The organism is Halorubrum luteum (genome assembly GCF_054652935.1).
Genome location: NZ_BAAIGT010000002.1, coordinates 1 through 110,560, shown reverse-complemented (window position 1 = coordinate 110,560; position 110,560 = coordinate 1). Strand labels below are relative to the sequence as shown.

Annotated in this window: 113 protein-coding genes and 2 pseudogenes (1 of these 115 cut by a window edge); 40 read left to right on the top strand and 75 right to left on the bottom strand. The window is 66.2% G+C overall.

Features of this window, described 5'->3' with window-relative positions; genetic code table 11:
* From ACYQ0R_RS00625 to ACYQ0R_RS00605, 5 genes are all read left to right on the top strand, one after another.
* Window positions 1-39, top strand: the final stretch of a protein-coding gene (locus ACYQ0R_RS00625) for a transcription initiation factor IIB (RefSeq protein ID WP_459820391.1). Its footprint begins 933 nt before the window's first position; only the last 39 of its 972 coding nucleotides appear in the window; its start codon lies off the left edge, out of view; its stop codon occupies window positions 37-39.
* A 50-nt stretch (window positions 40-89) separates the two neighbouring features.
* Window positions 90-464 (top strand): DUF7994 family protein, encoded by a 375-nt coding sequence (locus ACYQ0R_RS00620; RefSeq protein ID WP_459820390.1) that lies wholly within the window; start codon window positions 90-92, stop codon window positions 462-464.
* Window positions 465-571: 107 nt separating this feature from the next.
* Window positions 572-1,276, top strand: coding sequence for a type I 3-dehydroquinate dehydratase (locus tag ACYQ0R_RS00615; RefSeq protein ID WP_459820389.1), 705 nt, complete (start codon window positions 572-574; stop codon window positions 1,274-1,276).
* Between the two features lie 82 nt (window positions 1,277-1,358).
* The gene (locus tag ACYQ0R_RS00610) at window positions 1,359-2,492 is read left to right on the top strand and encodes an SPFH domain-containing protein (RefSeq protein ID WP_459820388.1); all 1,134 of its coding nucleotides are present in this window, start codon (window positions 1,359-1,361) and stop codon (window positions 2,490-2,492) included.
* Between the two features lie 64 nt (window positions 2,493-2,556).
* Complete coding sequence (locus tag ACYQ0R_RS00605) at window positions 2,557-3,204, top strand: winged helix-turn-helix transcriptional regulator (RefSeq protein WP_459820387.1); 648 nt, start codon at window positions 2,557-2,559, stop codon at window positions 3,202-3,204.
* A 55-nt stretch (window positions 3,205-3,259) separates the two neighbouring features.
* Here the strand turns inward: ACYQ0R_RS00605 and ACYQ0R_RS00600 are convergent, their stop codons facing one another.
* On the bottom strand, window positions 3,260-3,514 hold the full coding sequence (locus ACYQ0R_RS00600; protein ID WP_459820386.1) for a DUF7123 family protein: 255 nt from the start codon (window positions 3,512-3,514) through the stop codon (window positions 3,260-3,262).
* Window positions 3,515-3,768: 254 nt separating this feature from the next.
* Between ACYQ0R_RS00600 and ACYQ0R_RS00595 the strand changes: the two genes are divergently transcribed.
* The gene (locus ACYQ0R_RS00595) at window positions 3,769-5,646 is read left to right on the top strand and encodes a flippase-like domain-containing protein (RefSeq protein WP_459820385.1); all 1,878 of its coding nucleotides are present in this window, start codon (window positions 3,769-3,771) and stop codon (window positions 5,644-5,646) included.
* 1,384 nt (window positions 5,647-7,030) lie between these two features.
* Here the strand turns inward: ACYQ0R_RS00595 and ACYQ0R_RS00590 are convergent.
* The 3 genes from ACYQ0R_RS00590 to ACYQ0R_RS00580 are packed head-to-tail and all read right to left on the bottom strand — an operon-like array spanning window position 7,031 to window position 11,335.
* Complete coding sequence (locus tag ACYQ0R_RS00590) at window positions 7,031-8,005, bottom strand: electron transfer flavoprotein subunit alpha/FixB family protein (protein WP_459820384.1); 975 nt, start codon at window positions 8,003-8,005, stop codon at window positions 7,031-7,033.
* The gene (locus tag ACYQ0R_RS00585) at window positions 8,002-8,766 is read right to left on the bottom strand and encodes an electron transfer flavoprotein subunit beta/FixA family protein (protein WP_459820383.1); all 765 of its coding nucleotides are present in this window, start codon (window positions 8,764-8,766) and stop codon (window positions 8,002-8,004) included. The genes ACYQ0R_RS00590 and ACYQ0R_RS00585 overlap by 4 nt, the downstream gene beginning before the upstream one ends.
* Before the next feature lie 34 nt (window positions 8,767-8,800).
* Window positions 8,801-11,335: a GcvT family protein gene (locus tag ACYQ0R_RS00580; RefSeq protein WP_459820382.1), complete on the bottom strand. Its 2,535-nt coding sequence runs from the start codon at window positions 11,333-11,335 to the stop codon at window positions 8,801-8,803.
* Window positions 11,336-12,003: 668 nt separating this feature from the next.
* Between ACYQ0R_RS00580 and ACYQ0R_RS00575 the strand changes: the two genes are divergently transcribed.
* On the top strand, window positions 12,004-13,722 hold the full coding sequence (locus ACYQ0R_RS00575; protein ID WP_459820381.1) for a formate--tetrahydrofolate ligase: 1,719 nt from the start codon (window positions 12,004-12,006) through the stop codon (window positions 13,720-13,722).
* Between the two features lie 64 nt (window positions 13,723-13,786).
* Here the strand turns inward: ACYQ0R_RS00575 and ACYQ0R_RS00570 are convergent, their stop codons facing one another.
* The 3 genes from ACYQ0R_RS00570 to ACYQ0R_RS00560 form a co-directional block, all read right to left on the bottom strand.
* On the bottom strand, window positions 13,787-14,164 hold the full coding sequence (locus tag ACYQ0R_RS00570) for a Rid family detoxifying hydrolase (RefSeq protein WP_459820380.1): 378 nt from the start codon (window positions 14,162-14,164) through the stop codon (window positions 13,787-13,789).
* Between the two features lie 104 nt (window positions 14,165-14,268).
* Window positions 14,269-16,170 (bottom strand): BCCT family transporter, encoded by a 1,902-nt coding sequence (locus tag ACYQ0R_RS00565; protein ID WP_459820379.1) that lies wholly within the window; start codon window positions 16,168-16,170, stop codon window positions 14,269-14,271.
* 27 nt (window positions 16,171-16,197) lie between these two features.
* Window positions 16,198-17,424 carry an NAD-binding protein gene (locus ACYQ0R_RS00560; protein WP_459820378.1) on the bottom strand — a complete coding sequence of 409 codons (1,227 nt, stop codon included), beginning with the start codon at window positions 17,422-17,424 and terminating at the stop codon, window positions 16,198-16,200.
* 171 nt (window positions 17,425-17,595) lie between these two features.
* On the opposite strand from ACYQ0R_RS00560, the gene ACYQ0R_RS00555 reads away from it, so the two are divergent.
* The 4 genes from ACYQ0R_RS00555 (at window position 17,596) to ACYQ0R_RS00540 (ending at window position 19,074) form a co-directional block, all read left to right on the top strand.
* Window positions 17,596-18,021, top strand: a complete 426-nt coding sequence (locus ACYQ0R_RS00555) for a universal stress protein (protein WP_459820377.1) — start codon at window positions 17,596-17,598, stop codon at window positions 18,019-18,021.
* Window positions 18,022-18,052: 31 nt separating this feature from the next.
* Window positions 18,053-18,223 carry a hypothetical protein gene (locus ACYQ0R_RS00550; protein ID WP_459820376.1) on the top strand — a complete coding sequence of 57 codons (171 nt, stop codon included), beginning with the start codon at window positions 18,053-18,055 and terminating at the stop codon, window positions 18,221-18,223.
* 59 nt (window positions 18,224-18,282) lie between these two features.
* Window positions 18,283-18,438: a hypothetical protein gene (locus ACYQ0R_RS00545; protein ID WP_459820375.1), complete on the top strand. Its 156-nt coding sequence runs from the start codon at window positions 18,283-18,285 to the stop codon at window positions 18,436-18,438.
* A 210-nt stretch (window positions 18,439-18,648) separates the two neighbouring features.
* Entirely contained in the window at window positions 18,649-19,074 is a 426-nt protein-coding gene (locus ACYQ0R_RS00540) for a universal stress protein (RefSeq protein ID WP_459820374.1), read from the top strand.
* A gap of 145 nt (window positions 19,075-19,219) precedes the next feature.
* On the opposite strand, the gene ACYQ0R_RS00535 is transcribed toward ACYQ0R_RS00540, so the two are convergent.
* The 5 genes from ACYQ0R_RS00535 to ACYQ0R_RS00515 form a co-directional block, all read right to left on the bottom strand.
* Complete coding sequence (locus ACYQ0R_RS00535) at window positions 19,220-21,016, bottom strand: BCCT family transporter (protein WP_459820373.1); 1,797 nt, start codon at window positions 21,014-21,016, stop codon at window positions 19,220-19,222.
* A gap of 378 nt (window positions 21,017-21,394) precedes the next feature.
* On the bottom strand, window positions 21,395-21,694 hold the full coding sequence (locus ACYQ0R_RS00530) for a hypothetical protein (RefSeq protein WP_459820372.1): 300 nt from the start codon (window positions 21,692-21,694) through the stop codon (window positions 21,395-21,397).
* Between the two features lie 60 nt (window positions 21,695-21,754).
* On the bottom strand, window positions 21,755-21,883 hold the full coding sequence (locus tag ACYQ0R_RS00525; protein WP_459820371.1) for a hypothetical protein: 129 nt from the start codon (window positions 21,881-21,883) through the stop codon (window positions 21,755-21,757).
* A gap of 140 nt (window positions 21,884-22,023) precedes the next feature.
* Window positions 22,024-23,268, bottom strand: a complete 1,245-nt coding sequence (gene ilvA / locus ACYQ0R_RS00520) for a threonine ammonia-lyase (protein ID WP_459820370.1) — start codon at window positions 23,266-23,268, stop codon at window positions 22,024-22,026.
* A 19-nt stretch (window positions 23,269-23,287) separates the two neighbouring features.
* Window positions 23,288-24,181 (bottom strand): bifunctional methylenetetrahydrofolate dehydrogenase/methenyltetrahydrofolate cyclohydrolase, encoded by an 894-nt coding sequence (locus ACYQ0R_RS00515; RefSeq protein ID WP_459820369.1) that lies wholly within the window; start codon window positions 24,179-24,181, stop codon window positions 23,288-23,290.
* Between the two features lie 585 nt (window positions 24,182-24,766).
* Between ACYQ0R_RS00515 and ACYQ0R_RS00510 the strand changes: the two genes are divergently transcribed.
* Window positions 24,767-26,143 (top strand): aminomethyltransferase family protein, encoded by a 1,377-nt coding sequence (locus ACYQ0R_RS00510; RefSeq protein ID WP_459820368.1) that lies wholly within the window; start codon window positions 24,767-24,769, stop codon window positions 26,141-26,143.
* A 160-nt stretch (window positions 26,144-26,303) separates the two neighbouring features.
* Window positions 26,304-27,170 carry a methylenetetrahydrofolate reductase gene (locus tag ACYQ0R_RS00505; protein WP_459820367.1) on the top strand — a complete coding sequence of 289 codons (867 nt, stop codon included), beginning with the start codon at window positions 26,304-26,306 and terminating at the stop codon, window positions 27,168-27,170.
* A gap of 113 nt (window positions 27,171-27,283) precedes the next feature.
* Here ACYQ0R_RS00505 and epsC read toward each other — a convergent pair whose 3' ends face one another.
* The 3 genes from epsC to ACYQ0R_RS00490 form a co-directional block, all read right to left on the bottom strand.
* A complete protein-coding gene (epsC, locus tag ACYQ0R_RS00500) occupies window positions 27,284-28,147 on the bottom strand; it encodes a serine O-acetyltransferase EpsC (RefSeq protein ID WP_459820366.1) in 864 nt (287 codons plus the stop codon).
* A gap of 165 nt (window positions 28,148-28,312) precedes the next feature.
* Window positions 28,313-28,987 (bottom strand): helix-turn-helix domain-containing protein, encoded by a 675-nt coding sequence (locus ACYQ0R_RS00495; RefSeq protein ID WP_459820365.1) that lies wholly within the window; start codon window positions 28,985-28,987, stop codon window positions 28,313-28,315.
* A complete protein-coding gene (locus ACYQ0R_RS00490; protein ID WP_459820364.1) occupies window positions 28,984-29,673 on the bottom strand; it encodes a helix-turn-helix domain-containing protein in 690 nt (229 codons plus the stop codon). Before ACYQ0R_RS00490 ends, ACYQ0R_RS00495 begins: the two co-directional genes overlap by 4 nt.
* A 194-nt stretch (window positions 29,674-29,867) precedes the next feature.
* On the opposite strand from ACYQ0R_RS00490, the gene ACYQ0R_RS00485 reads away from it, so the two are divergent.
* Window positions 29,868-30,524: a potassium channel family protein gene (locus tag ACYQ0R_RS00485; protein WP_459820363.1), complete on the top strand. Its 657-nt coding sequence runs from the start codon at window positions 29,868-29,870 to the stop codon at window positions 30,522-30,524.
* 68 nt (window positions 30,525-30,592) lie between these two features.
* On the opposite strand, the gene ACYQ0R_RS00480 is transcribed toward ACYQ0R_RS00485, so the two are convergent.
* From ACYQ0R_RS00480 to ACYQ0R_RS00465, 4 genes are all read right to left on the bottom strand, one after another.
* Window positions 30,593-31,708 (bottom strand): DUF8073 domain-containing protein, encoded by a 1,116-nt coding sequence (locus ACYQ0R_RS00480; RefSeq protein ID WP_459820362.1) that lies wholly within the window; start codon window positions 31,706-31,708, stop codon window positions 30,593-30,595.
* 112 nt (window positions 31,709-31,820) lie between these two features.
* Window positions 31,821-32,234, bottom strand: coding sequence for a Zn-ribbon domain-containing OB-fold protein (locus ACYQ0R_RS00475; RefSeq protein ID WP_459820361.1), 414 nt, complete (start codon window positions 32,232-32,234; stop codon window positions 31,821-31,823).
* A complete protein-coding gene (locus ACYQ0R_RS00470; RefSeq protein ID WP_459820360.1) occupies window positions 32,231-33,397 on the bottom strand; it encodes a thiolase domain-containing protein in 1,167 nt (388 codons plus the stop codon). The genes ACYQ0R_RS00475 and ACYQ0R_RS00470 overlap by 4 nt, the downstream gene beginning before the upstream one ends.
* Before the next feature lie 300 nt (window positions 33,398-33,697).
* Window positions 33,698-34,450, bottom strand: a complete 753-nt coding sequence (locus ACYQ0R_RS00465; RefSeq protein WP_459820358.1) for a proteasome assembly chaperone family protein — start codon at window positions 34,448-34,450, stop codon at window positions 33,698-33,700.
* 114 nt (window positions 34,451-34,564) lie between these two features.
* Between ACYQ0R_RS00465 and ACYQ0R_RS00460 the strand changes: the two genes are divergently transcribed.
* Entirely contained in the window at window positions 34,565-35,191 is a 627-nt protein-coding gene (locus ACYQ0R_RS00460; RefSeq protein ID WP_459820357.1) for an L-threonylcarbamoyladenylate synthase, read from the top strand.
* Window positions 35,192-35,267: 76 nt separating this feature from the next.
* Here the strand turns inward: ACYQ0R_RS00460 and ACYQ0R_RS00455 are convergent, their stop codons facing one another.
* A complete protein-coding gene (locus ACYQ0R_RS00455; RefSeq protein ID WP_459820356.1) occupies window positions 35,268-35,534 on the bottom strand; it encodes an HAH_0734 family protein in 267 nt (88 codons plus the stop codon).
* A 278-nt stretch (window positions 35,535-35,812) separates the two neighbouring features.
* On the opposite strand from ACYQ0R_RS00455, the pseudogene ACYQ0R_RS00450 reads away from it, so the two are divergent.
* Both ACYQ0R_RS00450 and ACYQ0R_RS00445 read left to right on the top strand, forming a co-directional pair.
* Window positions 35,813-36,913: pseudogene (locus ACYQ0R_RS00450) on the top strand (DUF3179 domain-containing protein); the annotation flags it as partial.
* Between the two features lie 28 nt (window positions 36,914-36,941).
* Window positions 36,942-37,538 (top strand): hypothetical protein, encoded by a 597-nt coding sequence (locus tag ACYQ0R_RS00445; RefSeq protein ID WP_459820355.1) that lies wholly within the window; start codon window positions 36,942-36,944, stop codon window positions 37,536-37,538.
* Between the two features lie 13 nt (window positions 37,539-37,551).
* Here the strand turns inward: ACYQ0R_RS00445 and ACYQ0R_RS00440 are convergent, their stop codons facing one another.
* Window positions 37,552-38,520 (bottom strand): DUF7544 domain-containing protein, encoded by a 969-nt coding sequence (locus tag ACYQ0R_RS00440; protein WP_459820354.1) that lies wholly within the window; start codon window positions 38,518-38,520, stop codon window positions 37,552-37,554.
* Window positions 38,521-38,609: 89 nt separating this feature from the next.
* Complete coding sequence (locus tag ACYQ0R_RS00435) at window positions 38,610-39,374, bottom strand: SWIM zinc finger family protein (protein ID WP_459820353.1); 765 nt, start codon at window positions 39,372-39,374, stop codon at window positions 38,610-38,612.
* 225 nt (window positions 39,375-39,599) lie between these two features.
* On the opposite strand from ACYQ0R_RS00435, the gene ACYQ0R_RS00430 reads away from it, so the two are divergent.
* Window positions 39,600-39,818 carry a DUF7472 family protein gene (locus tag ACYQ0R_RS00430; protein WP_459820352.1) on the top strand — a complete coding sequence of 73 codons (219 nt, stop codon included), beginning with the start codon at window positions 39,600-39,602 and terminating at the stop codon, window positions 39,816-39,818.
* An 84-nt stretch (window positions 39,819-39,902) separates the two neighbouring features.
* Here the strand turns inward: ACYQ0R_RS00430 and ACYQ0R_RS00425 are convergent, their stop codons facing one another.
* From ACYQ0R_RS00425 to ACYQ0R_RS00390, 8 genes are all read right to left on the bottom strand, one after another.
* The gene (locus ACYQ0R_RS00425; protein WP_459820351.1) at window positions 39,903-41,075 is read right to left on the bottom strand and encodes a DNA primase; all 1,173 of its coding nucleotides are present in this window, start codon (window positions 41,073-41,075) and stop codon (window positions 39,903-39,905) included.
* A 103-nt stretch (window positions 41,076-41,178) separates the two neighbouring features.
* Complete coding sequence (locus ACYQ0R_RS00420; protein ID WP_459820350.1) at window positions 41,179-42,045, bottom strand: ABC transporter permease; 867 nt, start codon at window positions 42,043-42,045, stop codon at window positions 41,179-41,181.
* Window positions 42,042-43,049, bottom strand: coding sequence for an ABC transporter ATP-binding protein (locus tag ACYQ0R_RS00415; protein ID WP_459820349.1), 1,008 nt, complete (start codon window positions 43,047-43,049; stop codon window positions 42,042-42,044). The genes ACYQ0R_RS00420 and ACYQ0R_RS00415 overlap by 4 nt, the downstream gene beginning before the upstream one ends.
* A gap of 98 nt (window positions 43,050-43,147) precedes the next feature.
* Window positions 43,148-43,801: an HVO_2922 family protein gene (locus ACYQ0R_RS00410; RefSeq protein ID WP_459820348.1), complete on the bottom strand. Its 654-nt coding sequence runs from the start codon at window positions 43,799-43,801 to the stop codon at window positions 43,148-43,150.
* 33 nt (window positions 43,802-43,834) lie between these two features.
* A complete protein-coding gene (locus tag ACYQ0R_RS00405) occupies window positions 43,835-44,485 on the bottom strand; it encodes a protein sorting system archaetidylserine decarboxylase (protein ID WP_459820346.1) in 651 nt (216 codons plus the stop codon).
* A gap of 3 nt (window positions 44,486-44,488) precedes the next feature.
* On the bottom strand, window positions 44,489-45,538 hold the full coding sequence (locus ACYQ0R_RS00400) for an AAA family ATPase (RefSeq protein WP_459820345.1): 1,050 nt from the start codon (window positions 45,536-45,538) through the stop codon (window positions 44,489-44,491).
* A gap of 77 nt (window positions 45,539-45,615) precedes the next feature.
* On the bottom strand, window positions 45,616-47,289 hold the full coding sequence (locus ACYQ0R_RS00395) for a GTPBP1 family GTP-binding protein (protein ID WP_459820344.1): 1,674 nt from the start codon (window positions 47,287-47,289) through the stop codon (window positions 45,616-45,618).
* Between the two features lie 95 nt (window positions 47,290-47,384).
* Entirely contained in the window at window positions 47,385-50,360 is a 2,976-nt protein-coding gene (locus ACYQ0R_RS00390; protein WP_459820343.1) for a DEAD/DEAH box helicase, read from the bottom strand.
* Between the two features lie 91 nt (window positions 50,361-50,451).
* On the opposite strand from ACYQ0R_RS00390, the gene ACYQ0R_RS00385 reads away from it, so the two are divergent.
* Entirely contained in the window at window positions 50,452-50,622 is a 171-nt protein-coding gene (locus ACYQ0R_RS00385) for an HVO_0758 family zinc finger protein (RefSeq protein ID WP_459820342.1), read from the top strand.
* Between the two features lie 120 nt (window positions 50,623-50,742).
* On the opposite strand, the gene ACYQ0R_RS00380 is transcribed toward ACYQ0R_RS00385, so the two are convergent.
* Window positions 50,743-51,882: an aldo/keto reductase gene (locus ACYQ0R_RS00380; protein WP_459820341.1), complete on the bottom strand. Its 1,140-nt coding sequence runs from the start codon at window positions 51,880-51,882 to the stop codon at window positions 50,743-50,745.
* Between the two features lie 298 nt (window positions 51,883-52,180).
* On the opposite strand from ACYQ0R_RS00380, the gene ACYQ0R_RS00375 reads away from it, so the two are divergent.
* A complete protein-coding gene (locus ACYQ0R_RS00375) occupies window positions 52,181-53,404 on the top strand; it encodes an ABC transporter substrate-binding protein (RefSeq protein ID WP_459820339.1) in 1,224 nt (407 codons plus the stop codon).
* A gap of 64 nt (window positions 53,405-53,468) precedes the next feature.
* Here the strand turns inward: ACYQ0R_RS00375 and ACYQ0R_RS00370 are convergent, their stop codons facing one another.
* The 11 genes from ACYQ0R_RS00370 to arsD all read right to left on the bottom strand — a co-directional run bounded on the left by ACYQ0R_RS00370 (window position 53,469) and on the right by arsD (window position 62,894).
* On the bottom strand, window positions 53,469-54,173 hold the full coding sequence (locus tag ACYQ0R_RS00370) for an ABC transporter ATP-binding protein (protein ID WP_459820338.1): 705 nt from the start codon (window positions 54,171-54,173) through the stop codon (window positions 53,469-53,471).
* Window positions 54,173-55,018, bottom strand: a complete 846-nt coding sequence (locus ACYQ0R_RS00365; RefSeq protein ID WP_459820337.1) for an ABC transporter ATP-binding protein — start codon at window positions 55,016-55,018, stop codon at window positions 54,173-54,175. Before ACYQ0R_RS00365 ends, ACYQ0R_RS00370 begins: the two co-directional genes overlap by 1 nt.
* Window positions 55,011-56,567: a branched-chain amino acid ABC transporter permease gene (locus ACYQ0R_RS00360; RefSeq protein ID WP_459820336.1), complete on the bottom strand. Its 1,557-nt coding sequence runs from the start codon at window positions 56,565-56,567 to the stop codon at window positions 55,011-55,013. The genes ACYQ0R_RS00365 and ACYQ0R_RS00360 overlap by 8 nt, the downstream gene beginning before the upstream one ends.
* Window positions 56,564-57,667 (bottom strand): branched-chain amino acid ABC transporter permease, encoded by a 1,104-nt coding sequence (locus ACYQ0R_RS00355; RefSeq protein WP_459820335.1) that lies wholly within the window; start codon window positions 57,665-57,667, stop codon window positions 56,564-56,566. Before ACYQ0R_RS00355 ends, ACYQ0R_RS00360 begins: the two co-directional genes overlap by 4 nt.
* Window positions 57,668-57,788: 121 nt before the next feature.
* Window positions 57,789-58,241, bottom strand: coding sequence for a transcription elongation factor Spt5 (locus ACYQ0R_RS00350; RefSeq protein ID WP_459820334.1), 453 nt, complete (start codon window positions 58,239-58,241; stop codon window positions 57,789-57,791).
* Window positions 58,241-58,417 (bottom strand): protein translocase SEC61 complex subunit gamma, encoded by a 177-nt coding sequence (locus tag ACYQ0R_RS00345; RefSeq protein WP_007998465.1) that lies wholly within the window; start codon window positions 58,415-58,417, stop codon window positions 58,241-58,243. Before ACYQ0R_RS00345 ends, ACYQ0R_RS00350 begins: the two co-directional genes overlap by 1 nt.
* A 64-nt stretch (window positions 58,418-58,481) precedes the next feature.
* Window positions 58,482-59,807, bottom strand: coding sequence for a M20 family metallopeptidase (locus ACYQ0R_RS00340; RefSeq protein ID WP_459820333.1), 1,326 nt, complete (start codon window positions 59,805-59,807; stop codon window positions 58,482-58,484).
* 106 nt (window positions 59,808-59,913) lie between these two features.
* On the bottom strand, window positions 59,914-60,072 hold the full coding sequence (gene hcsS / locus ACYQ0R_RS00335; RefSeq protein WP_459825621.1) for a halo-CC-star protein HcsS: 159 nt from the start codon (window positions 60,070-60,072) through the stop codon (window positions 59,914-59,916).
* Between the two features lie 143 nt (window positions 60,073-60,215).
* Complete coding sequence (gene hcsL / locus ACYQ0R_RS00330; protein WP_459820332.1) at window positions 60,216-60,596, bottom strand: halo-CC-star protein HcsL; 381 nt, start codon at window positions 60,594-60,596, stop codon at window positions 60,216-60,218.
* Entirely contained in the window at window positions 60,593-62,563 is a 1,971-nt protein-coding gene (gene arsA, locus ACYQ0R_RS00325; protein ID WP_459820331.1) for an arsenical pump-driving ATPase, read from the bottom strand. Before arsA ends, hcsL begins: the two co-directional genes overlap by 4 nt.
* Before the next feature lies 1 nt (window position 62,564).
* The gene (gene arsD, locus ACYQ0R_RS00320) at window positions 62,565-62,894 is read right to left on the bottom strand and encodes an arsenite efflux transporter metallochaperone ArsD (RefSeq protein ID WP_459820330.1); all 330 of its coding nucleotides are present in this window, start codon (window positions 62,892-62,894) and stop codon (window positions 62,565-62,567) included.
* Between the two features lie 285 nt (window positions 62,895-63,179).
* Here arsD and ACYQ0R_RS00315 point away from each other — a divergent pair, with 285 nt between their 5' ends.
* Complete coding sequence (locus ACYQ0R_RS00315) at window positions 63,180-63,590, top strand: ArsR/SmtB family transcription factor (RefSeq protein WP_459820329.1); 411 nt, start codon at window positions 63,180-63,182, stop codon at window positions 63,588-63,590.
* 133 nt (window positions 63,591-63,723) lie between these two features.
* Here ACYQ0R_RS00315 and ACYQ0R_RS00310 read toward each other — a convergent pair whose 3' ends face one another.
* The 3 genes from ACYQ0R_RS00310 to ACYQ0R_RS00300 form a co-directional block, all read right to left on the bottom strand.
* On the bottom strand, window positions 63,724-63,996 hold the full coding sequence (locus ACYQ0R_RS00310; protein WP_459820328.1) for a hypothetical protein: 273 nt from the start codon (window positions 63,994-63,996) through the stop codon (window positions 63,724-63,726).
* Between the two features lie 146 nt (window positions 63,997-64,142).
* The gene (ftsZ, locus tag ACYQ0R_RS00305; protein WP_459820327.1) at window positions 64,143-65,300 is read right to left on the bottom strand and encodes a cell division protein FtsZ; all 1,158 of its coding nucleotides are present in this window, start codon (window positions 65,298-65,300) and stop codon (window positions 64,143-64,145) included.
* A gap of 161 nt (window positions 65,301-65,461) precedes the next feature.
* Complete coding sequence (locus tag ACYQ0R_RS00300; RefSeq protein ID WP_459820326.1) at window positions 65,462-67,270, bottom strand: S9 family peptidase; 1,809 nt, start codon at window positions 67,268-67,270, stop codon at window positions 65,462-65,464.
* 82 nt (window positions 67,271-67,352) lie between these two features.
* On the opposite strand from ACYQ0R_RS00300, the gene ACYQ0R_RS00295 reads away from it, so the two are divergent.
* Window positions 67,353-68,402, top strand: coding sequence for a glycosyltransferase (locus tag ACYQ0R_RS00295; protein ID WP_459820325.1), 1,050 nt, complete (start codon window positions 67,353-67,355; stop codon window positions 68,400-68,402).
* A 75-nt stretch (window positions 68,403-68,477) separates the two neighbouring features.
* Here ACYQ0R_RS00295 and ACYQ0R_RS00290 read toward each other — a convergent pair whose 3' ends face one another.
* The 6 genes and pseudogenes from ACYQ0R_RS00290 to ACYQ0R_RS00265 all read right to left on the bottom strand — a co-directional run bounded on the left by ACYQ0R_RS00290 (window position 68,478) and on the right by ACYQ0R_RS00265 (window position 74,127).
* Entirely contained in the window at window positions 68,478-69,119 is a 642-nt protein-coding gene (locus ACYQ0R_RS00290; RefSeq protein WP_459820324.1) for a halocyanin domain-containing protein, read from the bottom strand.
* A 271-nt stretch (window positions 69,120-69,390) separates the two neighbouring features.
* Window positions 69,391-70,336: pseudogene (locus ACYQ0R_RS00285) on the bottom strand (PLP-dependent aminotransferase family protein).
* A gap of 47 nt (window positions 70,337-70,383) precedes the next feature.
* Window positions 70,384-72,675: a phosphoenolpyruvate synthase gene (ppsA, locus tag ACYQ0R_RS00280; RefSeq protein ID WP_459820323.1), complete on the bottom strand. Its 2,292-nt coding sequence runs from the start codon at window positions 72,673-72,675 to the stop codon at window positions 70,384-70,386.
* Window positions 72,676-72,985: 310 nt separating this feature from the next.
* Window positions 72,986-73,312: a phosphoribosyl-ATP diphosphatase gene (gene hisE / locus ACYQ0R_RS00275; protein WP_459820322.1), complete on the bottom strand. Its 327-nt coding sequence runs from the start codon at window positions 73,310-73,312 to the stop codon at window positions 72,986-72,988.
* Window positions 73,309-73,902, bottom strand: coding sequence for a pyridoxal 5'-phosphate synthase glutaminase subunit PdxT (gene pdxT, locus ACYQ0R_RS00270; RefSeq protein ID WP_459820321.1), 594 nt, complete (start codon window positions 73,900-73,902; stop codon window positions 73,309-73,311). The genes hisE and pdxT overlap by 4 nt, the downstream gene beginning before the upstream one ends.
* A gap of 60 nt (window positions 73,903-73,962) precedes the next feature.
* The gene (locus tag ACYQ0R_RS00265) at window positions 73,963-74,127 is read right to left on the bottom strand and encodes a preprotein translocase subunit Sec61beta (protein WP_459820320.1); all 165 of its coding nucleotides are present in this window, start codon (window positions 74,125-74,127) and stop codon (window positions 73,963-73,965) included.
* Window positions 74,128-74,225: 98 nt separating this feature from the next.
* Between ACYQ0R_RS00265 and trxA the strand changes: the two genes are divergently transcribed.
* The 4 genes from trxA (at window position 74,226) to ACYQ0R_RS00245 (ending at window position 76,668) form a co-directional block, all read left to right on the top strand.
* Window positions 74,226-74,495, top strand: a complete 270-nt coding sequence (trxA, locus tag ACYQ0R_RS00260; protein ID WP_488193298.1) for a thioredoxin — start codon at window positions 74,226-74,228, stop codon at window positions 74,493-74,495.
* Between the two features lie 54 nt (window positions 74,496-74,549).
* On the top strand, window positions 74,550-74,699 hold the full coding sequence (locus ACYQ0R_RS00255; RefSeq protein WP_459820318.1) for a 50S ribosomal protein L40e: 150 nt from the start codon (window positions 74,550-74,552) through the stop codon (window positions 74,697-74,699).
* 87 nt (window positions 74,700-74,786) lie between these two features.
* Window positions 74,787-75,470, top strand: coding sequence for a PHP domain-containing protein (locus tag ACYQ0R_RS00250; protein ID WP_459820317.1), 684 nt, complete (start codon window positions 74,787-74,789; stop codon window positions 75,468-75,470).
* A 13-nt stretch (window positions 75,471-75,483) separates the two neighbouring features.
* A complete protein-coding gene (locus tag ACYQ0R_RS00245; RefSeq protein ID WP_459820316.1) occupies window positions 75,484-76,668 on the top strand; it encodes an asparagine synthase C-terminal domain-containing protein in 1,185 nt (394 codons plus the stop codon).
* A 260-nt stretch (window positions 76,669-76,928) separates the two neighbouring features.
* Here ACYQ0R_RS00245 and ACYQ0R_RS00240 read toward each other — a convergent pair whose 3' ends face one another.
* Window positions 76,929-77,654, bottom strand: coding sequence for a uracil-DNA glycosylase family protein (locus ACYQ0R_RS00240; RefSeq protein ID WP_459820315.1), 726 nt, complete (start codon window positions 77,652-77,654; stop codon window positions 76,929-76,931).
* Between the two features lie 133 nt (window positions 77,655-77,787).
* Here ACYQ0R_RS00240 and ACYQ0R_RS00235 point away from each other — a divergent pair, with 133 nt between their 5' ends.
* Together ACYQ0R_RS00235 and ACYQ0R_RS00230 are read left to right on the top strand one after the other, a co-directional pair.
* Entirely contained in the window at window positions 77,788-78,432 is a 645-nt protein-coding gene (locus ACYQ0R_RS00235; RefSeq protein WP_459820314.1) for a DUF7095 family protein, read from the top strand.
* Window positions 78,433-78,531: 99 nt separating this feature from the next.
* Window positions 78,532-79,338, top strand: a complete 807-nt coding sequence (locus ACYQ0R_RS00230) for a class I SAM-dependent methyltransferase (protein WP_459820313.1) — start codon at window positions 78,532-78,534, stop codon at window positions 79,336-79,338.
* Here the strand turns inward: ACYQ0R_RS00230 and ACYQ0R_RS00225 are convergent.
* The 6 genes from ACYQ0R_RS00225 to ACYQ0R_RS00200 form a co-directional block, all read right to left on the bottom strand.
* Window positions 79,335-79,634 carry a DUF8152 family protein gene (locus tag ACYQ0R_RS00225; RefSeq protein ID WP_459820312.1) on the bottom strand — a complete coding sequence of 100 codons (300 nt, stop codon included), beginning with the start codon at window positions 79,632-79,634 and terminating at the stop codon, window positions 79,335-79,337. The genes ACYQ0R_RS00230 and ACYQ0R_RS00225 overlap by 4 nt on opposite strands.
* Before the next feature lie 2 nt (window positions 79,635-79,636).
* On the bottom strand, window positions 79,637-80,389 hold the full coding sequence (locus tag ACYQ0R_RS00220) for a cob(I)yrinic acid a,c-diamide adenosyltransferase (RefSeq protein WP_459820311.1): 753 nt from the start codon (window positions 80,387-80,389) through the stop codon (window positions 79,637-79,639).
* Window positions 80,390-80,491: 102 nt separating this feature from the next.
* Window positions 80,492-80,764 (bottom strand): DUF7385 family protein, encoded by a 273-nt coding sequence (locus tag ACYQ0R_RS00215; protein WP_459820310.1) that lies wholly within the window; start codon window positions 80,762-80,764, stop codon window positions 80,492-80,494.
* A gap of 178 nt (window positions 80,765-80,942) precedes the next feature.
* A complete protein-coding gene (locus tag ACYQ0R_RS00210; protein WP_459820309.1) occupies window positions 80,943-81,830 on the bottom strand; it encodes an endonuclease V in 888 nt (295 codons plus the stop codon).
* 3 nt (window positions 81,831-81,833) lie between these two features.
* A complete protein-coding gene (locus ACYQ0R_RS00205) occupies window positions 81,834-82,796 on the bottom strand; it encodes a rhomboid family intramembrane serine protease (protein WP_459820308.1) in 963 nt (320 codons plus the stop codon).
* 183 nt (window positions 82,797-82,979) lie between these two features.
* Window positions 82,980-83,411, bottom strand: coding sequence for an SRPBCC family protein (locus tag ACYQ0R_RS00200; protein WP_459820307.1), 432 nt, complete (start codon window positions 83,409-83,411; stop codon window positions 82,980-82,982).
* Between the two features lie 200 nt (window positions 83,412-83,611).
* Between ACYQ0R_RS00200 and ACYQ0R_RS00195 the strand changes: the two genes are divergently transcribed.
* The gene (locus tag ACYQ0R_RS00195; protein WP_459820306.1) at window positions 83,612-84,118 is read left to right on the top strand and encodes an SRPBCC family protein; all 507 of its coding nucleotides are present in this window, start codon (window positions 83,612-83,614) and stop codon (window positions 84,116-84,118) included.
* Between the two features lie 134 nt (window positions 84,119-84,252).
* Window positions 84,253-84,486 (top strand): hypothetical protein, encoded by a 234-nt coding sequence (locus tag ACYQ0R_RS00190; protein WP_459820305.1) that lies wholly within the window; start codon window positions 84,253-84,255, stop codon window positions 84,484-84,486.
* A 39-nt stretch (window positions 84,487-84,525) separates the two neighbouring features.
* Here ACYQ0R_RS00190 and ACYQ0R_RS00185 read toward each other — a convergent pair whose 3' ends face one another.
* Entirely contained in the window at window positions 84,526-85,524 is a 999-nt protein-coding gene (locus ACYQ0R_RS00185) for an AI-2E family transporter (protein WP_459820304.1), read from the bottom strand.
* Between the two features lie 142 nt (window positions 85,525-85,666).
* Between ACYQ0R_RS00185 and ACYQ0R_RS00180 the strand changes: the two genes are divergently transcribed.
* Window positions 85,667-85,879 carry a DUF8149 family protein gene (locus ACYQ0R_RS00180; protein ID WP_459820303.1) on the top strand — a complete coding sequence of 71 codons (213 nt, stop codon included), beginning with the start codon at window positions 85,667-85,669 and terminating at the stop codon, window positions 85,877-85,879.
* 19 nt (window positions 85,880-85,898) lie between these two features.
* Here the strand turns inward: ACYQ0R_RS00180 and ACYQ0R_RS00175 are convergent, their stop codons facing one another.
* The 4 genes from ACYQ0R_RS00175 to ACYQ0R_RS00160 form a co-directional block, all read right to left on the bottom strand.
* On the bottom strand, window positions 85,899-86,129 hold the full coding sequence (locus ACYQ0R_RS00175; protein ID WP_459820302.1) for a hypothetical protein: 231 nt from the start codon (window positions 86,127-86,129) through the stop codon (window positions 85,899-85,901).
* A 177-nt stretch (window positions 86,130-86,306) separates the two neighbouring features.
* The gene (locus ACYQ0R_RS00170; protein ID WP_459820301.1) at window positions 86,307-86,456 is read right to left on the bottom strand and encodes a DUF7550 family protein; all 150 of its coding nucleotides are present in this window, start codon (window positions 86,454-86,456) and stop codon (window positions 86,307-86,309) included.
* 90 nt (window positions 86,457-86,546) lie between these two features.
* A complete protein-coding gene (gene pyrE, locus ACYQ0R_RS00165) occupies window positions 86,547-87,113 on the bottom strand; it encodes an orotate phosphoribosyltransferase (protein ID WP_459820300.1) in 567 nt (188 codons plus the stop codon).
* A gap of 66 nt (window positions 87,114-87,179) precedes the next feature.
* Window positions 87,180-88,511 (bottom strand): MFS transporter, encoded by a 1,332-nt coding sequence (locus ACYQ0R_RS00160; RefSeq protein ID WP_459820299.1) that lies wholly within the window; start codon window positions 88,509-88,511, stop codon window positions 87,180-87,182.
* Between the two features lie 190 nt (window positions 88,512-88,701).
* Here ACYQ0R_RS00160 and ACYQ0R_RS00155 point away from each other — a divergent pair, with 190 nt between their 5' ends.
* Window positions 88,702-88,833 (top strand): DUF7503 family protein, encoded by a 132-nt coding sequence (locus ACYQ0R_RS00155; RefSeq protein ID WP_459820298.1) that lies wholly within the window; start codon window positions 88,702-88,704, stop codon window positions 88,831-88,833.
* Here the strand turns inward: ACYQ0R_RS00155 and ACYQ0R_RS00150 are convergent.
* The gene (locus tag ACYQ0R_RS00150; RefSeq protein ID WP_459820297.1) at window positions 88,830-90,977 is read right to left on the bottom strand and encodes a caspase family protein; all 2,148 of its coding nucleotides are present in this window, start codon (window positions 90,975-90,977) and stop codon (window positions 88,830-88,832) included. The genes ACYQ0R_RS00155 and ACYQ0R_RS00150 overlap by 4 nt on opposite strands.
* 223 nt (window positions 90,978-91,200) lie before the next feature.
* Here ACYQ0R_RS00150 and ACYQ0R_RS00145 point away from each other — a divergent pair, with 223 nt between their 5' ends.
* From ACYQ0R_RS00145 to ACYQ0R_RS00130, 4 genes are all read left to right on the top strand, one after another.
* Window positions 91,201-92,157, top strand: coding sequence for a succinylglutamate desuccinylase/aspartoacylase family protein (locus ACYQ0R_RS00145; protein ID WP_459820296.1), 957 nt, complete (start codon window positions 91,201-91,203; stop codon window positions 92,155-92,157).
* The gene (locus ACYQ0R_RS00140) at window positions 92,157-93,359 is read left to right on the top strand and encodes a pyridoxal-phosphate dependent enzyme (protein WP_459820295.1); all 1,203 of its coding nucleotides are present in this window, start codon (window positions 92,157-92,159) and stop codon (window positions 93,357-93,359) included. The genes ACYQ0R_RS00145 and ACYQ0R_RS00140 overlap by 1 nt, the downstream gene beginning before the upstream one ends.
* Before the next feature lie 152 nt (window positions 93,360-93,511).
* On the top strand, window positions 93,512-94,621 hold the full coding sequence (locus ACYQ0R_RS00135; RefSeq protein WP_459820294.1) for a transposase: 1,110 nt from the start codon (window positions 93,512-93,514) through the stop codon (window positions 94,619-94,621).
* Between the two features lie 261 nt (window positions 94,622-94,882).
* Window positions 94,883-95,332 (top strand): universal stress protein, encoded by a 450-nt coding sequence (locus tag ACYQ0R_RS00130; RefSeq protein WP_459820293.1) that lies wholly within the window; start codon window positions 94,883-94,885, stop codon window positions 95,330-95,332.
* Between the two features lie 157 nt (window positions 95,333-95,489).
* On the opposite strand, the gene ACYQ0R_RS00125 is transcribed toward ACYQ0R_RS00130, so the two are convergent.
* The 4 genes from ACYQ0R_RS00125 to ilvA (ACYQ0R_RS00110) form a co-directional block, all read right to left on the bottom strand.
* Window positions 95,490-96,089 (bottom strand): NUDIX hydrolase, encoded by a 600-nt coding sequence (locus ACYQ0R_RS00125; RefSeq protein ID WP_459820292.1) that lies wholly within the window; start codon window positions 96,087-96,089, stop codon window positions 95,490-95,492.
* A 68-nt stretch (window positions 96,090-96,157) separates the two neighbouring features.
* On the bottom strand, window positions 96,158-96,751 hold the full coding sequence (locus ACYQ0R_RS00120; RefSeq protein WP_459820291.1) for a DUF7109 family protein: 594 nt from the start codon (window positions 96,749-96,751) through the stop codon (window positions 96,158-96,160).
* Window positions 96,744-97,940 carry a glycosyltransferase family protein gene (locus ACYQ0R_RS00115; protein WP_459820290.1) on the bottom strand — a complete coding sequence of 399 codons (1,197 nt, stop codon included), beginning with the start codon at window positions 97,938-97,940 and terminating at the stop codon, window positions 96,744-96,746. The genes ACYQ0R_RS00120 and ACYQ0R_RS00115 overlap by 8 nt, the downstream gene beginning before the upstream one ends.
* A 114-nt stretch (window positions 97,941-98,054) precedes the next feature.
* Window positions 98,055-99,266 carry a threonine ammonia-lyase gene (gene ilvA, locus ACYQ0R_RS00110; protein WP_459820289.1) on the bottom strand — a complete coding sequence of 404 codons (1,212 nt, stop codon included), beginning with the start codon at window positions 99,264-99,266 and terminating at the stop codon, window positions 98,055-98,057.
* Between the two features lie 8 nt (window positions 99,267-99,274).
* Here ilvA (ACYQ0R_RS00110) and ACYQ0R_RS00105 point away from each other — a divergent pair, with 8 nt between their 5' ends.
* Window positions 99,275-99,625, top strand: a complete 351-nt coding sequence (locus ACYQ0R_RS00105; RefSeq protein WP_459820288.1) for a hypothetical protein — start codon at window positions 99,275-99,277, stop codon at window positions 99,623-99,625.
* A 149-nt stretch (window positions 99,626-99,774) separates the two neighbouring features.
* Here ACYQ0R_RS00105 and ACYQ0R_RS00100 read toward each other — a convergent pair whose 3' ends face one another.
* Window positions 99,775-100,170, bottom strand: coding sequence for a gamma-glutamylcyclotransferase family protein (locus tag ACYQ0R_RS00100; RefSeq protein WP_459820287.1), 396 nt, complete (start codon window positions 100,168-100,170; stop codon window positions 99,775-99,777).
* A gap of 165 nt (window positions 100,171-100,335) precedes the next feature.
* Between ACYQ0R_RS00100 and ACYQ0R_RS00095 the strand changes: the two genes are divergently transcribed.
* Together ACYQ0R_RS00095 and ACYQ0R_RS00090 are read left to right on the top strand one after the other, a co-directional pair.
* A complete protein-coding gene (locus tag ACYQ0R_RS00095; protein ID WP_459820286.1) occupies window positions 100,336-101,769 on the top strand; it encodes an MATE family efflux transporter in 1,434 nt (477 codons plus the stop codon).
* Window positions 101,770-101,861: 92 nt separating this feature from the next.
* Window positions 101,862-103,409 carry a stage II sporulation protein M gene (locus ACYQ0R_RS00090; RefSeq protein ID WP_459820285.1) on the top strand — a complete coding sequence of 516 codons (1,548 nt, stop codon included), beginning with the start codon at window positions 101,862-101,864 and terminating at the stop codon, window positions 103,407-103,409.
* Between the two features lie 232 nt (window positions 103,410-103,641).
* On the opposite strand, the gene ACYQ0R_RS00085 is transcribed toward ACYQ0R_RS00090, so the two are convergent.
* On the bottom strand, window positions 103,642-104,013 hold the full coding sequence (locus tag ACYQ0R_RS00085; RefSeq protein ID WP_459820284.1) for an Hsp20/alpha crystallin family protein: 372 nt from the start codon (window positions 104,011-104,013) through the stop codon (window positions 103,642-103,644).
* Between the two features lie 553 nt (window positions 104,014-104,566).
* On the opposite strand from ACYQ0R_RS00085, the gene ACYQ0R_RS00080 reads away from it, so the two are divergent.
* Window positions 104,567-105,643 (top strand): sensor histidine kinase, encoded by a 1,077-nt coding sequence (locus ACYQ0R_RS00080; protein ID WP_459820283.1) that lies wholly within the window; start codon window positions 104,567-104,569, stop codon window positions 105,641-105,643.
* 60 nt (window positions 105,644-105,703) lie between these two features.
* Here ACYQ0R_RS00080 and ACYQ0R_RS00075 read toward each other — a convergent pair whose 3' ends face one another.
* The 5 genes from ACYQ0R_RS00075 to ACYQ0R_RS00055 all read right to left on the bottom strand — a co-directional run bounded on the left by ACYQ0R_RS00075 (window position 105,704) and on the right by ACYQ0R_RS00055 (window position 110,453).
* Window positions 105,704-106,054 (bottom strand): SDR family NAD(P)-dependent oxidoreductase, encoded by a 351-nt coding sequence (locus ACYQ0R_RS00075; protein WP_459820282.1) that lies wholly within the window; start codon window positions 106,052-106,054, stop codon window positions 105,704-105,706.
* Window positions 106,055-106,140: 86 nt separating this feature from the next.
* Entirely contained in the window at window positions 106,141-106,314 is a 174-nt protein-coding gene (locus ACYQ0R_RS00070; protein ID WP_459820281.1) for a hypothetical protein, read from the bottom strand.
* A 65-nt stretch (window positions 106,315-106,379) separates the two neighbouring features.
* On the bottom strand, window positions 106,380-107,708 hold the full coding sequence (locus tag ACYQ0R_RS00065; RefSeq protein WP_459820280.1) for an amidohydrolase: 1,329 nt from the start codon (window positions 107,706-107,708) through the stop codon (window positions 106,380-106,382).
* A 61-nt stretch (window positions 107,709-107,769) separates the two neighbouring features.
* On the bottom strand, window positions 107,770-109,836 hold the full coding sequence (locus ACYQ0R_RS00060; protein WP_459820279.1) for an AAA family ATPase: 2,067 nt from the start codon (window positions 109,834-109,836) through the stop codon (window positions 107,770-107,772).
* Window positions 109,837-110,042: 206 nt separating this feature from the next.
* The gene (locus ACYQ0R_RS00055) at window positions 110,043-110,453 is read right to left on the bottom strand and encodes a hypothetical protein (RefSeq protein WP_459820278.1); all 411 of its coding nucleotides are present in this window, start codon (window positions 110,451-110,453) and stop codon (window positions 110,043-110,045) included.
* Between the last annotated feature and the right edge of the window lie 107 nt (window positions 110,454-110,560).

Sequence of the window (110,560 nt, the reverse complement as noted above, 5' to 3'; positions counted from 1 at the left end):
CACGAGCTGCTCGAGGCCGAGGAAGGGCTCGTCGCGTAACCGAACTCCCTCGCTCGCTATCACTCGACCGACGCCAGTTCCGACCCCACATGGAATCCCGCGACCTGTTTTTAGGCCTGCTGCTCCTTGCCGGAGCCGGGTGGATCGCAACCGCAACCGACCCCGTCTCCGGCTCCCCCGCGTTCCTCGTTGCGATCGTCGGCTGCGGGCTCGCTGGCGTGATGTACCTCGTCAGCGACGTGGTCGTCGGGCGCGCCGTCGCCGGACGGGGGATCACACGGCTTCGCGTGCGAGCAGTCTCGCAGGCGCTGCTCGGCGTCTCTCTCGTCGCGATCGGCGGTGAGGGGCTGCTCGGCGGCGGCGGCACGTTCTCCGCGGTGATCGCCGGTGTGGGCGGTATCGTCGTCGCGTTCGCGACCGTTCTCTGGACGCGCGGCGGTCCGTCCGCGTCGACCGACGCCTGACTCGCCGCGTCGACCGACGCCTGACTCGCCGCGTCGACCGACGCCTGACTCGCCGCGTCGACTGCTGCGTCCCCTCCTTATAAGTCATCGCGTGGTCGACTCCGCGTATGTTCGAGGAGTTCGTTCTGGCGGCCGCCACGGCCGACCTCGACGACGAGTCGACGGCCCGCGGCGTCGCCGACGCCGTGGAGTTCCGCATGGATCTGGCGACCGATCCGCTCGAACAGCTCGACGACTACGCCGGCGAGCTGCCGCTCATCGTGACGAATCGAGCCGACTGGGAGGGTGGGGAGGCGGCCGATCTGGGCCGATTCGACGAGCTCTCGGACGCGGTCGCCGCCGACGACGTCGCGGCAGTCGACATCGAACTGGCTGCGCTGCGCGGGAACGCGCCGGACGGCGAGCAGTCACACGCGACCGCGCTCCGGGACACCGCCCGCGAGGCGGGCGTCGAGGTGATCGCCTCCGTCCACGAGTTCGAGTGGACCCCCGAGGTGGAGACGATGGTCGAACTGCTCGCGGACGCGGCCACGGAAGGTGACGTCGGGAAGCTGGCGACGACCGCGAACTCGCGGGTCGACGCGCTGGCGCTGCTGTCGGCGACTCACGAGGCGGACGAGGCCGGCCACCGCGTCGCGACGATGTGTATGGGAGAACCCGGGAGACACACGCGTGCGGCGGCTCCGGTGTACGGCTCGCGGATCGGCTACGCGCCGGTCGACCCCGAGAACGCAACCGCACCCGGACAGTACACGCTGAACACGCTTCGACGCCTCGTGGACGGGCTGCAGGACGGCAACACGGACCCGTGACGAGCAGCGAAGAGCGGCGGCGGATCCTCCGGACTGCTCCGTCGGCCGAAGGGTTATACGTCGGATGACCCAAACAGAGGGCATGGTAGCGCTTCCCCTCCAGTTCGAGTTCGGGCTGGTGACCATCGGTCTGCTCTTCGTGCTACTCGTGGTCATCACGCTCTGGCAGTCGTTCGAGATCGTCGACGCCTACGAGAAGAAGGCGCTCACCGTGTTCGGGGAGTACCGAAAGCTGCTCGAGCCCGGGATCAACGTCATTCCACCGTTCGTCTCGCGAACGTACCCGTTCGATATGCGGACACAGACGCTCGACGTGCCGCGACAGGAAGCGATCACCCGGGATAACTCGCCGGTAACCGCCGACGCGGTCGTGTACATCAAGGTGATGGACGCCAAGAAGGCGTTCCTCGAGGTGGACAACTACAAGAAAGCCGTCTCGAACCTCGCGCAGACGACGCTGCGGGCCGTGCTCGGCGACATGGAGCTCGACGACACGCTGAACAAACGCCAGGAGATCAACGCGAAGATCCGCCAGGAGCTCGACGAGCCGACCGACGAGTGGGGGATCCGCGTCGAGTCGGTCGAGGTACGCGAGGTGAACCCCTCGAAGGACGTCCAGCAGGCGATGGAACAGCAGACGTCCGCGGAGCGTCGCCGCCGCGCGATGATCCTCGAAGCACAGGGGGAACGCCGTTCCGCCGTCGAGCAGGCCGAAGGGGACAAGCAGTCGAACATCATCCGTGCACAGGGTGAAAAACAGAGCCAGATCCTCGAAGCGCAGGGGGACGCGATCTCCACCGTTCTCCGGGCGCGTTCCGCGGAGTCGATGGGCGAGCGCGCGATCATCGAACGCGGAATGGAGACGCTCGCGGAGATCGGCCAGGGCGAGTCGACCACGTTCGTCCTGCCACAGGAGCTCACCAGCCTCGTCGGCCGGTACGGCAAGTCGCTGTCCGGCTCCGACGTGCAGGACATGGAGGGGCTCGACGGACTGGAGTTCGACGACGAGACCCGCAAGATGCTCGGGCTCGACAACATCGACGAGATCCTCGGCCAGATCGACGAGGCGGCAGAGATGGACGTCGAGGAGCTCGAGAAGGAGGCAGAGGCGGTGAAAGCGGGCGACGCCGGTGCGAACATCAAATCCGCCGACGAAGTCATTCAGGAGATGGACGAGGAAGTCCCCGAGGAGTCGATCGAGCGCGAGACCGAGTGACTGCGTGCCGCTCCGGGACTCGAGTGGCGAAGCGCTTTTGACGGTTCGACGGCTCTTGTAGCTCGTGACGGAGGACGTCGACGAACGGAAGCGGGAGACGCTACGACGCTTCGCGGCGATCGGAGCGGCCGCACCGTTCGTCGGCACCGCAAGCGGCGACGATGGGGCACGCGGTCGGAGCGCGGCCGATGACGACAACGAGACGCGCGAGGCGATCCGCGGATACGTGTCGACGACGCCGGGAGCACATTTCTCGAAGCTCCGCGACGATCTCAGGCTCGGCACCGGCGAAACCCAACACCACCTCCGGACGCTGCAGGCGGCCGACGAGGTGGAGTCGGTGAAGGACGGCGACTTCCGCCGGTACTTTCCTACCGGTCGGTTCGACCAGCTGGAGAAGCGCATGCTTGGCTATCTCCGCCGTGACACGCCGCGAGGGATCCTCGTCGCGCTGCTTCGCGATCCGACGACGACGGGCGCGGCGCTGGCGGCCGACCTTGGCGTGTCGCGCTCGGCGGTCAGCGCGGCCGCCGCCGACCTCGCCGACGCCGGACTGCTCGACCGCTCCGACGGCTACGCGCTAACCGAGCCGGAGCGCACGCTGACGCTTCTCGTCCGCTATGCCGACTCCTTCGACGCCGACGTGGCGCGCCTGGCCGACGAGGCAGCGGGTCTCATCCGGTACGACCCCGACGCGCGAGACGGCAGCTGACCGTGTCCGCTGCGACGACAGCAGTGTAAGCAGACGGCCGCCCCGCGGCGATCCGCTATCCGGTTACCATCCACGTCGTTCCGGAGGAGTACCCCCACTTCTCGATGTCGACGTCCGTGGCCGCGGCGGCGACGGCACCCATGTTCGCGCCGACCTCCTTCGCCGAGAGGTCGAGCTCGTCGGCTATCAGGCGCGATTTGAAGTACGTTTGATCGTCGACGTGCTCACGAAGGTACGCGAGGATCCGGCGTTGTTTCTCCGTGAGTTCGGTCCGTCCGGCGAGAGTCGGGCTGACGCCTGCAGTGCTCATACCGGATAGTGAACAGCGTATCCCATAAGCCGGTTGGTAGACTGGATTAACCCCTCGCAGTGTACCGATCTGCTCCGAATTTGTCCCCGCGATCGCCGTCGATCGGAGCGGTCGAGCGGTCGAGCGGTCCGGATTGGTGTGTCCGGTCAACGCCATCCACTCACAGCACCACCGCAGCTGGCGTCGGTTTGCGGACGACCGTCGACTACGACGGTTCAGAAGGTACTTACCTCGCCCGCGGTCAGTAGGTTCCAATGAGCGGATCGTCCGATGGTCCCGCGGTCAGCGTCGTGCTCCCGGCGTACAACGAGGAGCGGACGATCGAGGGGACCGTCGAGACGACGCTGTCGACGCTCGCGTCGTTCCTCCCCGAAGAGTCCTTCGAGGTGATCGTCGCCGAGGACGGCTGTGACGACCGAACGCCGGAGATCGCGAGTCGGATGGCCGCCGAGGACGACCGGGTCAGACACCTCCACAGCGATGATCGGCTCGGACGAGGCGGTGCACTGGAGTTCGCGTTCGCCGACGCCGCCGGCGACACGCTCGTCTACTTCGATACGGATCTGGCGACCGACATGCGGCATCTCGAGGAGCTCGTCGAGTCGGTCCGAAGCGGCGAGTACGACATCGCCACCGGATCGCGGTGGTTCCCCGGTCACACCGCCGACCGGCCGGCAAAACGCGGCATCCCGTCGAAGGGGTACAACGCCCTCGTCCGGCTGTTCCTCCGGTCGGACCTGCGAGACCACCAGTGCGGGTTCAAGGCGCTCTCGCGGGAGTCGTTCGAGCGGCTTCGTGACGATATCGAGGACACCCACTGGTTCTGGGACACGGAACTGCTCGTCCGGGCCCAACGCGAGGAGTTAGCTGTCAAGGAGTTTCCGGTCGACTGGGAGCCGAAGGGTGACACCAAAGTCGACCTCGTCCGGGACGTGCTCGGGATGGGATCGAGTATCGTCCGGCTCTGGTGGCAGCTGTCGGTTCGGCCGCGGATCACGCGCCGAATCTCGGTCGTCGCCGGGCTACTGCTCGTCGTTGTGGCGTTCGGATTGATGACGAGCTATCTCGACCCGACGGAGGTGATCGCGGAGACGCGGAACGCGGACCGCCGACTCGTCGCCGCTGCAACGCTTTTGTACGTCGTCTCGTGGCCCGTCCGGGGGTATCGGTATCGTGACATCCTCGCCGAACTCGGCTTTCGCGAGCGTGTCGGCTTTCTCACGGGGGCGATCTTCGTCTCTCAGACCGGGAACCTCGTGTTCCCCGCCCGTGCCGGCGACGCGGTCCGTGCGTACATCGTAAAAATGCGACGGGGGATCCCGTATCCGTCCGGATTCGCGTCGCTAGCGGCCGAGCGCGTGTTCGACCTCCTGACGTTGGCCGGACTGGCCGGCGTGGTGCTCGTCGGGTACGCGGCGTCGGGCGAGCTCGCTACGGTCGTCGACGCGGCGTTCGGCACCGGTGCCGACGCCGACCGCGCCGGACGGACGGCGGTCGTCGTCGCGGCGGCGGTCGGAACCGCGGCGGTCGCAGTCGTGATGGGGATCGTGCTGTCGGCGCGGTCCGACGCCAACCGGATCCGCGACGCCGTCACGTGGGTGAGCACCGACGCCTACGGCGACCGAGTCGCAAGCGTGCTCGAACGGTTCGTCGGCGATCTCCAGCGCGTCGGGGGAAAGCCAGCCGCGTTCGCCCGGGTCGGGACGACGAGCGTACTGATCTGGGTTATCGACGTCCTCGTCGCAGCGGTCGTGTTGGCTGCGTTCGGCGTCGGGCTCGCACCCGTAACGCTGCTTGCAGTCTGCTTTTTCGCGGTCAGCGTCGGCAACCTCGCGAAGGTACTCCCGCTGTCGCCCGGCGGCGTCGGACTGTACGAAGGGGCGTTTACCGTGCTCGTCGTCGGGCTAACGCCGGTCGGCGCGGCGACGGCACTCGGCGCGGCGATCGTCGACCACGCGATCAAGAATCTCGTCACGCTGGTCGGCGGAACCGCGTCGATGATCGCGCTCAACGTCTCGCTGACGACCGCAGTCGAGGAGACCGAAGAGGTCCGCGACGCCGACGACACGGACGCCCTTGCGGAGCCGGAGGGCACGGAACCCCTCTCCGACACCGACCCCTCTCACGAGTGAACGCGATGCCGCGTTATCGCACGCACGGATAGATCCGTCTCTACGCCGAGCGTGTCCATTAATGAAATAACCCAATACAGATAATAATTTTTATGTTTATACAGCAGATAGACGATGAGAGCTTATATTCGCATCGATGATCAATACAGCAGTTTTAATCAATATCCTATTTAACTGGTTAGTAACTGTTATTATGTTAAAGCCTATGAATAATGAACAAGCCCGAGGGCGTCGTAGCACGTTTTACAATCTAACATGTGAATCGCTCAGCGCAGTCATCGCAGTGATCGATGTCGGGCGTACGTCGCTCACGAGGATGGATGGTTGGTTTATAAGTGAGTGTGTGGTAGGATTGTCGGCTGTTTATAAGTGAGTCGTGGGAGCGATAGCTCCGCGACGAACGATCTGAAAGCCCCAGCCGGGAGGCGGGCGCACGCTCGCTGCGCGCTTCGGTCGCTCACGTCGTTCGCTCCCTGCAGTGCTTGTGTCGCCTGCGCCCGCCTCCCGGCTGCCCCTTTCAACCCCACCCGACCGCACCGCAACCGCACCTCGCGCCTCCCCAGCCTCGTCGGCGGCTCGCGCGTTCCGCGCTCGCCGCCGCCTCCCTCGCACGCGCTCCTCGCGCCCTAAAAAGGACGCTCGGAGGCGCGCGCCGACCGCCCGCCGTTACCTGATACATGAATCATGCTCTGCGGTGTGGTTGCGGTGGCGCGCGCCGCGAGCGGGCCCGAGGCCCGCGAGTCGCGAGGGCGACCGAAGGGAGCCCTCGGATGCGAACGGCGAAGCCGTGAGCGAGCGCGCGAGGGAGACCGGAGGGGCCGCCGAGCGGTTCCGGCGGCCCCTCCGGTCGAGGCTGGGGTGGTCCGAGGCTGCGGTGCGGGGCGGGACTGGAAGGGGCAGCCGCGAGGGCGACGCACGGCGACGTAAGGACCGCAAGGAGCGAACGCAGTGAGCGACTGAGGACCGCAGCGAGCCGCGCGAGCCGTCGCGGCTGGGGCTTCCAAGTCGGTCTCTGCTCCACCGCTCACTTATATACCACTCCTCGCCGCGCTGAGTACGCCTTTATAAACAACGCACCGATTCTCGTATGCGCAATATACGCCCGACATCGATCACAAATCACAGGCACGTTTGGGTGTATCCGGACGATCGACCGCAAACCGATCGCGAGTCCGTTTTGGCGCAGTACCCTCTCCAAGCCGGAGCCACGAGACGGAGCACCTTCGCTTTCCCGCGACTCTCGCCGCTGTCACGAGATCGACCGGTTGAGGACAATAAATTACGCCTATATTTGTGTAAAGCCACTCCACAAATAATATACAAACAGACAGTTCTTGTTCCGTCTCGCTCGCGCGCGAAAGCGACACCGCCGGCGGTCCGGGCGCTACCCGTTCGCCCGGATCGCGTCGTTCAGTTCGGGGACGACCTCGTGGAGATCGCCGACTACGGCCCAGTCCGCCTTCTGGATGATCGCGGCTTCGGGGTCGGTGTTGATCGCGAGGATCGTCTCCGCACCCTTACAGCCGACCATATGCTGGACGGCACCGCTGATCCCGGCCGCGATGTAGATATCCGGACTGATCTTTGCTCCCGTCTGTCCGATCTGGTCGTCGTGTGGCCGCCACCCCTCGTTGATCGCGGCCCGTGAGGCACCGACCGTCCCGCCGAGCAGGTCGGCCAGCTCCTCCAGTTGGTCGTAGTCGTCGGGGCCGCCGACGCCACGGCCGCCGCCGACGACGACGCGAGCCTCGCCGAGCGGGATCCCTTCCTGGTCACCCGACTCGACGCGGTCGACGCGCACGCGAAGCTGTGCGTCGTCAAGCGATGGCGTGAACTCGGTGACGTCCGCCTCGCCTTCCGCGTCCGCTTTCTCGATCGGATACTCGTGTTCGGCTGCACTCACCAGTTTGGTGTCGGCGTCGAGCGTCGCGTGCTCGATCAGGCTACCACCCCACCGATTACGCCGGATATCGTAGCCGCCGTCGTCGGCAACGTCGACGCCGATGCAGTTGGCCGACATCGGCTGATCGAGCGTAACGCCGGCGTGGGACAACACCTCGTGACCCCGATCGGTCCCGGGAGCGACGACCGCGTCGGCGGCGACCGCCTCCACCAGCTGTGCGAGGCTGTCGCCCCACGCCTCCGGGGCGTAGCCGTCGAGGTCGTCGTGGACGACGTGGTGGACCTCGTCGACGCCGTACGGCGCAAGCTCCTCGGCAGTGCCTGCGCCCTCGTCGCCGAAGACGACCGCTCCGACGGTCGTGTCCTCCGCGGCGGCCAGCTCGCGGGCCATCGTAAGCGCTTCCAGCGACACCTCGTCCGGAAGGCCCGCGTCGTGCTCGACGAGCGTGAGGATCATAGTACCTCCACCTCCTCGTCAAGTACCCTGATCACGTCAGACACGGCGTCCGGCCCCTCACCGAGGATCTCCGCCTCGCTGTCGTCCGTGTCCGGCGCTTCGAGCCGAACCTTCTCGAAGGTGCCGGGCCCCGAACTGCCGCTCGGTTCGCGGCTCGGTATCTCCTGGTTTCGCGCCTGCATCTTCGCGCGCATCGACGCGTAGCGAGGTTCGTTGATCCCCTCCTTCACGGCGACCACCGCCGGGAGGTCGATCTCGTACACCTCCTCACCGCCGGACACTTCACGTTTCGCGATCGCCGTCCCGTCTTCGACATCGAGCGACTTGATCCCCGTCACGCAAGGGAGACCGAGGGCGCGAGCGACCCGCACGCCGACCTGATAGTTTCCGGTGTCGGCCGATTCGTTACCGAAAAGCAGGAGGTCGAACTCCTCGTCGTGCTCGCGGACCGCGTTTGCGATCGCGTCCGCGGTCGCGCGGGGCTCCCACTCCTCGCCGTCGGTTTCGAGCAGCGTCGCGTCGTCGGCCTGCATGGCCAGCCCGGTGCGGAGCTGTTCGGTCGCCTCCGCCGGACCGAGCGTGAGGACGTGCGAGGAGCCGCCGTGGGTTTCGACCTGCTGGATCGCCTCCTCTATCGCACACTCCTCGTGGGGGCTCATCGTGAACCCCAGATTGCTGGTGTCGATCTGCTGATTGTCGTCCGTCAAGACGATCTTCGCGCCGGTTTCCGGTACTCGCTTAACACAGGCTAATACGTTCATGATTATGGCTGGATATGTGTTCGCTCCGAAGCGGTTAGCTCCGGATGCGCTCGTTTTCGGGGTCGAACAGCGGGCGGCTCCCGACGACCTCCACGGTCACCGGATACTGCTCGCCCATGTACGCGACCTGTAGACTCTGTCCCTCCTCCGCGTACTCGGGCGGGAGGTACGCCATCAGGAGGTGTTTGCCGACGCTCGGGCCGGTGCCCGCGCTCGTGACGTACGACTCGCGACCTTCCTCGTCGACGATAACCTCGCCGTCCGGGTCGAGCACCGGCTCGTTTCCGAGCATGAAGCGGCGCTCGCCGTCGGAGGAGATGTGGTCGTCAACCGAAAGGGTACACAGCGTCGCGGCGTTCTCCTCCTCGATCGCCTCCGCGTACGCCTCCTTCCCGATGAAGTCGGCGTCCTTCACACCGTGGAAGGTGAGTCCGGCCTCCGCGGGATCGTACTCCAGTTCGAGCTCGTGACCGTGGAGCCGGTATCCCTTCTCCATCCGGCCGGTCGTTCCGTACACGCCCATGCCGACGGGGCGGATGTCGTGCTCCTCGCCGGCCTCGGCGATGACGTCCCAGAGCCGCTGGCCCTGGCCCATCGGGGCGTAGATCTCCCAGCCGAGCTCGCCGACGTACGACAGTCGCATCGCGAACGCGTCGACCTCGCCGACCGTGATCTCCTGAGCGGTGTACGGCGGGAACGCCTCGTGTGACATATCCTCCTCGGTCACGCTGTCGACGACCTTCCGGGCGTCGGGCCCCCAGACGCCGAGGGTACACAGCGACTCCGTCTTATCAACCAGCTTCACGTCGGCGTCCTCCGGAATGTGGTCACTGAACCACGCCTTGTTCGGTCCGGCGTCCACGCCGCCGGTGACGACCCGGTAGTGTTCGGGGCCGAGTCGGACGATCGTCAGGTCGGCGATGAATCCGCCGTTCTCCGCAAGAATCGGCGTGTACACCGTCTTGCCGACGTCGACGTCGGTACGGCCGACGGCCATCTTCTCGATGTAGTCCGGCACGTCCGAGCCGACGAAATCGAAGATGCCGAAGCCCATGTCTCCGATCATGGCGACGTTGTCGCGCATGTGGAGATGCTCCGCGAGGATTATCGGCGACCACCATCGGGAGTCCCACTCGTTGGGCCGCATCAGATCCGCGAGCTCGCTGTTGTACTCGGTGAGCAGGTCGCGGTTCGACTCGAACCACTGCGGGCGCTCCCAGCCGGCGACCTCGAAGAACTCCGCGTCAAGCTCGCGCTGCCGGTTGTAGAACGGACTGGTGCGAAGCGGTCGGGAGCTCTGCCACTGCTCCGACGGGTGAACGATACCGTAGATCTTCTGGAACCCCTCGTGGGCACGGTTCTTCACGAAATCCTCGGAGGTTCCGTACTGGTAGAAGCGGTTGACGTCGGAGGCGTGCAGATCGATCTCGGGGTGACCTTGCGTCATCCACTGGGCCACCATCTCGCCGATCGCGGGCGCTTCCTTGATCCAGACGGCCGCACACGACCAGAGACCATCGACGTCCTGCAGCGGGCCAAGCAGCGGTCCGCCGTCCGGCGTCTGCGAGAGCAGGCCGTCGATCTCGTGGCGGATCCCCGCCTCGGGGTCGTCGAGAAGCTCGGGGACGATCTCCAGTGCGTCCGACATCGACTGCTCGAACGCGTCGTCGGTCAGGGGCGGCTGGGTCGGCGACAGCGGCGCCTCGTCGATCGACGGCACGTCCTCGACGTCCCAGAGGATCGGCCGGTGCTGGTAGGAGCCGACCTCGAGATCGTTGCCGTGCTGGCGCTCGTACATCTGGGTGTCCATGTCGCGGACGACCGGGAAAGAGATCTCGCCGTCATAATCCTCGAAGAAGGAGATCGGTCCGACGCTCACCATCTGGTGTACCGCCGGGGTGAGCGGGATCTCCGTGCCGGCCATCTCCGCGATCTTTGGGCTCCACAGCCCGGCGGCGATCACGACTTCGCCGGCCTCGACCGTCCCACGGTCCGTTTCGACCGCCTGGATCTCTCCGTCCTCGACGTGCATGTCGAGTACCTCGGTGTTCGGCGAGACGGTGAGTCCGCCGTTCGTCGCGTCGTCCGCGCGGGCACGCATCACTTCGCCGGCACGGAGCGGGTCACAGGTTCCGGCCCCCTCGCTGTAGAAGCCCCCCTCGAGGATGTCGGTGTTGAGGTACGGCACCATCTCCTCGATCTCGTCGACGTCGAGGAGACGACCCTTTTCGCCCCACGCCTTCGCTGACTGGACGCGGCGTTTGAGCTCCTCCATCCGCTCTTCGGTGCGGGCCACCTCGATCCCGCCGCTGTTGGTGAACGTGTCCATGTCTTTGTACTGCTCGATGCTCCGGCGAGTGAGGTGGGTCATCTCCTTCGAGTGCTCGACGGGCATCAGGAAGTTGGAAGCGTGGCCCGTCGACCCGCCGGGGTCCGGAAGCGGCCCTTTGTCCATCAGCAGGATGTCGTCGCGACCCTGGTCGGCGAGGTGGTACGCGAGGCTGTTACCGACGACCCCCGCGCCGATGATGACGGTCTCCGCGCTGGACGGGAAGTCGTTTTCGCTCATCGGTGATTCACCCTCGGATTCGACGATCGTTCGACTTCGTGCCACTCGGCGTCGACTCTCCGGTTGCTCTCGTTCGATATCATCGTCGGTTGATGCTGACGGTCGCCCGGATATTAAAATACCGTATACCTAACAGACGGATTATGGGATCCGCGAGGGTATCGGACGCCCTCCGTGGCCTGAGACGACCGTCACCGCCGTGAGCGTCTCGATTCGCGGATCGTCGAATCTCTCGGGCGCCGGATCGCACGTCCTCAGTCGGAGCGGACGCTCGCTGCCCACAACATATCTCACGTCGTACGAGTTGTGTTCTTCCATCATCGTGGCGTCATCGCCGGTTGTCGTGGGGCACATACCCCTTTCACAGTTGGCTGCACACACGCTCGAATCAGCCGCATACGGAGGAATATAACGTGCATATGTGAAAGAGCGCGTGCCCATGCGGAAAGGTTGGACCGAAGGCAGGACATGGGAGAGCTGCGCGTAATGGTGGGAGTAACACGTGCAACGGGAGAGTTATCCACGGAGAAGTTACACGGACTCAGAGACGACTGGGCGCGCCGTGCGGACTGTGACGGTTGTTTGAGGAGCCATCGAGCAAACACGTCGTATCCACGACGCTATAGATGTATTAATACTTATACGCCGGTCGTGAGACGTTTCAGTGTATGACGGACTCAACCGAGGACGGCGAGTCGTTCCCAACGGACTACGAGATCGCACAGTCGACCGACGCCGACCACATCCTCGACGTGGTCGAGCCGTACGGACTCACGAACGACGACCTCGAGCTGTACGGCGATAAGAAGGCGAAGGTATCGTTCGACACGATCGAGCGACTGCGTGAGGAGAAAACGGCGGACGGCAAGGTCATCCTCGTCACGGGGATGACGCCGACGCCGCTCGGCGAGGGAAAGACGGTGACGACGGTCGGACTCGGGCAGGCGTTGAACCAGGTCGGCAAGGACGCGCTCATCGCCGTCCGCGAACCGTCGCTCGGACCGGTGTTTGGCGTCAAAGGCGGGGCCGCCGGCGGCGGCTACTCGCAGGTGCTCCCGATGGAGGACATCAACCTGCATTTCACCGGCGACCTCCACGCGCTCACGTCGGCACACAACCTCATCTCGACGATGCTCGACAACCACATCAAGCAGGGTAACGAGCTCGATATCTCCGTCAACATGGTCAACTGGCCGCGCGCGATCGACATGAACGACCGCGCGCTTCGGGAGACCGTCGTCGCGCTCGGCGGCGACGTGACGGGCGTCCCCCGCGAGGACGGCTTCATCCTAACGGCCGCCTCCGAGCTGATGGCCGTCCTCTGTCTGGCTGACGGGATCGAGGATCTAAAGGAACGCGTCGCCCGGATCATCGTCGCGTACGACGAGGAGGGTAATCCGGTCACCGTCGACGACATCGACGCCACGGGCGCGGTCGCGATCCTCCTGAAAGACGCCTTAAAGCCCAACGTGGTACAGACGATCGAGGGGACGCCCGCGTTCGTTCACGGGGGTCCGTTCGCCAACATCGCGCACGGGACGAACTCCCTCATCGCCGACGAAGTCGCGGCGAATCTCTCGGAGTATCTGGTCACCGAGGCCGGTTTCGGCTCCGATCTGGGTGCCGAGAAGTTCATGAACATCGTGAGCCGGTTCGGCGACGTCGAGCCCGACGCGGTTACCATCGTCGCCTCCGCCCGTGCCCTGAAGTATCACGGACAGGATATGTGGCCGCCGGACGTCGACGCGTTGGACGAGGAGGATCTCGACGCTCTGGAGGCCGGCTTTGAGAACCTCGACAAGCACGTCCGGAACCTCCAGCAGTTCGGCGTGCCGGTCGTCGTCGCGGTCAACCGCTTCCCGCAGGATACGGACGCGGAGGTCGACGCGGTCGTCGAACACTGCGAGGAGGAGCTCGGCGTCGCGGCCGCCGAATCGAACGTCTTCTCGGACGGTGGCGAGGGCGGCATCGAGCTCGCGGAGCATCTCGTCGACGCCGCGGAGGCGGACTCCGACTTCCAGCCGCTGTACGACGTCGACGCGCCGATCAAAGAGAAGATCGAGACGGTCGCGACGGAGATTTACGGAGCCGACGGCGTGAACTTCTCCAGCAGTGCCGAGGACGATATCGAGCAGATGACCGAGCTCGGCTTCGACGACGTCCCGATCTGTATGTCGAAAACGTTCCACTCGCTCAGCGACGACGCGAGCAAGAAGGGTGTCCCCAAGGACTGGACGCTCGACATCAACGAGATCTACCCGTCCGCCGGTGCCGGCTTCCTCGTGGTGCTCACCGCTGACGTGCTGACGCTGCCGGGTCTTCCGCCGGAGCCCGCCGCCGCCAACATGGAGCTCGACGCCGACGGCAGCATCTCCGGACTGTTCTAGACCGCTCCCGGCGCCGGTCCATCGAACGTCGGTTCCGTCGCCGTTGCTTCGTGCGTTCGACCCGCTATCGTGTCGCGATCGCTTCGACCTCGATCGCGGCCCCCTTCGGGACGTTTCCGACCTCGATCGCGCTGCGTGCGGGGGGTGACGCATCGAAAAACTCGGCGTACGCCTCGTTCATCTCGTCAAACTCCTCGATGTCGTCGAGGAACACGCTCACTTTCAGGACGTCCTCCAGCCCCAGTCCCTCCGAAGCAAGGATCGCCTCGACGTTCTCGAGACACTGGCGGGTCTGGACGGCGACCGACTCGTCGTCGAGCAGCTCCCCGTCGACGGTCAGGGGAAGCTGTCCGGCCGTAAACAGGAGATCGTCGGTCATGGCTGCTTGACTGTACGCGCCTACCGCTGCGGGTGCATCGTCGGTACTGACGAGTTCCTTCATCCAGCCGGAGCGACGAACCGGACGATCATATACCTACCGCCGTTCCGCCATCTCGACGCGTCGCTCGCAGTTCGTCTCAGCGTTCATATGTTTCGTGGAACGGATCAACGCTCATCCTCGTCATCTTCATCCGTCGCTTCGGACTCGTCGTTCTCGGCCGACGCACGGACCGCTGCCTGCGGGCTCAGATCAGTTGGAAGCGTTGCTTCCACTGCTGGGTACTCGACGTCGTGATCACGAAGCGTCCACGCGAGGCCGGCGACGGCGACGAGGGCGACGACCGCGAACGGCCCGCCCGCCAACACCGCCATCGCCTGCAGCGGCTCCGCGCTATCGGTCGCAAGCACGGAGACGGCGACCACGCCCTGAAACACGCCCCAGAACACGATTCCGCTCGTCGTCGGTGCGGCGTCGCGTTCGGTCGCAAGCACCGCCACCACCAGCGTGGAGGTGTCTGCGGAGGTGACGATGAACACGACGATCAACGCCAGAAACAGGAACATCAGCAGCCGACTCAACGGCAGCGTCTCGAAGACGGGGAAGCCGGCGACGGCCTCCGAGCCACCGTACGCGTCGACCGCGGCGAGGACGTCCACCACGCCCGTATGTTGGAGGTGCAGCGACGTCGACCCCAACAACAGGAACCACACGAGCGTCGCCGCCGACGTCGCGAGGAACCCGGTGGCGACGACCGTCCGGATCGTTCGCCCCCGAGAGAGTGCCGCGAGGAACAGTCCGGCGAACGGAGCCCACGAGAACCACCACGCCCAGTTCCAGACCGTCCACCCGGCCGTCCACTCCCCGCTCATCTGCGCGCTCATCACGAGGAAGTTCGCGGCGTAGCTTCCGAGGGCGCTCCGGCCGTACTCGACGACGGCCGCGCGCGGCGCGATGGCGAGAAAGATGAGCCCGAACAGCGCGAACAACACGATGTTCACGGCGGCGATCCGGCGGATACCGCGGTCGACGCCGCTCTGTGCGGAGGCGACGAACACCAGCGTCAACCCGGTGACGAAAAGCAACATGCCGACCGTCCCGAACGGCACGCCCCACTGGAACTCCGTGCCGGTGAGGAACTGCTGGCTCACGAAAGCGATCGACGTGGCGATCCCGCCGATCGTCGCGAAGACGGCCAGCGTATCCACGAGACGACACCACCGCGAGCCGAGATTCTCGACGCCGAAAAACGGCGTGAGGACGGACGACACCCGCAGCGGCGCGCCGCGCTGGTAGACGAAGTACGCGATCGGCACGCCCAAAACGACGTATGCGCTCCACGCGGAGATCCCCCAGTGAAACAGCGCGTACGTCAGCGCCGGCGTGATCGCCTCCGCGGACCGGGGCTCCACGTCGAAAAGCGGCGGCGGCGCATCGTAATGGAACAGCGCCTCCGCGGGGCCCCAGAACACGATGCCGGCGGCGATCCCGGCGGTGAAAAACATCGTGAAGTAGACGGGGTACGTGTACGCCGGCTCGGCGTCCGACCCGCCGAGCCGTATCGATCCCCACGGCCCGACGAGCAGCGCCAGACAGCACGCCACGGACAGCGCGACGACGGCGACGAACACCGGACCGCCGTAGGCGGTGACGACCGCCTCGACGGCGCCCACGACGGCGAAGGTGCGCGACGGAGCCAGCAGCTGTCCGGCGAAAAACAGCGCGAACAGGGCGACTGGAACGCCAAACATCATCCGGTCCTGGCGGGCGAGAAACCCTCGAAGGAGTCCGGATACTCCGGCCCGCCGGACCCGAAGCAGGTACTCCGGGTCGAACGCCTCGTCCGCCGCCTCTTCATTCTCCTCACGAGCCGGCAACACCGCGAGGTACGCGAGTCCGGAGCCGAAAAATAACAACGAGACGACGAGCCACGCCGGTCCCGACACCGTTTCTCCGACGATCTCCGGGAAGAAGTAGCCGGAGACGACGACGATGCCGGAGAGTACGCAGACCGGAGCGAGCAGCTTTCGGAGTCCTCGCTCGATAACTCCGGCACCGTCGAGACCCATACCGTCAGGTTGGTTCCTTCTTCCGTATTAATCTTCCCGCGATGATGCGTCCTCGAACAGCGAATCGGTGGATCCCTGCTCGAGAACCGAGCGCCCGAGGAGGCGACCGCCGATCTCCATCGGGCTGATGACGTCGTCGGCACCGACCGCCGAGAGCTTGTCGACGTGTTCCGCGTCGTTCGCCGCGGCGACGATCCGGATGTCGGAGTTCGCCTCCCGCGCGGCGAGCAACGCCAACACGTCGTCGGCGTCGCTGCGAGTCGCGACGACGACGCCGGTTGCGTCGTCGATACCGGCGTCACGCAACGTCTCCTCGTGTGTCGGATCGGCGGTGAGAACGTTCACGTCCCGGTCGGAGAGCGCGGCCGCCTCGTCGGCCTCCGGCGTGACCACCACCGCGTCGACCGTCCCTTCCAGTTCGTCGAGCAGTGCGTCCGTGATGTCGTCGTAGCCGAGGACCAGTACGTGGTCCTCGAGCAGGGTGAGTTCCGAGGGTGTCATGTTTCCGAACGCCGCGGCCATTCGCTTCTCGATCGCCGGCACGATCAGCGACCCGACCGCGACGGTGAACGCGCCGGTTCCGAGGAGGATGATCGACAGCGAGAACCACTTCGCTTCGGTCGTTAGCGGAGTAATATCTCCGTATCCGACGGTCGCGATGGTGACGATAACGTAGTAGACGGCATCGCTCCACGTCTCGAGCGCGCCGAACTGGTCACGCAGCGCGTACGAGCCGATTGCACCGTACGCGAGCACGCCGACGGCCGACGACAGGGAAGCGATCTGTAGCGGGGAGAGATCGAGGCGCTGGTCGAACGCGCCACGATTCACGAAAAGCAGCGGCAGCGCCACCAGTAGCATCACGAGCAACGGGACATCAGTCGTCCGGAACGTCGTCAGCGGGAACGCAACGAGAAGCGGAAGCAGCGTTATCGCCAGATGCCACGCCACACGCTTCCGACGGCGGAGACCGAGCACGACGCCGCCGAGGAGAAACGACGTACCGACGGCGAGAAACGGGACCGTGTCGGGCGCGATCGGGAGCACGGCCGCCAGCGGTCCGTCGGCAACGACATCCGGCCGGCTGAGATTCGACAGTCCCGTGAGAAACGTCAGTACGGCGATGAACCCGGTTAGCAGGACCGCGGTTTTCGCGCCCGAAAACGCGTCCAGTTCGACGAACCGAACCCTGTCGGTGTGATAGAACAGCCGTTCGAGCGCCGACTCCGACGGATCGGTGGTATCGGACGCCACGGGCGGCGACTACGTCGTCGGGGTATAAAATACGTCCCCTGCTATCACGTGTCGATGGCGAGCGCAGAGGGTACAGTCAACTCGTTTCACCGCCCTGCGTCACTATTCGTGTCACATGGTAACGTAAACATTATGTAATGGACCGGAGATGTGTCGACTGGGGACGAGGATATGTACGATAACGTTCTGATCGCGACGGACGGAAGCGACGAGTCGGACGGGTGTATCGAGTACGGGATCGACGTGGCGGAGTCGACCGGTGCCACGGTCCACGCGCTGTACGTGATCGAGACCAAGGCGACGTACATCCTCACGGTCGACTTTTCGGACAGCGATATGGACGAGTACAGGGAGTACGGCACCGAAGTGGTGACGGACGTCGCCGAGCGTGCGGCCGAGCGCGGCCTCGAGGCGGAGGGCGTCGTGAAAACCGGCCGGCCGGCCGAGGAGATCGTGGATTACGCCGACGACAACGACATCGACGCCATCGTGGTAGGCAAGCAGGGACACGGAGCGATCGACAAACATCTCGGTGGAACCGCCGAGAAGGTGATGTGGATGTCGGAACAGCCGGTGACCGTCGTCGAGGGTGAATGAACGACACGGCGACGCCACTCGCGGACGATCCATGAACTGGACCGCACGAACGGTCGTCAGACTGTTTCTACTCGTCGGCGGGGGTGCGTTCCTCGTGATGGGTGCTCTGAGTGGGGACGCACTCGAGTTGATCCTCGGCGCTCTGGGGGTCGTACTCGGGGCAGCGGGGCTGGTCGCCGAGTTTCGCGGCTCCGACGACTAACGACGCGGCTCCCGAGAGTCGACGATATGTATAATACGACCCGCCGACACCGATCCGACATGTCCACGCGCGTCGCGATGGCCGCCACGATTCTCGCGGTGATTCTCGCTTTCTGGAGTCTGCGACTGCTGTTGGCCGGGCGTCACTTCCTCGCCGGCACGCTCCTGACGTTCGTCGCGTTCGCGATCTACTTCCGGGAGATCAACCTCGAGTGAACGTGAAATCCGGGAGATCAGCCTCGAGTGGAAGATCAAAAACCAGATCGGAGAATACGAAGGGACCCACTCCTCACTGCGGGCTGGATCGGCGTTCGTGGGTGCGTCGAACGGTCCGTTCGGCGGCGTTGCGAGGCGAAAGGCGACCGAAATCGGCTCTTCGGCACCCAAGTTATAAATATCGTCTATCAGATACTCGGATGAAGGGTTATGATGGATTCCATACTGATCGCGACCGACGGTAGTGACCAAGTATCGAACGCGGTCGACCACGGGCTTGATCTCGCCGAAACGTTCGACGCGGAAGTACACGCCATCTACGTCGTCGAGACGGAGGCGTCGTACATCCTCACGGTCGGGGTGAGCGACGCGGAGATGGAGGAGTATCGCGCGTACGGCGAGGACGTCGTTTCCGACGTGGTCGAACGGGCCGAGGAGCGCGGACTCTCCGGCGTCGGCGTTGTCAAGGCGGGAAAAGTCGCACAGGAGGTGAGCGACTACGCCCACGAGACGGACGTCGATTGCGTCGTGGTCGCCGAGACCGGTCGCGGTGCACTCGAGAAGTATCTCGGCTCCAGCGCCGAGAAGATCGTTCGCATGTGCTCGAAGCCGGTGACGGTCGTGCGGTCGCCGTAGTCGCTCACGTTTTCGACTTTCGCTCGGATTGGGTGGTCGTCACTCCTCGTGTGACGGCAGTTCGAAAAATCGGGTAGGCCCGAACGGGCCGTTCGAGTGTGACGTCAACGACGTCGCCTACGGGTGGCGACGGCGACGAGACCGATCAGTCGTCGCCGACGTCGACGACGGTGTCGTCTTTGCTTCGCACCTGCGTCACGAGGTTGCTGCCGCTGCTCGTGACGACGACGTCGTCGTCCTCCCGCAGTTCATCCATTCGCTCGCTGAACTCGTCGGAGTTGAGGATCCGGTACTCCTTCTGTAACCCTTTCATGACCGCGTAGATCATGAACAGGAGGATGAACGTGAACGGCAGCCCGCTGGCGATCGCTGCCGCCTGCAGCGCTTCGATCGCGGTGTCGCCGCCGGCGACCAACAGTGCGATCGCGACGAGCCCCTCGGTGCTCGCCCAGAACACCCGACCCGCGGGCGGCGTCTCGTGTTTGCCGCCGGTGCTCAGGTGTTCCAACACGAGCGATCCGGAGTCCGAGGAGGTGACGAAGAACGTCGTCACGAGGACCACCGCGATCAGCGCCAGTATCGTCGTTCCTGGCATCAGATCGAACATCGCGAACATCGCGGTGTCCTCGCCGACCTCGAACACCTCTCCGCTGATCGCGCCTGCGGTGGCCTCCTGCAGCTCGAAGTGGACGGCGGTGCCGCCCATCGCGGCGAACCACGCGAACGAGAAGATCACGGGGATCAACAGCACGCCCCCGACGAACTCCCGAATGGTGCGGCCCTTCGAGATACGCGCGATGAACATCCCGACGAACGGCGACCAGGAGATCCACCACGCCCAGTAGAACACGGTCCAGTCGACGAGGAAGTCGCCCTCGCCGTCACCGCCGGGGCCGTACCAGCCGGAGCCCTCGAAGTAGGGAGCGTCAAAGGAGTTGCCGAAGAAGGACAGCTCGAAGAAGTTCCCGAGGTACGCGCCGATCCCCTGCGGCAGCACGCCGAGGATGAAAAGCGTCGGACCGAGGATGAACACCGACGCGAGCAGCAACATCATCAGCGTGAGATTCAGATTGCTGAGCCGCCGGATCCCCTTGTCCAGTCCGAGGTACACGGAGATGACCGCCAGCCCCGTGACGACGAGGATGATACCGACGGCTACCCAGATGGAGTCCGGCACTGCCGGGAACACGCCCACCGACTCACCGAGGAACGTGAGTCCCGCGTTGATCTGTAACGCCCCTAAGCCAAGGGAGGTCACCAGCCCGAAAAGCGTCGCGAACACGGTGAAGATGTCGATGACGTGGCCCGGCCAGCCGTAGATCCGCTCGCCGAGCACGGGATAGAAGACCGACCGGAACGTCAGCGGTAGTCCGCGGTTGTACGAGAAGAACGCTAACCCGAGCGCGACGAGCGCGTATATCGCCCACGGATGGAACCCCCAGTGGAACAGCGACACCGCGATCGCGACCTCGCCGGCGGCTTCGGTTCCGCCCTCCGCGCCGAGGTGCGGGTCGAAGAAGTGCCAGACCGGTTCGGCGACGCCGAAGAACATGAGTCCGATACCCATGCCGGCGCTGAACAGCATCGCGACCCACGAGACGTCACTGAACTCCTTTTCGCCGTCGACGCCCCCGAGTCGGATCATGCCGTACTTGCTGATCGCGAGATACACCATAAAGAGGATGAACAGGTTCACCCCCATGATGAACAGCCAGTCAAAGTAGTCGGATACGGCGACGCGCGTGTCCGCGAACACCTCCCCCGCCTGTTCGGGGAACACGAGCGAGAGGACGATAAACAACACGATCAGTCCTCCCGCCGTCAGAAACACCGGCGGGTTGATGTCGAACCCGAACCCTTGCCAGTTTTTGTCACCCGGTTCTCGATCCGTCTCCGCGTGGAACAGTTCTTCCTGAATGCCTCGTTTCCCTTCGTCAGTCATGATTTATCTCCGTGTTCGATCTGTGGTGTCTCCAGTCGGAACCGTACGTCAGCCGTGTGTCGAACCGTTTGTGTCATTGACTTGACTCTGATTCGATCGCTCGTACGGACCGTCTCCCAACCGACTCTCCGTCGTGACCCGTCGTGCGAACACATCACGAGTGGCACATGCTACCAACCTCATCAAACCGATTGATAGCAACGCCATATATAGCTTTGGTAATATATGCCTTCTTTTGTGCCATATCTCCTTCAAAAATAGCGTCGGTGTCGTCGTATTTCGGGGTGACTGGCGTCGTTCGCGCGGTCCCGGATCTATCGGACGAGTCGAATACTCAGTTCCGAACCGACTCCGTGTTCGCTCGATGCAATCTCCGTGTCAGAACCGAGCAAACAGCGAGCCGAACCGATACGGCGTCACGATGAACGAGACGAGGAGTAGCAGAATCGCGAGCAGGAACGAGAGGGCCGCTGCCCCCACGAGAAGCGGCTCAATGCCGATCGAGGCCGGGGCCATGACGACCGTCATCGACACGATGGAGACGAACAGAAACGACAGCGACACGCGGAGCCCCATCTGCCGAGGAGAAAAGCCACAGTTGGAGCACTGGTCCTCGTCGCCGTCGAGTCCCGCTCCACACCGCTTGCAGTGTGGAACGCCCCCGAGAAGTGATCGCATGAGACTGGTTCAGTCTGCGACGTACAAAAAGCTACGTCACGGCGTGGCCCGAAGGAACGTCTAGTTTCGGCCGAAGCGCCGGGCGAGACGCGACAGGAGGCCACCCTCCGTGGAGAGGTTCGGCATTGCGGGAGCGTAGTTCACGAATCGATCCGACCGGACCGCGTCAGCGCGCGCGTCGTGTTTCATGTATCATACCCTACGCTCCGGAGGATTTTAAGGATTTCGAGATTATCTTTCACTAATTGTAATTGTATTTTCCGATACTGCCATGGATTGACGTATCTTGGTGGGCGTCCCGGGGGAGAACTTTCGAATCGTCGTCGTAGTTAGCTGACGATATCGACGTCGTACCCCTGTTCGGCGATCCCGTCGACGATCGCCGCGGCCTGTTCGGCCCCGCTCGTCTCCACCTCGAACACCAGATACGCCTCGCCAACGTTCAGATCCATGATCCCCCGATCGTGACGGACCGTCTGGATGTTCCCGCCGTGGTCGGCGATGATCCCGGAGATGTGCTCCATCTTCCCCGGCCGGTCGTCGATGTGGATCCGCAGCCTGAGGATCTGCCTGCGGCGAGTCATCGCGTGAATCACAACTTCCATGAGCATCGTCATGTCGAGGTTGCCGCCGCAAAGCAGCGCGAGGACGTTCTCGTCCGTCACGTCGAGTTCGCCGCTCAAAAGCGCCGCAACGGAGGCAGCTCCAGCCCCTTCCACGACCTGCTTTGCACGCTCCATCAGAAGGAGGATCGCGTCGGCGATCTCCGCGTCAGTGACCGTGACGACCTCGTCTACGTGTTCCTCGATGACCGACAGGGTGAGCTCGGAGATGCCGCCGGTGGCGATCCCATCGGCGATCGTGTCGACGGAGTCGAGCGTCCGGGGCTCCCCCTTCGCGAGGCTGTCGTGGACCGTCGCCGCGCCCTCCGCCTGCACTCCGACGATCCGGGTTTCCGGGCTGTGTTCCGCGAAGGCGGTCGCGATCCCGCTTATCAGGCCGCCGCCGCCGATCGGGACGACAACCGTGTCCGCGTCCGGAACGTCCTCGACCATCTCCAGTCCGAGCGTCCCCTGTCCCGCGACGATCGCGGGATCGTCGAACGCGTGGACGAACTCGGCGTCAGACTCCGCGACAAGCTCTTTCGCGTGTGCGGTCGCCGCTTGGAAATCCTGCCCGACGAGCTCGACGGTCGCACCGTAGCCACGGGTGGCGTCGATCTTCGTCTGCGGGGCAGTTTTCGGCATCACGATCGTCGATTCGACGCCGAGTGTCGTCGCCGCGAGCGCGACCCCCTGCGCGTGGTTGCCCGCGCTCGCGGCGACCACCTGATCGAGCGTTCCCGCCTCCAGCTCGCGTTTGATCTTGTTGTACGCGCCGCGCGTTTTGAACGACCCCGTCCACTGGAGGTGTTCGAGCTTCAGCGTCACCGCCTCGGCGCCCGTTTTCGATTCGAGCGCGGTGCTTCGCTCCGTCGGCGTCGGTTTTACCACCGAGGGGTCGTCAAGACGCTCGCGTGCGGCCTCGACGTCCGCGAACGTGACGCTTGCATCGTTCGTATCGTCTCCGGTCATGGTCGGTCGATGCGGCGGCTCATGGGAGGTCGACGTCGACGTCCTCTTGAACACCGGCTGCTTTGACGGTGTTGTACAACAGCATCGCGATCGTCATCGGTCCGACGCCGCCGGGGACTGGCGTGATCGCGCTTGCTTTCTCGCGCGCGGAGTCGTACTCGACGTCACCGACGAGCTCGTACCCCTTCTCCGTGTCAGCGTCGACGCGGTTGACTCCGACGTCGATCACGGTCGCCCCCTCGGCGATCATCGACCCGTCGACGAGTTCCGGAACGCCGACGGCGGCGATCACGATGTCGGCGTCTCTGACTCGTTCGCCGAGGTTTGCGGTTCGCGAGTGACAGACCGTCGTCGTCGCGTTGCCGCCCGGAGCCTTCTGGATCAGTAGGTTCGCCATCGGCTTGCCGACGATGTCCGAGCGCCCGACGATCACGGCGTGTTTCCCCTCCGTATCCACGTCTGCGGCTTCGAGGAGCTTCTGGACGCCGTGTGGCGTACAGGGTTTGTATCGCGGATCACCCGCGACGAGCCGGCCGACGTTCTCAGGATGGAACCCGTCGACGTCCTTCAGCGGGTCGATACGTCGGAGCACCGCGTCGTCGTCGACGTGGTCGGGCACCGGCATCTGTACCAAGATCCCGTGTACGCCGGGGTCGTCGTTCAGCTCGTCGACGGTGTCGAAAAGCGTCGAGGCGGAGGCGTCCGGATCGAGTTCTCTGTGGATGCTCTCGATCCCGATCTCCTCGCATGCCCGCTGTTTCATCGAGACGTACGTCTCGCTTGCGGGGTCGTCGCTCATCAACACCGTCGCGAGTCCGGGAGTCACGCCTGCCGTCTCAAGGTCGTCGATGGCGTCCCCGAGTTCGGACTGAATGCGGTCCGCCACTGCGTTTCCGTCGATGACGTGGGTCATCGCGACCCACCACCTGTGCTGTCGTGCGCGGCGATAGCCGTGCGGATCGAAGCGAGTCGTATCATTGTCGATTACACCGCCACCCCGGATCGTGTCGACGCTCGCGTCCGTCACCGAAGGACTCCGGCCCGATCGGTCGACACCGGCGCCGACGGAGACGCCATCGGCTGGCGTCGAACCACACCTCACCACTCGACGAGTGTCGGATCGTTTCCTACCGCCCCGTCTGGATCCGAACTGCCTTTCGGCACCCGTCTGGATCCGAACTGCCTTTCGGCACCCGCCTGGGTCCGAGCTTCCCTTCGACGCGCTCCGGGTGACATGGAGCGTATGAGTGCACGTCGTTATCAAATCACTGGCTTCGGCGATGATGGGGTTCGTCACACCCTTCGTTCCACAACCTCTTTTTTTGCTGTCAGTTGTAGGTGGGTTCGCCGCCGCGGACGAACGTGGGTCGACTGACCGGTCTGTTCCCGTATTCCTTGCACAGAGAGGGTCTAGCTAGCTATTTCGAGGAAATCAGCGTTCCGGCAGAGCCCTAGGTGACTCCCACTTTTATCACCACCCCGGGCCACGTATGCGGTAATGTCTGGCAACGACTCGCCACAGGCCGTCGAGCAGGATCACCCGAACCACCCAAGCGTCGACCAGTCCGACCGCGTTCTCCCGCGAAATCTCCGTCAGTCCGGGGATCCCGGTATCGAGATGCTCGTATCCACGCGTGTGCGTAAGTCACCGTTCTTCCACAAGTCGTTCGACGAGAACGGCGCGTGGCGCGCAACGGTGTACAACCGGATCTACCACCCGCGTGGGATGCTAAAGCCCGAGGAGGGCGGCATGATGGCGGAGTATGACGCGCTCGTCAACCACGTGAGTCTGTGGGACGTCGCAGTCGAGCGACAGATCCGCGTCAAAGGACCGGACGCGGAGGCGCTGACGGACTACGTCATCACGCGTGACGCGACCGAGATCGAGCCGATGCACGGCAAGTACGTCATCCTCTGTAACGAGGACGGCGGCATTCTCAACGACCCCGTACTGCTGCGCCCCGAGGAGGACGAGTTCTGGTTCTCGATCTCCGACTCGACGCTCATGCAGTGGCTGCAGGGCGTCAACGTCGGCATGGACTTCGACGTCGAGATCGACGAGATCGACGTCGCTCCGATGCAGGTGCAGGGGCCGAAATCCATCGACGTGATGGAGGAGATCGTCGGCGAGGAGGTCCACGACATCCCGTACTACGGCCTCATGGAAGCCGAGATCAATGGCGCCTCGGTGCTCGTCAGCCAGACCGGCTTCTCCGGCGAGAAAGGCTTCGAGATCTACGTTCGCGAGGCCTCGAAAACTGCCGAGAGAGTGTGGGACCCCGTCCACGAGAGCGTGGTCGACCACGGCGGCATGCAGGTCGCCCCCGCACATCACCGCCGGATCGCGGCCGGGATCCTCTCGTGGGGCCAGGATATGGACCACGAGACCTCGCCGTTCCAGGTGAACCTCGCCTACCAGGTGCCCGACGACAAGGAGGGTGATTACATCGGCAAAGAGGAGCTCGAACGGCAGAAAGCGCTGATCGAGGACGGCGAGTACCCGTTCGTGCACAAGATGGTCGGACTCAAGATGGCCGGCGAGCCGGTCCGCGACTACGCGCCCGACTTCTGGCTCATCTCCGATCCCGACACCGGCGAGGAGTGCGGCTACGTCACCTCGCCGTGGTACAACCCCGAACTGGAGACGAACCTCGCGCTCGGCTTCGTGCCGGCCGAGAAGATCGACGGCGACCCGATGGACGTGTACGACGGCGACATCGAGACGGAGTTCCAGGTCCACCTCCCGGACGAGTACGCCGAGGAGGAGGGCGAGCCCGTGTACGCGAAGATCTCCGAGGTGCCGTTCAAACCGTCGGTCAATCCGAGCGCCCGCGAGCAGGCCAAGCTGAACGCCGCCAAGGAGAACTCGGAGTAACGCCGGCGAAAGGACCAAACCCGTTAGCGACGTAGCGTCTTTTAGACCCGCCACGCGCCCGGAGATGGGCGCGACGTGGTCTCTGCGGCGTTCTCCGACCCCGTGCGCGTCGGGACGACCGCGAGACGAGACGGCGGATGTCGACGCGGAGCTATCCACCATGTCACAACAGGCTCAAACGATCCCGACGAACGACGGCGTAGTCGAGCTGCTCTCGGAGCCGCGCTTCGAGCTGATGCCGTTCGACAGTATGGGCGAACAGCTGGGTCACCTTCCGGACGGTGCCGAGGTCGCGATCACGACCTCCCCGACACTGGGGATCGACGCGACCGTCGAGTGGACCGAAGAGGCGATCGAGCGCGGGTACGAGGTCGTCCCGCACATCGCGGCGCGGTACGTTCGCGACTCGGACCACCTCGCGGAGATCGCCGAGCGCCTCATCGACGCCGGCGTCACGGACGTGTTCATCCCCGGAGGAGACCGGGAAGAGCCGGCCGGTGAGTTCACGTCCGCGTACGATCTGCTCGTTGCGCTCGAGGAGCTCGAGTACGAGTTCGAGGAGGTCGGAATCACGGGGTACCCGGAGAGCCACGCCTTCCTCTCCGACGAGACGCTCGCGGAGTCGATGGAGCGGAAGGCTCCGTACGCCACGTACATCGTCACGCAGCTGTGTTATGACCCCGACACGATCCTCGAGTGGATAGACGAGATTCGCCAGCGAGGCGTCGAGCTGCCCGTCGAGGTCGGCATTCCTGGCGTGATGAAGTATCAACGCCTACTCAAGATCTCCCGCAAGGTCGGCGTCGGCGACTCGATCCGGTTCCTGCAGAAGACGAGCGGGATCGTCGGGTTCATCAAGGAGTTCGTCGGCTCCCGGGGGACGTACACGCCGGAGGATCTGATCGAGGGTCTCGCACCGTACGCGACCGATCCCGAGTACGACATCCGCGGACTCCACGTGTACGCGTTCAATCAGGCGTCCGATCTGGAGGGGTGGCGACGGACGACGCTGTCGAGTGCGCGGTAGTTGCACGATCGCGCGCAATAAGGAACTCAACTCGATCCCAACAGAGGTCGTCCCAGTCGACACTGCAGTAGGACACGACGTGGGTCGGACGGGCCGGAATGTCAGCCGTCTAATCAGTCGTTTCGTTTGCGTTCCTGCTCGGGATGTTTCGAGATGTACACGCTCGTGTGGTCCGGAATGTCCTCGGTGACCCACGAGTTCGCGCCGATGCTGACGTGGTTGCCGACGGTGATGTCACCGAGCACCTTCGCGCCCGCGCCGATCACGACGTTGTCCCCGATGTCGGGGTGGCGCTTGTACCCCTTTTTTAACGTCTGCTCCTCGTTTTCGGCCTCCTTGAAGTGTAACGCTCCGAGCGTGACGTCCTGATACAGGCGGACCCAGTCGCCGACCGTTGCGGTCTCGCCGATCACCACGCTGGTCCCGTGGTCGATGAAGAAGTACTCGCCGATCTCCGCTCCCGGATGGATGTCGATCCCGGTCAGCGTCTTCGCGTACTCGGTGAGCTCCCTCGCGTACTCCGGAGCGCCGGCGTCGTACAGCTCGTGGGCGACGCGGTGCATCAGTATCGCCTGAAACCCCGGATACGACCGGATCACTTCGACGTAGGAGTTGGCGGCCGGATCCCCTTTATACGCCGCCTCGACGTCCTTCTGCAACACCTCCCGGATCCGGGGTAGCTGATCGAGGGCGGTGTTGACGATCTCGGACGGGTTCCCGTCCGCGTACGGCTTCATCCCCCGGCAGTAGATCGCTCCGAGCTCCTCTATGACCTCCCGTATCGCGGACGCCTCCACGAGCAGCTCGTCGCCGCTCCAGCAGCGCGGAAAGAACAGCCGCCTGAGCAGTTTCGCCTCCGAGCGACGGTGGTTCAACTCGGGGAAGCGCATCGCCTCTCCCGAGGGGAACGGGTCGGCGTCGTTCCCGTACGACTCGAGAAGTCGTATGTGGGCGTCCCCGGCGTATTCGTGTTCCATGCACTCCGTTTCGTTCCGACGTACAAATTTGTCGTGTTTTATCGTGTCAGCGAAAAACAGTGATGTGCGCCGGAGCGATCGTCGACTCGCCTTCCGAGTTGGGGATCGCGACGGGCCTGATCTCGGCCAAAAAATCAAACTAGCAAACATATTTTTCTTTTGTTTTTATTCGTCGCCGACGTCGAGCGTCTCCTCGATGAGCCTCGCGGATCCACGTCGTAAGCGCCCGCTCATCGCCGTGTCCGAGATGTCGAGCATCGATGCTAGCTCCCCGACCGACACCTCTCTCGGCTCGTCGTAGTAGCCGTGTTGGTACGCGGTGACGAGCGCTTCGATCTGTGAGGCAGTCAGCTTGGAGTCGGTTGCAGCGTCGACCGCCCCACCCTGTTTGAGTTCGACGATGTCGAATCGGATCCCTTCCTCGGTTGCGTACTCGTCGAGCTCGTACAGCGCGTCGTGTCCCTCGAGCTGTAAGCGTAGCAACCAGCCGTTCAGATAGCTCCGCGTTTCGAGCGTCAGTCCACCCCGGTCGGAGATAGCGGGGGTTATCAGCTTCGCCGCGTCACTGTACTCGATCCGATATATGCGCTGATCACCCATTTCAATGACAGTAAAAAACGATTCGACCGTATGGTCGGTCGCCAGCATCGACTCGACGCGCTCGAACGCCGACGCCTCGACGCGCTCGAACGCCGACGCCTCGACGCGGAAGAAGTAGACGTTCCGTTCGGGGTCGGTTCCGGCGTCGCCGATAACCTCGATGTCGACGTTCGAGAGCGTCCTGATGGTCTCCGCAAGCGCGAGGTCCGGGTGTTCAACGTACACGCGTGTCGTTATCATGAACGTTCCCGTCCGGGTTCATCGACGATCAGTCCCGTGCCGATGAGCGCTCGCAGTCCGCGCTTGATGCGTCCGTTGACGGCAGACGGCGAGACCTCCAGCGTCTCGGCGAGTCGCTCGAGCGACGTCTCACGAGGCTCCTCGAAGTATCCTCGTTCGTAGGCGGTCACCAGTGTCGTCCGCTGTTCGTCGGTGAGCGGGTCGCGATCGACGTTGGTGATGTCCGACTGAAGTCGCTGTGAGAGATCGAGCACCTCGAACTCGAACCCCGCGTTCCGCGCGTGCTGCCAGACTGCCTGTATCCCGCCATCGTCCGGGAAAAACCACCGCTCTCGCCAGCCCCGATTCGGCGACTGCGGTCGTGCACTGCGGGCGTCCAACACGAACCCGCCGTTCGCGGTCACTTCCGTCGCGAGCAGCTCCGTCTCCGCCGTGAACTCGATCCGAAACAGCGCCCGGTCGTCGACCGCTCGAACCGGCTCGACGCTCCGAACGGTGTGATCGTCGGCCAGAGCCGACCGCGTGTCGTCCGGGTCGACGCCCTCGAACCGAAAGACGTCGGCGTCCCGATTCGGGGCCGTGCTCGTCTCGTTGACGACGTGGACCGTGAGCTCGGGCAGCGTCTCGAGAGTGTCGGCGAGCGCACCGTGCTCGTGAGCAAACCGGACTTCAGTGATGATCGCCATGGGGAAGCGCCGTCGTGGCGTGACGTAACACACCCCGTCTCTTAACTGCTGGCTTCGTCGACGACGCTATCCGACCGACTCCTAGCTCCGTTCGAGCTCCGAGACTCCTGTCGGGTCCGCTGCCAGTCCGGACCGGCGTCGGGCGGTTGTGGCAACCCACACGATTTTAACTGATGGATTCGGATCGTGTACGCATGTCGGAGCGAGAGCACATCGTGATCGCCGGCGGCGGGCGCGTCGGTCGACGGGTCGCTGAGGACTTCGAGGACCGCGGATACGACGTGACGGTGATCGAGCGCGACGGATCGGTCATCGACACGGAGACACCAGGCGGGAACATCGCCTATCTGGAGGGTGATGCGACCCGTCCCTCGTTGCTGACGGAAGCGATCACCGACCGAACGGAACGGCTCGGAGCGTTGACGGACAGCCAGTCGACCAATCTCGCGGTCTGTATGGCAGCCAAACAGCTGTATCCGGAGATCGAAACCGTCGCACGGATCGAAGTCGAGGACGGCGACGAGTACACGGAGTTCGTGGACCGGGTGTACTTCCCCGAGCGGGCGAGCATCAAGGCGGCAGTCAACGCTCTCACCGGGAGCGACGTCCGGACGCTGGAAGGCGTCACTGGCGATCTCGAGGTGTTGGACGTTCGCGTGAACTACGATGCGCCGGCGGCGGGGATGGTCGTCGAGGACGCGCTTCCGGAGGGGTCGGTCGTCGTCTCACAGGCCGACGGTGACGTCGCTGTCCAACATTCCACCAAGCTCGTCGCTGGTCGGCGCTACGTCGTCGCCGCAGACCGCGAAGTCGTCGACGAGGTGGTCCGCGCGTTCGGCGCTCACGACTAATTTCGAGCGCTCGACGACGAACGTCCCCGTACGACCGACGGTCGATCACGGAACGTCGTGGTCGAGGCTCACGACGCCGCCGCCGTAGTCGTCTCCGCCGCGCCACGAATCCGTTCGAGGATCGTCTCTCTTCCGATATCGCGTTCGTTCTGCGTCGCAATCCGGCCTACCACGAGGTCAAGGAGATCGAGCTTTTCGAGCAGTTCTCGCGTCTCCTCCCGGTCAAGCCCGATCGCCCGTTGCACCTCGTACACAGTGTTCGCTCGAGGGATCGTCTCGACCAGCGTGTCGACGGTGACGTTCTCGTGAACGCCGATTCCGTCGGTAACGACGACCGGAGACGATGTCTCCTCGGATCGGTCGGCGTCGGCGCTCAGCGCAGGATTGTTCTCGACATCGCCGGCGGTGAGTTCGGCAGAGCGGGTCCCGGCTTCCGACGTTGTCGTCTCCGCCGTCTCCCCTGACTCCGAGGTGTCGGCGCTCTCATACGAGTCGGGTTCGTGGATCCCGTAGTCGATCATGTATCGGCGGACGGTTTCGCCGGTGACGTCCATCTCGATCGCCTCACTCATCTCGGCGAACGTGTCACACGATTCGTACACCTCGGCGAGGAGCTCGGGATCGCGAAACGGCGGGACGTCTCGATCGGTAGCGTCGCTCTGGGTATCGGCATCCCCACTGTCGGCGGTGCTGTCGCCGTCGACGTGGCCAGCACCGTCACCGTCGACGTGGCCAGCACCGTCGCTATCACTGGCGCTCTCCCGAGTGCCGGTCGAACCACGGTCGTCTGTCGCGCTGCTTGCGCGAACGCCATGGCGACCGATCTCGGTCGCTCTCGGTCCGCTTTGGACGGACGCTCGGACCGTGGCGGTTATGGTCCCGTCCGGTTCGATCGCTGCGTCGATCGGCTCGACATCGATCTCGTCAGTTCCTGTCGGAACGAGCGGCTCCGCGGTTTCGAGAGCGAGTCGCAGTCGCCCGTCGGGTTCGATTTCGGCTTCCGTCGGAGAGAGCTCGAGTCGCTGGCGATCGGACGACGGTGCGATGGTGACCTCGACGTCGACGGTCGGTCCCCGGTCGGCGTCGATACGATCGACGAACTCGACGCCGTGTACGGTTCCGAGACTGCTCTCAAATCCCTCGAGAAAAGAACCCATCTTTTGAAGATCGCTCCCGACGCTCATGTCACCATCATACATGCCGAAACTGCATGAAGATCCGTGAGGAACTATGGAGGTGTTTATAAGCAATCCCGCCGAGAGCGCCGGATTGCGGTGTAGCCGGTGGGTACGCCGCTCAGACCGGCCGGAGCGTCACGATCCGCCCGTCGTCGGTCGCTCGACGCTCGACGCCGGGGGTAACCTCCAACCCGATAGGGATCCCGTCGTTGGGGTCGACCCCGCGAAGCACGCCGGTGAGTCGGACCGGACCGAAGTCCGCGATCGCAGTGACGTACGGGGCCTCGTCGGCGAATCGCGGCGGGGGCACGTGGACCGCCGTGAACGTCTCGACCGCGCCGACGTCTGGGAGCGGCTCCTCGGAGAGCTCCGTCGACCCACAGTCCGGACAGACCCGACGTGGAGGCAGCGAGCCGTGTCTCTCGGGACAGACGAGGTAGTACCCGTCCGTCTCGGCGAGCGCGTCGAGCCAGTCGTCGTAGCCGGCATCCCGGACGCGCTCGTCCGAGCGCTCGTCGGACGACTCCGTCATTGGACCACCTCCAGTACGTGCACGACCGCGCTGGCGACCGTTCCGCCCGCGTTGTGTGAAACGCCGACCGTCGCGTCGTCGACGGCGTCGCCGTTCGGATGGTCACCGCGAAGCAGCCGCGTCAGTTCGACGATCTGCGATGCGCCGGTCGCGCCGACCGGATGCCCCTTCGCCTTGAGTCCGCCCGAGAGGTTCACGGGAAGGGTGCCGTCGGCGGTCGTGACGCCGTCACGTGCGGCCGAGATCCCCTCGCCGGGCGGAAAGAAGCCGAGCGACTCGGTCGCAAGCACCTCGGCGATCGTGAAGCAGTCGTGGACCTCCGCGACATCGACGTCGTCCGGCTCGACGCCGGCCTCGTCGTAGGCGGTCGCGGCCGCGTCGTCCGCCGCCGGCGTCCGGGCAAGATGCTCGCGGTCCGCCAGCGCCATCCGGTCGGTCCCCTGTCCCGTTCCGGTGACCGCGACCGGAGCGTCGAGGTCGTGTTCGGCCGCGTACGACGCCGAGACGAGCACCAGCGCGCTCGCGCCGTCGGTTATCGGACAGGCGTCGTACAGGTGTAGCGGCGAGGCGACCGGCGGCGCGTCGAGCGCCTCCTCGACGGACACCCGACGCCGGTACTGGGCGTACTCGTTGTCGACGGCGTTCGCGTGGTTCTTCGACGCCACGTGCGCGAGATCAGTCCGGTGGCCGCCGTACGTGTCGAAGTACGCTCGCGCCATCAACGCGTACGCGCCGGGGAACGTCGTGCCGGCGTTCACCTCGAAGCGGTCGTCCGCCGCGGTCGCGAGCCCTTCCGTCACGCGGGTGGTGTCAAGATTCGTCATCCGTTCCATCCCACCGGCGACGACGACGTCCGCCTCGCCGCTTCGAACCGTCCGAACCGCCTCGCGAGTCGCGACGCCCGCCGAGGCACACGCCTCCTCGTAGCGGGTCGCCGGACAGCCCAGTCCGGCGGCCTCTGCCACGAGCGGCGCTTGATGGCCCTGCCGCTCCGCGCGTGACCCCATGAAGTTGCCGTAGTTGAGCTGGTCCACATCCTCCCGAGGAACGCCGGCGTCCTCGAACGCGCGAAGCGCGGCCTCCGCGAACAGGTCGCGACCCATGCGATCCGGCTGCCGTCCGAACGCCGTGAGGCCGACGCCGGCGACGCGTACTCCCGTCATACACGAACGATGATCGTCGAACCCCTATAGTCCTGCCGACGCCGGGGATATGCACGTTATCGCGGCAACAAGCTCCGCATACCGAAGAAAGTCTCATCCCATCGTCGCCGAGTGTGGAGTCAGAGATAGACGATCGTCGAAATTACAGTTCGACGGAGGCGGTGACGGTGCTCGTCGGGAGTTCGGCGACGTGGGGTGTTCGGCGACGTGGCGTGTTCGGCAACGTGGCGGGTCGGTGTCGGGTTCTCCATCAAGAGTAGGCGATGTTCGGAGTGACACAGCCGATGTGCCGAAGCCGACTCAGCCGATGTATCGAAGCTCGTCGTCGGCGGCAGCCGGACCTTCCTGCATCTCCTGGATCTTGCCGATCACTTCCTCCATCTCCTCGGCGCGCTCCTCGAGGCTGTCGTAGCCGACCTCGAACTCGAGAAGCGTTTCGAGGATCTCGAGAACTGCGCGAGCGCTTTTGGGATCGACGAGATAGCCGCTCGTCTCACCCATCAGACACGCCGACGCCATGCCGCGGCGATCTCCGAGACCAAGCACGAGTCCGGAGACGCCGACGATCCCCCCGGCGGGCTCGTCGGGACGGAACTCGACGCCAGCGTCGGTGAGCCCGTCTTTGATCTCGGGAGTCGACACCGCGCCGAGCACCGTGTACTCCTCGACGAGTTCGCCCGTCGGGACGCCGCCGAGTGCGAACGCCCGCTCGACGCCGAACTCCTCGGCGACGTCGAGAAACGTCGAGGTGAGCGCGTAGTGCCCGGCGTTCGTGCCGGCCTGATGGTCGCCAGTCAACACCAGCAGGTCCGAGCCCGGCGTTTCGACGGCGTGAAACTCCGCACAGGTGAGTTCGGTGGTTCCCTCGTCGTCGACGTTCACCTGCGGCGGGAACTCCGTCGAGTACACGCGTCGTACGAGTTCACCGTCGAACTCCTCCAACAGGTGTTCAGCGGCGAGCTTTCCGACGTGGCCGACCCCCGGCAGTCCCTCGATCAGTACCGGATCGTCGAGCGCCGGCGTCGCGACCTCGTCGATCTCGATGTCGTTCATACCGTATCCGTCAGTGCGGGGGTCACAAGAGCATGGCTATCTCGGCCGGACACGAGGAGGGCCGCGGCGGTCCGGACTCGTGAGCCTTTTTAGTTCACTCGTGAAGGGACCACCGTGACTCTCGACGAAAGCGATCGGATCCCCGACGACGTGCGTGCGTCGATCCGCAGCGCCGCGGACGCGGTTGCCGACGGCGAGATCGTCGTGTATCCCACGGAGACGGTGTACGGCCTCGGCGGAGACGCACTCGATCCGGCGGCCGTCGACCGCGTCTTCGATATCAAGCGCCGCGACCGCGAGAACCCGCTCTCGCTCGGCGTCGCGAGCGTCGACGCGGCGTTTCGCCTCACGCGCCCGACCGAGCTCGCAACGGCGTTCATGCGCGCGTTTCTCCCCGGGCCTGTGACGGTCGTCGTCGAGCGTACGTCCGCCGTTCCAGACGTGCTGACGGCCGGGCGCGACCGAGTGGGGATCCGGATACCGGACCATCCGGTCGCGCTCGCGCTGCTTCGCGAGACGGGGCCACTCACGGCGACGAGCGCGAACGTTTCCGGGTCGGAGAGCGTCACGCGCGTCGCCGACCTCGACGACAGCATCCGCGAGCGCGTCGCGACCATCGTCGACGACGGGGAAGCCGACGGCACGGAGAGTACGGTCGTCGACCCCGACGCGGGAACGATCCACCGATCCGGGGCGCTGGACGGCGCGGTCGAGGCGTGGCTCGCGGACCCGCCCGTGTGACGGTCACGAGCGAAGTCGGTGTCGCCAAAACAACGATCGAAACGTCGACGTCGACGAGCGTCTCGAGATCGACTGACTACACTGAGAGATCGCTTTTCGCTTTGATCACGTCGAGCGCCTCGGCGTCGATGGTGTCGACGTCGAGCCAGTGAGGAACGTACTCGCGTTTCTCGTACGCCTCGCGTTCGTCTTCCGTCCCAACCGTACACCAGAGCTGCGGCTCGTCGGGACCGTGCCACTCACCCTGCTTGTTGATCGAGAAACACACCAGCTCCTCCCCCTCGTACTCGATGATCGCGTCCTTTCGGATGCCGGGGTCGCCGTGGACGATGAGGTGTTGCATGCCCCGACGTTGGCGGCTTCGTCGCTTAATCGCTTCGATACGCACGACCGTTCCGTTCCTCTCGTTCCATCGTTCCCTCGCCTCCCCACTACCCGTCTCGGGGGGAGATCGCTCGACGGCTTCCTATCGACCCGCCTCCGAACGCGTCGTTTCGAGCGTGGTCTCAAACCCGTCGAGACTGGTCCGAGCCGACGGCGTCTGCGTCGGCTTTCGCCGCGTCTCGGTAGCGTGTACCGCTGGTGCACAGCCGCTGCAGGTTTACATTCTTCTACCCATATATGGGGCGTATGAGGCCGGCAACCAGGCGCGCATATCTTTCGGCGATCGGCACGGTCGGGATAGCCGGCTGTCTCGGGTCGGCTCCCGCGGAGGAACCGACGGCGGAGGCTGAAACTGACTCGTCCGCGTCCGACGGCGACGATGTGGCGACCACCGGCGGTCAGACCGGACCGCCGATGGCCGATCGAACGCTTCCGCTCCCGGACACGACGAGTTCCCTCGCCGACGGCATCGTTAGCGGCGGCGTGGCACAGGACGGTATCCCGTCGGTCGACGACCCGCAGTTCATCGATGCCACGGACGCCGAGACGTGGCTTGACGACGGCGAGCCAGTCTTTGGAGTCGACGTACACGGCGAGGTGAAGGCATATCCACAGCGTGTGCTCGTCTGGCACGAGATCGTTAACGACGTGATCGGCGGCGAGAACCTGGCGGTTACGTACTGTCCGCTCACGGGGACCGCACAGGGGTTCGAACGCGGACCGACCGAGTTTGGCGTGTCGGGACGCCTGCTGAACAGCAACCTCATCATGTACGACCGCGCGTCGGAAAGCTACTGGCCGCAGATGCTCGCCACCGCCGTTCGTGGCGAACGCGAAGGGGAAGTCCTCCGAGAGTTCCCGGTTACGTGGACGACCTGGGAACGATGGTCCGATACGCACCCAGAGACGACCGTGCTTTCCGATGAAACTGGCTACGCTCGCGATTACGCCGACGACCCGTACGGATCGTACGATCCTACCGCCGGGTTTTATGCGGACGATTCGCTCATCTTTTCCCCGTATGCATCCGTCGACGAATCGGTTCTCCACCCGAAGGAGGTCGTCCTCGGTGCCCGCTCGGCGGACGGAGCGATAGCGGTACACAAGGAGTCGCTCGCCAGCGCAGGCGTGTTGGAGGGAGCAGTTGACGGTGTTCCGTACGTCGCGGTGTGCGACCCGGAGCTCGACACCGGGTACGTGTATCGCGATCCGAACAACGTTGGTCTGACGTACCACGACGGGCGAGTCACCGTCGACGGGGAGTCGCATCGACCGAGCGGGCTGCCACTGGAGCGCGTGTTGCGATACGATGCGTTCTGGTTCGCCTGGGCGGGCTACTATCCGGAAACGGAGCTACTCCGATACGATGGCTACGCGACGGCTCATCTCCGCGAGTTCGATCACGCGAACCGTGGCGATCCTTCGCGTTACGGCCCGTCGACGGGATGCCGCGGCAGTGACGGCCGTCACGGGAGCGTCGTATCTGCTGGTGTTTCTGTACGCGATCGGCAATCTCACGTACCAGCCGGGGATCGGGCAGGCGCTCGTGCCCGTCGCAGACCCCGTTTCACGAGCGGTCGAGCCGGGTCCCGGACGCTTCGTCTACGAACCGATCGCGATCGTCGACCTCTGGACCGTTCGCGTCCTGTTTTCCCCGATCAACACGGCGATCGGGGTCGGTCTCGGCGTGCTCGTCGGGCTGAATCTAGGGCTTTCGTATCTGGCCGTCGTCCAGCCGAAAGCCTGCGGCCTCGGCACGAGCTCCGGAATCCTGGCGTCGATTCCCGCCGTTCTCGCCGGAACGGCGTGCTGTGCACCGGTCGTCCTTCTCGTGCTCGGCATCACCGCAGGCGGTACGCTCCTCGCGGTGATCAGTTGGCTGCTGCCCGTCGGCGTCGTCCTGTTGATCGCGAGTCTCGTGTATCTCGCCGGTCGGATCGACCCGAACTTGGCCGCCGCGTGAGGCGCCGATACCCTCACGTTCTGAGACCCGAGACGAGATCGAACGACTCCTCGATGTCGCCGAGCACGAGCAGCGCGTAGTACCGGAGATACGTCACGACCGGGACTTGCGCGAGTGCCCAGACGACGAGCATTACCAGCCCGAACAGGAGCGCGAGCGCGATGAGGACGGCGATCCCGACGGTCGAAGACAACGAGACGGTCAGATGCGTGACCCCGGCGACGATGATCACCGGGATGAGGACGGCGATCGCGACGAACCCGACCGCGATCGAGGCGATGATCCCGGCCGCGACCGTCAACAGGAACGCGATCACGACGTACGCCAGGTACTGTTTCCACGCCGCCTTGATCGACTCCCAGAGCCGCCGCCACGCCGCGAGCACGCCCGAGTCCGCCTGGATCATCAGCGGCACGACGAACACGGTCGTGAAACCGGACACCACTCCGTACACCACGCCGACGAGGAACAGCACGGGAACCCCGACAAGAAACGCTGTGAAGGGGATCGTGAGGTCGATCCCGGCCACGATCGGAACGACGAGCAGCGCCAGCCAGCCGGCGAACAGCGCGAACGCGGGGATCCCGATCGCGATCCGGAACCCGAACAGACGGAGCCCCTGTCGCCAGCGCCGACGCCAGTACCGGCGGATCGACACCTCCCCAGTACGGAGCGACTCGATCAACACGAACTCCATGATCGCGCCGATCAACGCGAACAGCGCGCCGAGGAGGATCCCGGCCGTGACGAGCACGACGACGAGCGTCACCACGTCGACCGGGACGGCGAACGGGAGGTCGCTTCCGGAGACGTCTCCCGACGGCGTCGACGAGTTGAACTGTGCCGAGGGAAAGCTCACGCCGCTCCCGACGAAGAACACGACGAGCGCGAGCTTCAGCCACCGCCGGAGCTCGACCGGTCGCAGGAACTCACCGGTGACGATGAACGCTTCCTCGATGTTGTCGACTGCGTGGAGGGCCATACGTCCGAAGTCGCAAATATCGGTGTTATGCTTTCGGGTGCTCCCGCGAAGTCGGGGTGACGCGTCCGGGGATGAACTCGGGCGACTGACTACCGGCGCGCCCGCTCGGCAGGGACGATCCTCGACGCCGGGAACCCGTATCGTTTCACGTCCGCGGTCCCCCGACCCCCCGGCAGCGCTCGAAGCGACTCGACGTACACCGCTTCCACGACGGGTTCGTGGTCCCCGTAGTCGGCGTTCGTGTCGTAGGCGGCGACGGTCCGTCCGTCGTCCGTCCGGTACTCGTCGGCTCGCTCGTCAGTGACGGCCGCGACGACGAGCCGCTTGCCCGTCTCTCGGTCGGTGACGACGGACCCGGGATCGAAGCCGTGCCGGGCACACAGCGCCGGTCCCGACGCCGAGACGGGGACGAACGTCTCGAGGCCGCAGACCGCACAGACGCTCACTCGCTCGTCGGGTGCGGGGACCCGCTCGGCGGTCACCTCCATGGCGACGCGCCGGAGGTGTTTACACCGCGAGCCGCGGATCGCGTGGTCCGGACAGGTGCACGTGCCGGCGTCGAGCGAAACGACGTACGTTCCGCCCTCGGTCTCGACGACGTACCGGCGGTCGCGCAGCGGACGAACCGTCATCGGCTCCGCTCGAGCACGCGTCGATCGATCAGCGCCCTCGCCGTCCGGAGACTCGCCGCCCGGAGGCTCGCCGTCCGGAGACTCGCCGCCCGGAGGCTCGCCGTCCGGAGGCTCGCCGCCATCCGACATCGAAGGCGGCGAATCGTCCGTGGCGTCAAGCGAAAGCGACGGGATCGTGGTGTCGGTCTCGGATGACGCGGGTGTGTGTTCTGGGTGCGTCATACTCTGGTACGGAGGAGCTCCTCCAACATCATAACTGACGCACGTGAGGAATTTAAACACACGGCCGGATCGAACGATATTCGTCGTCTCAGGCGTGATCCAAGCGGCGTTTCGTCCGAGAATCGCCCCATTGACGATCCGACCGCGCGCCGCACGGGGCGTAGCCATCGCCGGACTGGCGGGGGCTTCGAAGTCCTTTTTTAGCGGCGACGGAAAGCCGCAGACATGGAAATCGACGCGGAGCTCCGTCGGCAGATCGCCGTCTCCATGCTGGCGGCCGCCATCTTCGTGATCGGACTGGTCGGGATCGGGGTAACCTACGGCGAGCCGACCGGACTTCCGGAGGAGGGTGCGCTGGCGCTTCTCGGACTGCTCACCGGGTTCGTCCTGTTGATGGCGCTCGTCGGGGCGTACCTCATTCGCGCGAACGACGACTCCGAGTGAACTACCCCACGACCGGGATCGTGGACTCTCGCCCGTTGTCTCTGTAGTTCGGACCGAAAACCCGGGTCCTGCGGTGGCGGGACGTCAGTCTCCCTGCTCCGCGCTTGCGACCGCCGCCGCAACGTCCGTTCGGTCCCGCCAGTCGGTCACGTCGCCGGCCGCCTCGACCCGCTGTCTGTAGTAGGTGAGCGGATCGACCGCCTCGCGCATGTGGTCGTCCTCGTTGTGACAGATGCCGTAGTTCGACAGCGTCTCGCAGGTCGGCGGTGGGTACTGGCTTCCGCGATCATCGTGGAGATACTCCGTCTGATACCGGATCCCCTCGGCGTCGAGACTCGTGTCCGCACAGAACGCGACGATCTCGTCAGGAGTCATGCCGATCCCGACCAGAAACGCCATCAGCGCGAAGCTCTCGGGGGGCGACAGCTCCACGTCGCGTTCGGCCTTCTCGATCAGGTTCCGCATGCAGGGGGCGAACAGCTCCGGTGCGACGACGTCGACCGGGCCGCCGTACGTCCGTTCGGAGAGGAGTCGCTTGAGGTCCGCGACCTGTGACTCCAGCTCCGCCGCGATCCCCTCGTCGGCGTTCAGCTCGAACGGCAACCCCTTGCGGACCCGTTCCTCGACGGCCGCCTCCAGCGCGTCGAGCAGCTCCGCCCGCGCCAGTTTCACCTCGCCGTGTGCCAGCTCGCGGTTGACGAGCCGCCACGACGGCCCCCACGACGGCGACGTGAGCCGCAGGTACGGACCGACGGACATCCAGTACCTGTCGGGGTCACGGTCTCCGGGTCCGCTGCTGGCGACTGCGAGGCCGGGGTGGGAGCTGCCGTCAGCAGCCGCCGGTCGGATGGCTCCGTCGAGATCGAACTCGGCGAGCACGTCGTCGAGCTCGACCGCCGGCGTCGGCAGCGACCGGAGTCCGTCGTCGCGCTCGAAGTCCGCACGGAACCGCTCGGCCGCGGTGGCCGCCTCGGCGGCCGCGTACTTCTCGATCGCCGAGGTGGAGTCGAGCAGCGAGACGAGGATCCGCGCGATCGGGTACGACAACAGCTCCGCCCGCACGTCGTACGCCGACGAGCCGAACTCGCCAGTGTCGGACTCGACGGTTCCCTCCATCAGCGCGCGCTCGACGCGCTCGCGTGCCCGCTCGACCGCCGGCGCGTTCGTCGCGACCAGCTCCGGCAGCGAGACGGCCGCTTCAGCGACGGCGTCGCGGGCGGCCTCGAAGAACGGATACTTGGCGTGGAGCGCGTCCATGTCGGTCCCCAGTAGAGAGGGGGCGCGAATAAGCGGTGTGGTTGCTCGGAGACGGCCGTCGTACGAGCGCAGTTCCTCGATGAACTCGGCGTTGATCGGTCGTTCAATCGGTCAGTCCGTAGCCGCGTTTGAACATGGCGACGTCGACCGTGATCGCGACGGCGGTCATCCCCGAGAGGACGGCCAGCGAGAACTGCGGGTCGACCTCGGCGACGCCGAGGAACCCGTACCGGACACCGTTCACCATGTACACCATGGGGTTTAACAGTGAGACGTCGCGCAACAGCGGCGTGAGATCCTCAAGCGAGTAAAACACCGCCCCGAAGAACACGAGCGGACGGAGGATGAACTGGTTCATCACGGTGAGATGGTCGAAGTCGTGCGCGACGAGCCCGCCGACCACGCCGAGACTCGAGAACAGAAGCGTGATGACGACCAGGAACGCGATCAGATACAGCGGCTCTTCCACCGGCACCGGCTGATACAGTCCGGAGATGATCCCCCAGCCGAGCGCGGCGATCAGCACGCCGACGAGAAGCCCGCGGGTCGCCGCCGAGAGGACGTACGCCCACACCATGTTCGTGTACGACAGCGGCGAGGTGAGCACCTCGTGGATGTACTCGTTCCATCGGCCGTGGAAGATCGAGAAGGAGGCGTTCTCGAAGCTGTTCGACACCGCGCCGAGGACGATCAGACCCGGAAGTATAAAAAGGATGTACGGCACGTCGGCGATCGTCCCGACCCGCTCGCCGAGGATCACGCCGAACACGGAGAAGTACAGCACGTTCGTGATGAACGGAGGCGCGAACGTGTTCGTCGGTCGACGGAGGAACCGGAGGATCTCCCGTTTCGTCAGCGTGACGAACCCGGTGAGACCGACCGTCCTGGCGTCGACCGTACGCCCCCCGTCAGTCCGGCTACCGTCGTCGTTCGTTCGTCCGTCATCGCTCACCCGTCCATCGTCGCTCATGCGTCCCCCTCCGATCCGCCGTCGGCAACGATCGAGGGTGCGTCTCCGTCCGCCGCCGAGCCGCCGGTGTCCTCCTCGTGGCGGGTCATCTCCACGAACACCTCCTCGAGGGAGGTGCGCTGGATCTCCAGGTCGACGATCTCGAAGCCGGCCTCGTCGAGCGCGCGGACGAGATCGGGCGCGACGAGTCCGCCCTGTCGCGCCGTGACGGTGAGCCGGTCGTCCGCGAGCGACAGCTCCTCGATGCGGTCGTCCGCAGCGACCCCCGGCGGCAGACCGGCCGTCGATTCGGGCGGCTCGCGCAGCCGAACGACGACGTGGTCCGCGCCGCGGTCCATCAGCTCGTCCGGCGAGGCGACGGTGAGCACTCGCCCCTCGTCGAGTATCGCCACCTCGTCGCAGAGCCGCTCTGCCTCCTCGATGTAGTGAGTCGTCAGCAGGACGGTGGTTCCCTGGTCGTTGAGCTCGGTGACGAGGTCCCACAGATCCCGTCTGAGCTGCACGTCGACCCCGGCTGACGGCTCGTCGAGGATGAGCAGATCCGGGTCGGTGACGAGCGCTCGTGCGAGCATGAATCGGCGTTTCATCCCGCCGGAGAGCCAGTCGAACCGGGTGTTTCGCTTGTCGTGGATCCCGACCCGCTTGAGCGCCCGGTCCGCGCGCTCGGCGGCGACGTCGTGAGACACGCCGTGATACCCCGCCTTGTGCTCTAACACCTCGTGGATCGGGAAGAACCGGTCGACGTTGAACTCCTGTGGCGCGAGTCCGATCCGGTCGCGAGCCTGCCGATAGTCGTCCTCGACGTCGTGACCGAACACCCGGGCGGAGCCGCCGGACGCTCGAACCAGTCCGACGAGAACGTTGATGAACGTCGTTTTCCCCGCGCCGTTCGGTCCGAGCAGCCCGAAGAAGGAACCCTCCGGCACCGTGAGCGAGACGCCCTCGAGCGCGTCGACGTCCCCGTAGCTCTTCCGGAGGTTCTCGACCTCCAGTGCGTTCGTCATTGCAGGACCGACGCCGTGGCCGGGGTTAAACCGCACGAACCCGGCGGATCCTCGAAACCGTCAGACTCTCGGCCGACGGAGCCGGCGCTGTGGCGTTCCTACTTCTCCGTCTCTTCGACGGCCGCGCCGGGCGCGTTCGACTGCACGCTTCGCAGTCCCTGCTTCGCCTTCTGTTTCGAGGCGTACCCCTGTCCGCCGTCGGCGATGATGTTCCCGTTATCGTGCACGAGTCGCCAGCGCCACTTCCCCTCGGCGTCGTCGAACAGCTCGAACGTGGCGTTGCTCCCACCCGCCTCGGGCGCGTCTTCCTCCCTCGACTCGTCGACGACGTGCGCGCCGGGCGCGTTTCGCTTGACGCTCTCGAGCCCGTTCTCGGCGTTCTCCTTGGAGGCGTACCCCTCCCCGCCGTCGGCGATGATGTTCCCGTTATCGTGGACGAGCCGCCACCGCCACTGTTCGGCCGCGTCCTCGTACAGCTCGAACGTTGCCTTGCTCGCGGCCGCGTCGGTGTCGACGTCACCCTCCGTTTCGGGCCACTCCATCTCGACGCCGAGACGGACCGAGCCGTCGTCGCCGCGCTCGACCTCGACGGCAAGCTCGGGGTCGGCGGCCGGATCGACGGTGACCGTCCCGGCCTCGTCGGCCGGAACCGGCTCTCCCCGTCCGAGCGCGTCGGCGATCCGGCGGAAGTACGTGGCGATGGCTTGACGGCTCCTCGACCGTTTCTCCTCGTGGATCGTTTCGTCGGACATACACGTGAGCCGTCGTCCGGAGGGCGGTTAACTCTACTTCCGATCGTCGGGACGCGCCGCGATGATCGTCTCACCGGCGCGCACGTCGTCCCCCTCGCGGACGAGTAGGTCCTCGCGCCCGACATCGGGGGGGAACACGATGTCGGCACGCGAACCGAACGAGACGTACCCCACCCGGTCGCCGCGCTCGACCCGGTCGCCCGGCTCGACGGACGGGTGGATCCGGCGCGCGAACCAGCCGGCGATGACGAGCAGCTCGTACTCGCCGAAGTCGATCGCCACCTGCTCGTTGCGGTCGGACTCCTTGTCGAAGGCGGGGCGGTTCGCACCCGGCCGGTGTCGGACGTCCCGCACCGCCCCGGCGAGCGGCGCGCGGTTGACGTGGACGTCGGTGACGTTCATGAACACGCCGACCCGGAGGCGTGACCCTTCCTCGCGAACGACCGAAACCGTGCCGTCCGCGGGCGAGACGACGCCCGTTGCGGGTGGATCACGCTCCGGATCGCGGTGAAACCAGAGCGTGCCGAGCGCGACCAGAAGCAGCGCGACCCCGAGCGGCGGGAGGAACGGGAGCGTCACGGCAGCCGCGAGCGCGGGATACAGCGCCAGCCGCCAGCCGCCGTCGACGACCGGAAACGGAAGCACGCTCGCGAGCGGCGGTCGGCGGGAGCGGAGCGTCGCCATCGGCTACGCCTCCACGGGGTCGCGGAACGCCGGTCGCAGCTCGGTTCGTCCCGCCGCCCACGCCGCGAGCAGGTGAGTGAGATGGAGCCTGTCGTCGAGCCCCTCGGTGAGATCGAGGTCCGCCTCCCCGGCGAGCCGGTGGAGGCGAGCGAGGTCGTCACCGCCGTACTCCGAGCCCGAGCGTGCGACGCGAAGCGTCTCGCGGAGCAGGTCGCCGCCGTCGTACCCCCCTTCGTCGAGCAGGTCGTCGAGCGTCTTTCGCGCCGTCTTCAACTCGCCGCTGCGCGCCGCGGCGAGCGCTTCCCGGATCGCGTCGTCGTCGCCGACATCGCCGAGCGTCTCGTACGCGGTCGACATGGTGATCTCGCCCGATTCGACGGCCGTCGTCTGCGCGGAGAGGATCGCCCGTCGGAGGTCGCCGCCGGCCGCGCTGGCGACGAACTCCAGCCCATCCGCCTCGTAGGCGACGTCCTCGCGGGTACAGATCGTCTCGAGCACGTCGATCGTCTCGTCGGTCGTCGGAGAGCGGACCTGCACCGGGAAGCAACGCGAGCGGATCGGCGCGATCAGCTTCGATGGCTGTCGGGTCGTGATCACGAACTGCGTCGTCCGATGGTGTTTTTCCATCACGCGCCGGAGCGCCTGCTGGAAGTCCTCGCGGATCGCCTCGGCGTTGTCGAGCAGGATCGTCTTGTACGTGCCCGACATCGGCGCGTACGCCGCGGACTCTTTGAGCACGTGGTTGACCATGTCGCGTTTCGCCATCCGGCTCCGTCCCGCGAGAAACCCCTCGAAACGGGGATCCGTCCGGATCTCCTTTTTACTCCGGTCGAAGAAGTCGGCGACGTTGATCTCGATCAGGTCGTTGTCCGGGTCGGCGTGCGACGCCCGGGCGAGCGCCCGGGTCGCCGCGGTCTTGCCCACGCCGGGCGGCCCCTGCACGACGAGGTTCATCGGTTCGTCGACGGCCCGTCGGAGGCGGTCGCGGGCGTCGTCCTGTCGGATCTCTCCGAGTTCGGGAGCGTGCGTGTCCGTCCACAGCGGTCCGTCCATCGTCGATCCCTCGGGCCCGCTCGCTGAAGAATCGGTCGGTCCGGTCCCCGCCATCCGAACGGCTCCGGGCCGGTTCCTCACGAGTCGGATACACGCGACTCGGACGTGTCGGGCCCTTCCGGATCGACGTCGACGACGGTACCGACGCCTTTCGAGCTCCCTTCCCGGAAGACGAACCGCTGTCCCTCCTCGACGAGATACGGTCTGAACTTGAACCGAACGCGCGTGCGGCCGGTGTCGCCGGGGAGGAGCTGACCGCCCTCCGGCGAGAACACCGCCGCCTCCGAGAGCGTCTCCAGATGGACGACGGGCTCGTACCCGTCGCGGATCCGGGTGGGATGGTTGAGCACCATCGCCTCGGCCTCGAACTCCCGGACCGGGTTGACCTCCGCGTCCCGCGGGACGAGCGCCATGCCGCGTTCGATCGCCGCCTCGTCGACGCCTTTGAGCGCGATGCCGACGATCCGGCCCGCAGTCGCCTTGTCGACCCGATGGTAGTGCATCTCGATCGACCGCACCTCCACCTCGCTGAACGAGCCGTCGGGCATCGGACCGAGCAGCAGCTCGTCTCCCCGCTCGACGGTGCCGGAGTTCACCGTCCCGGAGGCGACCGCGCCGACGCCGGTCACCTTGTAGCTGCGGTCGACGTACATCCGGAACGTCTCGCGTTCGGGGGTCGCACGCTTGGGGAGCGAGGCGAACAGCCGGTCGAGCTCGTCGATCCCCTCCTTGGTGACCGCACTGGTTCGGAGGAGCGGCACGACGCCGTCACCGACCTCCGCGACCGCGACGTCGACGCCGTGGCGGTCGACCAGAAGTGGCGTCTGGCCCGCGTCGCGAAGCATCGACTCCACCTCGCGTTCGACCGCGGCGAGCCGCTCGTCGGTCACCGCGTCCGCCTTCGTGACCGCGACGATCGTCGGGAGCTCGGTCGCGAGGAGGATGCCGAGATGCTCGCGGGTCGTCTTCGTCGGCCCGTCGTCGGCGGCGACGACGAGGAGTCCGTAGTCGAGCTTCTGACCGACCAGCCCGCGGATCGTCGTACGGAGCCACGGCTCGTGACCGACCGTGTCGACGAACGACACGAGGCGATCGGCCGCCTCGACGACGCCAGCACGGTCGCTTTTGCGGTGTGGGTTATCCATCCGAATCGGGTCGACGCCGGCGGAGTCGTCGTCGACGAAGCCGTAGACGGCGTACGAGAGATCCGCCGAGAGCCCCCGCTCGACCTCGTGGGGCTGAACGTCGAGGAAGCCACGGGTGCCGCCCTGTCCGTCGTCGGCACGGCCGGTGACGAGCGTGCCGACGAGCGTCGATTTCCCGTGGTCGACGTGACCCGCGGTGCCGACGACGAGGTGATCGTCGTCCGCCTCGAACATGCCACCTTCACGGAGCGTTGCGAGCCCGACGAGCCCTTCACGGTCGCCGTTGCCGGCGGAGCCGGCGCTCCACGTCTCGACGTCCGCGATGTGGGCGTCCGCCTCCTCGGCGAGCAGCGAGAGGACGTCCATCGTCTCGGCGAAGGCGTCCGGTGCGACGCCCGCCAGCCCGCCGTCGTCGGTGACGCCGAGCACGTACGTCGCCTCCCCGTCACCGGAGAGGATCCGGTGTCGGAGCTGGGCGACGAGCGACTCCATCCGGCCCTCCGAGAGGTGCATTTCACGGGTGAGCCGTTCCTTGAACTCGATCGCGCCGCCGTCGCGCTCGCCACGCTCGATGGCCCGCCGCAACGCGGACCGGTCAGCGCTCATGAACGGTCGTAGGCGATAGCGATGTATAACCGTTTTCGTGCGGATGGTACACGTACACACACGTTCCGGACAGAGAGGCGGTCAGATCTCCGAGATCACTCCCAAAACGACTGTGTGCGGGCGTACTCGCGCTCTTGTGCGAGCACGTCGCGGTAGAACTCCGTCTCGTCCTCTCGGAGCTTGTTGATGATCCGGGCGGCGTTGTGCGGACCGACGCCGCGGGCGGCCATCGCGATCACCGCCTGTTTGCCGTGGCTCTGCACGAGGCTGGCCGCGCGATGGGCACGCTCGGTCAGTCGCTCCTGCTCGTCGTCCTTCTCCGCGGCGCGGACGGCCGCGACGGTCTCCTCGTCCCACGGGTTCAGCGAGGCGATCCGTGTCGAGCCGCAGTCGGGACACTCCGGCTGCTCGCGGACGCGACGCACCTTCGTCGTTCGTTTCCAGTCGCGACAGTGCAGACACAGGAGGATCACGCGATCGTCAAGGATCCGCTGTTTCACCGTCTCTATCACGCTCGCATCGGCGTTCTCCGGAACGAGAAACTCCGTTCCCGACGAGCGCCCGGCGGTGCCAAGCGGCGTGCGCTCGCGGGCGGTCGCCAGCTCGAGCTGTTCCGATCGGACCCGTTCGAGCACGGTCGCCGTCTCCGGAACGTCGAGATCGGCGTGGAACACTTCCCGGAGCGCCTCCTCGTAGACGGGGGTGTCCGCTAACGCCGCGAGCAGCCGATCCCCGCCGAACCGTCCACGCCCCTCGCGGTAGCGTTTGATCGTCCCGAACTTCGCGGCGACCTGCGCGAGCGTGAACTTCAGCGTGTCGGAGTTTTTCACGGCGAGCTCCAGATACGACGCGAGATGGTCCGGGTCCGTCGTCTCGAGAATCTCGACGAACACGCCGAGGTCGACGCCGGACGGGACCTCGAAGCTGATCCGGTACGGGTCGACCTCCATTCCCACGGAGGAGCCGGTCCGCTGCCCGACGAGCGCCGCGAGCAGCCGCGCGAGCGTCTCGTTGACCTCGTGGCCAAACGCCGCGTTCACCGCCACGGTTCGGGCCTGCCCTTCCAGCACGATCCGCTCGTCGGTGGGCACCGGATGGCCGGCCTCGACGTGGGACTCGACCGTCGCCAGCGCCGCGGCGACCGTTCGGCGGTCGACGGGGTAGCGGTCGGTTAGCTCCGACGCGACCGCCTCGCGGGTGCTGCCGGCGGTCAGCGCCGCGGCCGCCTCGCCGCGGATCCGGCCGACCTCCTCTGCGACGGGTTTCGGGACGGGGATCTCCTGGCCGACCCACGAGGGGACCTCGCCGGCCGGGTCCGCGATCGGCGTGACGGTCACGCGCTCCTCCTCGTCGTCAACCTCCGTGATCCGCCACATCTCGCCGCGCTGGACGAACGTCTCGCCCGGCCCGGCGAAGTTGACGACGAACCGCTCGTCGAGGGTGCCGATCCCGCGCCGCGAGGAGAGGTCGTACACCTCGTACGTCGACTCGTCGGGGATCATCGAGAGGTTCGCGTAAAAGTACTGCCACGTACCACCGGATTTCTCCAGGGTGTCCGACTCCTCGTCGAGCCACAGCAGATGGTTCCCGTCGAGCTCGCGAACCACCTCCTGGAACGCCGGCTCGGAGAGCTCCCGGAACGGGTACGCGCTCGTCACCGTCTCGTACACCTCGCGGGCGTGGATCTCTCCGTCGTCCATCACGAGGCCGACGACCTGATTCGCGACGGTGTCGAGGCTCCCGTGGTGGATGCTCGCGGACTCGACGAGCCCCGCCTCGGCCCGCCGGGCGATCGCCATCGACTCCAGCGTGTCGTCGCCGCCCTGGGTAACGACGGTCCCCGAAGACACCAGATCGCGGCGGTGGCCAGCTCGTCCCACCCGCTGGAGCAGGCGGGCGACCTCGCGGGGGCTGCCGTACTGGACCACGTGGTCGACGCTGCCCACGTCGATGCCGAGCTCCATCGAGGAGGTGCAGACGAGTCCGTCGATCGCCCCGCATTTGAATCGATCCTCGACGTCGACGCGGACGTCCGTCGAAAGGGAGCCGTGATGGACCTCGATCTCGACGACGCCGGCGTCGTCATCGGTCGCGTCATCGGCGTTGTTCTCACCGTCCGGATCGTGACCGACCGCCTCGCCGGCCGCGTCCCGGTCGCGGTCCGCCAGCGTCTTGAATCGCGACCCCAGCGCCTCGGCGGTCTGTCGCGTGTTGACGAAGATCAGCGTCGACTCGTGGTCGGCGACCAGCTCGCGGATCGCTCGAACGTGACTGGCGACGCTCTCGTCGACGGCAAGCTCGCCGGCGAGCCGCGAGTCTCGGTCGGTTATCTCCGGGTCGACGACGCGGACGTCCGTACGCGTTCCGGCGTCGACTTCGATCACCTCGAACTCCCGGTCGCCATCCCGGTCGGGATCGCGTCGCCCGCAGCCGACGAGGAACCGACCGACCTCCTCGGGCGACCCGACGGTCGCGGAGAGCCCGATCCGCTGGAACGGGCCCGCGACCCGCCGGAGCCGTTCCAGTCCGACGGTGAGCTGTGCGCCCCGCTTGGCGGACGCGAGCTCGTGGACCTCGTCGACGACGACGTGGGACACGTCCGCGAGCGCCACCCGCATCTTCGACCCCGTGAGAATCGCCTGAAGCGTCTCCGGCGTCGTGATCAACACGTCCGGCGGGTCGTCCGCCTGTTTGCTCCGCTCGTACTGCGTGGTGTCACCGTGACGAACCGCCACGTCGACGTCCAGCCGATCACCCCACCACTCCAGCCGGTCCATCATATCGCGGTTGAGCGCGCGCAGCGGCGTAACGTACAGCGCCGAGATTCCGGCGTTTGGCGGGTCGCCAGGGGCGTCACGAGCCTCCACGAGGGCGTCGAGGACGGGGAGCATCGCCGTCTCCGTTTTCCCGCTGCCCGTGGGCGCGAGCACGAGGGCGTTCCGACCGGCGGCGATCGGGGGGATCGCCTTCCGCTGGGGCTCCGTCGGCGTCTCGAACCCGCGCTCCGAGAGCGCCGCCCGCACCGTCGCTCCGAGGTGCGTGAACGCGTCCATTCCCGCCGGTTCCGACATCGACCGCGCTAGGACGGTGAGCCGATTAAGCTCGTCGGACGGTACGACCACTGTCGGGGTTTTTATACCACCTCGCGATCAACACCGGCGTATGAAATCAACGAGGAAAGCGCTGCGTGATGGCGACCTGTTTAAGGACACCTACGAGCGGCTCAACTGCGCTGCCTGCGAGATGGTTCTTAAAAAGCGGGACGATCCCGACGAGGTGTTCGCGGTCCGTATCTGCCCCGAGTGCGGCACCGAGTACAAGGATCTCCGGTAACGACTGCGTCGCTGTGCCCCATCCCCCCAGTTGGTCTCCTTGTCACCCACGAACGATCTCCTTGTCACCCACGAACGATCTCCTTGTCACCCACGAACGATCTCCTTCTCGCCCGTCCGTTCACTCGAAGATCGCGTCGAACGCACCCGCACCGAGCGGATCGAAGGTGCCAGCGGCGACGTTCTCGCGGACGTGTTCGACGTCGCTCGCACCGACGAGCGAACAGGTGACGCCCGGCGCGCTCCGCGCGAAGTTGAGCGCGCGCTGTGCGGGCGTCTCGCCGGCGAGTTCGGCGTCGACCGCGTCGGGAATCGCACCCGATGTCGCGAGCTCACCCTGCGCGATGCTCGCGCTCGTGAACACCGAGATCCCGGACTCGTGGGCGAACTCCAGCGTCGACGCCGCGGTATCGGTCGCCGCGGCCACCCCCGATTCGCCGTCGCGGACCGGCCGACCGGGCTGCTGGTTCGCTCGCGTGAACGCGTCAGCCATGACGACGTTGAACGGAAGCTGGATCGCCTCGAACCCGTGGTCGTCGTCCGGGCCGACGGCCCGCCCTGCCGCCTCCGCCCGCACGAGCACCTCGGGCAGCGAAAGGTATCGTTCCGCGTCGGGTGAGACCCGGAAGCCGTCCCACGTCGCGACGCCGTACCGACCGATGTCGCCCGCCAGACGCCGACGCTCCAGTCGCTCGAACGCGGACTCGATCGCGTCGTAGACGGCCGGTCGATCGCGCTCGGCCAGCTGCGTCTCGGGGTTATGGAGGTAGTAGCAGTCGATCGTCTCGAGTCCGAGCCGCTCGAGCGACCGGTCGAGGGACCACTCCACGTACTCGGGAGTGAGACAATGGCTCCCGGCGACGAGGTCGTCGAGACCCACGATCCCGGCGTCGAGAAACCGCTCGCGGACGTACGCGGCCGGGTCGTCCGGACGGCGGCCGTCGAACGGGAGAAACCCGCCCTTGGTCGCGACGACGACCGCGTCGCGGTCGACCGCCGACTCGCGGACCGCCTCGCCGACGATTCGCTCCGACCGGCCACACCGGTAGTTGACCGCCGTGTCGACGACGTTGACTCCCGACCGGAGCGCGAGATCGACGGCCGTCCGATAGGCGTCGTCGACCGCGTCGGTCGGAGCACCGAGATACGTCCCCAGCCCGACGCTGGAGATCACGCCCGGACCGAACCGGCGGAAGTACGTCCGTCCGAACGCGTCGCCGAACTCGTTGCGGTAGTTCCAGAGTGCCTCCCGGGTGGCCATCGATACCCGCGTTTGCCGGTGGACGAATATAAGATGCGTGCGCTCCGGAGTGCTGGTGATCCGGGACGGGTGGAGCAACGGAACGGTGATTCGGGACGGGTGGAGCAACGGAAGCGTCTCCGGGCCCGTCCGCGCCCGAGTCGAGTCGCGGTACGTTCGGAGGCAAAAACCGGCAGTCGATCTGTCGATCCCGGAAGCGTAACCGGGCTGGACTGCGCGGTTCGGAGCCGATTCACCCCGATCGGTTGCCGGTCCAGCGAAGCCATTATATATGTGCCGTTCCGTCGATCGCCTGAGTATGTCTCACAAGCTCAACAGACGAACGGTCCTGAAGGGTCTCGGAGCCGCGGGTGTGACCGCCGGAATCGCGGGCTGTGCCGACGACGACAACGGCGAGGCGGACGCAATGGTCGGCGTGCTCCAGCCGGCGACCGGCGACCTCGGCGATCTCGGATCGCCGATCCAGGACGCCGGTGCGCTCCCGGGCCTCCAGCTCGAAGACGAGGGCGTCCCGTACGAGATCGACATTCGGCGGGAGGACACGGAGACGGAGCCGGAAGTCGGGATCGAGCGCGCGCAGGCGCTCGTCGACGCCGGCTATCCGTCGATCACGGGTGCGGCCTCGTCCGGCGTGACGATCGCCGTCGCACAGGACATCTACCTGCCGGAGGAGGTCGTCGGGATCTCCCCGGCGAGTACGTCGCCGGACATCACCGACATCGAGGGTCGATACCTGCTGCGGACGTGCCCGACCGACGCCCTCCAGGGCGTCGCCGCGGCGAACCTCGCGTACGAGGATCGTGGACTCGAGACGGCGTCGACGTTCTACCTCAACAACGACTACGGGGAGGGGCTCAACGACTCGTTCGTCGCGAACTTCGAGGACGTCGGCGGCGAGGTGTTCGAGGAGTCAGCGTTCGAGGCCGAGCAGCCGTCGTACGACTCCGAGCTGGAGGTCGTCCTCGGCGACGATCCCGACCTGCTGTACGTCGTCGGCTACCCGGACAGCGGCGAGCAGATCTTCCGGGACTTCTACGAGAACTTCGACGCCGACGACACGGTCGTGATGGTCGCCGACGGGATGCAGAGCAACTCCCTCCCGGGCGACGTCGACAACCCCATGGAGAACGTGATCGGCACCGCGCCCGCCGCGGTCGGTCCGGACCGCGAGACGTTCGACGAGCTGTACGAGGCGGAGTACGGTCGGGATCCCGGCGTGTTCAACGCCCAAGCGTACGACGCGACCGCCGTCCACCTGCTCGCACAGTTCCGGGCCGACGAGCTCTCGGGCCCCGCGGTCGCCGACGAGGTCCGCGAGGTGGCCAACCCCGGCGGTGAGGTCGTCACGCCGTCGACGCTCGCGGACGGCCTCGAGATGGCCGCCGACGGCGAGGAGATCCAGTATCAGGGCGCGTCCAGCGAAATCGTCTTCGACGAGAACGGCGATCTTGACGCGGCGACGTTCGACATCTTCGAGTTCGACATGGACGGCTACACCGTCACCGAACAGTTCGAGCTGTAGCCGGACCGGACGGTCACCGAGCGATCTCGGAGCAGACTGCGAATTTTTCAAAACGCGCGTCCGACTACCCGCCGAGGAAGTCCTGTCGCACCTGTTCGTTCGCGAGCAGCGCGTCCCCGGCGTCCTCGTATCGGTTCTGTCCCTGCACGAGCACGTATCCGCGGTCACACCGCCGGAGCGCCTCCTTGGCGTTCTGTTCGACCATCAGGATCGCGGTGCCGTCGTCGTTGATCGTGTCGATGCGGTCGAACATCTCGTCGACCAAGTCGGGCGCGAGTCCGGCACTCGGCTCGTCGAGCATCAGGAGGTCGGGATCGAGCATCAGCGCCCGTCCCATCGCGAGCATCTGTTGTTGACCGCCACTCATCGTGCCCGCCTTCTGCGTTTTCCGCTCTTCGAGGATCGGGAATCGGTCGAACACCCGGCGAACGCGCTCCTGTGGAACGTCGTCGAGGATGTACGCGCCCATCTCGAGATTCTCCATCACCGACAGCGACGGGAACACGTTGTCGCTCTGCGGGACGTAGCCGATCCCGGTTCGGATGATATCTTCGGGTCGACGGTTGCTTATCTCCTCGCCGTCGAACGTTATCGTCCCGCCCATGAACGTCGTCAGCCCGAAGATCGACTTCATCACCGTCGATTTTCCTGCCCCGTTTGGCCCGACGATCGTGACGTACTCGCCGTCGTCGACGGCGAGGTCGACTCCCTCGAGGATCTGGAGGTCGCCGTACCCCGCATCGAGATCGGCGACGTCGAGCAGCGCCATCAGATATCACCCCCGAGGTACGCCTCGATCACCTGCTCGTTCCGCTTGATCTCCGCGGGCGGTCCGCGTGCCAGCACTTCGCCCTGATGCATCACGACCACGCGTTCGCAGTGTTCCATGATCACGTCCATATCGTGTTCGACCAACAGGAAACTGTACCCCTCCTCGCGGAGGTCGTGGATCCGGTCGAGCAGCTTCGTTTCGAGCGACGGGTTCACGCCCGCCATCGGCTCGTCCAAAAGCAGCATCTCCGGATCCGTCGAGAGCGCGCGGGCAAGCTCGAGCAGCTTCCGCTGGCCGCCGGACAGCGTTCCGGCGTACTCCTCGGCGAGGTGGTCGATCTCGAAGAACTCCAGCGTCTCCCAGGCCCGCTCGCGAAGCTCTTCCTCCTGTTCGACGACCTCGTCGCGAGCGACCGGCGCGACCGACCGCCACAGCGACTCGCCGAGCTGGCCTTTCGGACCGAGCATCACGTTCTCTAACACCGTCATCTCGGGCAGCTCGCGGGCGATCTGGAACGTCCGAACGAGCCCCCGGTTTGCGATCCGCTCGGGGCTCTCACCGGTGATGTCGTCGCCGTCGAACACGACGGAGCCGCCGTCAGGTCGGTGAACGCCGGTGATGCAGTTGAACGTCGTCGACTTCCCGGCCCCGTTCGGTCCGATCAGCCCGGTTATCGATCCGCGCTCGACCGTGAAGCTCGCGCCGTCGACCGCGACGATACCGCCGAACCGTTTCTCGAGTCCGTTGACCTGCAGGACCGGGTCGTCCGCGTCGATCGCGTCGCCCGATGCCCCTGCCGTCGCCGTCTCGGTCGGTTCGTCGACGCCCGGCGAGCTACTCATCGGACTCACCTCCGGTGCGCCGCGAGAGATCCGTCGCGGCGGCGATCTCCTTGCGGTCGCCCAGCAGTCCCTCGGGACGGTAGATCATGAGAATCACGAGCACGACGCCGATGATCACCCACCGGATCTCGTCGAGGCTCCCGACGAGATACCCCACGAGCGGCATCGGGTCGAGCGCGGCAAGTTCGACGAACGCATCGTAGATCGTCTGTGGCGACCGGATGTCGAGGTTCGAACGGAGGATCGTCCGGACGAACCGCGGTCCCTCCCAGAGGAACGCGGCGAAGACGAAGCCGCCGAGCACGCTGCCGGTGTTCGACCCCGAGCCCCCGACGATCAGCGCGACGAAGATGTAGAACGTCACGATCGGCATGAAGCTCTCGGGGGTCACGAGCGACCGGCTCCCGATCCAGAGGATGCCGGCGAGCCCCATCAGCGCACAGCCGAGGGTGAACACCTTGATCTTCGCCAGCTGCGTGTTTTTGCCCAGCGACCGCGCGACGATCTCGTCCTCCCGGATCGCCTTGAGCACGCGTCCGAACGGCGAGCGAGCGATCCGGTACAGCAGGAGGTAAAAAAGCAGCACGAACGTAATGATCACGAGCGCGTACAACAGTCGGTTGACGATCGACTGGGAGACGCCGACGAGTTCGCCGATCCCGTACAACACGTCACCGACCATCGCGATCACGGAGAACTCGAGCAGCCACGGCACGACGGTGTCGACCGGCGTGTAGCGGATCCCGCTGCCACCGCCGGTCCCATAGACCCGTTCGCCGACCTCGATCTGCCGGAGCGTGCCCGACGTGATCGACAGCCGAACGATCTCCGAGAATCCGAGCGTGATGATCGCGAAGTAGTCCGCCCGGACCCGCAGCGCGGGCAACGCGATCACCGCGCCGACGAGGCCGGCCGCGATCGTCCCGCCGACCACGCCGACGGGGATCGGCAGGCCGAATCCGGCCGGAGTGCCGGTCGGATCCGCGGTGAGGATCGCCATCGTGTACACGCCGACCGCCATGAAGCCGGCGACGCCGATGTTGAACAGCCCGGTGTACCCCCAGTGGAGGTTCAACGCGAGCGTGAGCAGCGCGAACACCGCCGCGAAAAACGTCACCGTCTGCAAGAATCCGACCGTCTCGTTCACCGACACGCCGGTGAGGACCCCGAGCAGTCCGAACGCGACGTACGTCACGAGCATCGCCACGACGATGAGAAGCAGGTCGCGCTTCCAGCCGAACGACTCCGTATCGACGAGTACACCGACCCGGTCCAAGAGTCCACCGACGACCCCGACCTCGCCGTCGTCTCTGTCGATGTCGGCAGCGCCGCCGACGGTATCGGAGTCGTCTCGGTCGGTGGCGTCTCGGTCGGTGGCGTCTCGGTCGGTGGCGTCTCGGTCGGTGGCGTCTCGGTCGGTGGCGTCTCGGTCGGTGGCGTCTCGGTCGGTGGCGTCTCGGTCGGTGGCGTCTCGGTCGGTGGCGTCTCGGTCGGTGGCGTCTCGGTCGGTGGCGTCACCGGGATCCCCGCGTTCACTATCGTCGGTCATGCCGTTTCAACACCTCCGAACAGCCCGTCCGGTTTGAAGATCAGTACGAGGATCATCAGCGTGAACGCGGCGACCTCGTTGAGGTCCGAGGGAATCCAGACCAACGAGAGATTGATCGTGACCCCGATGACGAGCGATCCGGCGAGCGCGCCGTATATCGACCCGATGCCGCCGAGGATCACCGCCGCGAACACCAGAAGGAGGAGGAACCAGCCGAGGTTGATCGTGATCTGCGAGCGGTCCAACACGATCAGATAGCCGGCGACGCCGGCAAGCCCCGACCCGATGATCCACGTCGCCGTGATCACGCGCTCGGTGGAGATGCCGGTCACCATCGCGAGGTCGCGATTGTCCGACATCGCCCGCATCGACTTGCCGAGCTTCGTGTACTGTAAGAGTAGATGCACGGCGACGATCAACACGAGCGCGGAGACCACGAGGGTGATTTCGTGGAGATTCACCCGCTCGATCGGGAGCCACGCCGGCTCCCAGAACGGGGCCGACGCGACGACGCCTCGGGTGTCCTGAGTGTACACGATCGCGATGATGTACCGAAGCGCCAACGCGACGCCGACGCTCGCGATGAGCAGCGTGATCCCGCCAGCCTCACGGAGCTTCTTATAGACGACCCGGTCGATCGCCAAGGCGATCAGGATGGTGACGACCGCGGCCGCGACGACGCCGACCACGATCGCTAGCGGCGAGCCGAGAACGCTCATCTCCAGCGCCCCTGCCTGTGCGCCGCCGTCGGCGTCGAGCAGGAGACGGCTCCCGAGTCCCGCTGCGCCGATCCCGCCGAGAAGGTACGCGACCGTCCATCCGCCGAACGCTCCGACCGTCAACAGCTCGCCGTGTGCGAAGTTGGCGAATCGAAGAATGCTGTACGTCATCGACAGTCCGATCGCCGCCAACCCGATGTACAGCGAGTCGACGAAACCGTTCCACAGAAGCGACGAGAGCTGTGACGGCGCGAGCTCGCCGACGACGACGCGTCGGACCAGATCGAGTGCCAACACGCCGATCATCGCGACGAGGACGAAGCCGAAAAGCTCCTGTAATGTGGGATTAGTGATACGATCCCGCAGCCGTGATACGTTCATTCGTCACACGATACCGGTCGGGGTGCCATATAGTTCACGCTCACGACCGGTGTTCGGTCGGTGATCGATCGGTAACACTCGTGAAAATCGTGACCGGTTGCAAAACCGAGATGAAAAGCGGCTACCGTTCGTCGGAGTCGAGGACGCGGATCTGGTCGCCACGGACCGTCACGGGGATCGGCACGGTCGCCTCGTACAGCTCCACGGTCACCTGGTCTTTCCCCTCGTCGATGCGCTGGACGCGCGCTTTCTCGCCTTTAAACGGACCGGCGATCAGCTCGACGATGTCGCCCTCGGCGATCCCCTCGACGTCGGGCGTCGGCGAGAGGAAGTGTTCGACCTCCGAGAAGGGACTCTCGGCGGGGCCGTCGGAACCCTCGATGACGCCGCGGGCGTGCGGGATCTCGTCGAGCACGCGGGCAAACACGTTGCCGTCGGACGCCTCGACCATCACGTAGCTCGTGAGCTGGTCGGGCGCGATGACGGCGTGGATCTCCGGCATCTCCTTTTCGGCGAGCATGTCGGCGACGGTGCGCTCCTGGCTCGCGGTCGTTTTGACCGAGTAGATCGGCATTACGCGCCGACCCCCGGCAGGAGGCTCATGATCGCAAAGATCAGGAAGCCGATGAACCCGACGAGAATGATGCCGGCACCGGCGATCTTCGACACCTGAAGGAACTCGTCGGTGCTCGGCGTGCTCGCCAGCTTCAGCACCCGAATGTAGCTGTTGAGGTCGTACGGAACGTCCATGTTACGAGCCGCTTCGTGACGAGACGGTTTTTACCTTTTGATGCGGGGCCGACACCGCAACCCCCTACGCGTCGCCGTCCACGTCGAGCAGACGGTCATCGCTCTCTCCATCACCGTCCACCTCGTTGCCCGCACCGATCCCGACGGCCGCGAGCGCGTCCGGAAGCCGGAGGTACCACTCCGTCGTGCGCTCGAGCGCGTCGATCGGGACGTACTCGTCGACGGCGTGAGCCGTGTCGCTGCCGACCGCACACTCCACCGCCGGGACGCCGGCCGCGCGGAGCTTCTTCGCGTCCCCGCCGCCGGTCGCGCAGTGCCGAAGCACGCGCCGTCCGGTGAGCTCGCGGCCGGTGTCGACGACCGTCCGCACGATCGGGTGGTCGGGGTCGACGTACGTCCCGTTCACGAACGAGACGTCGGCGATCTCGACGTCCTCGCGGGCGCGAATACAGCGCTCGAACCGCTCGAACATCCCCTCCGCGGAGGCCCCCGGCGTCACGCGCACGTCGAGCGCCGCCGTCGCAGAGCCCGGAACGCTGTTCACCGTCGACCCGCCGTCCAGCCGACCCAGGTTCACCGTTGGGTGGTCGAACAGCTCCCGCGGGTCCAGCTCCCGGCCGGCCGGATGCGCCTCGTAGTACTCGATCGACTCGTCGACGATCCGGCCGACTTCCTCGGGATACGACAGGTCCAGTCCGGTGATCGTCTCCCGGCAGCCGGTGACGACCTCGTACAGCCGGTCGACGGCGTTGCGACCGACCATCGGCCGGGAGCCGTGAGCGGACTCCCCCGTCGCCTCGAGCGTCAGCCACACCCGCCCCTTATCGGCGACCGCGACCGAGTGGCGCTCCGCCGTCGACGTCGTCTCGCCGACGACCGCTGCGTCGGCCGGTATCGCGTCCGCCTCGAGCACCGCGTCGATGCCGGCGTCGCCGCCCGTCTCCTCGTCGCTCACGAACGCGAACTGGAGGGTGACCGGCGGCCGCTCGTCCGCGGTCGCGAACGCGCGCAGCGTCTCGAGCATCGCCGCCACCGCGCCCTTCATGTCGGTCGCGCCGCGGCCGTAGATCCGGTCGCCGACGCGTTCGCCGAGCGGGTCGACCGACCACGCCTCCCGGTCGAACGGGACGGTGTCGACGTGCCCCTGATACAGAAGCGTCCACGCCCGCTCGCCCGGCAGCGTGACGACGACGTTGGGCTTCGACTCGTCGCTCGCGACCCGCACGGGCGAGAGGCCGAGCGCCGAGACGTAGCGTTCGATCCACTCGATGGCCTCGCGCGTCCCGCCCGGCGGGTTCCGCGTGTCGACCGCGATCAGGTCGAGCGTCGTCTCGACCAGGCGGTCGCGTCTGGCGTCCGAGTCCGCGTTCAGCGTTCGTATACGAGTCATTGTTGGGACAGTCGTGGTGGTTCGAGAGGTCCGTGAGGCGAGGCGCGACGGGTGCAACGGGGGAGATGTCTCGAGGCGAGACCGTACTGCCGCGACGTCGGAGCTCTCAGCAGCTCCCGCCCGCACCGCAGGCGTTGCCGTAGTCGATCCCCGTCTCGTTGGTGATCGCCTGGTTACACTGCATCAGGATCGAGGTGAACTGGAACGGCGAGCTCTCCTCCTGGGCCGCCGCAAGCTCCGCACCAAGCGCCTCGGCGGCCGCGATGACGTCCTCGTCCGAGAGGTCCGCCGGTTCGTCGACCGGGTCGGCGGAGTCGCCCGCGCCGTCGACCGGGTCGGCGGAGTCGCCCGCGCCGTCGACCGGGTCGGCGGAGTCGCCCGCGCCGTCGACCGTCTCGTCGGGGGAGCTCAACAGCACCCACCTCCGGTCGACTGCGCGAACTCGCGACCGATCTCCTCGCTGATGACGTCGTTCGTCTCCTGGAGCAGCTCCACCAACGCCTCCTGTGCCGCCCGATGTCGCCGCAGCGTCTCGTCGTCGTCCATCTCCTGCCGGAGATCGCGGAGCTCCGCCATCGCCGACTCGTCGAAGCCGCCGCGCTGCATCCCCATTCGCTTCTGCTGGTACTCCCGAAGCAGGGCCAGCGCGTCCGGGTCGTCCTGTAGCTGCTCGTCGGCCTCGACGAACTCGCGGTACGTCTCCGAGCGCTTGATCGCCTCGAGGAACGCCCGCAGCTTCGGCTCGACGTCCGCGGCGACGCCCTGCCCGGAGGCGTGTGCGTCGCTCACGAGGAGGTCACCTCCGGCGTTCGCTTCCGGGCGAGATCGGCCAGCCCGGGGATCTCGTCGCCGAACGCACTCAGCTCGTCGAGCCCGATCGGCTCCTCGCGGCGGAGCGGGGCCAGCATCAGCGGCGCGTCGAACCGGTCGCGGATCGCGTCGAGATACGTCGCCTGCTGGGCGCGACGGTTCTCGAAGAACGCGTTGTCCCCGTACTCCGCCGGAAGGAGGTAGTTGGCGACGACCAGCGACGTCTCGATGCCGACCTGGTCGTTGAGGTCCTCGGCGGCCCGGTACGCCTCCATCATCGGCGTGTACTCGGGGTACATCACGAACGCGAACGTGCTCCTGTCGGGGTCTTTCATCGTCTCGATGACGTCGTCGTACTTGTCGCCCTTCGCCGGGGCAGCGCCCTTCGTCAGCGAGCCGAGGTCCATGAACCCCTTCCAGTCGGAGGGGAGCTCCAGGAGGCGGAGCGTGTGCCCGGTCGGGGCGGTGTCGAAGACGACCACGTCGTAGCCGTCCGCCTCGAAGTAGCTCACGAACTTCTCTAACGCCGCCATCTCCTCGGCACACGGCGACTCCAGCTCCTCCTCGACGTTCGCGATCGCGGCGTCGACGTCTATCTGCGTGTCCTCCTTGTTCTCGTACATCTCCGTGACGTGGTCGAGGACCTGCTGGCGGTACTCCTCGAGCGCCTTCTCCTGGTCGATGCGGGCCGCGTCGAGGTTCGCCTGCCCCACCGACGTCGGCTCGTGACCGACCGGCTCCCCGAAGATGTCCTCGAGGTGTGCGGCCGGGTCCGTGGTGACGACGAGCGTCTCGTGGCCCGCCTCCGCGAGCTTCGTCGCCGCCGTCGACGCGATCGTGCTCTTGCCGACGCCGCCCTTCCCGGTGAAGAAGAGATACCGGGTCTCCTCGCCGGGTTCGAGCTGTTCTACGACTGCGTCGGGGTCCGTCATCGACTCGAAATCGAGCGCCGCCGAGTCGGCCGCGTTCTCGGCGTCGACCGCCGACGCGGAGCCGGCCGTTGCCTCGACGTCGACGGTGGCCTCTGCGCCGTCGTACAGCACGCCGCCGACGTCGGCGAGCAGGTCGAGGCCGGCGATCTCGCCGGGCTGCAGCGGGTACGTCGCCATCGCGTCGGCTTCGAACTCCGCCGTCGCCCGCTCGATGACCGCCTGCTCGTCCTCGCGTTTCCCCTCGAAGAAGGGGTCCTCACACACCGCTTCCGGGAGGTAGCCGTTGATGATAAGCAACTGCGATTCGATCCCCAGCTCGCCCAGATCGCTCGCGCTGCGTTCGATCTCGTCGATCGAGGAGTCCTCGGGCTTGCCGACGAACGCGAACGACGTCCGCTCGCCGTCCTGGAGCGTGTCGATGGCGCGCTCGTACTCCTTCTTGCGGTCCTCCATCGACGAGGCGGGACCGATACACGTCGACCCGCCCTTCTCGAGTTCGGCGTTCCAGTCGGACGGCAGCTCCATCAGTCGGATCGTGTGCCCGGTCGGCGCGGTGTCGAAGACGACCACGTCGTACTCCGGGCTGTCCATGAAGTCGACGAAGTTGTCGAAGGCAGCTATCTCCTCGATACAGGGACTGTTGAGCTGCTCTTCGACCGTCTCGATCTGCTCGTCGTCGAGCAGCGCGCGCATCGGCTCGATCGTCTCCTGGCGGTACTCCTCGGCGGCGACGTCGGGGTCGATCTCGATCGCCGAGAGCCCGTCGACGTCGTCGATCCCGGTGACCTCGTGACCGATCTCCTGCTCGAAGATGTCCGAGAGGTTCGGCGCGGGGTCGGTCGTCACTAGAAGGGTCTCGTAGCCGTTGTCCGCCAGCCACGTCGCCGTCGCACAGCTCACCGTGCTCTTGCCGACGCCGCCCTTGCCGCTGAAGAAGACGAACTCCGTCTCCTCGCCGCTCGGCTCGATGATCTCGCGCGCGTCCGTCCGCGTTCGAAGGTCCGTGTTCGACATCTCAGGCCTCCTGTGCGTGCAGCCGTTTCTCGACGCTCGCCACCATCTCGTCGTACGAGAGGTACTCCTCCGTGGCGACGATCTCGCCGTCGACGACGGTGATGGGAAGGATCGACGGCCCGTTCTCCTGGACCATGTCGTAGATCCGCTGGGTGTCGAGGAACTCGTCGATGTCGTGTTGCATGTTCGCGCGGGCGACCTCGACGTCGTCCACCGCCTCCTCGAGCTGGTCGAGCGCGGCGCTCACTTCCACCAGCTCGTCGTCCGGGTCAGGACCGCAGACGCCGGTGGAACAGCACATCGCCTCTTCGTACAGTTTGAGTTGCGTCATGATGGGTTCGTGTTTCGTGTGTCACTTCGGTAACCGTTCCTCACGGTGCGTGCTCGCCTCGGAGACGGGTCCGAGTTCATTTGAGTATTCATTCATTTGTACTCATAAGCGCTTCGATCGTCGCGAGGGATTCAGCGAGGGATCGAGCGTACCGATTCGGCAGCCGTCGAAGCGCGTGTCCGTGTCGTCGTCGTTTCAATGGTTGCTGAAACATTCGGAGATATCACGGAAAACGACGCGAGGGGGTCCACAACGCTTAATCTCACGTCCGTTCAATCGTTTCGTATGTCATCGACCGATCGATTGCGGCGCTACATCAGCGACGAGTGCGGCAGTTGTGGGCAGGAGGACGTCGACGAGTGGCTGGCCGAACTGCAGGAGCTGGACGCCGCCGCCAGCGGCCCGGCGGTCGACTCGGACGTCGAACTGCTGTCGGCGTTGAGCAACGAGACCCGGTACAAGATCGTCCGGATGCTTCACGCCGCGGACGACGAGCTCTGCGTGTGCGAGCTCTCGCCGCTGCTGGACGTGAGCGACAGCGCGATCAGCCACGCCCTCTCGAAGCTCACCGACGCCGGACTCGTGACGCGCCGAAAAGAGGGCAAGTGGCGGATGTACCGGGCGACGCCGCGAGCGACGTCGATCCTCGTCGCGCTCGACGGATCGCGGGGGCTGTCGGCCCCCGCCCACGACTGACGCGAACGCAAGGCCCCATCCGCCCGCTCTTCGAACTCTCCGCCTCGACGCCGTGACGGGATCCGCCCCGGCGTGACCACCGCGGTCGTTCGCGACCGTTCCGACCACACTGCTCGTCGTCGCTCGTGAGACGCTACTCCGAACCGCCGCGACCGAACAGCCACCGCAACCCGCCGGCGGCCCCGGCCGCGGTCGCCCCGTTGGAGACCGCTCGCGGAGCGTCGTGCCACGTGACCGGGTCGCCGGAAAGCACGCCGACACCGATCATCGTGAGAACTGTCGCCGCGAACGCGATCGCCGGGACGCCGACCGCACTCGACACGCCGCGGTCCGTGTCCGGTTCGGGAGCGTCGACGCTCGGGACGGCGTCGGCATCGGCGTCGGTGGTGAGTGCGCGCGTCGACATCGTGGAGGCGGGGTGGCGGACAGCGGGGGGTCGGGAACGGTTGGATGGCGAGCGGAAACGGGCAGGACAGGCGGGAACGGTCGGAGAGCGAGCGGGGAGCGATCGACGCGACGTCGAAGCCGGGCGGAGCGGGAACGCGGCAGCGACTACTCGACGTAGTCGATGTCCTCCATCTGCTGGGCGGCCTGCTCGCGTTCGGCCTCGGTCCGGCCGTAGATCTGCGGGGAGTCGACGCCGGTGACGACGATCATGGTGCGCATCTGACCCTCCAGCTCCTCGTCGACGGAAGTACCCCAGATGATCCGGGCGTCGGGGTCGATCCGGTCGTAGATCTCCTCGACGACGCCCTCGGCCTCCTCGATCGACATGTCCGTCCCGCCGGTGACGTTCACCAGCGCGGAGTTCGCGCCGGAGATGTCGACGTCGAGAAGCGGCGAGCGCAGGGCGGATTTCACCGAGTCCTGCGCCTTCGAGTCGGAGTCGGACTCCCCGAGGCCGATCATCGCCACGCCGCCTTTCTCCATCACGGTGCGGACGTCGGCGAAGTCGAGGTTGACGAGGCCGGGCTTGGTGATGAGCTCGGTGATGCCTTTCACCGAGCGCATCAGCACCTCGTCGGACACCTTGAACGCCTGGCGGACCGGGAGCTTGCCGACCGCGTCGAGCAGGCGGTCGTTGGGGACGACGATGACGGTGTCGGAGACGTCACGCAGGCGCTCCAATCCGGCCTCGGCGTTCGTCCGGCGCACCTCGCCCTCGGCGGTGAACGGCGTCGTGACGATGGCGATGGTAAGCGCGCCGGACTCGCGGGCGGCCTTCGCGACGACCGGCGCGGAGCCGGTTCCGGTACCGCCGCCGAGCCCGGCGGTGACGAACACCATGTCGGAGCCGTCGATGGCGTCCTGGATCTCCTCTTGGGACTCGATGGCGGCCTCCTCGCCGACCTGCGGGAGCGACCCGGCACCGCGCCCCTGCGTCTTCTGCTGGCCCATCAGGATCTTCGTGTCCGCCTCGATGTTCACGAGATGCTGGACGTCCGTATTCGCCGCGACGAGCTTCGCGCCGCGGATCCCCTCCTCGGTCATCCGGTTGACGGTGTTGCCGCCGGCACCGCCGCAGCCGACCACCGTAATGTTCGTCTGCAGGTCCCGAAGGACGTCCTGTAGCTCGTCGTCGGTCATCATGCCGGTCTGTGGAGGGCCTCCGGCCGAGCCACCGTCCTCGGACCCGTCGTCGAACCCGCCGGTCTCCTCGTCGGGAGACTCTTCGGCTTCGTCGATCGCGTCCTCTACGATAGAGTCCATTATGTGGTTCCGTTGCGACCCGGGCCTATTTATCTTTGCCCAATCGTCATACGCGGGTCTGACGCCGTATCTCGTCCGATCGAGGGCGTGTTCCCCGGGCGCGTCGGACGTGGCCGGCGAGACCACCGAACGCAGCCAGCCGAACCACGGAACTGCCGTGACTATCCGACGTGCCTGTCGAGGAACTCCACTATCGCTCGGTACGCTTCGATCCGATTCTCTAGCTTCGAGAACCCGTGTCCCTCGTCATCGAATATCAGCTTCCGGACCGGCACGTCCTGGTTCCGTGCCCGCTCGACGATCGCTTCCGCCTCGCTCACTGGGACCCGCGGGTCGTTCGCGCCGTGAAGGACGAACAGCGGAGCCTCGATCGACTCGACGTTGTTGATCGGCGAGATCGACTCGAGGAACTCGCGGTCGTCGTCGAGCGAGCCGTACTCCGCCTCCCGGAGCTCGCGTCGCCAGTCGCCCGTGTTCTCGAGGAACGTGACGAAGTTCGCGATGCCGACGACGTCGACGCCGGCGGCCCACAGCTCCGGATACTCCGCAAGCGACGCCAACACCATGAACCCGCCGTAGGATCCACCCATCGCGGTGATCCGGTCAGGATCGACTTCCGGATGGTCGTGGAGCCACTCGACGCCGGCGCGAACGTCGGCGACGGAGTCCATCCGCTGTTCGACGTCGTCGAGCGCGGCGTACGCCTTCCCGTACCCCGAGGAACCACGGACGTTGGGCTCGAACACGGCGTAGCCAGCGTTCAACAGATACTGCGTCACCGCCGCGAACGACGGTCGGCGCTGCGACTCCGGCCCCCCGTGGATGTCGACGACGACGGGATACCCATCCGCGGGCGGCTCCGTCTCCGGCACCGAGAAGTACGCGGGGATCTCCCGTCCGTCGAACGTCGGATAGTGGACGAGTTCGGGCTCGATGAACGTCTCTCGCGGGATACCCGCCGTCGACGCGGCGGTCCACCGTTCCGTCTCCCCCGTCGTCGCGTCGACCACGTACACGTTCCCGTTGTTCGCTCGGCCGGTAGCCGTGAGCGCGTATCGGTCGCCGTCCGGGCCGAAGCTCACGCCGCCGGCGACCCCATCCGGAAGCTCCGGCTCCGGAAGCGGGTCGATCCGATCGGGCGCGACCAGCTCTCCCGCCGTGATCTCCGTGTAGCCGTCGACGTTCCGCGAGTAGAGACATCGCCGGGACTCCTCGTGGACCGCGACGCCGTCGACGTTCCACTTGCCGCCCTCGGCGACGACGCCGAACTCGTCGGTCGCGAGGTCGAGCCGTTCCAGACGAAGCGTGTCGCTCTCGCGGTCGGTGACGACGTATATCGAGTCGCCATCGGGGCCCCACTCCGGACTGCCGTACCTGACATCTCCCTCGTGTGGCGTGTGGTGGGTCGACTCCCCAGTCGCGATCTCGAGCGTGTACAGATCGTGGTCGAACGAGGAGTGTGCCTCGTGGACGATCAGTCGATCGTCCGACGGCGACCACCCGGCGACGGAGAGCCAGCCGTCACCCTCGAAAACGAGCTCCGCGGCGTCGCCCGTCGCATCACGCGCCTGGACGTACACGTCGAACACCGACTCCTCACGCCGGTTCGAGGCGAACGCGAATCGGTCGCCATCGCCGCTCCAGCCGCCCCACCGGTGTTTCGCGTCCGGCCGGACAGTGAGGTTCGTGATCCGCCCCGTCTCGTAGTCGAGTCGGTGGAGCTGCACGCGCTCGTTTCCGCCCTCGTCCATCCCGAACACGGCCTCGGAACGCTCCGGCGAGGAGTCGACGAACGTCACCCGCTCCTCGAAGAACGTGTGCTGTTCGGGCCAGCCGTGCGGCTCGTCGAGCGACCACACCTGCGACGTGCCGGTCGTGTCCAGCAGAAACGAGAGCCGTCCACCGGGACCGAGGTCCGCACCGACGGCGCTGCGAACGTTGAGGTAGCGTTCGATGTCGTACTCGTGCATGCCGCGGAGTTCCACGGCCGACCGGAAACCGTTTCGGGTGGATGCCGTGTCTTTTTATCGGACCCTCCCATCGGTTCCGCGTATGCGTGTCGCGTTCGTCTCGCTTTTCACGCCGGAGCATGGGGCCACTCCGGCTCGGGACCGAACGCACCGGCTCGCGCGGCTGCTCGCCGCCCGGGGTCACGAGGTGATGTGGCTGTGTGCCCGCTGGTGGGGCGGCGACCACGACCGGTTCGACGACGACGGGATCGAGTACCGATCCGTCGTCGTCGACCCCGCTCCGTCGGCGTTCGCAGCGAGGCTCCCGGCGGCGCTCCGTCGCGTCTCCCCCGACGTCGTCCACGCAGTCAACAGTCCGCCGACGCCCGCACTCGTGGCCACGCTCGCCGGAACGGCGCTCCGCGTGCCGGTCCTCGTCGACTGGTGGCGGGACCATCCGTCGGACGACCCCCGGCGCTATCGACTGCTCTCGCGAGGCGCGGAGCTGATCACGACCCCATCGCGGACGACGAAAACCCACGTCCGCGAGCACGGTGCCGACGGCGACAATGTCCGGGTGATCCCCGAGAGCATCGACTTCGACCTCGTCGAGCGGACCCCCGTCGACGACCGATTCGACGCCGTCTACTCGCGGCGACTCGACCGACACGCCAACGTCGAGACGTTTCTCCTCGCGCTGGCCGAGCTTCGCGACCGCGACTGGAACGCGGCGGTGATCGGGGACGGCCCCGAGCGAGGCCGGATCGAAGCGACCGCCGGGGAACTCCGGATCGACGACCGGGTGACGTTCCTCGGCGACCGACCGCTCGAGGAGCGGGTCGCCGTGTTCAAGGGGACACACGTCGTCGTGGGGGCCGCGACGTGGGAGACGTTCGCGACGGAGCTGCTGTGGGCACTCGCGTGCGGCTGCGTGGGGCTCGTCGAATACCAGGCCGACTCCAGTGCACACGAACTCCTCGAGGGTCGCGCCCGAGGGCGGCTCGTCACGAGTCCTGCCGAACTCGCGGACGAGTTCCTCGCGGTCGGTGATCTCGAGCGAAAACACGTCGATCGCGACTTCGAGCGGTACGACCACGACGCCGTACGCCAGCGGTATCTCGACTGCTATCGGGAGTTGACGGACGAGAAATAGTCGGAAACGACGGCGAGAATAGTCGGAAACGACGGACGAGCCGGGAGTGCTACCGGTCGAGCGTCCGGAGACGGCTCACTCCTGTGTGATCGTGCCGCCGTACTTCATGAAGACGAACGCGAGCCCCAAGGTGCTCACCATCGCGATGAACGTCGCGATCCCGAGCGCACGAGCGCCCTGGGGAACGAACACGGCACCCGCACCGCCCTCGTCGACCGTCTCCGTGGGGACGTCGTCGCCGACCGCCAGTCCGGCGTGCATCCCGACGCCGTCGTGGGGCGCACAGTGGTAGTGGGTGATCCCCTCGTCGTCCTCGCTCGTCTCGTAGGTGTAGGTGAACCCCTCCTCGTCGACGACCTCGCTTTCCAGCTCCGCCGGCCCCTCGACCGTTTCGACGTTGTGACCGCCGCCCTGCCCGGTCCACTCCCACGTGATCGTCGTTCCGGGATCGACCCACAGGAGGGTCGGGTCGTACGCGAGCCCGTCGTCGTCGGCTCCGACCATGACGGTGACCTCGTCCTGCCCGCGTGCGTCCTCGTAGGTGCCGAGATTCCCCTCCGCACCGCTCGGCCAGTCCGGCACCTCGTTGCCGCCGCCGTTCCCCTCGTCCTCCTGGGCCGCTGCCGTTCCCGTCGCGCCCGCGGCAACACCGGCGGCCGCCGTCGCACCCCCGGCGGTCCGCATGAACGTGCGTCGAGAGACGTCGTCCGTACTCATACAGCCCGGTTGGGGACCCCCTGTAGTGAATATGTTGGTTCGTCTCCTCCGCGAGCCCCGGACGACTTCTGGTCCGCCGGCAGCATCGGCGAAACGGAGCGCACTCCGATCGGCCGAACGTTTATCAGCGAAACCGCGGCCATCCGTTTCCGTGACGTAGCGTATCATCCCGGACCGGTCGAGGCGGGTGCGCGGCGAGCCGTCCGGGAAGCGTCCGTAGCCGCCTGTCAGCCATCTTCCACGCAACCCGGGTCGTAGTCCGCCGATCGGCTTACTCCCGTATCCGGTCGAGGTCCACGATACACGCCTCCAGCGTCTCTCTCGTGACGTGGGGCATACAGACGATCCGAAGCTCGTTGCGCCCCGTCCGCGAGAGCTTCCACCCAGTCTCGCGGAGCGCGGCGAACTCCGCATCGGGTACCGCGGCCGCGACGAGCGGAAGCTCCGGTTCGACCACGTCGTATCCGCGGTCCACGAGGGCGTCCGCCACCCACGCCGCGTTCTCGTTCGCCCGCCGAGCCGCAGCCCGGTACCCGGCCGGCCAGAGCGCCTCCATCGCCGCGACCGCACCCGCGACGCCGGCACCGCTCCGGGTTCCGGTGAGCGTCGTCTGTGAGTGCGTCTCCAGATACGGCGTGTCGACCGCCAGCGCGTCGAGGGGAGCGGCCTCACGGGCGATCAGTCCACCCGCCGGAACGACTGCCTGACCGAACTTATGCGGATCGACGGTGAGCGTGTCGATCGACGCGACCGTACTCGGTCGTTTCCGCGACGCCGACGACCAGCGCCGTGTCCGCGTCGACTGCGGCGGCGACCGCGGCCGGATCGACCCGCTCGTCGGCGTCGAGCGGCACCGTCGTGAGCTCGACATCTAACAGCTCGGCCGCTTTCCGAAACGAGAAGTGTGCGCTCTCGGGCACGACGACGTTCGGATCGTCGCCGTCGTGACGGTTTCGCGCCGCACGAGTCGCCTGAACGTTCGCCTCCGTCCCGCCGGAGGTGACGTACCCGGCGGCCGATTCAGAGCTCGGGTGATCGGCCAGCGTCGCGAGCAGTTCGACGGCACTCTCTTCGAGCGCGGCGATCGACTCGTACGTCCCCGGGTCTCCGGGATTCGTCGCCAGAAACCGCTCGGCGGCCTCGCGAGCCGCGGGATGCGGATCGGTACACATCGAGGAAAGAACCCGGTCGAACGACTGGGGCTCGGCCCGTTGCATTCGATCGCCCATGGATTCGGTCGGGGCTTACCCGTTCCGTTCTGCGGTCAGCGAACGGAGTCGAGCAACAGCCGCTGCTCGGTCCGTTTTACCTCGTGTTGGACGTCCCGGACCGCGTCAATGTTCGCGGAGATCGACGAGACCCCCTGCTCGACGAGGAACTCCACCATCTCGGTTTTCGACCCTGCCTGCCCACAGATGCTGGTGGCGACATCGAGCTCCCGGCACGTCTCGATCGTGTCGCCGATGAGCGTCAGCACCGCCGGATGCAGCTCGTCGAAGCGGCCCGCGACGTGCTCGTTGTTGCGGTCGACCCCCAGCGTGTACTGTGTGAGGTCGTTCGTGCCGAAGGAGGCGAAATCGATTCCGGCGTTCGCGAGCTCCTCGATCCGGAGCGCGCTCGCCGGCGTCTCGATCATCACTCCCCACGTCTGTGCATCGGGGTCGATCCCGGCTTCGCGCATCTGGTGTTTGGCCGCCTCGAGATCGGCCGCATCGTTGACGAGGGGCAACATGAGCTCGAGATTGTCGTAACCCATCTCGAACAGACGGGCAAACGCGGCAAGCTCCTGTTGGAACACGTCGGGCTTGTCGAGACTCCGTCGAACGCCACGCCAGCCAAGCATGGGGTTGTGCTCGCGGGGTTCACCGTCTCCCCCCTCGAGCTCCCGGAACTCGTCCGTGGGAGCGTCCATCGTTCGAGCCCGAACCGGTCGCGGGTAGAACTCGTCGGCAACACCCCGGATCCCGTCGACGAGTTCGTTCTGGTACGCTCGCGCACCGTGGTCTGCGATGTACTTCTCCGGCGTCTTTCCGAGCGACAGCACCATGTGTTCGATCCGGAGGAGACCGACCCCATCGGCACCGGTTGCGGCCGCTCGCTCCGCGGCCTCGGGAATCGAGACGTTCACTTTCACCTCCGTGGCCGTCATCGGTTTCACCGGCGTCTGCGGACGGGCAGCCTCGACCGGCTCGAACTCCTCGGCGGGCTCCGCCTCCTCGTCGACGCCGGACCGGATCGTTCCCTTGTCGCCGTCGATCGTTATCTGCTGGTCGTCCTGCAGATCCCGCGTCCCGGACTCCGTGCCGACGACGGCGGGCACTCCGAGCTCTCTGGAGATGATCGCCGCGTGGCTCGTCATGCCGCCCTCGTCGGTGACGATCGCCGCGGCTCGCTTCATCGCAGGCACCATATCGGGCATCGTCATTTCGGTGACGAGAATGTCACCCTCCTGTACCTGGTCAAGGTGATCGAGCTTGGTGACGATGCGGACGGCGCCGGAGACGACGCCGGGACTCGCGCCGAGGCCATGAAGCAGCACGTCCTCGTCGGCGTTGGAGTCCGAACTCTCCGATCCGTTGGCATCGGTTACGGCCTCGTCGTCCGACTCCTGTATCGTCGTGATCGGCCGCGACTGAAGCATGTACACCTCGCCGTCATGTGTCGCCCATTCGACATCTTGGGGCACGCCGTAATGCTCCTCGACGCGCTCGCCGAGCGCAACGAGTTCCTCGATCTCCTCGTCGGAGAGGACGCGTTCGGTCCGGCGATCGGGATCGACGTCGACCTCCACGGTCTCGCCGGTGTCCGGATCCTTGATCATCTTGACCTTCTTATCGGCGACCGTCGCGTCGACGACCTCACCTCGCTCCCGGTCGTACACGTAGTTGTCCGGAGAGACGGTACCGGAGACGACGGCCTCGCCGAGCCCCCATGCGGCCTCGATGATGATCCGGGGATCGCCAGTCGACGGGTGACTGGTGAACATGACCCCGGACCGGTCGGCGTCGACCATCCGCTGGACGACGACGGCGATGTCGACCTCGTCGTGGGGAAACTCCTTCCGCTGCCGGTAGTAGATCGCTCGCTGAGTGAAAAGCGACGCCCAGCACTCCTTGACGCGCTGGATCAGCGCCTCCTCGCGAACGTTGAGGAACGTCTCCTGTTGGCCGGCGAAGGAGGCGTCAGGGAGGTCCTCGGCAGTCGCCGAGGACCGAACCGCGACGAACGCAGCCTCGCCGTCGACGCTCATCGATCGATAGCTTTCGAGGATCTCCTCGCGAACGTCGTCGGGGAGCGGCGTCTCCAGAATCAGCTCCTCCGCGGTCGCCTCCGCCGAACGCAGCGCCGCGGAGTCCTCCGGGTCGACGTCGACGGCCGCGAACAGCTCCTCGTCGATCCCCGCCTGCTCGATGAACGACCGGTACGTCCCCGCGGTGACGACGAACCCCGGCGGCACCGGAAGTTCGGCCGCAGTGAGTTCACCCAGCGAGGCCGCCTTGCCGCCGACGGTGTCGAGATCGTCGGCGTCGACTTCGTCCAGCCAGAGTACTGCCATTCGTGTATCGGGAGGATCCACGAGCCTACGTATGAAGCTTCCGACCGACACGAAGCTGAATAAATACAACTCGGCTTCGAGTGAGCAATCGGGGGGTCAGCTCGCGCCCCGGTGGATCGATGAAGAGAGGGCCGATATCGCCGCGAGGTAACGAACCGTACTGATCGGTTCGTACATCTTCTTGGCGGTCGGTACGTCTATACTTATCCGTCGCATACGGTACAGAGTTAGATACAATAACACAGACCAGTGCTGTTACAGAGGTTGTAACAACTGATTGATCGGGGGTGGAATCATCCGAATCCGGGGCTCAAAATCGGTCGCGAAGCTCGGAGCGAAGCTCCTCGAGTTCGACGTCGTGCATCGACAGCAGCACCAGCAGATGATAGACGAGGTCGGCGCTCTCGTACACGAGTTCGTCGGCATCGTCGTCTTTGGCTGCGAGTATCGTCTCCGTCGTCTCCTCGCCGATCTTCTCCAGGACCGCGTTCTGTCCTTTCTCGTGAGCGAAAAGCGAAGCCGTGTACGAGCCCTCGGGGAGTTCCCGCTTGCGTGACTCGATTGTGGCGAACAGCTCGTCGAGAACCTCGACGGTCTCGGCGGCACCGTCCTCCGGAGGCGGTGCCGAGTCGGTCATGCTTTCACCGCCATGTCGGGAAAGAACGCGAGGTCGTGGATTCGCGGATCGTCGGTGAGTTCGGGATGAAACGACGTCGCGACGACCGGACCGTCACGGACCAACACCGGCCGGTCGTCGATCCGTGCAAGCACCTCGACATCCGATCCCACCTCGTCGATGAGCGGTGCGCGGATGAACACGGCGTGGAAGGCGTCCGTGAGTCCCGCAACCGCGATCGGTGCCTCGAAGGAGTCCTTCTGCCGGCCGAACGCGTTGCGGTCGACCGTGACGTCGACCACGCCGAGCGGATCGACACGATCGTCTTTCGCGTCGCGTGAGCAGACGATAAGCCCTGCACACGTCGCGAGAATCGGTTTTTCGTTTCGCACGTGCTCGCGAATCTCGGAGGCGATCCCCTCGCGATGGATCAGCCGCGAGATCGTCGTCGACTCACCACCCGGCATCAGCAACGCGTCGCAGTCGGGGACGATCCCGGCGTCACGAACCTCGACGACGTCCACTGACTCGCCGTGGGCGGTCGCGGCGCGACGAACGGCGTCCGCGTGTTCGGTCACGTCACCCTGAACGGCGACAACCCCTGCTTTCATACGACGTGTTCGGTACGGGAGGTGGAAAAAGGGCGCGCTACGGGCGGCCGGTCGGTGGGGCTACGCGACCGTCAGCGAGAGGATCTGCACGAACACGCCGAACAGGACACAGAAGGCGACGACGGTCTTCGGGTCCATCGAGATCGCGTTTCGGTCTTGGGCGTCGAAGTACCGTACGAGCCCCGCACTGGACATCAGCCCGCCGGAGTTCTGTCCGCTGCTCATAGCCGGCACTGCGGACCGGGGCGGCCTAAACGTTTCGTCTCCGGACTGTGGCAGTGGGAAACCCTTATGCGCGGGCCCCTGCTAGCAGTCGGCGGACAATGACCGTTCGACTCCTGGATTTCTACGCCGACTGGTGTGGCCCGTGTAAGACCCAAGACCCCATCCTCGAGGAGGTCAAAGAGGAGTTCGGCGACGCCTTCGAGCTGCAGAAGGTGAACGTCGACGAGGAACAGGACGTCGCCAACCAGTACCAGGTCCGCTCGCTCCCGACGCTCATCGTCGAGAACGAGGACGGCGTCGTCGACCGATTCGTCGGCGTGACACAGCGGGAAGACATCGAAAGCGCGCTGTCGGAAGCCGGAGCGTAGTTCGGTCCGTCGCGTCTCGCAAGCTTTTACAGCACCGGTCCGCTTGGTAGCCGTATGGCTAAATTTGACGCCGCGGAACGCCGAAACCTCGAAAAGCAGATCTGCATGCGCTGTAACGCCCGGAACGCCGCCGACGCCAGCACTTGCCGCAAGTGTGGCTACGGGAACCTCCGTCCCAAGGCGAAGGAACGCCGCGCAGCTTGACCGTCGCTGACGATCCTCCAAGCTCCCGTCACGTCGGGGCATCCGCGTACCGGGGGGCTTTTTTACTCAACCGTCGAACGAACGTGCGTGCTATCCGTCGAGCTGCACACGCACTCCGAGCTCTCACACGACGGGCGCGATCCGGTCGATCTCCTCTTGGAGCAGGCGGCTGCGGTCGGCCTCGACGCGCTCGCCGTGACGGACCACGACGAGATCGACGCCAGCATCGACGCTGCCGAGCAAGCCCCTGACTACGGGCTCGTCGGGATCGTCGGCATGGAGGTGACGTGTGCCGCGGGACACGTCCTCGCGTTCGGGATCGACGAGATCGTCGAGAGCGGACTCCCGTTCGACGAGACGCTCGACCGGATCCACGCGCAGGGCGGCATCGCCGTCGTGCCGCATCCGTTCCAGAAGACGCGTCACGGCGTCGCCGCCCACATCACGGACGAGCAGCTCGCCACGGCGGACGCGATCGAGGTGTACAACTCCCGGCTGTTCACCGGACGCGCGAACCGACAGGCCGAGAAGTTCGCGGTTCGCCACGGGGTACCGATGACCGCCGGCAGCGACGCACACATCTCGGAGATGGTCGGACAGGCCGTCACGGAAGTGGGCGCGGACGACCGCTCCGCGGAAGCGATCCTCTCGGCGATCGCCGACGGACGGACGAGCGTCGTCGGCAAGCGAACTCCGTGGCGCGTCTCATTCCGGCAGTTCGCTGGCGGGGCAAAGCGCCGCGCGCTCCGCGCTATCGGCGAGTTCAGATGAACGGACCCCGGCAATGACTGACGAAGGGGTCAGCGACGATGTCGTCGAGAGCAACGAGACGAATCGACTTCGCGGTGCGTCTGCCGCGGTCGTCCGCAAGGCCGTCAACGACCACGAACCGTTGCCCGGAACGTGTGGATTCGCCGGGCTGCTCTCCGGGGTGTCAGACGGTGATGGACCGACGCTCGTCCGTGACGTGTTGGGTCGCGAACCGATGTTCGTCGACCGCGAGGCGGCGGATCCGACGGAGCCTGACGCGTGGGGGTTCGACCCCACAGCGGTGGCGGACCCCCGATCGGTGCCCGCCGGAACCGTTCTCGATCGGCACGGCGAGACGGCGGTCTGGCCGCTTCCGACGTACGCCCCCGCCGATCCCGTCGACGGACAGCGGGCCGTCGACGAGGCGGTTCGGGACGTGCTCTCCGACATGAGCGGAGTTCGGTGCGAGAGGGATCGGGTGGCCGTCGCGTTCTCCGGCGGCGTCGACTCGGGACTCGTCGCGACCGGCGTCCCTGACGCCCCCTGTTACGTCGCCGGGTTCGAGGAGAGCCACGACGTCGCCGCTGCGCGCGAGGCGGCCGCGGCGATGGACCGGGAGCTCCGCGTCGTCGAGCTGACTCACGACGACCTCAAGCGCGCGATTCCAGCGGTCGCAGACGCCACACGACGACGGAACGTGATGGACCTCAACATCGCGGTCCCGTTGTATCTGGCCGCGGAGGCGGCCACCGCCGACGGGATCGAGCAGCTGGTGCTCGGGCAGGGGGCCGACGAGCTGTTCGGGGGGTACAGCAAGGTCGTGGAGCCCGCCGCCGACTCCCGCGTCGGCGCCGACACGGTTCGCGGCGCACGGACCGAGACCGTTCGGACTCTTCCGGCGCAGCTCGAACGCGACGTGTTGACGCTTCGGGCTGCCGGCGTCGAACCAGTCACGCCGCTGCTCGACGACCGAATCGTCGAGGCGGCGCTGCGTCTCCCCGACGAGCTCCTCGCGACGAGCGAGGAGCGGAAGATCGCGTTGCGACGAGCGGCAGCTCCGTATCTCCCCGATTCGGTCGCAGGCGCTGACAAGAAAGCCGTGCAGTACGGCACGTACGTTTCCCGGGAGATCGACCGACTCGCCCGCCAGAACGGGTTCAAACGTCGAATGGACGACCACGTCGGCAAGTACATCGACTCGTTGCTCGACGATGTGTGACCGTCCGAAAAAACGGCCCGCCGCGGGCCGTAACTGACCAAGCCGCTGCGTGGAGTACCAGTCCTGCAGCTGACGCCCGCCGATCGGGCGTCGATGGGTGGTTGTTCGTATCAATATAAAACACGCATTCTGGCGTCAAATATGGCGGTGTGTGGCGAAAACTGCACCGCTATGTCAAGAACAAATCCGAATCAGAAAACGTTTGACAAGATCATATCCGACAGCGGCGTCGAAAGCGAACAGTCACCCGATCCGGGTCGCTACCGAACGAGGTACGGGTCGTCTCCGGCCATAAACCGACCGAGATCGCTCTCCCGCCGGAAGTCGGTCGATCGGAGCTCCTCGAGCGCGCTCACGAGACGCTCTCCGTCGCCAGCGCCCCATTCGCCGGGGTCTTTGATCGGAACGACGAGCCAGCCGGATCCGAGAAGCTCCGTCGCGTGCAGCGCGTCCATATCGATCCGCGTTGTCCGGGCGCGAGCGGTGTACTGCCGAAAAACGTGTTCGGTCGTGCGCTCGCCGACCGGCAGGAGGACGTGGGCGGCGATCGCCCGCAGCTCCGCGTCGAAGAACCGCTCCATGTCGGCGTACGACTCCCGCGTGGGCGTTCCGGACGAATCGCACATGTGAAGATACGAGAAGAACGCGTTCCGAGGCCGATACGGCAGCCGATCGGCGGAGCGACCGATCGCCTCCGGCGACGCCTCCGCTCCCGTTCCGTCGGAGTTCGATGACGTTCCGGACGGCGGCGTCTCGGGCGATGTCTCGGGCGACGAGACGAGGCCGGCGTCGGCCAGTGTGGCGAGGAACGTCTCCGACCACGGCTCTCCAGTGAACGGGACGCCGTCGGCGACACCCCCGTGGATGCCCGGATGGTCACCGATCACGTGAAAATCGGCGTTCGCGTCGCCGTATCCCGGAACGAAGCGGTCACAGTCCGGCGTCATCCCGAACGGATTCCGCGTGCGGTCCGTAACGTTTTGCACGACGTCTCGTAGGCGTGCCGCGTGTAATAGCCCGTTCGGTTTACGGATTCGCCGCCCGTTCGAGCGCTTTCCCGGAGTCGGAACCGGAGGCGGAGCGCAATCGGTTTGACCGGCGACCGCCTATGGGAGTCTAATGGACCGTGACACGGCGGTCGACCGACTCGAATCGATCGTCGACCACGTCGAAGCTGCGACGATGCCCGTCCCGGTTCGCGAGGTATGGGCGTTCGGCGACGTCGCGCTCGGCCTGGATCCGGTCGATCGGCTCGACGTCTACCTCACGAAGGACGTACTGATGCGCGGCGACTCGGAGGCTGCACGGGCGTTCGAGGAGGAGTACGGGATCAAAGGCGTCGGCACGTCGGTCCGGTCGGAGTGGGCCAAGGCGAATCCGGACCGGGTCAGAGCCAGCGACAACGGCTACGCAGCCCCCGAGAAATGTCTCGCGGCGGAGCTGGTCGACGACGACGAGCCGATCCATCTCGAGGTGTGTAACGCGAGCTTCGAGGACAACGTCACCCAGCGGCTCAAGGGTGCCCTCGCACGGGACGCCTACGAGGAGGTGCTCGACCCCCGGGGCGTCTGTCTGTGGATCGACGGCCAGCGCGACGAGGAAGCGTTCGCGAAGCTTCGGGACGCGGCGTTCCCGATGCCGACGCTGGAGGCGGCGCTCGGCATGCTCGGTGCCGACGACGACGTGGCCGGTGAAGCTGCAGCCGTCGTGAAACGCCAGCGAGCCGAACAGACGAGTGCGTCGGTGCGTGGCGACATGGTCTGACCGGCGTTCCCTCGGGTCGCGGAGACGAGGACCCGACCCGGCTAGTCGCCGAGTCACCGATCCAGACCGCTTAATTCCCCCCGTCACGAACGCGGCGACGTGCGACGGTTCTCCGCGGCGTATCTCGAACGCACCCGAGAGGGGATGTGGGCGGACGACCGGGCGGCGCTCGCGGACCTCGAGCTCCAGAGCCGCGCTCGCGTGCTCGACGTGGGCTGTGGCACCGGGGAGCTGACGCGCGTGCTCGACGCGGAGACTCCCGATGACGCGACCGTGATCGGCGTCGACGCCGACACTGGACTCCTCGAGGTCGCCTGCGAGACGAGCGCGCTACCGTATCTCGCCGGCGACGCGACTCGGCTCCCGCTCCCGGACGACAGCGTCGACCTCGTCGTCTGTCAGGCGCTGCTGATCAACCTCCCGGACCCGGGGATGGCGGTGCGGGAGTTCGCGCGGGTGTCGACCGACCTCGTCGCGGCCGTCGAGCCGAACAACGCAGACGTGACGGTGACGTCGACCGTCGACGCCGAGGAGCGGCTGGAACGGGAGGCCCGTGCAGCGTATCTCGCGGGCGTCGGCACCGACGTCGCGCTCGGCGAGCGCGTTCGGGGGTTCTTCGAGGAGACCGACCTCACGGACGTCCGCGTCAGTCGATACATCCACGAGAAGCGGATAGCGCCGCCGTACGCGGATGCATCGCTGGCGGCGGCCGCACGAAAGGCGTCCGGCGCGGGGATCGCCGACCACCGCGAGGAGCTTCGTGCGGTGATGACCGACGCAGCCTACGATGACCTCCGGCGTCGCTGGCGGTCGATGGGACGCGAGGTCGTCGACGAGATGCAGGCCGGCGAGTACGAGCGCGTCGAGCGCGTCCCGTTCGACGTGACCGTCGGGCGGATCGGTTAGCCGTCCGGCGACCGGGACGCGATCCGGTCGGCAAGCTCCCGTGCGGCGTCCACGTGGTCGTCCGCCTCCGGATCCTCGGTCCCGTCGATCCCAGCGAGCAGCTCGCCGATCTCCTCGGCTCGTCGCCGAACCACGTCGTCGTCGACGTCGCCGGTCGCGATATCCGCCGCGAGCGCCTGCGCCTCGCCGAGCCGCCAGCCCGCCTCGCGTGCGACCGGCAGCTCCTCCGTCGCGCGAAGCTGTCGGTGGAGCTCCACTACGGGGTCAAACTCGTCGTCCGCGTTCTCCTGAGGCATCCTCAGTACTCCGTTCCCTTTCTGGCGCGCTGGCCGGAATCGATCGGATGCGTCACCTTTCCGACCTCGGTTATCAGGTCGGCGACCTCGACGAGATACTCCGGCTCGGTGTGGCTGCCCGTCAAAACGAGTTCGAGCTCCTCGGGTTTGCGGTCGACGAGGTCGAGCACCTCGTCAGGGGCGACGAGACCGCGGTCGGCGGCGTAGAGGATCTCGTCGAGGATCAGCATGTGGACTCCGGCGTCCGGCTCGGCGTCAAGCGGGATCGATTCGTCGAGCGCCGCGGCCGACGCGGCGTCGACGAGCTCCCGGGCGCGGTCGAGGCCGACGCGTGCGTTTCGTTCGTGGTGGTCCTCGTCGGAGCCGTCGGCCATTCCGTGCCACCCGTAATGGCCGGTGTTCTCGTAGGAGAAGCCGGGTAACGCCGCGATCGCATTGTACTCGCCACGGACCGCCTCGACGGAGTCCGCGCCACCCTTCATAAACTGGAGCATGTGGACGCGGTGGCCGTGTCCGACCGCGCGCATCCCCATGCCGAGCGCGGCAGTCGTTTTTCCCTTCCCGTCACCCCACCACGCCTGTACGAGACCGAACTCCGCGGGTGGAGTCGGCTCGATCGGTCGCTTCGTGGGCGTGATCCCGCGTCCGGGAGTGTCGCGCTCGCGCGCTCGATTCCGACGGTCGGCTGCCACGTCCGCCGGTCGGTCGTGTGTCGTGGGGCCCTCTTGGCCACCGTCGCCTCGCAGTTCGTTCATACCCGTTCGTTCGGCTCTATCCTCTTGAATCGAGAGGTCGATGGTCGTGTATCGAACGATCAACAGGTGTCAACCGAACGATCAACAGTGCAGGTGGAGCCGTCACTCGTCGTGAATGAACACGAGTCGCTTCGACTCGGTGTTACACAGACAGAGATGGATACCGTCCCTGGTCGCACCGATCTGCTGCCAGCCGTGATCGCTCACGAACAGCGTCTGGAACGTGCCGTGGTCGCAGTCGGGGTTCGGACAGCCGACGCCGGCCGCGTTTTTATATCGGGTCGTGCCGCCGCCGGATCCCTGACGAACCAACCCGTCGGTCAGCGAGCGGAGCTCCTCGGGTGACATCGGCCCATCCGTGTCATCATCTGCCATACGTCACGTTTGAACGTCGGAGTATAAAAACGGTCTGACGCAGTCGTTCGGTTTCGTGACCGGGTGTCGCCGAGGTGTGTACCGTCGACTGGATGGAGTGTGTATCGTCGGCTGGATGGATGCCATCGGCGCGTGCCCGCTCGCGCCCGCAGAGCGCCGTCACCACGCGCTCCGCACGTCACACGTCGCCGCGTTTGACGGCGTCGGCGTACGCGTCGGCGATCCGGGTCGGCTCGGGGAGTTTATACCCGGCACACAGCGCGTCCACGAACTCGACCGTCGTCGCCGCCGACGCGCGATGGCCGGGGCTAACGTACAGCGGGTTCACCCGCCGGCTGTTCGGGTACTGCCGCGACTGAAACGCGTAGCCGAGGACCGGCGGGAGTTCGTCCGACGCGGATCCCGTCGTCTCGACCGAGTCGTCGGCCCGGATCGGGGTTCGCCAGCCGGCGGGTCGGCCGTCGACCGACTCGTCCGGCTCGCCACAGAGCAGGGATTTCGCGACCCCGATGCTCGGCACGTCGTGGATGACACCCACGTGCGTCGCGATGCCGGCCTCCCGGAAGTGGATCCGGCCGGAGCCGTCGAACACGAGGAGGTCAGGATCGACGGACAGCGATGCGAGCGCCGCGAGGATCGAAGCACCCTCGCGGAACGCGAGCAGGCCCGGCACGTACGGGATCGAAAGCGGCGTCACCGCGTGTGCGTACTCGACCACTCGCCCGCCACGAAGCGCGACCGCGGCCGACACCGCCTCCGAAGGGTCGGATCGAAACGCCTGGTCGACCCCGACGACGACGGGAGCGTCCGCCCCGGGGTCCGACACGCCGCGGGCCGCCGTGACCGGGGGAACGCCGTCCGAGAGGTCGGCCGCCTCGTCGATCGCGACCGCAACGGGATCGATGTCGTGGTCGTCGACGAACGTGGCGGTCGCGGCGAGCTCGCACTGCAGCGACGCCATCTCCTCGCGGGAGAGCGCCGGGTCCGGATAAAACTCGGGACGGACGACGGAGTCAGCGATCGTATCGTGGCCGACGGTCCTCTCCTCGTCACGGTCGGTCGGCATCGGTCAGAGCCGTCCGCCCGGACCGCCCGGTCCACCGGGGCCGCCCGGACCGCCCGGGCCGCGAGCACCCATCGTCACGCCGCCGGGGCCCCGGCTTCGTCGGGCGAGCCCCTCGTTTCGCGAGCCGAACGCGAGCCCGATCGCGAAGCCGATGAGGTGTGCGAGGTGAGCGATCCCGCCGACTCCGGCCGCGCCGGTCGAGACGACGAGCAGCGCGGAGACGACCGCAGTTCCCCACGTGAGGTACTTCAGCTTCATCGGAACCACGAAGAACAGCAGAATCTCCATGTTCGGCCGCCAGACGGTGAGCACGCCGAGGATCGCGAACGTCGCGCCGCTGGCCCCCAGCACGCCGACGACGTCGCCCATCGCGAGCACGAACAGGACGTGGCCGAGTCCGGCGACGATACCCGCGACGAGGAAGAAGCCGACGAACTTCTTCGACCCCACCGCGCGCTCGACGAGCGGGCCGAAGAAGAACAGCACGATGCTGTTCGCGATGATGTGGAAGAGCCCGGCCGGCGAGTGGGAGAACACCGCAGTCACCCACGTCCATACGTCGAGGATCGCGTACGACTCGAGTACGAACAGCCGATTGTGAAGCGACTCGCCGCCGACGCCGATCGCGACCCACTGTGCGACGAACGTGAGCCACATCGCCGCTAACAGCGCGTACGTCGCGTTGCCGCGGAAGTAGCTCACTAGCCCGCCGGTGCTCGTTTCCCGTTCGACGCGTCTCTTGACTCGTCCCGTGATGCCGTCGGCATCCGCGGTCGAGCCGCGCGGCTCACCGTCGACGCTGTCATCGAATCCACTATCGAAGACGCCGCCGGGATCGTTCCACTCGCTGAGCCCCGGGCAGTCGTGATTCTCCGGGAGTCGGTGGTCCGCGCAGAACGTCTGCCCGCACCGTCGGCACTGATACGGGAGATTCTCGTACTCCCCACACTCGTCGCACGTCGCCATTACCCGCACTTACGGTGGCCGTCTTAAAGCGGTTTGGCTCCGTGCGCAGCCACACATGGGTTGGCAACAGCGTGGATGGTTTGGCGACAGCGTGGCGGAGCGTCAGAGCAGCCGGACGGGGTCCGACGACTCGGCACGCACTGAGCGATCGGCGGCGGACGCCAGCCGGTCGGCGCGCGCCGATCACTCGAACTCGGCCGCCACGTTCCGCAGCGTGGCCGTGAGCTGTCGCTCGTTGAACGCGCGAATGACGGGTTTGCTCGCCTCCACGAGCACCGAGTTCGGGAGGTCGTACTCGGCGGCGTACGTGAACCTCGTCCCGCCGTCGTCCGTCGGCTCGAACCGAAGATCGATCTCGCCTTCGAGCCCGCCGCGCATCTCGAATCGCATACGCTCGTTCGGGTCGTGGATCGTCTGGACCAGCTCGCCGTCGACGCCCACGCCAGCCATCCGATACGTGTACGAAAGCCTCTTTCCACCGTTATCGAGCCGCTCGATATCTCGTACGTCCGTGAGCCGGGGCGTGACTTCGGCGTGGTTGTGCGGGTCGTCGAGAAAGCCGAACACGTCCTCAACCGGCGCAGCAACGTGGATGGTGTCACTCGCTTTTAACATTGTGGATCACGTCGGTTTGGGTCGTAGTCGCGTCGGAATCGCGGCCCGCCGGAATCACCTGCCACCAACGAGGCTGTGCGTCCGGCTCCGGCTTAACCACTTCCCCATACCCGTCAGGGCGTCGATGTGACGGATCGTTCGCTCATGTATCGGCGTTGACCGGCGAACGGTTTATCCGGGCGGGCGTGGCAGTGGCGTTCATGCGCGAGGTCGAACGCGACCGGTTTATTCCCGAGAGCCCGACGGTGATCGCGCGGGCGCTTTCGCCCGAACGGATCGTCGAATGGGAGGGGAGTTTTTCGGTCGTCGACGTCGAGAACGCGACTACCGCGGAGACGGATGTCGAGAACGCGACTACCGCGGAGACGGACGTCGAGAGACCGATCACGATGGAGGATCCAGCCGCCGAGGGCGGCGAGGCGGTGACGCTCGTCACGGTCTCCGGGCCGGGCGTCGGCTTTCGGCTGCTGTTCGAGCGAACGCCGCACGGGTATCACTACGTCGTTGCCGACGGCGACGACCCGGCGGGACCGTTCGACCACATGGAGTCGTGGCTCACGGTCGAACCCGAAGACGAGGGCTCACGCGTCAGGATCCGGTCGGCGGTGTCGCTCAACGCGCCGATCCCGTTCGCCGACCGCATCGCGGCATGGAAGCGCGGCGGCGAGCTCGACCGCGCGCTCGACGGCCTCGCCGATGCGGTGTGATCGCCCGACAGTCGCCCGGTTCCTCTCCCTCTGCGTTCTCCGTCGCATTCGACGCACCCGTTGCTCGCCGCGGTTGTGTGCCGCGTTCACACGCAACCGGGAGACTGACGTGGATGACCTGCGTAGTCGCGGGTATGAGTCTCATCGACGCCATCAGCGACGCGCTGACGCCGTCGCCACAGGGGACTACTGGGGACGGCGACGACGCCACGGGGTCGTACTGGTGTGACGACTGTACGGTGCGCGTCCTCGACGTCGAGGTCGACGCGGAGGGGCTCGACCGCGACCCCGACGGCGTCCCGCTGTGTCCGGACTGCGACGAGCCGATGCGCTTCGAGCGTACGGGCGGCCCCGGCTGTGCCTGCTGAACCGGTCCCGGTGCCATCGACGTCCGGCCACCTCGCCCGCTACTCCTCGGTGACGCGTATCCGGTTCAGTTCGGCCGAGAGCTGTGCGGCCAGTTCGGCGACGACGGCAACGACGAGCGGGCCGGCGATGATCCCGATCGGACCGACGGTGAGGATGCCCCCGACGAAGCCGATGAAGTACAGCGTTCCGGGAAGCTCGGCCGCCTCGGTCGCGAGGCGCGGCCGGATGAGGAGATCCGGTGCGGCGGCGATGGCGGTGCCGCCGACGAGGAGGATCCCGGCGGCGGCGACCGGATCGCCGAGCAGGAGTTCGTAGCCAGTGAGTCCGACGATGAGGACGCTCGGTCCGATCACGGGAATGAACTGGAGCACGCCCGCGAGCGTCGCGAGCGCCACGGGGGAGGCGTAGCCGAACGCGACGAACACGGGTATCGCGACGAGGAACGTCGCGAACCCCGTCACCACCTGTACCACGTACAGCCCGTACAGGGTTCGGCTGATGCGTTCGTTGAGCGCCTCCGCAACCTCGCGATGCTCGGGTGGGACCAGCGCGAGGATCGCGCGTCGGGTCCGCTGTTCGTGATGCAACAGCCCGTACACGACGAACGCGAAAAGCGCCAGCTTGATCAACAGCACGGGGGCCGCGGCCGCGACCGCGGTTCCCGCGCTGATGAGCCACTCGACGAGCAGCGCCGTGACCTCCTCGGTGACGACGACGTACTCGAACCCGGCGATCGATACGGTGGCCGTCTCCGGCACGGATTCGATGAACGCCACGGCGGCGTCGAGACGGACCACGAGGACGACGAGCAGCGGTGCGAGGACGACGACGGCCGCCAGAAAGGCGATCAGCGACGTGGCCACGGCGGCGAGCCGTCTGGAGAGGCCCCGATGTCGTAGCCGCCGACGGAGAGGTCCGAGCACGTACGCGACCGTCACCGCGAAGAAGACGGTCGCGATCACCTCCCTGATAAGGAGCGCCGCGATCGCACCCGCGACCGCCATCGCCCCGCCGAGCACCCATCGACGACTCGTCATACGGGACCAACCGAGCGAACCATCCTAAATATCCCGGCCGCTGACCGTCGTGCGGATCGCGCCCGGACGCATGCACCGGCTGCAGTCCGGGGACGCCTCGTGGAACCGAAGGACTATATTCACCACCGCCGACTTCCCGACGATGCCCGAAGAGGAACCGACGGTGCCGATCGTCTGTACCGACTGCGAGACGGAGACGCGCGTTCCGTTGTCCGACGTCGAGGACGCGCTCTCACGGCACAACGAGGGAAAACACGACGGCGAGTCGATCGCGGAGGTCGACCCGACGCTGAAAGACCAGCTCGCCGACCTCATCGCGGAGGATATGGGACTGTTCGAGGACGAGTCGTCGTGACCGTCCCGTGGCGTCGTTCTCAGTCGTCGTTCGCGAGGGCTCCGCGGGGATCGCCTTTGTGATGTAGGTTCCGGTTGTCCCGTGGCTCGACCGCGGTGGCGGGAATAACCGCATCGACCGCCGATCGGGGTCGACCGGTGTATGCGTGGTTCGGACGTTCGGCGCAGTGGGCCATTGCGTCGTGGGCGCCCTCCCACGGTCCGGCATCACACTCGTCCGCGGTACAGACGAACACGATATCTTGCGACATGTTGACGAGCAGTTTGCCAACCAAGCATAAAAATCCTTGTCCCTAATTATCTGTTCTGATATCTCAGGGACGAACTGCCTGGATCCGGAAAGTGACGCTCGCACAACGGAGCAACGAGCTATGCGGTGCGACGGTCGGCGACACGGCGAGAGGCTGGCTACGGGAGGGGGCGACCGGCTACGCGGTGAGAACCAGCGGAACTGCGTACGCGATCACGAGTCCGACGAGAAGGACGGCGACGCCGATGCCGACCTCGCGGCCGCCGAACTCCTGCATTGGTGCGGTCACACGCGCGTCCGGATCCGGTTCGTGATCGTGGTCTGCCATATCTCGACGTGCGAGCGCGGGATACAAAAGCCCATCTGAAACCGCTCGCCGCCGCGGTCAGCCTCGTCGCCATCGGCACGCGACGGCGACTCACTCCTCGCGGTCAGCCAGCAGCTCCGTGGCGGTAAGCAGCGCCTCGAGCTCCACGTCGTGGTCGGCCAACAGCTCGTCCGCGCCCTCCTCGCGGTCGACGACGACGATCACGCGGTCGACCACGGCTCCCGCGTCCCGCAGGGCCTCGACCGCGTCCACGGCCGACTGACCGGTCGTGGCGATATCCTCCAGCACGATGACCTCCTCGCCCTCGTCGAGCCGGCCTTCGATCCGGTTCCCGGTGCCGTACTCCTTCGTCTGCTTGCGGGCGATGACGTACGGACGCCCCAGCTTCTCGGCGGTGACGGCCACGAGCGGGACCGCGCCCAGCGCGACGCCCGCCAGCTTCGTCTCCGTCCCGGCGAGACGCTCCGCGAACGCCTCGGCGACCGCACTCAGACTGTCGGGATCCGTCTCGAACAGGTACTTGTCGACGTAGTAGTCGCTCGTCCCGCCGTGTGCGAGCTCGAACTCGCCGAAGCGGACCGCGTCGGCCGCGCGCAACGCCGCGATGAGCTCCGAGCGCCTCTCGGCGGTCAGCCCTGACCGCTCGTCGTCTGTCATGCTTCGAACGGACGCGCCATCGATTATAAACGGGTCGAAACGAGAGTCGGTGCGCCGGTCGCTCGATCAGGCGTACGCGTCGTACTCTTCCCCGAACAGCAGGAAGTATCCGACGCCGACGACCCCGATCGCGCTCGCGAGCCCGAAGGCGACGACGGGGCTTCCGGCGTACGCGAGACCGGTTCCGGGGACTGCGAAGCCGCCGTAGATCAGGCCGCCGATCGCCGCGCTCGGGATGACGACGGTGTTCCGGACGAGGTAGTAGGATCCGGACACCCGCCCGCCGGTGTCGCGCTCGGCCGGGCCGACGATCAACGCCTTGTGCGCGGGGAGTCCGGCGAACCGCAGCCCGGAGAACGCGAACAGCAGCGCGACGACGAGCGCGTTCGCGGGCGCGTTGATGAGCAGCACGGGGAACACCGCGTACACCAGAAAGCCGAGCGCGACCACCGGTTTGAGACCCACTTCCTCGGCGAGGCGTGCGGCGGGCGGCATCGACACCAGCGCGACGACCATCTCGATCGCGAGCAGGACGCCGAAGAAGACGGCGGGCGACAGCGTGATGGGGCCAATATCGAGGGTGACTTCGAGAAACTGGGTGATCACGATGACGAAGAACACGTACACCATCCCGTTGGCGAACCGCACGAGAGTGTCGCCGATCAGCAGCGGTCTGTGCTCCGGCGGCAGGTTCCGGAGGTCGTCGACGACCTCCGAGACGCCCTCGAACTCCTTGCCGAGCGTATCCTCGCCGGCGTCGTACAACACGTGCTGGGCCGCCGTCGCGACGACGGCGAAACACAGCGCGATAGCGAGCACGTACTGGAAGCCGACCGTGAAGTCGGCGAACAGGTACAACACCCCGGCGGCGATCAGCGGTCCGATCAGAAACGCGGTGCGGCGGAACACCTCCGTGCTGGCGAACCCGCGCGCGAGTCGCTCCGGCGGCACCGACTGTTTGACGACCGCGAACGTCGCGCCGAGCCCGAACGATTTCCACGCCTGCGCGAGAAACAGTCCGACGAAGATCCAGATCCACGGCTCGAGCGTGACGCCGGCGACCGTTATCGTCCCGAGGTTCGGCGCGACGAGCCACACCGCAAATCCGACGCTGGACGCCAGTCCGAACAGGGTCAACGCGACGCGCGACCCGATCCGGTCGGAGAGCCGCCCGCCGGGGTACGGGTACACCGCGCCGATGACGTTGCCGACGGTGCCGAACAGTCCGATGACGAACGCGCTCGCGCCGAGCGCGGACATGTACTCGGGGATGTACCGGCTCGTCATCTGGAAGCCGAGGCTGAACGCGAACATCGCCACCGACAACACCAGCACGTCCCGTTGAAACGAGAAGAACTGCCGGAACGGGTCAAGCAGATCGACGTCCTCATCGCTCATGGGTTCAGATCCACAAAGAGCGGCTTGAAAACGTTGATCCCGGACCCGTGCGGCTGCGGCGACATCGCGATCGTTCCGACGGCGCGAACCACCCTCGGAGAATAATTTCAGAATACAATATCTTAAAATATGATTAATATATAACTTACCATTAGATTCAACTTTTTTTCATTTCCCACAGAGAAGAAATATGCAACAAACTGTTGCAGAATACGTGGCAGAGCACCCGAAAATGGCCGGCGTCCTGTTCACCGCGATGCTGTTGCTGTCACAGGCGGCTCCGGTGGCGGCGGGGGCAGCATCCGCAACCAACGGTCCCTAATCCGACGAGCTCACGGTAAAGTCGTCGCTCCACCGCAGCTCGCCGTCGTCGAAAAACGGTAACATCTCGAGCGAACAGAACTCCCGAAACTCCTCGGGAGACATCGACGCGGTCACCTTCTTCGATGGAATGTAGTAGTGAGCATGCACTGGCTCGGCGTTCAGCGTTGCCATCGTACCGACGCCGTACGGTCCGTTGGGAAACAGCTCCACCGAGAGCTCCCACCGGTCATCGCCGGACCGATCGAGGTTCCCCACGATGGCGACACCGCTCCGACTCTGGCAGACGGTCGTGCCGCCGTCGCCGATGACGATGTACTGCTGTCCCGTTATCAGATCCCGTCTGGCGACGTGGAGCGCGGTTCTGAGGTTGAAACCGCTGTTTAACAGTCGGGCGGCGATCCGGCCGAGTCGAGTGGCGGGTGTGTTCGCGACGTCCGCGAGCGTGACGATGCCGCCGCGGCTCCCCCGGTCGATGAGCGCCTCACCCTGCTCGTAGGACTGACAGGCGTTCAGTAGGAACGCGCTCACCCCGACGTCAAGCCGCTCCGCCGTGAGATCGAGGTAGCCATCGGCACACTGCATTCCCCGGTCGTCGACGTGGCCAACGTAATGGAGAAAATCGATGTCCGACTCGAGCGCCTCCCGCATCTCCGCTCGCGAGAGGTCGTACCGAACGTCGATGTCGAACTGCACCACGTCCCGGAGCCCGTACAGGTTCGCGACGTTCCCCTCCTCGCGCATCAGGTCGTCGTTACACACCACGAGCACGGAGATCCGGAACTGCTCGTCGACCGCGCCGACCGCCAGCCGGCGCCGATACGCCTGCAGCGTCGCCTTGTTCGCGCCGATCGGTATCCCCTCCCCGACCCAGGCGTGCTCTACGGTGTCGACCGGATCGGGTCGAACAAACGACACGTTATCCGGGATAAAGGCGCCGTGAGAGCGCGGCTCGATCCCGCGGACGCTCCCGCCGTCGGGCCTGATCAGCCCCGTGTCGTCGTCCGACCTGACGAGTCCCACGTCGTCGTTCGACCTGACGATTCTTACGTCGTCGTCCGCTCCGGCGTCGTTCCCGGCGTTCGCCGACGACTCGTCAATCGAAGGGACCGTCTCCGGCGAACGGACCAGTGACAGCTCCGCCGCGACGAACGGCAGCGTTTCGGCGTTGCTCGCGGCCGGCCGCACGTCGGTCGTCAGCGTCCACGGCGGGAGCTCGGGCTCGATCCGGTCGAACGGGATCTCGAGATACTCGCCGATCCGCTCTGCGATCGGCGTCTCGTACAGCTCGCGCCAGTCGAGATCCAGCGACGTGGTCTCACGCTCGTGGAGATCGACGGCGAAGAACCCCTCCGTCCGGGCGATACAGTCGAGGTGGAACGTCTGGCGAAGCACGCGTCCCGCGGTCCGCTCGACGCTCGGTCCGAGAGAGAGCTCCCATCCGTCGCCGACCAGCCGCGGCTCGTCTCCGGGCACGACCGTCGCTCCGAGATAGTACGCGAGCGGCACGACGGGATACAGCGCTCGAAACTCGGGAGGGACGACGATCCGAATCCCCGTCTCCGGTCGCTCGACGTGGTCCGGCACGGAGAACTCCTCGCCGATCTCGACGAGCGGCGGATGGCCACGCAGGGTCGGAAACGACCGTTCCGGGCTCGTCGTTTTGAGTGCTGAACCGAACCGCGACACGGCTCGCATCACCGCCGTCGGCTCGCCCGGCGTCGTGATCGTTCCGGCCGGCTGGTCGTTGAACGACCGAAACCCCCCCGCGAGATACTCCCGCTCCGGGAACCGGATTCGCGTCGACTCCGCCGTGGTGACGTCCACGCCGCCGTCGACGCGGAAGTACGTCTTCGCCGGCGCGGAAGACACCTCAACGTGGTACGTGTCGGGCGGCAGCGTCACGTCTAGCCCCTCGGCAACGACCCGGCCGTCGACGTCGTGGACGATGATGTTCGCGACCCGCGGAACGACGATCTCGTCGGCGTCGATTCGGACCGACGCGTCGACTGGAAAGTAGTGGTCGTCCTCGTCGCCGGGTCGCGGATCGACCGGCTGGTCGGTGTACAGCGTGAACTGGGTGTTCTCGATGTGGTCGACGACGAGGAACCCGTCTTCGTCGATCGATTCGATCTGGATGGTCATGAGCAACGACGCCGCGAGAACGCTGTACGGCTCCTCCGCGTGCGTGTGTCTCTCACGGTGACGTAACGTAGTTAACCGAAGCCGGCGATAAAGCTTGCGTCGGAACGCACCTTTGCTCCGGGGCTCCGGTCGATCGATCGCCGCGGGACCGTCCTCGGTATCGGTCCGTCGCTCTCCGTCGCGGACCGAATCGATAAAGGGGTAGACTCCCCAGAACTCACCAATGATCACGCTGGGAACGGCGAGCGCGGCTCCGGGTGAGACGGACACCGGCCGGCTCGAAGTCGGCGAGACGCGCGACGGGAGTCCGGTTCGGCTCCCCGTCGCGGTGATAAACGGCGCGGGAGACGGGAAGACGCTGTATCTACAGGCCGTCAGCGACGGCGACGAACTCAACGGACTCGGCGTGATCAATCGTGTCGTCCCGCGGATCGACCCGGCACAGCTCTCCGGAACGGTGCTCGTCGTCGGCATCGTGAACTACTTCGGGTTTCAGGTCGCCGAACATCGCAACCCGATCGATGACCGGAAGATGAACCGCGGGTATCCGGGCGACGCGGACGGGACGACGAGCGAGCGGATCGCCCACGAGACGTTCTCGATCGCGACGCGTGCGGACCTCGTGTTGGACCTACACCAGGGGTCGACGAGCCGCATGATAAACGAGACCCGGGTCCGCTGCGGGATCCGCCATCGACTCCACGGCGACTGTCTCGAACTCGCGAAGGTGTTCGGCTGCGGTCACGTCCTCGACATCAAAGGTCCCGACGGTCAGCTCGCCCGCGTCGCCCCAGACAAGGGGATCCCCACGATCGACCCCGAGCTCGGCGGCTGCGTCGGCTGGGACGAGGCGTCGATCCGATACGGCGTCGAGGGCGTGTTCAACGTGCTCCGCTACTACGGGTTCCTCGACGACGACGTCGACGTGGAGCCACAGATCCGCGCCCGCGGATTCGACCAGTTCGGCTCGCCGGCCGGCGGACTGGTCAGATTCCAGCAGGAGCTCGGCGACCGGGTGTCGGCCGGCGACACGCTGTTCGAGGTGACGGATACGTTCGGCGAGCTCAAAGGTCGTGTGACCGCGGACAACGACGGGGTGTTCTGGCGCACTCGTCGGCTTCCCCAGGTCGCCGCCGGGGAGTACGTCTGCTCGGTCGGCACGCAGGTGGACACGTACTGATGCCCTCGGACCGGTCTCGCGGCCCTCGTTCCGACGCCACGGACGCCGATCCGAGTCGACTGCGCTGTCCCGACTGCGACGCGCGATTTCGTGACCGCTGGCGCTGCACGTGCGGCAGTCCACTCGTGTTCGCGACGGCGGTCGACGGCGGCATCGACTTTGCCGACTCGCCCGACTCGCCCGACGGGACCGTCGACGCGCCGAACCCGGCGTCGTTCGACACGCGCCGCGGGCTCTGGGCGTTCGAGGAGTGTATCGCGGTCGGCTCCGACCCCGCGGACCGGGTAAGCCTCGGCGAGGGGATGACCCCGCTCGTTGACGCACCGGCGTGGGACGCGTCGTTCAAGCTGGAGTACGTGTTTCCAACCGGCTCGTTCAAGGACCGCGGCGCGACGACGACGCTGACGCGGGCGCGAGCGCTCGGGGTCGACCGCGTCGTCGAGGACTCCTCGGGGAACGCGGGCGCAGCGATCGCGACGTACGCCGCCCGGGCCGGGATCGACGCCGAAATATACGTTCCCGCGGACGTCAAGGCAGCGAAGATCCGGGCGATCGAGCGGGCCGGCGCGGAGGCGGTCCGCGTCGAGGGGACGCGAGCCGACGTCACCGAGGCGTGTCTCGCGACGCTTGATGCCGACGGTGACGAGGGCTCCGCGTGGTACGCCAGCCACGCGTGGAATCCCGCCTTCTTCGAGGGGACGGCGACGTTCGCGTACGAACTCGCGCTCCAGCGCGACTGGTCCGTGCCCGACGCGATCGTGTGTCCGCTCGGGCACGGAACGCTGTTTCTCGGCGCGTACTGGGGGTTTCGTCGTCTCCGGCGGGCGGGCTGGATCGACGAGCTTCCGCGGCTGCTCGGCGCACAGGCGGCGGGGGTCGCACCCGTCGTCCGCGAGCGTCACGGCGCGGCTGCCGCCGAGCTCGACGGCGTGGACAACGCCGCGGCCGACGGGATCCGGATCGCCGAGCCGGTCAGAGCGGACGCGATCCACGAGGCGATAGCCGAGACGGACGGGGACGCGATCGCGGTGTCGGAGGCGGCGCTCGACCGGGCGCTCGACCGGCTCCACGCCGCCGGCTTTTATACGGAGCCGACGTGTGCGGTCGCGCCGGCCGCGCTCCGCGCGTATCGCGAGCGAGGGGTTCTCGACGGGGACGACGACGTCGTCGTCCCGCTGACCGGCAGCGGCCTGAAAGAATAAGCGTGCTCGGAAGCGCACGTCACGGTATGCAGCTGCATGAGATAACATGGAGAGTTTGCAGCGGGATGACGGATAGCGAGCGAAAGCCTCGCCCTTCACAGTAGTTGCCGAACCTAACTGAGGTTCATTTTGATTCGGTCCTGATTTCGAGTATGGTCGAGACAGCTGAGGCAAAACAGGTCTGTCGTGCTGCTTCGACGTTGCTGTACCCGGAGTTGGATTTCGAGGTCAAACAGTGTGGCAAGTACACGAGAGAGGATTTTCTCGAAATCCTCTCTCGGATCGCCTTCGATCAGGAGTTCGCAAACACGGGTGGGAAGACGCTCCAACTGGATCGAGAAGAACCGGTCGACATCACATCCACTGCTCGGAATTCCCTCGCCAAATCGCTGCTGTACCACTTGCGAAACCTCTCAACGGACGCCATCGACGACCAGTTCGATGGCGTCCGGGATCGACTATTCGAAGTCCTCCGAGCACAGCGGCGACTTCCCGCGTTCGTCGATATCGCCATCGATCTCCATGAGTGGCGGTTCTACGGCTCAGCCGACACTGACCACGTGATAACGACCTATCCTGCTCTGGGCACGAACAGAGCGTTTTGCTTCGCAACGCTCTGTATCGTCGCTCCTCGTACTCGGTTTACACTTGATGTGCTTCCGATGGATGCGAACGGCTTTCGCGCCAAGCGCGAAGCCGTTCGGTCCCTCGTTGAAACGGCTCGTGAGTACGTCTCGATTCGACATGTCTACCTCGACCGTGGATTCTATCAAGTTCACGTCGTCTCGGAGCTGGAACAGCTGGGTGTGGATTACATCGTGCGTGCACGGCCGAGTAGTGGGATGAAAGGCCGTCTCAGCGCCGGCGCTGAGACGGTCGTTGATGGATACACGATGCAGCGAAAGCGTCCACCGACAGCGTCGGTCGATGTGACGGTTTTCGCGGTTCCGCACCGTTCGAACGATGACGAACACGTTTGGTTTGTCACGAGCTTGGATGTAGATTCTTCAACAGCGAAAGCGTACGCGGCGGCGTTCCGCCGCCGCTGGGGAATAGAAACGTCCTATCGACAGATCGGTGACTTCCTCCCGAGAACGTCGTCGCCGACGTTCTCGGTTCGGTTATTCTACTTTCTGTTCGCTGTCGCGCTGTACAATCTATGGGTGCTCGCAAACATCCTTGTTGCTGGGAAGATCCAACCGGAGAAACCGCCGATTTCGACGCGGATCTTTCGGCGACTCATCTTGACAGACTACGGCTAAGCTAGCGTTTTATTTCGACCGGGAAACCGGTTAGTGAGCGGTTTCTTGAGAGGTATTGCTCGGGAACGCCGCCTGACGGCGTTCCCTCGCATCCTTCGATCATCCAGCACTGGGAGAAAAGTCACACTCGCTGCGATCTCGGAGCCAACTCTGTCATGGCTGCCTCGACGAAAATCTGATTCGGCAACTACTGTTTAGCGCGGGGAGGAAGTCAACGATACGTAATTATTTTACTGTACAGAAAGAGCTACTACGTGCTGTATGTTCGATCAGATACTCATCCCGACTGACGGAAGTGGGCCAGCGTTACGAGCTGCAGAAACCGGTGTCGAGCTTGCCGCCACGCACGGTGCCTCGGTCCACGCGTTCGCTGCTGTCGAGCCCGTTCCGCTCGGAGGGTTCACGTCCGGGCCGAGTCCAGCGTCGGCTGAACACGGAGAGATAATCGAGGAACAGGAGAGTGAAGCTCAAAGCGCGATCGACGAGATCGTCGATCTGTGTACAGACCACGACGTCGAAGCCGTCGAGGCACTCACACACGGAAAGCCGGATACTGCGATCATCGAGTATGTCGACGAACACGATGTCGACGCCATCGTTATGGGAACACACGGTCGGTCCGGCACGGAGCGATTGTTGCTCGGAAGCGTCACGGAAAAAGTCGTCCGAAAGAGCCCGGTGCCAGTGTTGACTGTGCGCGTTGGCGACTGACGTCTCTCTCAACAGATCTTTTTGATCTTTGCCGCTTGCACCGTCGATCGGAGCTACCGACGAGAACGGGGGTTTCGAGGCGGTCGTCCGGCCCGAGCGACCACTCTCGCCGTGCAGGGCCACGTCCGCCGAGCCGCCGTCACGCTCCGACCGATCGTCACACCGGGAGGTCGGCATCGTGGCCGACGACGCGGTCGACGTCGGCCGGCATTCGCCAGTCGGTCGTCAGCTCCAGCAGCTGGACGACCATGCGGCCGGTCGCCCCCCAGACCGTGTAGCCGTCGACGGTGAAGTAGTGGATCCGGTGGTCGCCGTACTGCGGGTGTTCCCGTCGTTCGGACTCGTAGTTCGAGCGGTCGATCAACCCCTCGACCGGCAGCAACACGACCTCCGCGACCTCCGACTCGTCGGGCACGTACTCGCGGTCGGGGGCGACGCCGACGAACGGTCTGACCGCGTACTCGCTCGAGGTTCTGATGTCGTCGATCCGGCCGACGACGTCGACGTCCCACGGCGGCAGACCGACTTCCTCGTTCGCCTCGCGCAGCGCGGTTTCCCGGAGCGTCGCGTCGATCGGCTCTCGGCCGCCGCCGGGGAAGCTCATCTGTCCGGGGTGCTCGCCGAGATGCTCGGCGCGCTTCGTGAACAGCAGATACGGCTCGCCGCCGCGTCGCACCACCGGCGCGAGCACGCCGGCCTCGCGGGCCGCGTCGGTGATCGGCACCGGCGTATGGCTCCCGAGCCCCGACAGGTCCATATCGGGGAAACGCGCTCCGGCGGTGTTAACGTTTCTCCGTTTCCCCTCGACTGGTGACGGATCCCGGCTCACCCGACCTCGTCGACGAGCCGCTCGCGTATCGGGCTCGCATCGACCGGTGCCCACGCCTCCAGGTCGTAGGTGACGTCGATCAGGGTCTCCAGTCGATCGTCGGCACCGGCCGACATCGCCTCGAGCGCGTCGTCCCGGAGCCGGTTGTAGACCACGTCGGCTAGCCGCTCGCGGTCGACCTCGCGGTCCGGCACGTCGAGAATGTACGGGAGGTCGGTCGCGTTCGGCGGGAGCGTCGGAAACGCCGCCGGACCGACCGCGAGAAACGACTCGTCGCCCCCGTCGTCGACGCCCCCGTCGTCGACGCTCCCGCCGTCGTCCTCGTCAGCGCCAGCCACATCGACCGCCTCCTCTGGTGCACTCACGAGGTAGTACTCGGCGATCCCGGCGTCGATCGCCGCCGCGATCGCCTCCTCGTTCGTCTCCGTCCGCTGCTTGAACGCGAGCTCCGAGAGCGCCCGTGCCAGCTCCTCCCGAGTGAGCGCGTCGAACAGGTCGACGACGCCGGCGAGCTCGTCGCGCGCGGCGACGCTGGCTCCCTCCGATCGACTGGCTCCTCCGTCACTCCCGTTGGCGGCCCCCTCAGTCATGGCTCGGGACCTCCTCGTGGCTTGTGAGCTCCTCGTGACTCGTGGGCTCCTCCGGGCGTTTCCGTGCGGCCGCGAGGTCGGCGGCGGCTGCCGTGGCCACCGACTCCGGGTCGATCGGCGCGTCTTGCCACGCCGGGAGGCGGGTGTCCGGTCCCGGATCGCGGAGCGCCGTCGCGTACGTCTCGACCTGTTCGCGTTCGCCATCACGGTCGTACGAGAGCCCGTTGAACGCGGCGTCCGCCTCGTAGCCGTCGATCAGACGCTCCGCGGCCGCGCAGTATCGCTCCGTTAACGTGGCGTAGTCGACGTCGACGCCGTGGTCCTCGACGGCACGGAACGTCGCCGCGGCGACCGCCTCGCTCATGTCGGCGAGTCCGGCCGCCCCGTCGACCGTGCGGTGGTCGTGTTCGTATCGGCCGAGATCGACCTGCGCGCTCGCCTCGAAGCCGGCGTGAGCGAACGCCTCGCCGAGCGTCCCCACCTCGAGCCCCCAGCCGCGCTGGACGCGGATCCGACTCACGAGCTCGCTCGTCGCGGCGAACTCTCCCGCGAGCGCGTAGCGAAACGACTCCAGATACGCGACAACGTCGTCGTCGCCGGGACGATCGGTCGCGTCCCCGCCCCGCGCTTCGCGCTTATCGCCCGCCAACGCACGGACGAGCGGTCTGAACAGCAGGCGGAACAGTCGTCCGTACAGGCGGCCGTCCTCGACGCGGGCGTAGTACCCCTTCGAGAACTCGTGGCCACGGGCGAGCGGGAACAGCAGTCGGTTCACGAACGCCGGCGAGTACGTGCTCGTGTCCGCGTCGTGGACGACGACGAACTCCGTCGAGAGCGCTCGCCCGAGCCCGAGCCAGACGTCCCGGCCTTTCCCCCGGTCGCCGTCGAGTCCGTTGTTTGTCAAAAGCGACGCCAGCCGCGGACCGTCACACCACAGCGTCTCTATCTCGAGATCGAACCCCTCGAGCCAGCCCGCTATCGGGCCGACGCGGTTCCTGGGGGCCCGTAGCGGGACGACCACCCGTGCGGGATCGATCGTCTCCAGCGTCGACAGCACGTGGTCGGCCGCCGGCGTCCGGCACTCCCGTTCCGCCATCGGCACGACCACGGTCGCGCGGTCGGTCGGCGCACTCGGGCGACGGTCCGTCAGCGCGTGGAGCGTGGTCACGCGCTCTTGGACGTACTCCATTACGGATTCGAAAGGGGCGGAACGGCCTAAATACGCACGGTGCGTGTCGGGAGCCGGCACCGTTTCGCCGCCGACGCCCGGGGTCTACACCGGTCCGACGCCGTCGATCCGACGCTACGACAACGTCTCGACGTCGTACCCGTGCGCCTCCAGCTCGTCGATGATATCGGCTGCGTGTTCGGCGTCGTCCGTCTCCAGTTCGAGTTCGAGCTCCGCGGCGTTGACCGCGACGTCGCGGGAGGTCCGGTCGTGATGCACCGCGTACACGTTCGCGCCGGCGCGCGCGACGATGCTCGAGACGCGCTCGAGCTCCCCGGGCCGGTCCTTCAGGTCGATCGTCACCTTCAGATACCGACCCATCTGCATCAGCCCGCGCCTGACGATCGTCGTGAGGCGGTTGAGGTCGATGTTGCCGCCACACAGCGTGGCGACGATCGTCTCGTCGTCCTCGTACGCGAACGCCTCCGAGAGCACGGCGGCCAGCGGCACCGCGCCCGCGCCCTCGACGAGCGTTTTCGAGCGCTCTAACAGGAGTGTGAGCGCTAACGCGATCTCGCGGTCGTCGACGGTGACGACCTCGTCGACGTACTCCGTCATCACCTCCAGCGTCCGCTCGCCGACCGCGCGCGTCGCGATCCCGTCGGCGATCGTGTCGACCGAGTCGATCTCGTAGCGCTCGCCGCGGCGCAGCGACTCCGCCGCGGAGGCGGCCCCCTCCGCCTGCACCCCGACGACGCGGACGTCGTCGAGCAGCTCCGTCACCGCGACCGCGATCCCGCTTATCAGGCCGCCGCCGCCGATCGGCACGACGACCGTGTCGAGATCCGGTCGGTCCTCGACGACCTCCAGTCCGATCGTTCCCTGTCCGGCCATCACCACGGGGTCGTCGAAGGCGTGGACGTACGTGCGCCCCTCGTTCCGCTCGATCGCGTGGGCACGCTCGGCGGCCTCGTCGTAGTCGACGCCGTCGAGCACGACCGTCGCGCCGTAGCCGCGGGTGGCTTTCACCTTCGAGACCGGCGCGAACTTCGGCATCACGATGGTGGCGTCGACGCCGGCCCTGTCGGCGGCGAGCGCGACGCCCTGTGCGTGGTTGCCGGCGCTGGCGGTGACGACGCCGGCCTCGCGCTCCGTCTCGGAGAGCGTCGCGATCCGGTTCATCGCGCCGCGGATCTTGAACGCGCCCGTCCGCTGGAACGTCTCCAGTTTGAGGTGGACCGACGCGCCGGTCATCTCGGAGAAGGTGCGCGAGCGCTGTTGGGGCGTGTGGCGCGCGGCCCGATACACGCGATCGCGGGCCGCCTCGATGTCGGATAGCGTGAGCATACGACGTGATGGCGGCGGCGGCGGCTAATCGATTCCGGTCGGCGAGCACACTGGAACCGCGCGTCGACGAGAACGGGACGACCGCGCGTCGACGAGAACGGGACGACCGCGCGTCGACGAGAACGGGACGACCGCGCGTCGACGAGAACGGGACGACCGCGCGTCGACGAGAACGGGACGACCGCGCGTCGACGAGAACGGGACGACCGCGCGTCGACGAGAACGGGACGACCGCGCGTCGACGAGAACGGGACGACCGCGCGTCGACGAGAACGGGACGACCGCGCGTCGACGATCGCGACGAGGCCGCGCCTCGTGGACGCATCGAAAGGGGGAAATGGGGGAATGCACGCGTGTGACGTGCAACTAGACGAAGCACCTCCGAACATAAAAAGGTAGGCCACCCGGAGTGAAAGTGAAACCGCCCGACTCGACCGCCGTCATCCCTCCGTCTGACTGGTGTTATCTCGCCAACACGCGTGTGTGGTTCGGGCAATACGCCCGCGATCTAGTCGTCGACGGCCACGCGCACGTCCGCGGTCGCGAGGTGTGACCGAACGCGCTCCGCGAACGGCCCTTCGCCGGGCCACGTCGCCGTCGCGTCGAGGCGATCGGGGTCGCCGACGTACACCGTCGCCTCGGCGGGATGGCGCTCGCCGCCGTCGAGCGGCACCGTCACCCGGACGTACAGTCCGTCGTCGACGCGTTCGTACGCGTCGAGCGCGTCGACCTCGTCGGTCCGGAGCAGCCGACCCGCCGTTTTGCCGCCCGGCGCGAGCGTGGGGTAGCGCCCGTCGACGAGATGCAGCCCGTGGAGCGTCGCCGGCCCGACGAACACGAACGAGTCGAGGTGGTCGCCGACGCGGGCCGGATCCGTCAGGGTGCCGTACACGAAGACGTCCATGTCCACACCGGGTGCCCGCGGCGTTTCAACGTTCGGGCGGTCGCGGCACGACGCTCCCGGCCACACGGCACCCCCCGCAGTTCATCGACTCGGTCCCCCGCCACAGCCGGCGGCGTCGACCGCCTTCGGTGTTTAAAAGCCGGCGGGGCCCGTGGTCGTGGTCGTATGGAGCTCTCGCGGCTGCGGCGCGTCTGGAAGCGCGTGTTCTCGCTCGCGTGGCCAGTCATGGCCGAGCAGACGTTCCGCACCGCGATGCGGACCACCGACATCGTGGTCACTGCGCTGTTCTCGCCGGCCGCGGTCGTCGCCATCGGCCTCGCGGACCTGTACGCTCGGTTTCCGCTCCGGATCGGGCTCGGGCTCGGGGGTGGCGCGATCGCCTTATCCTCACAGGACACCGGCGCGGGCGCGACACGTACGCGCGACGAGGCGGTGACGCAGGCGATCCTGATCGGCGCGCTCGCGGGCGTCCCGTTCGTCGTCTTCGGCGCGCTGTTCGGCGAGTTCGCGATCGACGTGTTCGGTCGGCTCGTCGGGCAGGAGACGCCGCCCGCGGTCGTCGCGCTCGGCTCCGTCTACCTCGCGATCGTGTTCGCGACCGCGCCAGCCAGACACGTCGCGCTCGTCGCCGCACGTTCGCTGCAGGGCACCGGCGACACCCGCACGCCGATGTACGTCAACGTGGTCGCCAACTCCGTCAACATCGCCGGCAGCGTCCTGCTCGGACTCGGGCTGTTCGGGCTCCCGCGGCTGGAGATCGTCGGCGTCGGGCTCTCGACGGCCGCGGCGAACGTCCTCACCGCGGGGCTTCTGTGTGCGGCGATCTACGGCTCGTGGACCGACGCGAGCTTCGTCCGCCCGCGGGATCTCACCATCGCCCGCCAGCTGCTCCGCGTGAGCGCGCCGCGGATGGCCGAGGGGTTCGGCTCCGAGATCGCGGAGTTCCCGTTCAACGCGCTCCTGCTCGGCTTCGGCGAGGCCGTCAACGCCGGCTTCCAGATCGGCCGCCGCGTGTACCAGCAGGTGACCGGTCCGCTCTCGCGGGGGTACAACGTCGCCGCCTCGGTGCTCGTCGGCCAGGCGCTCGGCGCGGGCGACCCCACTGACGCCCGGTTCAACGGCTGGGCGGTCGGTGGGCTCGGCGTGCTCACGGTGGGAACGATCGGGCTCGGCCTCGTCGTGCTCGCGCCGTGGCTGGTGACGCTTTTCACCTCGGACCCGGAGACGGCGGCGTACGCGGTCGAGTTCGCCCGCGTGTACGGGTTTGCCGGCGCGGCACTGGTTGCGTTCTCCTCGCTGTCCGGCTCCCTGCAGGGCGCGAGCGAGACGCGTATCCCGTTCGTCGCGCGGGTGACCGGGATGTTCGGCTCCTTTCTGGGGCTTTCGTGGCTGCTCGGTCGGACCCTCGGGTTCGGCCCGGAGGGGGCGTACGTGGGCGTGTTTCTCGCGTACTGCTGGATGGCGGGCGTCGTCGCCTGGGGGTTCGGCTACACCGGCTGGGCGACGCGCGCCGCGACGATGATGGACGAGCGAGGCAGTGTGGATTCGACCGACGGCGAGGATGTGACCGACGGCGAGGATGCGATCCCCGAGGAGTAAGTCGGTCGCTGGCGGACGGCGCGGCGGGCTCCGCGCACGTCACCCGGCCGTCGACTCGCGGATTTTAAGGGATCCTCGCCAAACGTAGCGACATGGACCTCTCGACAGCCGTCAGCGCCGTGGTTTCGACCCTCCGGCGGCGTCCCGCTGACCTGCTGCCCTTCTACCTGCTCGGGACCGCCGTCCCGATAATCGCCCGGACGGGCGCGTTCCTCGCGCTCGTCGGCGTGTACCTCCACCTCGAACTGTCCGGTCGCCTCGCACGAGCTCGTGAGGCGGTCGCCGACGTCGACATCACCTCTCCACCCGTCGAGACGGAGGATCCCGAGGCGGTCGAGCAGTGGATCGAGGAGAATCCGGACGCGGTCGAGCAGTGGGCCGAGCAGCTGCTCCCGATCGTCGAGACGGTGTTCTCGCCGACGACGATCGCGCTGCTCGTCGTCGGCGTCGTCCTGACGGTGCTTCTCGCGGCGTTCTCGTACGCCGCGGTCTCCGCGGGACAGATGACCGCCGTGCTCGCGCGGCTCCGCTCCGAGCAGGGGCTCACCGCGGGGATCGCGGGGGTCCGTGACCACTGGCTCACGTTCCTCGGGCTGTATCTCGCGGAGATCCTGCTGTGGATCGGCGTGCTCCTGCTCGCGTCGCTTGCGGTCACCGCCGCGTTTCTCGTCAATCCGGTGCTCGGGGCGCTCGTCGCGCTCGCCGCGCTGCTCGTCGGGCTGTTCGTGCTTCTCGGGATCCGGATCCTGTTCGCGTTCGCCCCCGCGGCGGTCGTCGTCGACGACGCGACCGTCGTCGAGTCGGTCTCCGGCGCTGGCGGGTTCGTTCGGGCGAACCCCGCCGACGCGGCCGCCTATCTCGTCGTGGCCGTCGGCGTCCTGGTCGCGGTCTCCTCCATCGGCTCCGGGCTCGCGTTCGTCGGCGGCGGGGCGGCCGTCGCGCTCGTCAGCGCGGTCGTCGTCGCGCCCGCGCTCGACCTCCTCAAGACCGTTCTCTACGGCGACTACCGCGGACGGGTCGATCCGGTGGCTCCGCCCGAGGTCGGGGTTCGCGCTCAGTTCGTTGGCGGCGTTCGACGCGGGTGGAGCGAGATGATCGCCTTCGTGCGCGCGACGCCGGGGCTGCACCTCCTGACGCTCGCAGTCGGGATCGGTGCCGGTGTCGTCGGCTGGATGGTCGCCGCACCGTTCGTCGACGTGGTGCCGACTTCGATCGAGGCGCGGCTGGTCGGCCATCTTCCGCCGGCGGCGACCGTAGAGTTCTTCGGGAACAACTGGACGGTCGCCATCTCGACGGCGCTGGCCGGCGTGGCGCTCGTGGTACCGGCGCTGTCGTCGATCGCCTTCAACGGGGTCGTGCTCGGCGCGGTCGCGGCGTTAGAGGAGAATCTGCTCGTGCTCGTCGCGTTCGTGATCCCGCACGGGATCTTCGAGATTCCAGCCATCGTCGTTGCCGGCGCGCTCGGTATCTATCTCGGCGTGGTCGGCTGGCAGACGCTTCGTGGACGCACCGATCGTGCCGGGTTCGCGGACGCGCTCGAACGGGCGTTCTGGGTGCTCGTGGGCGTCGGTATCCTGATCGCGGTCGCGGCCGTCATCGAGGGGTTCATCAGCCCGTACTACTGGCGGCCGTTCCTGTGAGCGCCGTTCGCCGCCACCCTCGCGTCACAGCTCTCGTCACTCGACTCGTGTGGTCGGTACGCGCCTCCGAGCGCCCACCGGGCGCTGGGTGCTGTCGCGACGCGTGGCGGGTGGGATTGAGACACCTATCCGGATACGCACGTCGTCAAAAAACGTCTCGAGGCTCTCGACGCTACACCGACGCGACGCCGCGCCGTCACCGACACTGCGTCGTCGACGTCACCGACCGTCGTTAGCTCTGGATCTCGATCTCCGTTCCGGAGACGGCGGCGTCCGTCATCACCGGCAGCCGGATCTCGAGGATGCCGTTCGTGTACTCGGCGGTGATCTCCTCGTCGTCGACGTCCTTCGGGAACCGGAACCGCCGGTGATACGTCCGCCGCTGGCCGCGGTGTTCGTCCTCGTGTTCGGCGGCGATGTTCAACACGCCGGCGTCCCACGAGACGGTGATACCCTCCGGCTCGAAGCCGGGCATCTCGACGGTGAGGACGAACTCGTCGTCCGCCTCGTACAGTTCGTAGTCGTTACCACTGGTTTCGAGCAGTCGGCTCGGGAAATCGAGGTTCTGCATCCAAGAGCTGGCCGGGTTCGCAGGCAGTGCCATTGCTGGTCACCTCGATTGCATTCGTTGATTGTTCGCGGTTCATAATAAATCCTACGAACCGTGCGGGTTGTGACCGATAAACGTGAGATGGCAGTACGACGCGAAACCCGTCCACTGAAGCGCCAGTGTGTGATCATTCGGACCGCTTGTGATGGTGAATTTGTCATGTATACGATCGAGGTTTATAAGTAACGATCGAGCTACTGGCCTCGCGAACCGTGTCCCCGCGTTGATCGTCTTCCGGTGCGCGCGAGCCGTCGCGGCTGGGGCTTCCAAGTCGGTTCCCCTCCATCGCTCATTTATATACCACACCGCACCGCGCTGAGTACGCCTTTATAAGCATCTACTCGATCTTACACTGCATAATATGCGCCCGAGATCGATCGCCGCGATAGCCGCGCCGAGCGATGCTCGTGTCGGTGTGCACTGTTCTATCGCTATCGAGTGGAATTATATAAGGAGAGTACAAACACGGTGTAATGGCAGACGGAAACACGTCCGCCACGAACGAACCAACTGCGACCACGGGTGTGCTTCGAGGTTCGAACGGTGTATGTCGGTAACAACCGCCTGGACGGAGCTCGTTGGTGGGAAAGCACCAACGGGGATCGCGCTCATCGCTGCTGGGTTCGCCGTCACTGGAGCTGTCGTTCTCGTAGAGCCGAGTTGGCGGCCACCGACACGGACGCTGCCGTTTCACGTTCTCTTCCTGCTCGGACTGCCGGCGGTGCTCATAGGGAGTGGAGTCGAGCTCGGGCGGCGTGAGTCATCTGCAGTTGTGGGAACGTGGAGCTTCACCGGGTATCTCTGTATGGTGCTGCTTGCGGTAGTGGTCACTACCAGCCAACTCATGCTCACGCAGCACGCCGGCCTGACACTGCCCCCGCTGCACGAGGGACAGCTCATCCTTCGCAACGCGAACGTCGGAGGGATCTTTGGGTTCATCGCAGGGGCAAGCTACGGACAGTTGGCCCATGCACGGCAGTTGCAGGCGGAGTTGCAACGGCGCAACGACCAGCTGGAGGCGTTTGCCGGGATCATTGCGCACGACCTCCGGAACCCGCTCAACGTCGCCAGCGGACGGACCGAACTGGCGATGCACGAATGCGAGAGCGACCACCTGGAGGCGGTCGAACGAGCACACGACCGCATGGAATCTCTGATCGAGACGTTGCTGGTGCTTGCCCGGATGGGTGAGAGGATCGAGGAGTTCGAGCCGGTACAGCTCGATACGGTCGTCAGAAACGCACGGCGACATGTCGAAACGGATCGGGTGACGGTTACCGTGACGACCGAGAAGGCGATCAGCGCCGACCGGTCCAGACTGATGCAGCTGTTCGAGAATCTGTTCCGGAACGCCGTCGATCATACGGACGGGCACACGACGGTCACCGTGGGAGCAGTCGATACCGGGTTTTATGTCGAAGATGATGGTCCCGGCATCCCCGAAGAGATACGCGAGGACGTGTTCGAGGGAGGGTATTCGACGGCCGAATCCGGAACCGGTCTCGGACTGTTCATCGTGAAGGAGATCGTCGAAGCACACGGCTGGGAGGTCGCGGTGACCGATGGCACAGACGGCGGCGCACGCTTCGAGATCACTGGTGTGGCGTCCGCAACTGGGAGCTGATGACCTGCTACCTGTACGGGAGGTCGGTCATGACGGTGGAGACACGAGGGGACCGAGCCGCTACCGGAACTGCATACCGCCGTTGACGTTGACGATCTCGCCTGGACGTACTCGTTTTCCAGCAGGTACGCGACGGTGTGAGCGACGGCTTCGGGTTGACAGGCGTACTCGGGCAGATGCGTATCGACGTTCCGGTGTCCGCGAAAGTCGACCGCCTCCAGATGGTCGAGGATCGCGGACATCGGCCTCCACGGCAACCGCAGTGCTGCCGTTTCGTTCGGCAGCCTCGACCACGTCGGCAGCAGCGTCCGCCGACGTGCGGTAGTTGACTGCGACGTCGTGGTCGTCGGCGAGTGTCAACGCGATCGCCCGACCGACTCCCCTGCTCGCGCCCGTGATGAGTACGTTCATTGCACCACCGAGCGACATAACCGACTAATAAGTAAGCGTTCCCGTTCGAGATCGTCGATTCGAGCGAGCCGACGCGCCGGCCCGCGCTAGCCTCGGTACCAGTGGTCGATCAGCACCGCGACGATGATCACGCCGGGGGCGATTCCGGCGGTGAACACGCCAAGCACGAACAGGACGGCAAAGAGGACGAGTACGGAGAGTATCTGGGTCGGATGGTCCTGCTCCCTGAACCAGTCGAGATAGCGTCCGAGCAGCGACATACCCGATCTTGGACGCGGAAGCGTTTATAAATGACTCCGAACGGCTCCCGTTCGGTCCGCGGCACTCACTCGGTCGCGCGCTCGACGAGGTCGTGTGCGGCTCGTTCCGCACGCTCCACGATCGTGTCGGCGTCGAGCGTGAGCACCTCTCGGTCGCGCATCAGCACCCGTCCGTCACACACCGTGTGGCGCACGTCGCTCCCGCGGACCGCGTACGCGAGATGCGAGACGGGGTCGTGAACGGGGGTGAGATGCGGCACGTCGAGGTCGACGACGGCGAGGTCGGCGGCCGCACCCTCCGTGATCCGTCCGCCCGGAAGGCCGAGCGCATCCGCACCCGCGGCGGTCGCCATCTCCACGACCGCCTCGGCGGGGACGGCGGACGCGTCGTCCGCGGCGAGCTTCCCGACCATCGCAGCGTCGCGCATCTCGTCGAACAGGTCGAGGTCGTTGTTCGAGGCCGCGCCGTCCGTCCCGAGCGCGACCGTGACCCCCGCCTCACGCATGCGTTGGACCGGAGCGATCCCGCTCGCGAGCTTCATGTTCGAGGCCGGACAGTGCACGACCGCGGTGTCGGTGTCGGCGAGCAGCTCGATCTCAGCCTCATCGACGTGAACGCCGTGCGCGAAGAAGTTCCCCTCGCCGAGCGCTCCGATCTCGTCGGCGTACTCCAGCGGTCGCACGCCGCGCTCCTCGACGATCGGATCGATCTCGTCGATCGTCTCGTTCGCGTGAAGATGCGTCGGTACGCCCGCCTCCGCGGCGCGCTCGAGCCCATCGCGGAGATACTCCTCGCCGACCGTCGTGAGCGAGTGGGGCATGAACGCGGTCCGGATCCGCCCGTCGGCCGCACCGTCGAGCTCGGCCGCGACCGCCACGCTCTCCTCGACATCGGCACGCGCGTCCGGCTCGTCTTTGCCGACCGTCACCGCGCCGTGGCCGAGTTGGGCCCGAACGCCAGCGCGCTCGACGACGTCCGCGACTCGGTCCATCGCGAAGTACATGTCCGCGAACGCGGTCGTCCCGGAGCGGATCATTTCGAGGACGCCGAGCTCCGTGCCGACCTCGATGTCGTCGGGCGTGAGCTCGGCCTCGACGGGCCAGATGTCCTCCCGCAGCCACGCGTCGAGCGGCTTGTCGTCGGCGTATCCGCGTAAAAGCGTCATCGCGGCGTGCGTGTGGGCGTTGACGAGCCCGGGGATCACCAGTCCGCCGGCGGCGTCGAGCGTCTCCGCGGCGTCATCCGTCTCCGTGGAGTCGAACGCCTCCGTGTCCTCGATGTCGGGAGCAACCGCCAGGATCGTTCCCGCCTCGCGGTCGACCAGGACGTCACCCTCGCTCACAGTCCCGTCGGGACGAAGCACCCGACCGCCAGTGACGTGTAGCGTGTCCATACCGGTCGATGCCGCGCCGGTCACGTAACGCCTTCCGTTCGAGCGCGGTGACGACCGGCTCTCACCGACCGAGAAGCGAGTCCAGGAACGACCGGTCCCGGCCCCGCGGCTCGTCGCTCACCGTGTCGAGGGTGTCGTTGAGCGCGCGGTTCAGCGAGCCGAACGCCTTCCGAGTGTCCATATCGACGGCGTCTGCGAACTCCTCACGGTGCGTCTGCAGGTACGACGCGGGGCGTGCCCGGTCGAACGAGCCGCGGCCGATCTCGTGGCGGTCGAAGTACGTCCGGAGTCGGTCGACGATCGGTGCGCCGGGGTCGACGTCGTCGATCGCGGCCGGCGTCAGCCGGTCGGGCACGTCGGCCGCCGACAGCTCGCTCGCGTACGCTCGGCTGACGACGTCGAGATAGAACGACTCCGAGAGGAGATCCTCGACCGTCGCCGCTCCCGACACCGGGGCGTGCGTGCCGATCCCGACCGTGGTCACGTCGGCCGGGGGCTCCCAGCCGGAGGGCTCGGAGCCGTCGTGGACGACGGCGACCTCCTGCCCGGTGGTGTCGAACACGGACCGAACGGTGTGAGTGTTCTCGAGCGTCCCGATCGGCAGGACCGTCCAGCCGCGGTCGAGCGTGGGTGCGTCCGTGGCCTCGAGCAGCTCCGAGACGTTGTACAGATACTCGTACGTTGTGCCGTCCTCGACGAGCAGTAGCTGCGATCGCGAGATCAGCGTCTCCAGCACGTCGAGCTCGAAGACGTTCCGGACCGGGTACCGCGTGTACGCGTCAGCTTCGTCGGGGTCCGAAAGCACCGTCGTTCCGGTCTCCGGATCCTTATGAACCATCTTCGTCCGATGGGCGGCGTCGACGTCGATCATGAACGGGGAGTGGGTGCTGTACACCAGCGTGCTCCCGTCGGCGATCTCCGCGTCGAGGAACCGCAGAAACTCGCGTTTCGCCTTCGGATGGAGGTGGAGCCCGGGCTCGTCGAGTAAAAGCACCACGTTCTCGTCGGTCTCTCGGCGGTCGTACACCGCACAGAACGTAGAGAAGAACCAGCGGAACCCGATCGACCGCCGGTCGAACTCCACGGTTACTCCGTGGTGAGGGTTCTCCACTCGGATCTCGAGACTCCGACCGTCACCGTCGGCGACGCCGCGGAGGTCGATCTCGAGGTCGTCCGCCTGGCTCCAGTATCGCGTGACCGACCGCGTGACCTCGCTCGAGGCCGTCTCGAGCTCCGTCACGGTGCGTCGCCAGTCGCCGTCGTCACGGAGCGTCTCCGGATCGAGGTCGGCCACGGAAAGCAGCGACTCGAACACCCGGTCGGACGCCGTTCGGTCGTCGGCTTCGCGGCGGTCGAGAAACGCCTCGACATCGATCGTGCCGTCGAGCGTCTCGTACTCGCCGACGTACTGAAACGCCGGCAGCGATGGCTCCAGTACCGCCTCGCCGACGACGTCCGCAAGCTCCGTGTCGGGGTCGGGAAGCGCCGCCGCGAGCGGCGGGGGATCGGCAGCGTTGGCCCCGTCGGTCTCGTCCGTCTCTTCGTCGGCTCCGCCCACATCTTCAGCATCCGCGTCGTCAGATCCACTCGCGTCGTCGCCGGTGTCGTTTTTCGGACCCTCGTCCGCGTGCTCCTCGCCCGCGTGCTCCTCGAGAGCGACGCGCAGCTCGGCGAGCGTGGACGCCTCCGATAAGTCGGCGGACGCGTCGGCCGGTGTCCCGTGGGTCGATCGGAGCCAGTCGACGTAGCCGGCCTCGTCGACGTCGATCCCCCAGCGAAGCTCGTTCGCGTAGGTCCGTGTGACGGTTACGACGCCGTCTTCGGCGCGTCCACCACGCTCGCGAAGCCGCTCCAGCTCGTCGTCGTCCAGCTCGAACTCGGCGGTGATAAGGGGGTCCGGGTCCGTCTCGTGGCGGTCCTGATACTCGGGCCACCGGCGTCGAGGGTAGTCGTCGTACGGGGTGAACGACGGCGAACCGTGCGCCGGGTTGAGTCGCTCGATCGCCTCCATGAGGACGGTTTTTCCGGCCTCGTTCTTGCCGATGAGGCAGGTGAGGTCGTCGATCTCGACCCACCCCGTGTCGTCGATACATTTGTAGTTTCGTGCGCGGATGCGTGTGAGTTTCATCGTGTCTCAGTCGTCTGAAATCAAGCATGTTGCCGACCGCGCCGGCACGCCAGTGTGCGCCGACACTCCAGGGTGCGCCGACACTCCAGGGTGCGCCGACACTCCAGGGTGCGCCGACACTCCAGGGTGCGCCGACACTCCAGGGTGCGCCGACACTCCGGGACGCGTTGGCTTCCCAACGCGGGCCGGCAGGGGCGTTCCGTTCGTTACCGGGGGCGCTCCTCGTCCGGTGTCCGGAGCGCCTCGATGTCGAACGTCACCTCCGGCTCCTCGATCTCCTCTCCGACCGCCTCGAACACGTGAACGCGGTCCGCCTGGAACAGCCGGGAGCTGAAGATGTTGTCCGGGACCGCTTTCGGGATCCCCGTGTCGACCGGATACACGATGACGTGGTCTTCACCTTTGTCCACGATGAGTTCGACGAATGAGACCGCGTCACCGTTCACGCCGACGATCACGTCGCCGGCATACAGCTTCGGATCGTCCATGTTGTCCGGCGTAAACGGATCGACATCGGCGACCGGTGGTAGTTCGCCCGCTTCCTCAACGGGGAGGTCATCGGCCGTCGCGTTCGGGTGTACGTATATCTGTCGTCGGTCGTCGGAAAACGTTTGCATACATATCCCTTTACGAGAGTAAATGGCTTATGCGTCGTACCGTTCTAGTTAGGTATCGGACGTTTTGGGACGTCGTCGACGTCACCAGTCAGAGCCCGGCGAGTGAA

Coding starts and splice junctions, on each gene's coding strand:
- ACYQ0R_RS00565 (WP_459820379.1), bottom strand. CDS start 16,170: ATGGGTCTCGACGGTGCCGGAGTTATCGAGCGAGGACTCCGAAAGCTG.
- ACYQ0R_RS00310 (WP_459820328.1), bottom strand. CDS start 63,996: ATGTCGACGCGCGCACTCACCACCGACGCCGATGCCGACGCCGTCCCG.
- ACYQ0R_RS00365 (WP_459820337.1), bottom strand. CDS start 55,018: ATGAGTAGCTCGCCGGGCGTCGACGAACCGACCGAGACGGCGACGGCA.
- ACYQ0R_RS00340 (WP_459820333.1), bottom strand. CDS start 59,807: ATGACTCGTATACGAACGCTGAACGCGGACTCGGACGCCAGACGCGAC.
- ACYQ0R_RS00170 (WP_459820301.1), bottom strand. CDS start 86,456: ATGGCAGACCACGATCACGAACCGGATCCGGACGCGCGTGTGACCGCA.
- ACYQ0R_RS00345 (WP_007998465.1), bottom strand. CDS start 58,417: ATGGACGTTCCGTACGACCTCAACAGCTACATTCGGGTGCTGAAGCTG.
- ACYQ0R_RS00550 (WP_459820376.1), top strand. CDS start 18,053: ATGAACTGGACCGCACGAACGGTCGTCAGACTGTTTCTACTCGTCGGC.
- ACYQ0R_RS00490 (WP_459820364.1), bottom strand. CDS start 29,673: ATGGCGATCATCACTGAAGTCCGGTTTGCTCACGAGCACGGTGCGCTC.
- ACYQ0R_RS00060 (WP_459820279.1), bottom strand. CDS start 109,836: ATGAAACTCACACGCATCCGCGCACGAAACTACAAATGTATCGACGAC.
- ACYQ0R_RS00615 (WP_459820389.1), top strand. CDS start 572: ATGTTCGAGGAGTTCGTTCTGGCGGCCGCCACGGCCGACCTCGACGAC.
- ACYQ0R_RS00545 (WP_459820375.1), top strand. CDS start 18,283: ATGTCCACGCGCGTCGCGATGGCCGCCACGATTCTCGCGGTGATTCTC.
- ACYQ0R_RS00255 (WP_459820318.1), top strand. CDS start 74,550: ATGGCTAAATTTGACGCCGCGGAACGCCGAAACCTCGAAAAGCAGATC.
- ACYQ0R_RS00200 (WP_459820307.1), bottom strand. CDS start 83,411: ATGTTAAAAGCGAGTGACACCATCCACGTTGCTGCGCCGGTTGAGGAC.
- ACYQ0R_RS00235 (WP_459820314.1), top strand. CDS start 77,788: ATGGACCGTGACACGGCGGTCGACCGACTCGAATCGATCGTCGACCAC.
- ACYQ0R_RS00075 (WP_459820282.1), bottom strand. CDS start 106,054: ATGAACGTACTCATCACGGGCGCGAGCAGGGGAGTCGGTCGGGCGATC.
- ACYQ0R_RS00455 (WP_459820356.1), bottom strand. CDS start 35,534: ATGCAACACCTCATCGTCCACGGCGACCCCGGCATCCGAAAGGACGCG.
- ACYQ0R_RS00080 (WP_459820283.1), top strand. CDS start 104,567: ATGTCGGTAACAACCGCCTGGACGGAGCTCGTTGGTGGGAAAGCACCA.
- ACYQ0R_RS00295 (WP_459820325.1), top strand. CDS start 67,353: ATGCGTGTCGCGTTCGTCTCGCTTTTCACGCCGGAGCATGGGGCCACT.
- ACYQ0R_RS00600 (WP_459820386.1), bottom strand. CDS start 3,514: ATGAGCACTGCAGGCGTCAGCCCGACTCTCGCCGGACGGACCGAACTC.
- ppsA (WP_459820323.1), bottom strand. CDS start 72,675: ATGGCAGTACTCTGGCTGGACGAAGTCGACGCCGACGATCTCGACACC.
- hisE (WP_459820322.1), bottom strand. CDS start 73,312: ATGACCGACTCGGCACCGCCTCCGGAGGACGGTGCCGCCGAGACCGTC.
- ACYQ0R_RS00425 (WP_459820351.1), bottom strand. CDS start 41,075: ATGGACGCGCTCCACGCCAAGTATCCGTTCTTCGAGGCCGCCCGCGAC.
- ACYQ0R_RS00315 (WP_459820329.1), top strand. CDS start 63,180: ATGTCATCGACCGATCGATTGCGGCGCTACATCAGCGACGAGTGCGGC.
- ACYQ0R_RS00430 (WP_459820352.1), top strand. CDS start 39,600: ATGGAAATCGACGCGGAGCTCCGTCGGCAGATCGCCGTCTCCATGCTG.
- ACYQ0R_RS00555 (WP_459820377.1), top strand. CDS start 17,596: ATGTACGATAACGTTCTGATCGCGACGGACGGAAGCGACGAGTCGGAC.
- ACYQ0R_RS00085 (WP_459820284.1), bottom strand. CDS start 104,013: ATGGCACTGCCTGCGAACCCGGCCAGCTCTTGGATGCAGAACCTCGAT.
- ACYQ0R_RS00375 (WP_459820339.1), top strand. CDS start 52,181: ATGTCTCACAAGCTCAACAGACGAACGGTCCTGAAGGGTCTCGGAGCC.
- ACYQ0R_RS00265 (WP_459820320.1), bottom strand. CDS start 74,127: ATGAGCAGCGGACAGAACTCCGGCGGGCTGATGTCCAGTGCGGGGCTC.
- ACYQ0R_RS00140 (WP_459820295.1), top strand. CDS start 92,157: ATGCCCTCGGACCGGTCTCGCGGCCCTCGTTCCGACGCCACGGACGCC.
- ACYQ0R_RS00505 (WP_459820367.1), top strand. CDS start 26,304: ATGTCACAACAGGCTCAAACGATCCCGACGAACGACGGCGTAGTCGAG.
- ACYQ0R_RS00480 (WP_459820362.1), bottom strand. CDS start 31,708: ATGAGCGTCGGGAGCGATCTTCAAAAGATGGGTTCTTTTCTCGAGGGA.
- ACYQ0R_RS00065 (WP_459820280.1), bottom strand. CDS start 107,708: ATGGACACGCTACACGTCACTGGCGGTCGGGTGCTTCGTCCCGACGGG.
- ACYQ0R_RS00125 (WP_459820292.1), bottom strand. CDS start 96,089: ATGGACCTGTCGGGGCTCGGGAGCCATACGCCGGTGCCGATCACCGAC.
- trxA (WP_488193298.1), top strand. CDS start 74,226: ATGACCGTTCGACTCCTGGATTTCTACGCCGACTGGTGTGGCCCGTGT.
- ACYQ0R_RS00175 (WP_459820302.1), bottom strand. CDS start 86,129: ATGTCGCAAGATATCGTGTTCGTCTGTACCGCGGACGAGTGTGATGCC.
- ACYQ0R_RS00355 (WP_459820335.1), bottom strand. CDS start 57,667: ATGAACGTATCACGGCTGCGGGATCGTATCACTAATCCCACATTACAG.
- ACYQ0R_RS00445 (WP_459820355.1), top strand. CDS start 36,942: ATGGCTACGCGACGGCTCATCTCCGCGAGTTCGATCACGCGAACCGTG.
- ACYQ0R_RS00510 (WP_459820368.1), top strand. CDS start 24,767: ATGTCTGGCAACGACTCGCCACAGGCCGTCGAGCAGGATCACCCGAAC.
- ACYQ0R_RS00130 (WP_459820293.1), top strand. CDS start 94,883: ATGTTCGATCAGATACTCATCCCGACTGACGGAAGTGGGCCAGCGTTA.
- ACYQ0R_RS00395 (WP_459820344.1), bottom strand. CDS start 47,289: ATGAGCGCTGACCGGTCCGCGTTGCGGCGGGCCATCGAGCGTGGCGAG.
- ACYQ0R_RS00225 (WP_459820312.1), bottom strand. CDS start 79,634: ATGCCTCAGGAGAACGCGGACGACGAGTTTGACCCCGTAGTGGAGCTC.
- ACYQ0R_RS00420 (WP_459820350.1), bottom strand. CDS start 42,045: ATGAGCGACGATGGACGGGTGAGCGATGACGGACGAACGAACGACGAC.
- ACYQ0R_RS00385 (WP_459820342.1), top strand. CDS start 50,452: ATGAAATCAACGAGGAAAGCGCTGCGTGATGGCGACCTGTTTAAGGAC.
- ilvA (WP_459820370.1), bottom strand. CDS start 23,268: ATGACCGGAGACGATACGAACGATGCAAGCGTCACGTTCGCGGACGTC.
- ACYQ0R_RS00585 (WP_459820383.1), bottom strand. CDS start 8,766: ATGAACGTATTAGCCTGTGTTAAGCGAGTACCGGAAACCGGCGCGAAG.
- ACYQ0R_RS00405 (WP_459820346.1), bottom strand. CDS start 44,485: ATGGCGACGCTCCGCTCCCGCCGACCGCCGCTCGCGAGCGTGCTTCCG.
- ilvA (WP_459820289.1), bottom strand. CDS start 99,266: ATGCTCACGCTATCCGACATCGAGGCGGCCCGCGATCGCGTGTATCGG.
- ACYQ0R_RS00380 (WP_459820341.1), bottom strand. CDS start 51,882: ATGGCCACCCGGGAGGCACTCTGGAACTACCGCAACGAGTTCGGCGAC.
- ACYQ0R_RS00210 (WP_459820309.1), bottom strand. CDS start 81,830: ATGCCGACCGACCGTGACGAGGAGAGGACCGTCGGCCACGATACGATC.
- ACYQ0R_RS00390 (WP_459820343.1), bottom strand. CDS start 50,360: ATGTCGGAACCGGCGGGAATGGACGCGTTCACGCACCTCGGAGCGACG.
- ACYQ0R_RS00610 (WP_459820388.1), top strand. CDS start 1,359: ATGGTAGCGCTTCCCCTCCAGTTCGAGTTCGGGCTGGTGACCATCGGT.
- ACYQ0R_RS00415 (WP_459820349.1), bottom strand. CDS start 43,049: ATGACGAACGCACTGGAGGTCGAGAACCTCCGGAAGAGCTACGGGGAC.
- pyrE (WP_459820300.1), bottom strand. CDS start 87,113: ATGACAGACGACGAGCGGTCAGGGCTGACCGCCGAGAGGCGCTCGGAG.
- ACYQ0R_RS00595 (WP_459820385.1), top strand. CDS start 3,769: ATGAGCGGATCGTCCGATGGTCCCGCGGTCAGCGTCGTGCTCCCGGCG.
- ACYQ0R_RS00155 (WP_459820298.1), top strand. CDS start 88,702: ATGCAACAAACTGTTGCAGAATACGTGGCAGAGCACCCGAAAATGGCC.
- ACYQ0R_RS00195 (WP_459820306.1), top strand. CDS start 83,612: ATGCGCGAGGTCGAACGCGACCGGTTTATTCCCGAGAGCCCGACGGTG.
- ACYQ0R_RS00220 (WP_459820311.1), bottom strand. CDS start 80,389: ATGAACGAACTGCGAGGCGACGGTGGCCAAGAGGGCCCCACGACACAC.
- ACYQ0R_RS00410 (WP_459820348.1), bottom strand. CDS start 43,801: ATGTCCGACGAAACGATCCACGAGGAGAAACGGTCGAGGAGCCGTCAA.
- ACYQ0R_RS00525 (WP_459820371.1), bottom strand. CDS start 21,883: ATGAAACACGACGCGCGCGCTGACGCGGTCCGGTCGGATCGATTCGTG.
- ACYQ0R_RS00580 (WP_459820382.1), bottom strand. CDS start 11,335: ATGAGCGAAAACGACTTCCCGTCCAGCGCGGAGACCGTCATCATCGGC.
- ACYQ0R_RS00435 (WP_459820353.1), bottom strand. CDS start 39,374: ATGACGCACCCAGAACACACACCCGCGTCATCCGAGACCGACACCACG.
- ACYQ0R_RS00470 (WP_459820360.1), bottom strand. CDS start 33,397: ATGACGGGAGTACGCGTCGCCGGCGTCGGCCTCACGGCGTTCGGACGG.
- ACYQ0R_RS00145 (WP_459820296.1), top strand. CDS start 91,201: ATGATCACGCTGGGAACGGCGAGCGCGGCTCCGGGTGAGACGGACACC.
- ACYQ0R_RS00570 (WP_459820380.1), bottom strand. CDS start 14,164: ATGAAGGAACTCGTCAGTACCGACGATGCACCCGCAGCGGTAGGCGCG.
- ACYQ0R_RS00515 (WP_459820369.1), bottom strand. CDS start 24,181: ATGACCCACGTCATCGACGGAAACGCAGTGGCGGACCGCATTCAGTCC.
- ACYQ0R_RS00090 (WP_459820285.1), top strand. CDS start 101,862: ATGGACCTCTCGACAGCCGTCAGCGCCGTGGTTTCGACCCTCCGGCGG.
- ACYQ0R_RS00215 (WP_459820310.1), bottom strand. CDS start 80,764: ATGGCAGATGATGACACGGATGGGCCGATGTCACCCGAGGAGCTCCGC.
- ACYQ0R_RS00485 (WP_459820363.1), top strand. CDS start 29,868: ATGTCGGAGCGAGAGCACATCGTGATCGCCGGCGGCGGGCGCGTCGGT.
- ACYQ0R_RS00070 (WP_459820281.1), bottom strand. CDS start 106,314: ATGTCGCTGCTCGGACGCTATCTCGACTGGTTCAGGGAGCAGGACCAT.
- ACYQ0R_RS00245 (WP_459820316.1), top strand. CDS start 75,484: ATGACTGACGAAGGGGTCAGCGACGATGTCGTCGAGAGCAACGAGACG.
- ftsZ (WP_459820327.1), bottom strand. CDS start 65,300: ATGGACTCTATCGTAGAGGACGCGATCGACGAAGCCGAAGAGTCTCCC.
- epsC (WP_459820366.1), bottom strand. CDS start 28,147: ATGGAACACGAATACGCCGGGGACGCCCACATACGACTTCTCGAGTCG.
- ACYQ0R_RS00495 (WP_459820365.1), bottom strand. CDS start 28,987: ATGATAACGACACGCGTGTACGTTGAACACCCGGACCTCGCGCTTGCG.
- ACYQ0R_RS00105 (WP_459820288.1), top strand. CDS start 99,275: ATGGCGGCGGCGGCGGCTAATCGATTCCGGTCGGCGAGCACACTGGAA.
- ACYQ0R_RS00440 (WP_459820354.1), bottom strand. CDS start 38,520: ATGGCCCTCCACGCAGTCGACAACATCGAGGAAGCGTTCATCGTCACC.
- ACYQ0R_RS00095 (WP_459820286.1), top strand. CDS start 100,336: ATGGAGCTCTCGCGGCTGCGGCGCGTCTGGAAGCGCGTGTTCTCGCTC.
- ACYQ0R_RS00300 (WP_459820326.1), bottom strand. CDS start 67,270: ATGCACGAGTACGACATCGAACGCTACCTCAACGTTCGCAGCGCCGTC.
- ACYQ0R_RS00135 (WP_459820294.1), top strand. CDS start 93,512: ATGGTCGAGACAGCTGAGGCAAAACAGGTCTGTCGTGCTGCTTCGACG.
- ACYQ0R_RS00120 (WP_459820291.1), bottom strand. CDS start 96,751: ATGACTGAGGGGGCCGCCAACGGGAGTGACGGAGGAGCCAGTCGATCG.
- ACYQ0R_RS00535 (WP_459820373.1), bottom strand. CDS start 21,016: ATGACTGACGAAGGGAAACGAGGCATTCAGGAAGAACTGTTCCACGCG.
- ACYQ0R_RS00350 (WP_459820334.1), bottom strand. CDS start 58,241: ATGCCGATCTACTCGGTCAAAACGACCGCGAGCCAGGAGCGCACCGTC.
- arsD (WP_459820330.1), bottom strand. CDS start 62,894: ATGACGCAACTCAAACTGTACGAAGAGGCGATGTGCTGTTCCACCGGC.
- ACYQ0R_RS00180 (WP_459820303.1), top strand. CDS start 85,667: ATGCCCGAAGAGGAACCGACGGTGCCGATCGTCTGTACCGACTGCGAG.
- arsA (WP_459820331.1), bottom strand. CDS start 62,563: ATGTCGAACACGGACCTTCGAACGCGGACGGACGCGCGCGAGATCATC.
- ACYQ0R_RS00160 (WP_459820299.1), bottom strand. CDS start 88,511: ATGAGCGATGAGGACGTCGATCTGCTTGACCCGTTCCGGCAGTTCTTC.
- ACYQ0R_RS00150 (WP_459820297.1), bottom strand. CDS start 90,977: ATGACCATCCAGATCGAATCGATCGACGAAGACGGGTTCCTCGTCGTC.
- ACYQ0R_RS00190 (WP_459820305.1), top strand. CDS start 84,253: ATGAGTCTCATCGACGCCATCAGCGACGCGCTGACGCCGTCGCCACAG.
- ACYQ0R_RS00465 (WP_459820358.1), bottom strand. CDS start 34,450: ATGAACGACATCGAGATCGACGAGGTCGCGACGCCGGCGCTCGACGAT.
- ACYQ0R_RS00290 (WP_459820324.1), bottom strand. CDS start 69,119: ATGAGTACGGACGACGTCTCTCGACGCACGTTCATGCGGACCGCCGGG.
- ACYQ0R_RS00360 (WP_459820336.1), bottom strand. CDS start 56,567: ATGACCGACGATAGTGAACGCGGGGATCCCGGTGACGCCACCGACCGA.
- ACYQ0R_RS00620 (WP_459820390.1), top strand. CDS start 90: ATGGAATCCCGCGACCTGTTTTTAGGCCTGCTGCTCCTTGCCGGAGCC.
- pdxT (WP_459820321.1), bottom strand. CDS start 73,902: ATGAAAGCAGGGGTTGTCGCCGTTCAGGGTGACGTGACCGAACACGCG.
- ACYQ0R_RS00400 (WP_459820345.1), bottom strand. CDS start 45,538: ATGGACGGACCGCTGTGGACGGACACGCACGCTCCCGAACTCGGAGAG.
- ACYQ0R_RS00475 (WP_459820361.1), bottom strand. CDS start 32,234: ATGACGGAGTCGTCCGACGAGCGCTCGGACGAGCGCGTCCGGGATGCC.
- ACYQ0R_RS00185 (WP_459820304.1), bottom strand. CDS start 85,524: ATGACGAGTCGTCGATGGGTGCTCGGCGGGGCGATGGCGGTCGCGGGT.
- ACYQ0R_RS00370 (WP_459820338.1), bottom strand. CDS start 54,173: ATGGCGCTGCTCGACGTCGCCGATCTCGATGCGGGGTACGGCGACCTC.
- ACYQ0R_RS00100 (WP_459820287.1), bottom strand. CDS start 100,170: ATGGACGTCTTCGTGTACGGCACCCTGACGGATCCGGCCCGCGTCGGC.
- ACYQ0R_RS00530 (WP_459820372.1), bottom strand. CDS start 21,694: ATGCGATCACTTCTCGGGGGCGTTCCACACTGCAAGCGGTGTGGAGCG.
- ACYQ0R_RS00590 (WP_459820384.1), bottom strand. CDS start 8,005: ATGATCCTCACGCTCGTCGAGCACGACGCGGGCCTTCCGGACGAGGTG.
- ACYQ0R_RS00115 (WP_459820290.1), bottom strand. CDS start 97,940: ATGGAGTACGTCCAAGAGCGCGTGACCACGCTCCACGCGCTGACGGAC.
- ACYQ0R_RS00205 (WP_459820308.1), bottom strand. CDS start 82,796: ATGGCGACGTGCGACGAGTGTGGGGAGTACGAGAATCTCCCGTATCAG.
- ACYQ0R_RS00575 (WP_459820381.1), top strand. CDS start 12,004: ATGACGGACTCAACCGAGGACGGCGAGTCGTTCCCAACGGACTACGAG.
- ACYQ0R_RS00540 (WP_459820374.1), top strand. CDS start 18,649: ATGATGGATTCCATACTGATCGCGACCGACGGTAGTGACCAAGTATCG.
- ACYQ0R_RS00055 (WP_459820278.1), bottom strand. CDS start 110,453: ATGCAAACGTTTTCCGACGACCGACGACAGATATACGTACACCCGAAC.